Raw genomic sequence first — 115343 nt, 5'->3', positions numbered from 1 at the left:
AACCCGGGTTCGCCCACCGAGACCGACCACCGGATCACCGCCGTCGTCAACGTCGGCGACGACGTCTGGATGCACGGCCTGCGCATCTGCCCAGACCTCGACACCTGCATGTACACCCTCGGCGGAGGGGTCGACCCAGCTCGCGGCTGGGGCCATGCCGGCGAGACCTGGAATGCGAAAGAGGAACTCGCGGCCTACGGGGCCAAACCCGACTGGTTCGGCCTCGGCGATCGTGACATCGCCACGCACTTGATTCGCAGCCAGATGCTGCGCGCCGGGTACCCGCTGTCGGCCGTGACCGAGGCGCTTTGCAACCGCTGGGAGCCAGGCGTCGCACTGCTCCCGGTCAGTGACGACCGCTGCGAGACACACGTCGTCGTCACCGATCCCGAGGACCCCACCGGAGAGCAGCAACGTGCGATCCACTTCCAGGAGTGGTGGGTTCGCTACCGTGCGCAAGTCCCGACTCACAGCTTCGCGCATGTCGGCGCGGAACAGGCAAAACCGGCACCTGGGGTCCTCGAAGCGATCGAGTCCGCGGACATCGTCCTGCTCGCCCCGTCGAACCCTGTCGTCAGCATCGGCGCGATACTGGCCGTCCCAGGGATCCGCGGGGCGCTGCGCACCACCAAGGCCAAGATCGTGGGCCTGTCCCCCATCATCGGCGGAAAACCGTTGCGCGGCATGGCAGACGAGTGCCTCGAGGTGATCGGTGTCGAGACCTCCGCCGAGGCGATCGGCCGCCACTACGGTGCACGCTCGGACACCGGAATTCTGGACGGCTGGCTGATCCATTCCACCGACGAGGCCGACGTCCCCGGCGTCGAGGTCCGCAGCGTGCCACTGCTGATGACCGATCCCGAGACGACGACCGAGATGGTCCGTGCCGCCCTCGACGTCGCCGGAGTGAACCTGTGAACGACCGAAACCACAGCAGTGAACCTGTGAACGACCGAAACCACAGCAGTGAACCTGTGAACGCCCGAAACCACAGCAGTGAACCTGTGAACGACCGAAACCACAGCAGTGAACCTGTGAACGCCCGAAACCACAGCAGTGAACCTGTGAACGTTCACGACCATGGGGCCGGCCGGTCGATCGAGATCCTCCCCGTCACAGACCTTCCCGAATTCCGGCCAGGCCACGATCTGGCGGCGGCGATCGTCGAGGCGGCGCCGTGGCTCGAAGACGGCGACGTGCTCGTAGTCACGAGCAAGGTGTTCTCGAAAGTCGAGGGGCGGATCGTTGCCTCCCCCTCCGACCCCGAGGAGCGGGACGCCGCCCGGCGACGCCTCGTCGACCAGGAGGCCGTCCGTGTTGTTGCCCGCAAGGGACGCACACTGATCACCGAGAACAGGCTGGGCATCGTGCAAGCGGCATCGGGGATCGACGGATCGAACGTCGACGGCGCCGAGCTCGCACTGCTACCGGAGGATCCCGATGGCAGCGCCCGAAAGCTTCGCGACGACATCAAGTCTCGACTCGGCATCGACGTCGCGGTGGTGGTGACGGACACGATGGGGCGCGCGTGGCGGGTCGGCCAGATCGATGCGGCGATCGGTGCGGCGGGTGTCCCGGTCCTGCACGCGTACACGGGAACCGTCGACAGCCAGGGAAATGAATTGCTCGTGACCGAAGTCGCGGTGGCTGACGAGATTGCAGCCGCGGGCGATCTCGTCAAAGGCAAGCTCGGTGGCGTGCCGGTCGCGGTCGTACGCGGACTCGGACTCGACGACGACGGCTCTGCCGCTGAGAAGTTGATCCGCCGGGGACCCGAGGACCTGTTCTGGCTCGGTACCGCGGAGGCGTTCGAGCTGGGCCGTCGTGAGGCGCTGTTGCTGCGCCGCTCGGTCCGCGAGTTCTCGGACGAGCCTGTCGCCCCGGAGGCGCTGCGGGACTCGATCGCAGAGGCACTGACCGCTCCCGCCCCGCACCACACCCGCCCGGTGCGGTTCGTGTGGCTGCGCAGCGCCTCGGTCCGCAAGCGTCTGCTCGAGGCGATGCAGCAGCGCTGGCGCGAGGACCTCGCGGCCGACGGCCTGAGCGAGGACCGGATCGAGCGTCGAGTGTCGCGCGGCGACATCCTCTTCCGCGCCCCGGAGGTGGTGATCCCGTTCTGCGTGCCTGACGGCGCTCACGACTATCCGGACGAGCGACGAACGCGTGCCGAGGCGACGATGTTCACCGTTGCGGTCGGTGCGGCGGTGCAGGGCCTGCTGGTGTCGCTCGCGACCCGTGGCGTCGGCAGCTGCTGGATCGGGTCGACGATATTCGCGGCCGAGACCGTCCGGGCCGAACTCGGACTGCCGGCCGACTGGCAGCCCCTCGGCGCGGTCGCCGTCGGCCATCCCGTCGAGCCGCTGTCGCCCCGTCCCCCGGTGACGCCGGGCGACGCCCTGCTGGAGCTGTAGGTGACTGCGTAGATGTCGGCACGATCGCTGCATGCGTCCGCGCGTGAGGCCCTGGTGAACTGGTGCACCGATTCCGAGGACGCGGAGTCGTTGCGTCACACGATGCTCGCGTTCCTGGACTCCGCGCCGGACGGCTGCCTGCGCTCGCACTCTCCGGGGCACATCACGGCCTCGTCGCTCGTCCTCGACGAGGGCGGCTGTCACGTCCTGCTGACGCTGCACCCGCGCGTGGGACGCTGGATACAACTCGGTGGGCACTGCGAGGAAGGCGACGACACGGTCGTCGAGGCGGCCCTTCGAGAGGCGCGGGAGGAATCGGGCATCGAGGATCTGCGGATCGAGGCGGCGCTCTTGTCGGCGCACACACACCCGATCACGTGTTCGCTCGGCGTCCCGACCAGGCACCTGGACCTGCGGTTCCTGGTGACGGCGCCGGAGGGAGCACCGATCACCATCAGCGACGAGTCCCGAGACCTGCGCTGGTTCCCCGTCGACGATCTGCCCGATGGGGCGGAAGCGGACACGATCACCCACCTGGTCCGGTTGGCCGCGGCTCGCTGAGTGCGTCGGCCGGTTCGGCGGTGCGGGCGGTCAGACCAGCAGCTTCGCCGCGGTCGCAACCACGACCTCTTCGACGCTCACACCGGGTGTGGTCTCGACCAGGCTCAAGCCCTCGTCAGTGACGTCGAGGACCGCCATGTCGGTGATGATCCGCTGCACGCAAGCCTGACCGGTCACCGGAAGGGTGCATCGCTCGAGGATCTTGGGTTCGCCCCTCTTCGATACGTGTTCCATCATCACGATGACGCGCTTGGCGCCGTGGACGAGATCCATGGCGCCGCCCATGCCCTTGACCATCTGGCCGGGGATCATCCAGTTGGCGAGGTCACCCTGAGCACTGACCTGCATCGCGCCGAGCACCGCAAGGTCCACGTGGCCGCCACGGATCATCCCGAACGACTGCGCCGAGTCGAAGTATGATGCGCCGGGCAGAACAGTGATGGTCTCTTTGCCGGCGTTGATGAGTTCGGGGTCGAGTTCGTCCTCGGTAGGGTACGGGCCGACGCCGAGCACGCCGTTCTCCGAATGGAGTACGACCGTGACGTCCTCGGGGATGTGATTGGCCACGAGTGTGGGCATGCCGATGCCGAGGTTGACGTACTGACCGTAGGACAGTTCCTGCGCCACGCGGGCGGCGATCTGATCGCGAGTCAACTTGTGTGCCGTAACTCGAGTCATTCTCGTACCGTTCGCTTTTCGATTTCGACAGGGACTTTGCCTACATGCACCACGCGCTGTACATGAATGCCCGGGGTGTGGATCTGGTCCGGGTCCAGTTCCCCGGGCTCGACCAGGTGCTCGACCTGCGCGATGGTGATGCGCCCTGATGCGGCGGCGGGCGGGTTGAAGTTTCGGGCGCTGCGCCGGTATACGAGGTTGCCGTGGCGGTCGCCCTTCCAAGCGTGCACGAGCGCGAAGTCGGCGACGATGCCGCGCTCCATGACATATGTGGTGCCGTCGAACTCGCGGGTCTCCTTGGGCGGGCTCGCGATGGCGACGGCGCCGCTACCGTCGTAGCGACGCGGCAGGCCGCCCTCCGCAACCTGCGTGCCGACTCCGGCGGGGGTGAAGAAGGCCGGTATGCCGGCGCCGCCGGCCCGCATCCGCTCGGCGAGCGTGCCCTGGGGAGTCAACTCCACCTCGAGTTCACCTGCCAAGTACTGCCGCGCGAACTCCTTGTTGTCGCCGACGTACGAACTGATGGTGCGGCGGATGCGGCCCTTCTCGAGCAGCAAGCCGAGGCCGAAACCGTCGATGCCGCAGTTGTTGCTCACCGTCTCGAGGTCCGTTGCACCCTGGTCCAGAACTGCCTGGATGAGGATCCCCGGCACGCCGACCACTCCGAATCCACCGACTGCAATGGTCGCACCGTCCGGGATGTCGGCGACTGCCTCGTCAGCGGTGACCTTGACTTTGTCCAGCATGTTGCCAGCATACGACCATCGTGCGTAATGTGCACGTCCGTTCGTATCGCGCACCTGCTAGCCGCATTCGATTGATCACGAGCCCGGAACGCATTAGGTTGTTCGTATAGCGTTCTTCCGTCCATATTGCGAACACGGTTCATGCTGTGAACGTCCCGAGCCCGATCCGCCCAACTAGACCCCACAGGCCAGGCTGCATCAGGAGATCCCCCGTGACACACACCCGCGGTGACCTGTTCGACCCCGTGTTCGGCGCAGACGAACTCGCCGCAACACTGTCGGACAGCGCGTGGGTGAGCGCGCTGCTCTCGGTGGAGGCCGCGCTGACCCGCGCCGCCTCGACCGTCGGCCTGGTTTCTCCCGAGCACGCGATGGCGGTGACCGCAGTGACGTCACGCCTCGCCGAGCCCGGTGGAGTCGACATCGCTGACCTCGGCCGCCGCTCGTCCGCCGGAGGCAACCCCGTGATCCCCCTCGTCCGAACCCTGCGCTCCGAGTGCGCGTCCGAGGGCGTCCCGGCGGAAACCGTGCATGTCGGTGCGACCAGCCAGGACGTGATGGATACCGCCCTGATGCTTATGGCGCGCAGCGCCGGTCGCATCGTGATCGACGACCTCCGCGCCGCCGCCGACGCCGCCGCCGACCTCGCCCGCGACCATCGCGAGACTCCGATGATCGCGCGCACCCTCGGCCAGCAAGCGCTCCCGACGACCTTCGGCGCGTTGGCGGCGTCGTGGTTCACTGGACTCGACGCCGCCGCCGTGTCACTCGAGCGGACCGTGGCTGCGCTGCCGGTGCAGTTCGGCGGCGCCGCAGGCACTCTCGCAGCCGTGCACCCGCACGGGCTCGCCATTGCCGATGCGCTCGCCGACGAGCTGGGGCTCGCTCGACAGGTAGTCCCGTGGCATACCGTCCGTATCCCGACGGCGACACTGGCGGCCGCGCTGGGCGTCGCCGCCGGGGCGGTGTCGAAGCCTGCCACCGACATCACCCTGCTGGCCTCGACCGAGTTCGGCGAGGTCGCCGAGGACACACCAGGTGACTCGTCGGCGATGCCGCACAAGCAGAATCCCGTGGCGGCCATCACGGCGCGTGCCGCGGCGCGTCGAGTCCCCGGGCTGGTATCGACGGCCCTGTCCTCGATGGACCACGAGTCCGCCCGGGCAGCCGGCGCCTGGCACGCCGAATGGGAAACCGTCACCGAGTTACTTCTGCTCTCGGGCGGTGCGGCGCACCGCCTCTCGGAGAGCGTCGGCGGCCTGCAGGTCGATGCCGACGCGATGTCGCGCAACCTCGCTCTCACCGGCGGTCTGATCCTCGCCGAGAGGGTCACTGCCGCGCTGTCCGAGTACACCGAATCGGCGCGTGACATCGTCACCGCCGCAGCTGCTTCCAGCGTCCCACTGGATCAGGCACCCGCGATCACTCAGCACCTCCCGCCCAGCACCCTGCGCGACCTACTCGACCCCTCGCACTACCTCGGTCACGCGGTCGATCTCGTCGACCGTGCCCTCGCAGCACGGCCCACAGGAGGACACCGATGACAGTGAACCTGCACCACGAACAACGCGGCGACCCAGCCATGCCTCCCGTACTGCTGCTCGGTTCGCTGGGCTCGAACCTCCACATGTGGGATCCGCAGATCCATGCCCTCTCCGCACACGCCCACGTGATCGCGGTGGACCACCGCGGCCACGGCGGTTCTCCCGCCCCCGCAGGCCCGTACACGATGACCGACCTGAGCGGCGACGTACTCGCACTACTCGACCGGCTCGGCCTGCACTCCGTTCACGTCGTGGGGCTCTCGCTCGGCGGCGCGATCGGCCAATGGCTGGCCGCGCACCACCCGCAGCGCGTGCGGACTCTGACCTTGATATGCACGGCGGCGCAGTTCGCGCCACCCCAGAAGTGGATCGACCGCGCCGCCACGGTCCGTACGAATGGCATCGCGTCGATCGCCGAGTCGGTCGTCGAACACTGGTTCACCCCTGAGCTGGCGCAACGTGATCCGGACCTCATCGCGCGCCACCTCGAAATGGTCCGCGGCACACCCGACGAAGGCTACGCAGCATGCTGCGATGCACTGGCGGAGTGGGACGGTCGCGGCGACCTCGCCCGCATCGTCGCCCCCACGCTGGTAATCGCGGCGGAGCAGGACACCCGGACCCCACCGTCGGTGCACGAGGCGATCGCCGACGGCATCGCAGGTGCCGAGCTCCACGTCCTGTCCCCCGGAGCACACCTCGCCAACGTCGAGCAAGCCGGCGCCGTCACCCGCCTGATCGAGCGCCACATCGAGCGACGCGCGAGCGTCCCCCTCGATGCCGCCCGCCGCGCGGCCCACGATGTCGGCATGTCGGTTCGCCGGTCGGTACTCGGCGATGCGCACGTCGACCGTGCGATCGAATCGACGACGCCGTTCACCGAGCCCTTCCAGGACTTCATCACCCGCACCGCGTGGGGTGATGTCTGGGCCCGAGAAGGCCTGGACCACCACACCCGCCGATTGTTGACCCTCGCGATCCTCACTGCCGTCGGCAACGAGCACGAGCTCGACATGCACATCCGGGCTGCGCTGCGCGCCGGGGTGGATCCACAGATGCTCGTGGAAGTATTCCTGCACGCCGCGGTGTACGCGGGTGTGCCGAACAGCAACCGAGCATTCGCGCTCGGCAAGCAAGCGCTCGCCGACCTGGCGGACGCCACCGATGGGAGTAGCCGACAGTGACAAGTACCAGCCCGACCAGCATGAGCGCGACCAGCATGGGCACGACGAGTGCGAGCGGGACCGACACTCCCACGACCACGAGCGGAGGATCCACCGACTACGTACAGTCGCTCGCACGCGGACTGTCCGTCATCCGGGCGTTCGACGCCGAGAACCCTCGTCGCACGCTCAGCGACGTCGCCCGCGCGACCGATCTCACGCGTGCGACTGCCCGCCGGTTCCTGCTCACCCTCGTCGAACTCGGCTACGTCCGCACCGACGGCTCGACGTTCTGGCTGACCCCACGGGTGCTCGAACTCGGGTACAGCTACCTGTCGAGCCTGTCCCTGCCCGAGATCGCCCACCCGCACCTCGAGGCCCTCTCGGCACGGGTACACCAGTCGACGTCGGTGTCGGTCCTCGATGACGGCGACATCGTGTACGTCGCGCGTGTGCCAGTCAGTCGAATCATGACGGTGTCCATCACTATCGGAACCCGCTTCCCCGCTTTCGCGACGTCGATGGGCCGCGTCCTGCTGGCCGGGTTGAGTCCCGCCGACCTGGACACATACCTCCACCAAGTGGAACTGTCCCCGCTCACCGGGCACACGATTGCCACGCCCGCCGCGCTGCGCGCCGAACTCGACAAGGTCCGGGCCCAGGGTTTCTGCGTCGTCGACCAGGAACTCGAGGAGGGACTGCGCTCCCTCGCAGCGCCCATCAGGGACAAGTCAGGCGCGGTCGTCGCGGCCGTCAATATCTCGATGCAGGCGGCGCGGTACACCAGCGAGGCTGTGGACGAGACGTTGGTACCCGCTGTGGTCGCAACTGCGGCGGAGATCTCGGCAGACGTGGCCCGCACCCAGACGAAAGCGCTCCCGTAACAAGGAATAAAGACATGCCTGACGCAGTCATCTGCGAACCGCTCCGCACCCCCGTGGGCCGTTTCGGCGGCGTCTTCCGCGATATCCCGCCCGAGGACCTTGCCGCCACCGTCATCACCGAACTTGTCTCGCGCACAGGGATATCCGGGTCCGACGTCGACGACGTGATCCTCGGCCAGGCCTCCCCGAACGGCGAGGCTCCCGCCATCGGCCGAGTCGCGGCACTCAACGCTGGGCTGGGTGTGGACGTCCCGGGCCTGCAGGTCGACCGTCGCTGCGGATCGGGCCTGCAGGCGATCATTCAGGCGGTGATGACGGTCCAGTCCGGAGGCGGTGACCTCGTGATCGCCGGTGGCGTCGAGTCCATGAGCCAGGCCGAGTTCTACGCCACTGGGATGCGGTACGGCGTGCGTGGCGAATCGCTCGAGCTCAACGACCGGTTGGCCCGCGCCCGCGTCACTGCCGGTGGCCGCAACTACCCCGTCCCCGGAGGCATGATCGAGACCGCCGAGAACCTACGCGCGGATTTCTCCATCAGCCGTGAGGATCAGGACGCCCTCGCGGTCCAGTCCCACCAGCGCGCGGTCGCCGCACAGCGCAACGGGGTGTTCGCCGAGGAGATCGTTCCGGTGACCGTGCCACAGCGCAAGGGCGATCCGCTCGTCGTCGACACAGACGAGCATCCGCGCGCCGACACCAGCCTCGAGTCCCTCGCCAAGCTCCGTCCGATCAGAGGCAAGATCGACCCCGACGCGACGGTCACCGCCGGCAATGCCAGCGGCCAGAACGACGGCGCCGCCGCCGCGATCGTCACCACCCCGGAACGGGCCCAGATGCACGGCCTGCGCCCACTCGCCCGGCTAGCGAGCTGGGCGGTGGCCGGTGTCGCTCCGCGGACGATGGGCGTGGGGCCGGTGCCGTCGACCGAAAAGGCCCTCGGCCGAATCGGTCTCACGCTGGCCGGCATGGACGTGATTGAGCTAAACGAGGCATTCGCCGCGCAAGCCCTCGCGGTGACTCGCACGTGGGGCCTCGAACCCGACGACGGGCGCCTGAACCCGAACGGCTCGGGAATATCCCTCGGTCATCCCGTGGGCGCGACCGGCGCCCGCATCCTCACGACGTTGCTGCGCGAGCTCGACCGCCGAGGGGCTCGCTACGGCCTCGAAACGATGTGCATCGGCGGCGGCCAGGGGCTGGCCGCGGTGTTCGAGCGTGTCGCCTGACCCGGATCCGCTCGGTGCGTGCGAGGGTGTGAGCCCGGCGTGACCGCAATGCCCCAGCGTGATCGCAATGCGTCGGCGTCGGCCGGCTCAGTCCAGCGGAGTGCCCACGTAGTTCTCGGCGATCAGCGTGCGCCCCGCGACCGAGCGGGTGACCATGTCGAGCTCAGCGACCTGGCGCCGGTGGTCGAAGGCGGAAGCGTCGGGCAGACGGTGCAGCATCGACGACATCCACCACGAGAAGTGCTGGGTACGCCAGATCCGCGGTAGCACCGTCTCGGTGTACGCGTCGAGCCGACCACGGTCGCCGGTTTCGAAGAACTCCGCAATGCCGTTCGAGAGCGCGTAGACGTCGGCGACGGCCAAATTGAGGCCCTTCGCGCCGGTGGGCGGAACGGTATGCGCGGCGTCGCCGGCGAGAAAGAGGTTGCCGTGCTGCATCGGCTCGCACACGAAGCTGCGGAACTGCAGGATCGACTTCTCGAAGATCCTGCCGTCCTTGATCTGCGCTCCTTCACCGTCGACGCGAGCGTGCAGTTCGGACCAAATCCGGTCGTCGGACCAATTGTCGATCGAATCCTCCGGGTCGACCTGGAGGTACTGCCGCTGCACCTCCGGCGTACGAGTACTGATGAGCGCGAAGCCACGCGGGTGGTTCGCGTAGATCAGCTCCTCCGACGACGGTGGTGCTTCCGCGAGTATGCCCAACCATGCGAACGGGTACTGGCGGAAATAGTCCTGGCGAATCGTGGCCTCGGGGATCAGGTTGCGCGTCTCGGTCCGGGAACCGTCGCAGCCCGCGACCATCGCACACGCGAGTGCGTGCCGGTTGCCGTCCGCATCGGTGTAGGTGATGTACGGCTTGTCGGTCGCGTGATCGTGGACCTTGACCTCGGAGACGCCGAAGCGGATGTCACCGCCGTCCGAGAGCCGTTTTGCGATCAGGTCCACGAGGACCTCGTGCTGCGGGTAGACCGTGACGGCGCGACCGTCTGTGAGCTCGTCGAACGCGATGCGGTGTCCACGGCCTCCGAACCGCAGCTCGATGCCATGATGCTCGAGCCCCTCGGCTTTCACACGGTCACCGAGCCCGGTCTCGACCATCAGGTCGACCGTGTTCTGTTCGAGGACACCTGCGCGGATGGTGCCCTCCACCTCCGCCCGCGTGCGGGCCTCGAGGACAACGGATTCGATGCCCCGCAAGTGCAGCAGGTGGGACAGCATCAGTCCCGCGGGGCCGGCCCCGACGATGCCGACCCGGGTTCGCGAGTTGGTCCTTCGAGAGTTGGTCACAGGTAGCTCCTCGGTAGAACGTGATCTACAACACTGTCCCGCCCGGGTGCCGACTGCAGAACCGTCACTTTCACTCAGTGGAAGATTCCTCCGTTGTCAGGCCTCGCGAGATACCGCGCCCCGCGGCCCGCAGTGCCGGAATCAGCGGCGCGGGATCGACGTCGGCACCGACGACGACTGAGATCGCCGCGACCGCCTCGCCCGACGGACGCAGCACCGGGGCGGCGACAGCGAGGGTGCCCAGGTTGAGATGCTCGCGGCACACCACGAAACCGCGACGCCGTATCTCGTCCAATACCTGACGCAGTCGGTGTTCGGAGGTGATGGTGTTCGGGGTGAACCGTTCGAGGCCGGCCTCGAGGACCGCGTCGAGAAGTTCGCCACCACCGTGCGCGAGCAACACGAGACCGCCACTGGACGCGTGCAGTGGGAGCCGACCACCGGCCCGTCCGACCACGGTCACCGCGGCGCGGCCGGAGAGCCTTTCGATGTAGAGCGCCTCGAGTCCGTCCCGCACGATCAACTGCACGTTCTCGTGGGTCGCCTCGTAGAGGTCCTCCAGATAGGGCATGGCGATCTGCCGGAGCCCGTGTGCGCGCGGAGCGAGGGCGCCGAGCTCCCAGAGCCGGACTCCGATCTGGTACCGCCCATCGGCTGCGCGTTCGAGTGCCCCATTGGCCACCAACTGCGTGCACAACCGGTGGACCGTCGGCAGCGGGAGATCCGTGCGACGACTCAGCTCCGACTGTGTCATCCGGACGCGGGTGACGGAGAAGCACTCCAGCAACCGGAATACCCGGCCGAGCATGCTCCGGTCCGTTTCGTTCACGTCGGCCACTCCACGAGCGTCCCGTCGGACCGGTGTCCAGCCCGATAGCCATCCGGCGGACCGAACAGTCCGCGCCTCGGCATTCGCCTGTGACTCACCACAGCCTTGACATTCGTCTGTGACTCGCCACACAATAGCAAAGTTCTAGAATTGAACACTGGTTCGCATTACGAACGCACTCTCTCGGAGATCGAATGAGCACCACCGAACGCCCTGTGATGCGCCGAACTACATCGGCTCTCTGGGTGGCTCCCCTGTGTTGGGCTGCAATCCTCCTCGACGGTTTCGACTTGGTCGTGCTCGGGACGGTGATCCCCTCCATCCTGGACGGGAACTGGAACGTCGGCATCGGAACACTCACGACCATCACGACGCTCAGCCTCGTCGGCATGACGATCGGTGCGCTGACCATCGGAACGCTTACCGACATCATCGGCCGCCGCCGAGTGCTGATCTTCGCCGTCGCCGCGTTCTCATTCCTTACTTTGCTCTGCGCTCTGGCTCCCAACCCGTTCCTCTTCGGGCTCTTCCGCTTCCTGGCGGGCATCGGACTCGGTGGCGCCCTGCCCACCGCGCTGGCGATGGTCAACGAGTTCTCCAAGAAGCAGGGCGGAGGTTCCGCCTCAACGCTGCTGATGACCGGCTACCACGTCGGCGCCGTCGCGACCGCCGCACTGGCCCTCGTACTCATCGATCCGTTCGGGTGGCAGTCGATGTTCGTCGCCGGTGCACTTCCGGCCATCGTGCTCGTCCCCCTCATGATCCGTTACCTGCCGGAATCACCGGCGTACCTGCTCTCCCGGGGCCGTCACGCGGAGGCCGAGGCCATCGCCGGCGAGTGCGGCCTGACCCTCGAGACCCGGCCAGTCGCCACCGTCCCAGCACCATCGCAGCCGGCGCGCATGCTCTTCACTCCCAGGTTCCTGCGCAACAGCATCTCCATCTGGGTCACGTCGTTCATGGGTCTGCTGCTGGTCTACGGCCTCAACACCTGGCTGCCGACGATCATGCGCGAGGCCGGCTACGACCTGGGCGCAGCCCTGACCCTGCTACTCGTCCTCAACACCGGCGCCATCGTGGGACTGCTGATTGCCGGGGGTGTCGCGGACCGGATCGGGCCGCGGACCGCGTGCATCGCCTGGTTCGCCGGTGCGGCCCTTTTTCTCGCGCTGCTCAGCATCAAGGTGTCGTTCGGCATCTACGTCCTGGTGTTCCTCGCGGGTTGCTTCGTCTTCAGCGCCCAGGTGCTCGTGTACGCCTTCACCAGCGCCAGCCACCCAGCGAGCATCCGTGCCACCGCGTTGGGCTGGTCGGCCGGCATCGGCCGGATCGGTGCGATCTGCGGACCGCTGCTCGGCGGACTACTTCTCGACGCCGGCGTGGCCGTCCCGTGGGGGTTCTACGCATTCGCCCTGGTTGGGCTCATCGGCCTGGTTGCGATGTCGACCAGCCGTGCGGTCAAACAGCTTGACGGGTAGCTACCGGATGGGTGCGAGCGTGGGCCGCTTGGCCACGACGTCGTCGCCCGACGACGTGCCACGGATACGCCGTCCGATCCAGGGCAGGACGAACTCCTTGGTCCACAGCAGATCGGCGCGGAGCTGGGACGCCCGATCCGTCGGCAGGTCCGGACCGAGCGGATCCACCGCGATGTGGTGTTCGATGCCGAGTGTCTCGAGGACTCGGATGGCCATGTTCTGGTGGCCGACGGTGGACATGTGCAGGCGGTCCCAGTCCCACATCCGCAGGTCGCGGTATTCGTCGAAACGCCAGAAGTCGACGATCTTCGCGCCGTGCCGTTCGGCGACTTCCCGGACGAGTTCGTTGTAGATCGCTGCGCGGCCCCGCAGCTTGCCGAAGACCGCAGCCCACCCGGTGTCGTAGGCGGTCCACATCAGCACGGTCGCACCGGTGGCCGCCAATTTTCCGATGGCTTCGTCGTACCGCTCCACGAGCGCGTCGATGTCGATCGTGGGTCGCATGAAATCATTGCCGCCCGCATAGATCGTCACCAGATCCGGCTCCAGCGCGACCGCCGCGTCGACCTGCTCCTCGATGATCGGGACCATCAACCGACCGCGGATCGCGAGGTTGGCATAGCCGAAGTCGGCACTGCGCTGGGCGAGCTCCTCGGCGACTCGGTCCGCCCACCCGCGCAGCCCGTTGGGCCGGGTCGCGTCGGGGTCGCCGACACCCTCGGTGAACGAGTCACCGAGAGCGACGTATCTGTGGAAGACGGGTTCCTGCGGCATCATGCCCCCCAGTTTCTCATTAGCGACACTAAAGGAATCAGGTGCGGTCACACGTCGGTGCTGAACCGCACCCCGCCGTCGGGGATCGAGACGCCGGGCCACACGCGGGCACCGCTGATCAGCTCGCACCGCGCGCCGATGTCAGCGCCGTCACCGACCACCGCGTCCCGCACCAGCGCCCGCGGACCGATCCGGGAACCGAACCCGATGATCGACCGCTCGACCACCGCACCGGCCTCCACCTGCGCGCCGTCGAACAGCACGGCCCCGTCGAGTCGGGCACCGGCACCGACAACCGCGCCGCGACCGACGACCGTGCCGCCGATCAGCAGCGCTCCCGGCGCCACACCGGCACCCGGATGGACCAGAGACTCGCCGCGCGGGCCCTCCAACGCGGGCGACGGCGCAATGCCACGAACGAGGTCAGCCGAACCACGCACGAAGTCGTCGGGCGTACCCATGTCCCGCCAGTACGAGCTGTCGACGTGACCGAACACGCGCGCACCGTCTGCGAGCAACGCGGGGAAGACCTCGCGCTCGACCGAGACCGGACGATCCGAAGGGATCTTCTCGATGACCTCGCGGCGGAAGACGTAGCAACCTGCGTTGATCTGGTCGGTCGGCGGATCCTGAGTCTTCTCCAGGAATGCCGTCACGCGGCCGTCCTCGTCGGTGGGCACGCAACCGAAGGCCCGCGGATCGCCGACGCGAACGAGGTGCAGTGTGACGTCGGCGTTGTTCCGGTGGTGGGTGTCGAGCACCGTCGCGAGATCGGTGCCACCGAGGACATCCCCGTTGAAGACCATGATGTTGTCGGCCCGCAGGTTCGGAAGCACGTTGCGGATACCGCCGCCGGTGCCCATCGGTTCGACCTCGGTGACGTACTCGATCTCGAGGCCCATTCCGCTGCCGTCACCGAAGTACTCCTCGAAGACCTCGGCCTTGAACGAGGTACCGAGCACGACGTGGGTGATGCCGGCCTGCTTGATGCGCGCGAGCAGGTGCGTCAGGAACGGCACCCCCGCGGTCGGGAGCATCGGCTTGGGCGCGGACAGCGTGAGTGGACGCAGCCTGGTGCCCCGGCCACCCACCAGAACTACGGCGTCGGTCGCCGGTGCAGTTGTCATGCTTTCCCCTCAATCTCTATTTCCCGACGCTCGTCCACGCCGCGCCGCCGAACGGCTGCCGCGACCGCGAGCTTTGAACGCAGGGCTAGTCCCCCCCGCAACGCCCACCGTAGGGGCGCCTGCCACCACAGCGGGTGGCGGTCGGCCTGGAAACGGTAGGCGCTCTGATGATGGGCGGGCAGCATCAACTCGGGATGGCGGCCCGCGGCATGTCCCTTGGCGTGGGTCACCTCAGCAGACGGCACGAACACATTGAGCCAGCCCGCCTTCCCGAGACGGTCACCGAGGTCGACGTCCTCCATGTACATGAAGTAGCGCGAATCGAAGCCGTCGACCGAATCGAACGCAACCCGCCGCAGCAACAAGCACGAGCCCGACAGCCAACCCGCGGCACGCTCGCTGATCGCGTCGTTCTCCTGGCGGTACCGCAGGGTCCACGGGTTCGACGGCCACACCGAGCCTAGGACCGCGTGCCCGGCTCCGGAGACCAGGCCTGGCACCTGGCGTGCCGAGGGATACACACTGCCGTCCGGTTCGCGAACCATCGGTCCGAGAGCACCGGCTCGCGGCCACCGCTCCGCCGCGGCCAGCAGCTCGTCGATCGAGCCCGGCGACCAGCGGACGTCGGGGTTGACGACGATGACGAACTCGATGTCGGGATCGATCTCGGCGACGGCGCGGTTGATCGCCCCGCCGTATCCGATGTTGCCGCCGGTTCGCAGCAGCCGGACATGATCATGAGCTGCGGCGGCCGCCTCGGGCGCGCCATCGGTGGACCCGTTGTCGGCAAGGATGACCTGCGGATACTCGACGGTGGCGTCGGCCAGAGTGCTCAGGAAATGCTCCAGATGCTCGCCTGGCGAGTAGGTCACCGTCACCACGGCCAGCTTCGAACTCACGCGGGCCAGCCTAGCCCGAACGCCCGTACCGTTTTCACCCGAGCCGTGCCAGCGCGTCAGCCAGCGCTTCCCACCACGGACGCAGCGGGGTCAGTCCGGCCGCCTCCCAGGAGCGGGGAGAGAGCACCGAGTACGCAGGTCGTGGCGCCGGCTTGGCGAACTCGGCGCTCGAACACGGTTGAACGCGCTCAGGATCGGCACCGACTTCGGCGAACACTGCGCGGGCCAGGTCGAACCGTGTCGCGGAGCCGGCGTTGGTCGCATGAAGGGTGGTCACACCCCGGCCGCCGGTGCAGGCGAGCTCGAGCAGGCCGGCGGCCAGATCCACCGAGTAGGTGGGCGCGCCCATCTGATCGTCGACGACCCGGACCGTGTCGCGCTCGCGTTCCAGTCGCAGCATGGTCGCGACGAAGTCGGCTCCTGCGCCGCTAGACCCCCCAGCCGTGCCGGTGTACACCCAAGCCGTCCGGACGATCTGCGCACTGGGTAGCTCCGCGTGGACCGCTCGCTCCCCCGCCAACTTGGTTCGGCCGTAGACCGACCGAGGACCGGTCGGGTCATCGGCCTCGTAGGGCACGGCGGCGTCGCCTGCTCGGTCGCCGGCGAAAACGTAGTCAGTCGAGACCTGGATCAGGCCCGCGCCGGCACGCGAGCAGGCGGCTGCGAGGTTGCGCGCGCCTATTTCGTTGACGGCGCGAGCGGCCGCCTCGTCCGACTCCGCGCCGTCGACGGCCGTGTAAGCGGCACAGTTGATGACGACCGCATCGGGTTCCACCCACCGATCGACCGCATCGCGGTCGGTGATGTCGAGTTCGGCCGACCCGACGCCCGCAGCCTGCAGGCCTTTGTCCTCGGCGCACCGCAGCAGTTGGCTGCCTAGTTGGCCACGTGCACCCGTCACCAGAATTCTTCGCACAGCTACGAGTCTGGCACGCCGAGGATCGCCACCCCTCGTCCGAACGCGATCGCCAGTAACCTGGACGTCAGTCAACGTGAGAACCGACGTCAGTCAACGTGAGAACCGACCGCCATGGAGACACACACGTGCCACAGGAGTCGACCGCACGGAAGGTACCGCGGCCACGGGCCAGGGCCTCGCGTACTCAGATCGCTGTTGCGATCACCGCGGTACTCATCCTGGTGGTCACGGGAATCGCTTGGCGCGGTGTCGACTCACTGCGATCGAACCTCGCGACGATCGGTGGCCTCGGACTGGGTGGTGCCAGGGACGGCGCCGTCGACATCCTCCTCGTAGGCATAGACAGTCGGACGGACGCGCACGGAAACCCACTGAGCCCGTCGGAACTCGCCTCGCTCCACGCAGGCGACGAGATCGCCTCCAACACCGACACGATCATCCTCATCCGCGTACCCAACGACGGCAGCTCTGCGACCGCCATCTCCATCCCACGCGACGCGTACGTCGACGTCCCCGGTCTGGGCATGTCGAAAATCAACGCGGCCTACGGTGCAACAAGGGAGATCGAACGCCAGGAACTGATCGAGGAGGGCGAATCCGAGGCCGAGGCCGACAAGGAAGCCACGCAGGCCGGTCGTGAGGCTCTGATCAAGTCGGTGGCGAACTTGACCGGTATAACCGTCGACCACTACGTGGAGATCGGCCTGCTCGGGTTCGTGCTGCTCACCGACGCGGTCGGCGGCGTCGACGTGTGCCTCAACGCGCCCGTCTACGAGCCCCTCTCGGGTGCGAACTTCCCGGCCGGCGAGCAGACACTCAACGGCTCCGAGGCCCTCAGCTTCGTCCGCCAACGGCACGGACTGCCCCGCGGAGACCTCGATCGGATCGTCCGCCAACAGGTATTCATGGCTTCCCTCGTCCAGAAGGTGCTGAGCGCGAATACCCTCACCAACCCGGGAAGATTGAACGAACTCTCCAGCGCGGTGCAACGATCGGTAGTGCTCGATTCCGATTGGGACATAATCGATTTCATCACCCAGCTACAGGACCTCGCCGGCGGAAACGTGACGTTCGAGACCATCCCGGTGGTCGACATCAACGGTATGACCAACGCCGGCGAGTCCATAGTTCGAGTCGACCCCGAGGCCGTCCGCAAGTACGTCGCCGGGGTCGTGGGCGCAGAACCGAAAGAGTCCGAGACCGAGACGACCCCGACCACCATGCCCGACATCGACATGTCGTCTTTCACCGTCGACGTCGTCAACGACAGCAACGTCAGCGGCCTGGCCTCGAGCGTCGGACAGACTCTCGTGAGCGAAGGCTTCGATCTCGGAACCGTCGGCAACAACACCGGCAGGTCCGTAGCGCGCACCACGGTGTTCGCAAACAATGCCGACAGCGAGGCAGCCCAGGCCGTCTCAGTGACTCTCGGAGGGCTGCCGATCCATGCAGACCCGTCCCTCCGCTCGGGGGAAGTCCGCGTCGTCTTGACCGGGGACTACAGGTCGTACTCCGGGACCACCTCGACACCGAGCAACATCGCCAACCCGGGTACCTCGCCGACGCCGGTCGACCCGGGCCCCGCGATCACCGCCGGCGAGCCGGGACCACACTGTGTCAATTGAGCGCACCGCACTCGCGTCAATCGAGCGCACCGCACTCGCGTGAACTGAACGCACCGCACTCGCGCGAACTGAACGCACCGCTACTAGTCGAAAGAACGAATCCCGTGCCCAACCTGGCAAGCGCACTGCTCGACCCCATCCTCGCCGCCGACCCTGCCGGTCCCCGGATCACCTACTACGACGACGCCACCGGAGAGCGCATCGAACTGTCGGCGATCACCCTCGCCAACTGGGCGGCGAAGACCGCGAACTTCCTGTGCGACGAATTCGCGCTCATGCCCGGGGCACGGGTTTCGGTGCTGCTGCCCGCTCACTGGCAGACCGCCGCGGTCCTCCTCGGCGCGTGGTGGGCGGGGCTCGAGGTGACGCTGGACGCCGATCCCGATGCCGATGCCGCGCTCGCCACCGCAGATCGTCTCGACGACGTCGCCGACGTCCCCGAGGTCGCGATCCTCTCCCTCGACGCGTTCGGCCGGCCGGCCGCGGACCTGCCGGTCGGGGTCACCGACTACGCCACCGCTGTGCGCGTGCACGGCGACCAGTTCGACACCCCCGGATCCAGCTCCGCTGCACTCGACGGGCGCAGCGCCGACGAAGTCCTCTCCACGGCCCGCGCCGTTGCCGCCGAGCAGAATGTGTCCGGATCCGATCGGGTGCTCTCGACCCGCCAGTGGACCACCGCCGACGACGTCGTCGCCGACCTGGTCTCGGTACTCGCGGTGGGGGCCTCGCTGGTGCAGGTGTCCAACCCGGACGAGGCCGCGCTGGCTCGCCGCATCGATACCGAGAAGGTCACCGCTCAGCTCGACGTGTAGCCACCGTCCCCGAGGCCCGCGGCGATCTCGTAGCGGTTGCGGGCCTTGGGATTCCGCATCTCCTCCCACAAGTACAGCAGAGCGAAAACCGCCCCGTGACAACCCCATTGGTCGGCGTGGACGACCTCGTGCCGGAGCACGCGGCGGCAAGTGTTCGTGTTGGTGAGGTAGGCGCCTCCGAGGGTCATGCCGCCGCGGCTGAACCCGCCGCGCATCCCCGAGCACACGAAGATGCCGAACTCGTCGTCGAACTCGATCCGTGCCCGCCGCAGCCGCGCGTAACGCAACGCAACCACCGTGACCAGGCGGGAACTGCGGCTGCCGCGACTGGCCCGGGCCAGCATCGCCTGCCGCGCCCGAGCCTGCCGCGCATCCCTCACAACCTCACGCTAGCGCAGCCACCGGAGCCGTTCCGGCAGCGCGGCGCGCTGGTAGCAGAGCCGCAACCACCCCCGCGAATCCCCCGCCCAAAACAATGGCGGCGAGGGTGAGCCATGGCAGCGTGCCCAACTCGAGGCCCTCGAATCCGAACACCGAGGCCGATCCGGCGATGCCGAACGCGAGGCCGAGCACCACCCCCATTCCGGACGCCACGCCGGCGATCAGCAGCGCCTCCCAGAGCAGCAGCGACCGCAGGCCCGCTCGCGTGAGCCCCAGCGCACGCAACAGACCCGACTCCCTGCGCCGCTCGAGAACCGACAGCGCCATCGTGTTGCCGACCCCGATCAGTGCAATCACGACGGCCACCGACAGCAGTCCGGCCACGATCAGCAACAGTGTGTCGAGGACGGTGTCGAGTGTCGCTCGCATCACGAGGGACCCGCCGACGTCGCTGCCCGGTGCGAACTGTTCCGCGAGCGAAGCGATCTCGTCTTGTACGGCCAGGCGGTCGTCGTGAACTCCGTCCGCCAACCGGATCCACATCTGATCGACTGTGACCTGCGACGACAGCTTCGCCAACGTCTGTTTGTCCACGAGTGCCAACGTGCCGGACGCGGCGGCTCCGACGATGAGATCACCGCGGCCGGCGGAGCCTCCCAACATCACCGTGTCGCCGGGGACGAGACCGAATACTCGACGCTCGTCCGGGCCCAGCATCAGTTGCCCCGGGGCGGGCAGGTCGATGTCGGTGCGCGAGGTGGCCCGCAGGGCCCAGACGTCCACGCCGACGACCGGCATCATGCGCCCGTCGGCAAGGTTGAGATCGGCTGTCTCCAGCTGCGCGACGGCCGTTACGCCATCCAGATCCAGTACGGCGTGGGTGAGTTCGGTCGGCAGTCCCGCGGAGTCACGCGTCATGATGCTCACGTCCACGGGGAACTGGCCCTCCACCGCTCCCGGCGCGCTCGCTCTGGTGACCGCGATGCCGACGACAAGGGTGCTGGTGAGGGTGACGCCGATCAGCAGCGCCGTCGCTGTGGCGGCCGTACGCCGCGGGTTGCGGCCCGCGTTTCGCGCAGCGAGCAGCCCCACCGGGCCACCGAGCCGTCCGACCAGTGCGCCCGCGCCCGAGACCACAGCGGGCACTATTCGCTGGCTCAGCACCACGATCGCGACGAACGTGAGCAGGCCCCCGAGGCAGGCAGTCAACACCTGTCCGGTTGCAACGCTCACCGTGAGGACGCCCATGCCGGCCAGTAACGCGAGGGTTCCGCCGATCCGCCGGGTCCGAGACACCACGACCGCCTCGGGCACGGACTCGAGCGGCCGCAGCGCGGCAAGCGGCGACACTCGTGTCGCGGCGCGTCCCGGCGCCGAGGCGGCCACCATCGTCATCGCGACACCCACGACGAGTCCGACGACCACCGTCACCGGTGTCACGGACACCCCGTTCAGCGGGATCGGGACGTCGGCGGCGGACGCAATACGCTCCACCGCCCAGGCTGCCGCAACACCGAACCCGACTCCGAGCACCGACGCGACGGCACCAACACCGGCCGCCTCGACCCGGACACTGCCGCGAACCTGCGTCGCCGTCGCACCAACACAGCGCAGCAGCGCCAGATCCCGGGTGCGAGCGGCCAGCAACACCGCGAACGTGTTCGCGATCACGAGTCCCGCGACGACGACCGCGATCGCCCCGAAGGCCAGCAGCACGCTCGCCAGGAGATCCGAATCGCCGAGGTACTGCTGTGACACCAACTCCGCCTGTCGGACACCGGTTTCCACGGTGACGTCCGGCGGCAGGAACGACCGGATCCGCTGCGCCAACTGCTCCTGGGAGAGGCTACCGTCGCCGGCGGCACGGATCTCCCCGGACTCGGATCCGGCGGTCCACCGGTCGAGTTGCTCGGTCGACCCGAACACCGTCGTGCCGTTCATCCGTTGCACGGTGCCCGCGAGGTCGATCAGCCCGACGACCGTCCCGACCGAAGCCGTCGTCGTCTCGCCGGCGAACGGCGTGACCGTCAGCTGACTACCGAGGGGAATCCCTGAGTTTGCGCCCACGGCAACCTCGCCGAGGGCGTCCGGATACCGGCCGGCCGCCAGCTTCTGCCAGCGCAAGCCAGGATCCTGCGATAGCGAGACCGCCGAACCCCACGACGTTCCCTCACCGGGACGCGTGATCTTCGCGCCGGTCGAGACATCCTCGCTAGCCGCCCGCACCCCCGGTACCGCGGCGACCGCGGCCGCGTCGGCGTTCCCTGTGACGACAACGTCCGTCGTGGCGTACTGCCCGGCGAGCGAATCCGTCACTCCGGCCTTCAGGGTCGAGTTCAGTGTCAGCGTCGCCACGATGAAGCCGACAGCGATGACGACCGCGAGGACTGACGCTACGTAACGTCCCGCGTGCGCGCGCATCTGCGCCCAGGCCAGGCCGCGCATCAGCCAGCCCTGCTGAGGTCGTCGGCACCGAGTGACCGCATGGTCTCGATTACCGAATCGGTTGTCGGACGATCGATCTCACCTGCGATGGACCCGTCGGCGAGGAGCACGACGCGGTCGGCGTACGACGCCGCGACGGGGTCGTGCGTCACCATCACCACCGTCTGCCCGGTCTCACGCACACTCGAGCGCAGCAGGTCCAACACCTCGGCGCCGGTGCGGGAATCGAGGTTGCCGGTGGGTTCGTCCGCGAAGATCACGTCGGGCTGCGGCAGCAGCGCCCGCGCCACCGCGACCCGCTGCTGCTGTCCGCCGGACAGTTCGTGTGGACGGTGTCCGAGCCGGTTCGTCAGGCCGAGTCGGCGCACCACCTCGTCGCGCCACCCGCGCTCGGGCACCCGTCCGGCCAGGCGCATCGGCAGCAGCATGTTCTCCTCCGCGGATAACACCGGCAGGAGGTTGAACGCCTGGAACACGAATCCGATTCGCTCACGGCGAAGTTCGGTCAGCTCCCGGTCCCCCAGCGCGGTGATCTCCGTGCCGCCCACCTGCACCGAGCCCGACGTCGCGACATCGAGTCCGGCCAGGCAGTGCATGAGTGTCGACTTGCCCGACCCGGACGGCCCCATGATCGCCGTGAACAAGCCGGCCCCGAAGTCCACGTCCACTCCGCGGAGGGCATGGACTGCAGTTTCGCCGTGGCCGTAGGTCTTCGTCAGGCCTCGCGCCCGCACCTTGTCGTCACCATTTCTCATGCTGTCGACGTTATGGCTGGTCAGCGGCCTTCCACATCGGAGCGAGGGTCGATCTCCAAACGGCCGACAGTAATACTCCGGTAGGACGCGCCATCAGCCTCAGCGCCCATACCTTCGCTGTCATCCTTCACTACCGGCACAGAACTCCGCTGTTTACCCAAACGCGCGGGAATCCGCTCGCGCAGGTCAGGAATGGGCGCTCAGGCCGATCAGTCGGAGCCGAGGATATCCTCCGGCCGCACGAGGCCGACCTGGAAGGCGTACACGACTGCCTGCACACGGTCGCGCGACCCGGTCTTCGACAGCACCCGTCCCACATGGGTTTTGACCGTCGCCTCGGACACCACGAACTTCTGGGCGATCTCGGCGTTCGACAGTCCGTGCGCCATCGCCTCGAGGACCTCGACTTCGCGTGGCGTCAGGTCCGGGAGCGTCGGCCGCACCGTGCCCAGCATCGGGCCGACGTGCTGCAGGAGCTTGCGCGTGGACCTCGCCTCGATCACGGCATCGCCCCGGTAGACGGTGCGGATCGCGTCGAGCAGTTCCTCGGGCGGGACGTCCTTGAGGAGGAACCCGCTGGCGCCGGCGCTGATCGCTGACATGACGTACTCGTCGTTCTCGAACGTGGTGAGCACGACCACCTTCGGCGAGTCGTCGCGCGCACTGAGCCGGCGGGTGGCCTCGATCCCGTCCATGTTCGGCATCTGGACGTCCATCAGGACGACGTCGGCGGAAGTACGTGCCAGCTCCTCGATGCCGCAGGCGCCGTCCGAGGCCTCGAGCACGACCGAGAGGTCGGGTTGCGAATCGATCACCATGCGAAAACCCGCCCGCACGAGCTGTTGATCGTCGACGAGGGCCACGCGAATCATGCCGACCAGACTAGGGCGCGACGTACGGCAGCAGGCCACGCACCCGGTAGCCACCGCCCGCGAGCGGTCCGGCACTGAGCTTGCCCCCGTGCAGCTTGGCCCGCTCGGTCATGCCGATCACCCCCTGTCCGCCCGGCGATGCCTCGATCAACGCTGTCGAACTGCCGCGGCCATCGTCGGTGACGACAAGCTCGAGTTCACGCTCGCGCCAGTTCAGCTCGACACGCGCCTGTGCACGCGGCCCCGCGTGCTTGAGGACGTTGGTCAGCGATTCCTGCACGATGCGATACGCGGTCAGGCCCGCGCCGGGCGACAGCTCGCGCGGCTCCCCCGTGAGGTCGAGGTCGATATCGAGTCCGCTGTGCCGCAGTTCCACGATCAGGCCGGCGATGTCAGCAGCACCGGGTGTCACGGCGAACTCACGCGGGCGGTCCTCGCGCAGTACCGACAACAGCGCCCGCATGTCCGCGAGCGCCTGCCGCCCTGTCGACGAGATCGTCTCGAGCGCGGCGATCGCGGCCTGCGGATCCTGCACCGCGCCGTAGCGTCCGCCGTCGGCCTGTGCGATCACGACGGTGAGCGAGTGCGCGACGATGTCGTGCATCTCGCGCGCGATCCGGGTGCGTTCTCCCAGGGCGGCCAGCTCGGCTTCCTGTGCACGCTCGAGCTCGAGCAGCCGCGCCCGCTCGGCCAGACCCTCGAGTTCCTGGATACGCACCCGCCGCAGATCACCGAACGCCCACACCGCGAGGACGAACACGATGGCGAACGCGGACAGGACCGCGACGCCCTGCCACCCGATGCCGGCGAACGCGAAGTACCTGATCCCGGCCGCGGTAGCACCGACGATGGAAATGGCCAGGGCCGTATAGCTGCTCCACCGAGGAGCGTAGGCCGCGAACCCGTAGAGCGCGATCGGCACCGCGATCGCGCTCGGCATCAGCGTGTCGACGACCAGCAGGTGCACGACCGCGAACCCTGCGACCATGAAGCCGGACACCACCGTCCTTGACCGCCGCCACGCGAGTGGCACCGTCATTCCCAGCGAGATCACCGCCGCCGCGGCACCGCCCCCGGCAGCCCCGGCCAGGCAGATCAGTGACAGCAGCGCCGCCTCGACCCGGTCGATCCCGACCGCGTGGGCGGCGCTCCAGCGATACCAGCGCTCACTGAGCGGGAATCGGGCCATGCATCAGCCTCGGCTTCGATCCCTGACCGCTCAGCCGAGCAGCTTGCGGCGCAGCGCCTCGTCCTTCTCGAGAACCATTTGCTCGAGGCCTGCCTGGAAGTCGGCCATTCGCTGCAGTAGGGCCGGATCTGACGCGCCGAGGATGCGCGCGGCCAGCAGCCCCGCGTTGCGGGCGCCGCCGATCGATACCGTAGCGACGGGGACCCCGGCGGGCATCTGCACGATCGACAGCAGCGAGTCCATGCCGTCGAGGTACTGGAGCGGCACCGGCACGCCGATCACCGGAAGCGGGGTTGCCGACGCGACCATGCCGGGCAGGTGTGCGGCGCCCCCGGCGCCCGCGATGATGACCTTGATGCCGCGCCCCGCCGCGTCGCGGGCGTAGTCGAGCATTCGCTGTGGGGTGCGGTGTGCCGACACGACACCCACCTCGAACCGGATGCCGAACTCGGCGAGCGCCTCGGCTGCGGCCTCCATCGTCGGCCAGTCCGAGTCGCTGCCCATGATCAGCCCGACGAGGGGCCCGTTCGATTCAGTCACTTCGTGCTACTCCCCTTGTGTTCCATCCAAGACGTGTCATTCCCGCCCAGCGTCATCCCCGCCAGTGCTCATTCCCGCCCAGCGTCATCCCGCCCGTGTGCATCCCACCCGTCGGTCCACTCGGCATACGACAGCCAGTACGCCGCCCGCTCCGCGCGCTCGCGCACCTCAGCAACGTACGCCGGATCGTCCGGTGAACCCTCGGCACCGCCAACCACATTGACGTGACCAATCTTGCGGTCCTTGCGCTCGCCCTTGCCGTAGAGGTGCACCTTGACGTCGGGCATGCGCGCGAACAGGTGGTGCAGTCGCTCGTCCATGCTCATGGTCGGCGGCTCGGGTGCGCCGAGGACGTTCGCCATCACAGTGACCGGTGCGGTAGGTGAGGTGTCACCGAGCGGGTAGTCCAGAACGGCTCGCAGATGCTGCTCGAACTGCGACGTCCGCGCGCCGTCCTGTGTCCAGTGACCGGAGTTGTGCGGACGCATTGCCAGTTCGTTGACGACCAGCGCGCCGTCCGTGGTCTCGAACAGCTCGACGGCCATCGCACCCACGACGCCCAACTCGGACGCCACCCGCAACGCCAATCGCTCGCCCTCCGTCGCGAGGTCGGCCGACAGCTGCGGTGCCGGCGCGACTACGACCGCGCACTGCCCATTTCGCTGAACCGTCTCGACGACCGGCCAGGACGCGCCCTGCCCGAACGGCGACCGCGCGACCATCGCCGAGAGCTCCCGGTTGAAATCGACTGCCTGCTCGACCATCAGCGTGACGCCCCGGTCGAGTTGCTCTGCAACGATCGCCTCGGCCTCGTCGGAGTCGTCGGTGATCCAGACACCGCGACCGTCATAGCCGCCGCGTACGGCCTTGAGGACGACGGGCCAGCCGTGCTCGGCACCGAACCGAATGACATCCTCGGCCCACGTGACCTCCGCGAAGGCCGGGACCGGGACACCCATCTCGCTGAGTTTGCGCCGCATCGCCAGTTTGTCCTGCGCGTACACGAGAGCCTGCGGCGGGGGTTGAACGTTGACACCCTCGGCCACGAGCGCATCGAGGTGCTCGGTGGGGACGTGTTCGTGATCGAACGTCAGCGCAACCGATCCGACTGCGGCCTTGCGCAGCGCCGCGAGGTCGGTGTGACTGCCGAGCACGACGTCCGGGCTGACCTGCGCGGCGGGCTCATCGATGCCTCCCGCGAGCACCCGCAGGGTCTGTCCCAACTCGATCGCGGCCTGGTGCGTCATACGGGCGAGCTGACCGCCACCGATCATCGTCACCACCGGCATCCCGCTCGGGAGATCTCGCTGCGGGGTGGGGCGAGCTTCGGATTCAGATTTGCCGGTCACGACTCACCATGGTGTCACGTTCGTCCGTCGGTGCTCCTGTCGAGGTCGTCCAGCATCGCGACCTGTGAAGAACCTGATAGAACGCCGTCTGCTGCATCGATGAGATTACGTATTCGTACAATACTTCGTTGTGTCTTTCGTCGATGCGGCGATCAGCCGAGTTCCGCAGCCCTTCCGGACCATCGTCGTTCGCCACCGCGAGTTCATCAAGTTCGCGATCGTCGGCGGCACGACCATGGTCGTCGACCTCGCGATCTTCTACACCCTGAGCCTGTCGATCCTCGAGCAGAAGCCTGTCGTCGCCAAGGTCTTTGCAGGCGTCATCGCGACGATCCTGAGCTACATCCTCAATCGCGAGTGGTCGTTCAAGCACCGTGGTGGCCGCGAACGGCATCACGAGGCACTGCTGTTCTTCACGATCAGTGGCGTCGGTGTCATCATCGCGGCGGCACCGCTGTGGATCGCGAACAACATCTTCGACATCCGTACTTCCCTGAGCTTCACGGCCCTCTTGGTCGTGGACTTCGTCCTCAACTACATCATCGGCAATCTGCTGCAGATGACCTTCCGATTCTGGGCCTTCCGCAGGTGGGTCTTCCCGGAGGAATCCACCGAACACGAGGCTTTCGATCAGCCCGAACCGGCGAGTTTGGCGGGAGACGATCCCGGCCGCGTATGACTCCCGGCCCTGTACGACTCCCGGCCGTGTATGACTCCCGGCCTTGTATGACACAGTCGGTGCCGACTAGCCCGGTGTCCGACCAGCCCATGTTCGACTGGAGCAGCGTCCAACCAGCGCAGGTCGGCCTAGCGCGGTTCGTGGATACCGGCCACCCGCGTCGGGGCTTCGTCCCGGACTGGCGAAAGGAACACCGCGAACAGGGCGGGTCGTCTGCGCTGGAGTTCGAGACGCCCGCCGTCGGCCTCCACCAATGCTCGCGCGAGCGCCAGCCCGACCCCCGTCGATCCGGCCCCGGAGAATCCTCGATCGAAGATGTGGGGCGCCAGCTCGTCGCTCACTCCCTCGCCCTCGTCGGATACCTCCACGCATACGCGGGAATCGAGCGAATCCTTCGGCGACCCTCGTCCCACCGGACCGGAAGCGAGCCGAACTGAGACCGTGCAGGTGCCGGAGCCGTGCTGCAGGGAGTTGTCGATCAGCACCGACACCGCCTCGCGCAGCCGTGAGCCGGTCGCTGACGAAGTCAACCGTGGCTCGCCCCGCAGTCGCAGTACCCGACCGGAATCCTTGAACGGACCCTGCCAGTCCTCCACGACGCTCGCGAGTTCCTTCACCACCGAGACCTGCTCGTGGCTGGCGGCATCGTCATCACGGGACGATCGCACGAGATCGTCCACGGCGACCGTGAGCCGATCGACCTGCGCCATCGCTTCCTCTGCCTCGTGCACCACGGAGGGATCCGGGTGGCCGGACAGTTCGTCCAGCCGCAGGTGCACCGCTGTCAGTCGGCTCCGCAGCTGGTGCGAGACATCGCCGACGAGTGCATGCTCACGTTGCAAACGCCCCGATATCTCGACGGTCGCAGAATCCAGCACGTCGGACACGCGATCGAGTTCCGGGATGCCGTGCCTGCGGGGGTCCGGACGGAAATCCCCCTCGGCGAGCCGAGCCGCGCGCTCCGCCACGTCCCTGAGGGGATCGGCCAGGCGTTTGGCGGTCAACACCGCGACGCTTGCGCCGGCACCCATCGAAGCGAGGACCAGCAGGGTCACCGCGCCCACCGCCTGACGCTGCAGCGTGCGCATACGGTCAGACGGCACCTCGAGTCGCAGCGACCCGGACGTACCCATCGACAGCGACTCGACGAGCGGCGAGGGCACCGATTCCGCCCCGATGTCCATCCGTGCAGCCCCGTCCTCGGGCGTTGGATAGACCACGACGAGCTTGCCGCCCTCCGGTACGGCGAGACGCAGGGAGGTCGTGTCCAGTTCGCCCTGGACGACACCGGCACTGCCCTGCTGCATGATGATCTCCACAGCCATCCGGTCCAGCCGGTTCTGGAGGTCGCTGCGGGTGAAGTCGTCCACCCACAGCCACGCGGTGGAGATCAGCGGGACACCGAGCAGCAGACCCGTGAAGATGACGACCGCGAGGATCGACTGCAGGATTCTGCGACGCACGGTGCGGAGGACCTAGTCGGTGTTGATCCGGAACCCGACCCCGCGCACGGTCGCTATGCGCCGATCCGCACCCGCCCCCTCGTCACCGATCTTGCGGCGCAGCCAGGACATGTGCATGTCGAGCGTTTTCGAACCACGCAGTTCCACATCGCCCCACACCTCACGCAGGATGGTGTCGCGCGAGACGACTTGACCGGCGTGCTCGAGCAGCACCCGCAGCAACTCGTACTCCTTGTTGGCGAGTGCGATCTCGGACCCGTTGACCAGGACGCGACGCGCGGCAGGCTCGAGGCGGATCCCGGCGACCTCGACGACGACGTCCTCACCGCCGCCGCTTCGACGCAGCAGTGCTCGGACCCGCGCCATCAGTTCGGCGAGCCGGAACGGCTTGCCGACATAGTCGTCGGCGCCCGCGTCCAGGCCGACGACGAAATCGACCTCGTCGGTTCGCGCAGTCAGCATCAGTACGGCCAGGTCCAGGCTGTGTGCACGCAACTGGCGGCACACTTCGAGCCCGTCCATCCCCGGAAGACCGAGGTCGAGGATCAGCAGCTCGAACTCACCGGTGAGCGCACGCTCAAGCGCGGCCGGCCCGGTCTGTTCGGTCGTGACGGTGTAGCCCTCGCGGCCGAGCGCACGCGACAGCGGCGCAGCGATGGCTTCGTCATCTTCGGCAAGCAATACGGCGGTCACGACGACAGCCTACGATTACGCGGGCCGATGCGGTCCTATAACCAGCCTTTCCGATAATTTCGACTTTCGTCGCGTGCCTCGCCCAGACCACTGCCCTGGTAGCGTTCGCGCGGAATGTTCGCGGAATCGAACACCTGGTGGTAGAGCAGCGAGTGGACCTTCTGGACCTCGGGAATGTCGTTGAACTCGAGCGGGTCATCGGAAGACGCGACGATCACGAGCGTGCCGGTGCGCAGCATCCTGTCGACGAGCCCGTGTCGAAACTGAACGTTGCTGATCCGGTTCATGGGGATGTCTATACCGGTGTGCGTCATCACCCCGTGTCGGATCATCACTCGCCGGTCGGTGACAATGAAGTGCGTCGACTTCCACCTCAGTACCGGGACCAGGACCTTCCACGCCACGACCGCCAGCCACAACGCTCCGACCAGGATCGACACGATCGTCACGGTGCCGCCGGTCAGCTGCGACTGGGCAAGTCCCACAGCGAATCCAGCGATTGCGGTCGCCAGGATGAAGGTCACCGACGGGACGACGAGCCTCTTCCAGTGCGGATGGCGGTGGAGCACCAGTCCCTCGTCCGCCGCCAACGCGTCCTGCGGGTATCTCATGTGAAGAGTGTGGCAGTGATCCCGCGGGTGGCGGGCCCCAGCTCAGCTCGATCGGCGCGCCAGGAAGGCAGAGGCGACGACGATGAGGCCGTACAGGATCATCCACACTCCGACGACGATCACGAACACGCCGAGTGAGAGTTCAGGCTGCAGCAGCACGATCGCACCCGCGACGACGCTGATGATTCCGAGGACGATGCTCACGGCCCGGTTGCCGGGAACCTCCGTGGCGCCGGCGACGAGGTCGAGCACGCCACGGAACACCCACCACGCACCGATCACGAGTGCGATGACCACGAGCGTCTGCAGCGGACTGCGGAGGACGAGGAACCCGAGCAGCACCGCGAGCGCGCCCGATAATCCAGTCAGCGTGCGTGCCGCCGTCGGGGCGTTGACCTCGGCGAAGGAGCGCACGATCTGGATGATCCCGAACGCGAACACCTGGATCGCGATGAGCACGGCAACGACGACGAGCGTGGCGCTCGGCCACACCAATATCGCGATTCCGAGACCGAGGGTGAGAAGACCGAAAACGACGGTCAGCGCCGTCAACATGCGATCAGCGGTCTCTTGGTCCGGAGATTCACCGGCCACCCACGCTTCGCCGGAACCCGCGGACATTCCCTGCTGTGCGTTCATCTCTACCCCCTGCCGCTGCCAAACCCCTCACGAAAATTGCTGTGTGATTCAGCGTCGAACCGAAATTCAGCCGAACTGAAATCCAGCCTCCACCTGTGATTCAGCGTCCACCTGCGATTCAGCGTCCACCTGCGATTCAGCGTCCAACTCTGATTCAGACCAACTCTGATTCAGACCAACTCTGATTCAGCGTCGAACTGTGATTCAGCGTCAAAGTATCAGCACGACACACTCTGCGAGGGATTGTCCGGCGATTGCGCGCACATCCGGCTCCGGGGTGCGGACAAAGCCCTCAATTTTCACCCTTCCGGCGGGTGATTTCACCCTTCGGGGATGAGGTTTCACGAACCGAGACATTGCAGACTGCACCTGATGAAGTGGCTTCTCCACCGGTGAGCGATCGAAAGGGGAACTGCGATGACGACCAACACACCGACGACCCACGGTTCGGGCGGCGGGGGTTCCGGACAAGGGTTCGCGGCAGGTGCGTCACTCGCTGCTGCGGTCATCCTCGTCACGGTAGGAATCCTGCAGATCCTCCAGGGCATCTCGGCACTGATCAAGGACGACGTGTTCGTCGTCGGTCCGGACTACATCTACCAGTTCGACCTCACCGCGTGGGGCTGGATCCACCTGATCATCGGCGCCGTCGTCGTCCTCGTCGGTCTGGCGCTCATGACCGGCGCGATGTGGGCGCGAGTGGCGGCAATCGCCATCGCGGCGCTGTCGATCATCGCGAACTTCCTGTGGATCCCTTGGTATCCGCTGTGGTCGATCCTCATCATCGCGCTCGACGTCGTGGTGATCTGGGCGGTCGCCACCTGGAAACCCCAGACTGCGTGAGGTTCACGCCACGCGCAGCGTGAATTTCAGACCGCGCGCAGATGGGTGACGTCGCCGGCCGATACCGCGACCGGCGACTCACCCTTGGGCTTGATCACCACTCGTCCCTGTCGGTCCACATCGGTCGCGATCCCAACGAGCTCCCGGTTTCCCGGGAGCTCGGCGCGTACCAGGCGGCCGAGCGTGCCGCACCGCTCACGGTATGCCGCCGCGAGTTCGTCCACCTTCCAGTCGGCGGACTGCCATTCGCGCCACCGCTCGGCGAGCGCTCGCAGCATCGCGCGCACCAGGACGGTGCGGTCGGTGACGTCGGCATTCTCGAGCACCAGAGACGTCGCGGTGGGCACCGGAAGCTCGTCCCGCGTCAGGCTCACGTTCAGTCCGATGCCGACGACGACCGTCGGGACCGGCTCCGTCGACGCCACCTCGGTGAGGATTCCCGCGACCTTCCGGTCCTCGATCAGAACGTCGTTGGGCCATTTGAGTTCCGCCTCGACGCCGGCCACGTCGCACAGAGCATCGACCACTGCGATGCCCGACAGCAGCGGCAGCCAACCGATGTCGGACAGGTCGACCCCGGGCATGTCGAGCACAGCCGACATGGTCACCAACGCCCGCGGCGCGCTCACCCAGGTGCGCGCATGCCGACCCCGGCCGCCCGACTGGTATTCGGCGATCAGAACGCTGCGCGCATAGTCCGGGCCCTGCGGCCGGGCGAGCAGGTCGGCGTTGGTGGAGCCAGTCTCGGTCACCACGTCCAGGCACGACCAGAACGCCTTCGGGTCACCGCCGGGGCGACGAACGAGTGCGCGTCGAAGCGCACTCACATCGAGCGGTGGGCGGTTCAGATCGGTCCACATTCCAACCAGCCTAGGATGCGATTGGAAAGTGACTCGCGAGTAGCTTAGGTTGAATAATTCAACGCAACCCGACCTCACTCGACGCGAAGCCGACAGACCTGGCTAAGCTCACTTGTCATGACCAGTGTGCAGGAGCCAGCCGCGGCGGAGGCGGCGAATACCCCGGATATTCACACAACGGCGGGAAAGCTCGCTGACCTGCGGAACCGCCAGGCGCAGGCAGTGCAGCCGATGGGCGAGGCCGCCGTCGAGAAGGTCCACGCCAAGGGCAAGATGACTGCCCGAGAGCGCATCTACGCGCTACTGGACGAGGGCTCCTTCGTGGAGGTCGACGCTCTTGCCAAGCACCGCAGTTCGAACTTCGGCCTCGCCGACAACCGGCCCCTCGGTGACGGCGTCGTCACGGGCTACGGCACCATCGACGGCCGCGACGTCTGCGTGTTCAGCCAAGACGCCACCGTTTTCGGCGGCAGTCTCGGCGAGATCTACGGCGAGAAGATCGTCAAGGTCATGGATCTGGCCCTCAAGACAGGCCGGCCACTGATCGGCATCAACGAGGGTGCCGGCGCCCGAATCCAGGAAGGCGTCGTCTCGCTCGGCCTGTACGGCGAGATCTTCCACCGCAACGTCCAGGCCTCGGGTGTCATCCCGCAGATCTCCCTTGTCATGGGCCCGGCGGCGGGCGGTCACGTCTACTCACCCGCCCTCACCGACTTCATCGTCATGGTCGACGAGGCCAGCCAGATGTTCGTCACCGGCCCCGACGTCATCAAGACCGTTACCGGCGAGGACGTCACCATGGAGGATCTCGGTGGCGCCCGTACCCACATGACCAAGTCCGGTGTCGCGCATTACGTCGCCTCCGACGAGCAGGACGCCCTCGACTACGTCAAGGACCTGCTGTCGTACTTGCCGAGCAACAACCAGGCCGCGGCCCCACGCATGCTGCCGTCCGATCCGATCGACGGCTCGATCGAGGACTCTCTCACCGACGAGGACCGCGAACTCGACACGCTGATCCCGGATTCGGCGAACCAGCCGTACGACATGCACGAGGTCATCCGCCGCATCCTGGACGACGACGAGTTCCTGGAGGTTCAGGCCGGGCGTGCCGGCAACGTCGTCGTCGGCTTCGGTCGTGTCGACGGCCGCAGCGTCGGCATCGTCGCCAACCAGCCCACGCAGTTCGCCGGTTGCCTCGACATCGATGCTTCGGAGAAGGCCGCACGTTTCGTCCGTACCTGCGACGCGTTCAACGTCCCGATCATCACGCTGGTCGACGTCCCGGGCTTCCTGCCTGGCACCGACCAGGAGTACAACGGCATCATCCGTCGCGGCGCAAAGCTGCTGTACGCGTACGGTGAGGCCACGGTTGGAAAGATCACCGTCATCACCCGCAAGGCATACGGCGGCGCGTACGACGTCATGGGCTCCAAGCACATGGGTGCGGACGTCAATCTGGCGTGGCCGACCGCCCAGATCGCGGTCATGGGTGCGTCCGGCGCCGTCGGATTCGTCTACCGCAAACAGCTGCTCGAGGCCGCCCAGAACGGTGAGGACGTCGATGCACTGCGTCTCAAGCTGCAGCAGGAGTACGAGGACACACTGGTCAACCCGTACATTGCGGCCGAGCGCGGCTACATCGACGCTGTGATTCCTCCGTCGCACACCCGCGGACAGATCGTCTCGGCTCTCCGTCTACTCGAGCGCAAGATGGTTTCACTTCCGCCCAAGAAGCATGGGAACATCCCCCTATGACCGCCACAACCCGGGAAGACTTGCTGACCGACGCGGACCTGCTGACGCCGTCGGTCGACGCCGCGGCACTCGAGGGTGCCGAACTGGAGGAGGCGATCGCCGGTCTGGAGTCGCAGGAGGCCGATGAGGTGGCCGATCCCAAGGCACCGCTGGTCACGATCGTCAGGGGTAACCCGTCGGATGAGGAGATCGGCGCGCTCGTCGCGGTCTTCACAGCCGTGGCGGCGGCCTCGAGCGACGAGGTGACCGACCCACGCCCGCCCGAGACATGGGGCGCACCGACCCGCATGCACCGCGTGCAGGGGGCGTTCTCGCCGCACTCGTTCGGCAGCACGGCCGCGCCGCGCCCGTCCTGATCGAACGGTTCGCACGGTGCTGATTGCGTGGTTCCCACAGTGTTGATTGCGTGGTTCCCACAGTGTTGATTGCGTGGTTCCCACGGTGTTGATTGCGTGGTTCCCACGGTGGTGACCCGACTGGTTCTCGCCTCGGCGTCCCCGGCACGCTTGGCGGTGCTGCGGGGCGCCGGGGTCGAACCCACCGTCCGTGTCTCAGGCGTCGACGAGGACGCGGTCATCGACCAGCTGGGCGCCTCCACGGCCCCCGAGGTGGTCGTCACCGCCCTCGCCGAGGCCAAGGCCCGTGACGTGGCTTCCTCGCTCACCGCCGAGGGATGGACCGACGCCGTCGTGATCGGCTGCGACTCGATGCTGCTGATCGACGGCGAACTGCAGGGCAAGCCGCACACCGTCGACGTCGCGCGCCGCCGCTGGCAGTCCATGGCCGGCCGCAGCGCCACCCTGCTCACCGGACACAGCGTGCTGCGGGTCGAGGGCGGCACGGTAGTCGCAGAGGTGTCGGACCACAGTGGCACGGTCGTCCACTTCGGCACCCCGTCCGCCGAGGACCTCGAGGCGTACCTCGCGTCGGGCGAACCGCTGAAGGTGGCCGGGGCCTTCACCCTCGACAGCCTCGGCGGCTGGTTCGTCGAACGACTGGAGGGGGACCCGTCCAGCGTCATCGGCATCGGGCTACCGCTCGTCCGGCGCCTGCTCGGCGACGTCGGAGTCTCGGTAGCGGCGTTGTGGGCCGCTAACGCGCTCGTCCGCTAGGTCGCCGGTCTCCAGCTCCGCGTCAGCGCGCCCGCCATAGCGATCGCTTTCGCCTTCGCCCGTTCAGCGTCGGGTCCGGCGAATTCGGCGTCGACCGCCTCGCACCACAGATGCAGCCACCGCGCGAGTTTCTCGCCCGCGAGCCCGTGTTGCCGATTCAGCGCCTCGTGGACCATCGCGAATTCGCCTCGGTAGCGCGTGGTGCGGAACAGGATCTGCTCCCAGAAGTCGCCCACGACGGGGAGGTGGCCGTCCAACCCGATCGTCGCGAGGGTCTCGAATGCCGCCGCCAGGACCGGATCGACGAGAGCCCGCTCGTAGAACGCTCGCACCAACCTGTCGATGTCGGCGCGGTCGGCTATATCGCGGCGGTCGTCGGTGGGGCGTGTCACGATCCACGACGGTACTGACTACCCACCGGTAGCCGGGGGTGATCTCGACCGCTCCCACTGGTGGGGGACCACATAGAATCGACAGTGGACAACCCTCCACCCACATCTGCCCCAGGAGCCCACCCGTGTCCGTCGCACCCGACCCCAATCCCGCGTTCGCTGCGTACGCCCATCCAGAGCGACTCGTCTCGACCGAGTGGCTGTCCGCCAACCTGGGCGCCCCCGGTGTGAAGGTGGTGGAGTCGGACGAAGACGTGCTGCTCTACGACATCGGGCACATTCCCGGCGCCTTGAAGATCGATTGGCACCTCGACCTCAACGACCCGGTCACCCGGGACTACATCGACGGGGAGGCGTTCGCGGACCTGATGGGTCGCAAGGGCATCGAGCGCTCGGACACCGTCGTGATCTACGGCGACAAGAGCAATTGGTGGGCCGCGTACGCGCTGTGGGTCTTCACACTGTTCGGACACGAGGACGTCCGACTGCTCGACGGCGGCCGAGATGCGTGGTTGGCGGAGAGTCGCGACACCAACCTCGACGTCCCCGCTCCCGCACCCACCCATTACCCGGTGGTGGAGCGCAACGACAGCCAGATTCGAGCGTTCCGGCACGAGGTCCTCGCACACCTAGGTAACGGCCCGCTGGTGGACGTGCGCTCCCCACAGGAGTACACCGGCGAACGCACCCACATGCCGGACTACCCGGAGGAGGGCGCGCTGCGGGGCGGCCATATCCCGACCGCGGTGTCGATCCCGTGGGCGCGCGCCGCGGCACCGGACGGACGGTTCCGCAGCCGTCCGGAACTCGAGCAGATCTACGCGGACTTCTCGCACGACGACGACGTGGTCGCGTACTGCCGGATCGGTGAGCGGTCGAGCCACACCTGGTTCGTCCTGACCCACCTGCTGGGGTACCCGAGCGTTCGTAACTACGACGGCTCATGGACCGAGTGGGGCAATGTCGTGCGAGTGCCGATCGTGAAGGGCGATGAACCGGGTGAGGCGCCGGGCGCCGCACCGGGTTCGGCCCGGGAGGTCGCCTCATGAGCCTGCCCGAAAGCCTCGCAGAGATCGTCGACGACTTCGCAGCCGTGGACGGCCAGAACAAGCTGCAACTACTGCTCGAGTTCAGCCGGGAACTGGCTCCCCTGCCGCCCGAACTCCAGCAGGACGCGATGGAGCCGGTCCCCGAGTGCCAGTCGCCGCTGTTCCTGTTCGTCGACAGCAACGACCGGAACAGGGTCCAACTGCACTTCAGCGCGCCCGCCGAGGCCCCGACGACGCGCGGTTTCGCATCGATCCTCCACCAGGGACTCGATGGACACAGTGCTGCAACGATTCTCGCGGTTCCCGACGACTTCTATTCCGAGCTCGGTCTGGCCGACGCGGTCAGCCCGTTGCGGTTGCGCGGCATGAGCGCCATGCTCGCGCGCATCAAGCGGCACCTCCGCGGCTGAGCGTGCGGATGACTACAGCGCTACTGGTCAGTAGGGTTGCGGCGACGAACTGAGCCCTTAATGTGTAAGCGCTATCCGGTTACATCGTTAACCGGATTGGTGCATAGACTCCGATGAGATGCCAACAAACACCTGTCGGTGACACCAGCAAACCGCGGGACCTACCATGCGAAACACAGGAGGCTCAGTGCCCACTCAAGCCAGCGCGCAAATCACGAAGGTGCTCGTCGCCAACCGCGGCGAGATCGCTGTGCGGGTGATCCGGGCCGCAAAGGACGCCGGGTACGGCAGCGTCGCCGTCTACGCCGAACCGGACGCGGACGCACAGTTCGTGAAACTCGCTGACGAGGCGTTCGCCCTGGGCGGCCAAACCTCCGCCGAGTCCTACCTGGTGTTCGACAAGATCCTCGACGCCGCAGCGAAGTCCGGCGCCGACGCTATTCACCCCGGCTACGGCTTCCTTTCCGAGAACGCCGACTTCGCGCAGGCAGTACTCGACGCGGGTCTGATCTGGATCGGCCCTTCGCCGCAGTCCATCCGCGACCTCGGTGACAAGGTCACCGCCCGCCATATCGCCGAGCGCGCCAACGCACCGATGGCGGCCGGCACCAAGGACCCCGTCAAGAACGCCGACGAGGTCGTCGAGTTCGCCAAGCAGTACGGCGTCCCGGTCGCGATCAAGGCCGCCTTCGGTGGCGGTGGACGCGGCATGAAGGTCGCACACACCATCGAAGAGATCCCCGAACTGTTCGACTCGGCCACCCGCGAAGCGACCGCCGCATTCGGCCGCGGCGAGTGCTTCGTCGAGCAGTACCTCGACAAGGCTCGCCACGTCGAGGCCCAGGTGATCGCCGACACGCACGGCAACGTCGTCGTCGCAGGTACCCGTGACTGCTCGCTGCAGCGCCGCTTCCAGAAGCTTGTCGAGGAGGCCCCAGCACCGTTCTTGACCGACGACCAGCGTCGCCGCATCCACGAGTCCGCGAAGGCCATTTGCAGGGAGTCCGGCTACTACGGCGCAGGCACGGTCGAGTATCTGGTCCAGGGCGACACCGTCTCGTTCCTCGAGGTCAACACCCGCCTGCAGGTCGAGCACCCGGTCACCGAGGAGACCGCCGGCATCGACCTGGTCCGTCAGCAGTTCCGCATCGCCAATGGCGAGAAGCTCGAGATCACCGAGGATCCGACCCCTCGCGGTCACGCGTTCGAGTTCCGCATCAACGGTGAGGACGCCGGCCGCGGCTTCCTGCCCGCTCCCGGCCCGATCACCGTCTACAAGGAGCCCACGGGACCGGGCGTGCGCGTCGACTCCGGGGTCGTCGCGGGCGATGTCATCGGCGGCCAGTTCGACTCGATGCTCGCCAAGCTGATCGTCACCGGCGAGACCCGTGAGCAGGCGCTGCAGCGTGCCCGCCGTGCGCTCGCCGAGTACGAGGTCGAAGGCCTCGCCACCGTCATCCCGTTCCACCGCCACATCGTCGAGAACGACGCGTTCATCGGCAGTGTCGACGAGAACGGGGTCGAGAAGTTCGACGTCTACACCAAGTGGATCGAAACCGAGTGGGACAACCCGATCGAGCCGTACAAGGTAGCCGGCGCGGTCGCGGACGACGAGGAGCACCTCCCCCGCCAGGCGGTCGTCGTCGAGGTCGGTGGCCGTCGCGTCGAGGTGTCGCTGCCCGGATCGTTCTCGATCGGTACTTCGGGCGGCGCGAGCGGGGCAATTCGCAAGAAGCCGAAGGCGCGCAAGCGCGGCGGTGCCGGCGCCGGTGCCGCGTCCGGTGATGCCGTGACCGCTCCCATGCAGGGCACCGTGGTCAAGGTCGCCGTCGAGGAGGGCCAGGAGGTCGCCGAGGGTGATCTGATCGTCGTCCTCGAAGCCATGAAGATGGAAAACCCGGTCACCGCGCACAAGTCCGGTGTCGTCACGGGCCTGAAGGTCGAGCCCGGCGCCGCCATCACGCAGGGCACGGTCCTGGCCGAACTCAAGTAGCGCCCCACCTGTTCCAGCGCTGTGCGCGCCCCACGGATCCCGGATTCGGGGGCGCGCACAGCACTCTGGGCGGGTGGTGCTCCCAGGATTCTCAGCAGTCTTAGTAGTCTTTGGACATGGCCGACGTTCCCGACATCCGTATCGGCACCGCAGAACGCGAAGAGGCGCTCGAGGCGCTGACTCAGCACTTCGGCGACGGTCGCCTCACGGTCGCCGAGTTCGACGAGCGCAGTGGGCATATTGCCGCAGCCGCGACGCGCGGCCAACTCGACAAGGTATTCACCGACCTGCCTGCGCTCAGTTCGGCCGCGGAGTCAGAACCGGCCACAGGGACGAGCACCCCCTCCGAAACCGTCAACGGCCGGTCTTGGCGCAACACCGTCATGGCGGTGCTCCCCTTCGTGGCGCTCGCGCTCTTCTTCCTGGTGCCGATCGACCACAGTTGGTTGTTCTTCCTCCTCATCCCCGCGACGGCGGCAGTCCTGTTCGGCGGCAAGGGACGCAGCGGTAAAGGACACAGCGGCCGCTGATGGAACCGATCGAGATAAATGCCGGATCCTGGTACCTGCGTGCCCTCCGGGCCGACGAGCGTGTCGACGACCGGCCGGCGCTGCGCGAAGGTGGTATCGAGGACACCGACTACGTCGCCGAGCGCTCCCGACAATGGGCCGGTGACGAGCACTATTCGTGGGCCGTGTGTGAGCCGACGACGGGCGAGCTGCTCGCCGAGGTCGGCCTGACCCCGAACGGCTCCGAGTGTGTCGTGGACGGCTGGGCTCGTCCCGGCCACGACGATGCGCTCGCCGCTGCCCTCGAGGCGGCGCAACGGTTCGCCGCTGGAGCCCTGGGGCTCGCCCTCGCCGAGCGTTGAGGGCGGTCGCTGTGTCCGACAGGCTCGACGCGCGGTTCGTGCCGCTCGCGATCACAACGGTCATCGTTCTCGTGATGCTGTTCTCCCCCGGGTCCCACGGTCCCGAGCGGGCCGGAGAACAGCGACAAGCTCACCCACGCCCTGATGTTCGCAGCCCTGGCAGTGACGTCGCGTTACGCCCGCATCGGTGTCGTTTGGACCGCCGGGTGGCTGCTGGCGTTCGCCGCCGTGTCCGAGGTGCTGCAGGGCGCACTTCCGATCCAGCGCAGCGGCTCGGTGTGGGACGCGGCCGCCGACACGGTCGGCATCGCGATCGGGCTGGTGCTGGCACGGGTGCTTGCCCGTCCGATGCGCATCTCGGTGTGAGTACCAGCCGCCGGCGGCAGCGTCGGGTTCGAAGTCAGCCCTCGAGCAGGTGGGTCCGGATCGACTCCCGTCCCGCGGCGTCGATACCGAGACCGTCGGCGAAGTAGCCCTCGATCGACCCGAAGTTCTCCCGCATGTGATCCAGCGCAGCCTTCAGGTAGTCCAGTCGAACCCCGACCACCTGCTTCAACAGTTCCGGATCTCCGCCGGCATCGGCGAACCTGTCGAACACCGACTCGAACGCCGGCAGCAGTTGGGTGTTGGTGAGCAGGTAGTCGTGGAAGACGTCGTCCTCGTCGACACCCAACAGCAGCAAAAGCGACGCCGCGGCCCACCCGGTGCGGTCCTTGCCGGTCGTGCAGTGCACGAGGGCCGGCAGGTTCGCCCGCTCCGCGAGATCGGTGAACAGGGTGCGGTACGACACCACCGCGCTGGGCAGGGTCACGAAGTCGCGATAGCTGCCGAGGAAGTAGTCGAGGGCGCGGTTGTCGCCGAGCATCGACTGGGCGATCGACGGATCCGAAAGGACCGCCTGCATCTGCGCCGGCACCGACCGATAGGCCTTGTCGGCGAGAACGTCCAAAGCCACCTCACGAACCGACTCCGGCAACTTGTCCGGCGCGGCCTCGCGCTCGGATTCCGTGCGCAGGTCGAAGACCGTCGCGAGGCCGAGATCCGCAATTCGCGGCGCGTCGTCGACGCTGATCTTGCTGAGGTGCGTCGAGCGGTAGAAGCGACCAAACCGGACGGTGGCCCCGTCGCGGGTACGGTACCCGCCGATGTCGCGCAGGTTGGGGACGGACTGGATCGGGATGCTCGCACCCTTCGTGGACGTCATGCGCCCAAACTAGACGAGCCCCTTGGACCTCAGCTCATGACCCTGGGAGGTCCTGCATCGACCGGTCTCGAGGTCCCACTGCCAGCCGTGCAGGTTGCACGTGAGATTGGAGCCGTCGACGACGCCGAACTTCGTCAGGTCTGCCTTCAGGTGCGGACAGCGTCGCTGGATCTCATAGCCGCCCACCTCGATCGACGCGATATCGTCGTGAGCCTCGGCGAACCACCCGTCGGCGTATGCGATGCGCTCATCGGTGAGGCACTTGAAGAACGTGTAGAGGAATTCGTTGTAGCCCCCGACGCGCCACGCCTCGAAACGGGTGGACAGGAAAATCGTGTTGACCCAGTCCGGCTCGTCGTCGCGCAGGACTGTACGCACCAGCTCAGGTGCGATACGGAAGCCGTATCGGTATTTACCCTCGCCCGCCTCCGGCTCGCGAACGATGCGGTTCGGAAAATCGAGTACGACGGTCTCGTCGCCCATCACCAGGCCGACCGGGTAGCCGATGCCGTCGCAGATCAGGTCGGACTGCGCCATGATCGGCTCGAACTTCGCCCTGAGCGGGCCGAGCAGCGGTTCCCCCTCAGCGGGAGCCCACCTGGCCTTCTCAGCCTCGATGACCGGCGCCATCCGCTGCGCCATGGCCTCGATGTAGGCGGCCTTGTCGGTGAAGATCTGTTCGATCTCGGCATCCGGAACGGGGTGCGTGAGCGTGGCCTTCTCGCCGCGGACGTCGACGGTCGAGCCCGGGATCATCAACAGGCCTCCATCGTTGCCGTGGATGCGCATCTGCTCGAGGAACACGATCTGGTCCGGGAAGATGTTGCCGTTGTCGTCGCTGGCCCTCGGGGCGACGTCGTTGAGGTCGCGCAGCGCGGGGTCGAGAAACACCGGCGGGCCGGCGGACGGCACGACCCAGGTGGCACCGACGTGGTCGATATAGCTGCGACAGCGGTCCATGCCGCGCTGACGCTTCTGCTTCCCGAAGTTGCGCTTGGTGCCGGCCGGGATGTCGTAGACCATCGGGTACCAGATGGCGCCCGAGTACTGCAGCAGGTGGATGTCGACCTTGCCGAAGGCCTCGAGCATCGGGTCCATCTCGACGGGGCGGGCGTCGTTCATGTCGAAGCACACCGTCTCACCGTCGGAGACGACCAGCCCGGAGTCGCCGATCGGGCCGTCGGCCGGGGCCCGGAGCGCGATGATCATGATGTCCAGGTCACCCTTGGGTCCACAGACGGTGTGTTTGACTGAGTTCTGGGTCGCGAAGAACTTGGTGAAACCGAGCGCCCGGAGTTCACGCTCGAGGTCCGGCACCGGGTAGTCGGGCAGCAGGACAGTCGCGTCCTTGTTGACGTGGTTGGTGAGCGTCCCCGGATCGAAGTGGTCCTTGTGCAGGTGTGAGACGTACAGGTAGTCGACATTGCCGAGTGTGTCCCAGTCGAGTCCGGTGTTGTCGGGAAACGGGAACCACGACGCGAAGTACGCAGGGTTCACCCATGGGTCGCAGAGAACAGACCCCGCTTCGGTCTGGATGTGGAATCCGGCGTGTCCGACACTGGTGATCCGCACTCGTTTCCTCCTCGTTAGACCTCGTTGATCGTAACGAGATCTGAGGAACACCTTGGGTCACACCACTTCTGCGCGTCGCATCACCCGGTACTCGGGCCGACGGACTCTACGGTGTCGTCCGGACGAGCACCCGGTCGATCGCGTCGACGGCCGCGTCGAGTTCCGCGATGGTCACCGTGAGCGGTGGCCGGAATCGGATCCCGCGCTCACCGGTCGCGAGGAACAGCACGTGCTCGCGCTCCCGCAACTCGATCAGAACCCGGTCCCGGAACTCGGGGGTCGGGAGGGTGATTGCGCACATCAGCCCCCGTCCGCGGGGTTCGGTGACGGCATCGTGGGTAGCGGCAAGGTTTGCGAGTCGGCCGAGAAGATGGGCCCCGCAGAGCCGCGCGCGGTCGATCAACCGGTCCTCGTCGATGACCTCGAGGATGCGCCGCGCCCGCACCATGTCGGTGAGGTTGCCGCCCCACGTGGAGTTGATGCGCGAGCTGACTTCGAAGACGTTGTCGTGGATCTCGTCGACGCGGCCGCCGGCCATGATTCCGCACACTTGTGTCTTCTTGCCGAACGAGACGACATCCGGTGTGACGCCGAGCTGCTGGTACGCCCACGCGGTGCCGGTCAGGCCGCAACCAGTCTGGACCTCGTCGAATATGAACAGCGCGTCGTTCTCGACGCACAGTGCGTGCATACGACGAAAGAACTCCGGCCGGAAGTGGTGATCTCCCCCCTCGCCCTGGATGGGCTCGGCGAGGAAACACGCGATGTCGTGCGGATGCTCGGCGAACGCGCGCCGCGCCTGTTCGAGTGCAAGGTCCTCGGCGGCGGCGACGTCCCGGCCGTCGGCGAGATAGGGCGCGTCGATCCGCGGCCAGTCGAACTTGGGGAAGCGCGCGATCTTGGCGGGGTCGGTGTTGGTGAGCGACAGCGTGTACCCGCTGCGGCCGTGGAACGCTTCGGTCAGGTGCAGCACGCGGGTGCCGAGCGCCGGGTCTCGCCCCGCCGCCTCGTTGCGCCGGCTCTTCCAGTCGAACGCGACCTTGAGCGCGTTCTCCACGGCGAGGGTGCCGCCGTCGACGAAGAACAGGTGCGGCAGCGCAGGGTCCCCGAGAACGCGGGCGAAGGTGTCGACGAACCGCGCCATCGGCACGGTGTAGACGTCCGAGTTGCTGGGTTTGTTGATCGCAGCCGTCGCGAGTTCGTCCCGGAACTGGGCGTCGTCGGCGAGCGCCGGATGGTTCATGCCGAGTGCCGACGAGGCGAAGAAACCGAACATGTCGAGGTAGACGGTGCCGTCGCGCAGATCGACGACGTGCGTGCCCAAAGAGGTCTCGAGGTCGAGGACCAGGTCGAATCCGTCCGCGAGCATGTGCGCTCGCAGAATGTCGTGAACTCGCCCGGCCGGAAGGTCGGAGTCACCGGCCGTCGGGCGGACCGCGGTGCTCATATGGCAAGGCTACGTCAGCGTTCCCGCCCACGTCCGGGCATCGAGGCTCGTAGGATCAAGGGGCAATGGCCGAAATCCACGAGCTGAGGTCGAGATTCGCTGCGGCGCTGTCTCGCATGTACGGCCGCGAAGTGCCGGCCTACACGACCCTCGTGGACGTGACCGAACAGGTGAACGCGGACTACTTGAAGGCGAATCCAGACTCGGCGGAACGTTTCGGCAGCATCTCGCGGGTGACGGCCGAGCGTCACGGTGCGATCCGGGTGGGCACGCCCGCCGAAATGCACGACGTCGCGGTCCTGTTCGCCGGTTTCGGTATGTACCCGGTGGGCTTCTACGACCTGCGCGAAGCAACACCCCCCGTACCGGTGGTCTCGACCGCGTTTCGCCCGATCGATCCGGACGAACTGGCCCGCAACCCTTTCCGCGTGTTCACCTCGATGCTGACCACAGGCGATCGTCGCTTCTTCGAGCCCGACCTGCAACAGCGCCTCGAGTCGTTCCTGACGCGGCGGAGGCTGTTCCCGGACGTGCTGCTCTCCCTCGCCCGCCGGGCCGCGGACGACGGCGGACTGGACGAGCAGCAGGCCCAGCGGTTCGTCCAGCTCGCGACGTCGGTGTTCGAACTGTCGGGTGAGCCGGTGGACCGGTCCTGGTATCGCGAACTCGAGCAGGTCTCGGCCGTCGCCGCCGACATCGGCGGGGTGTCGAGCACACACGTCAATCACCTGACGCCACGGGTGCTCGACATCGACGAGCTGTACGCGCGCATGTCGGCGCGCGGGATCACGATGATCGACCGGATCCAGGGCCCGCCGCGATGGTCGGGTCCGGCGGTGCTGCTGCGGCAGACATCGTTTCGTGCACTGGCCGAGGCGCGCAGTTTCGTCGAGTCGGACGGCTCGATCAGCGACGGCGAGTTGCGGGTGCGGTTCGGCGAGGTCGAGGCCCGCGGGATCGCGCTCACCCCGTCCGGCCGCGCCCTGTACGACGAACTGATGGAGGCGGATCCGTCGAACTCGAAAGGGCTGTGGGAGAAAAGTTTCCCGACGTCCGAGGACGAGCTCGAAAAGCGTGGCATGGCCTACTTCACCTACCACGACGGCGTACGTGAGCCGATCGTCTACGAGGACTTCTTACCCAAGTCCGCGGCCGGGATCTTTCGATCGAACCTGGACGCCGGCGGTACCGGTACATCCGATGCGGGAGACGCGGCAGACTCGGGCGGCGAAGCGGGAACAACGTACGACATTCGCGCCCTCGCGGACGCGATCGACCGCGAGGTGCACGACCCCTACGAGCTGTACCGGCGGCAACAAGAGCAATCAGGAGCTAACCCGTCATGACACTTCCCGGTACCGGCACCTTGGCAGGTCGCGCGATCGCGGCTCTCGGCCGTTGTGGTGCAACACTTCCCACGATCGCCGGCGACGCCGGCCCCGCCCCACTGACGGCACGTACCCCGATCGACGGCTCCGTACTAGCGTTCCTGCACCCCAGCACGTCGGCGGACGTCGAGGCGGCCGTTACCGGCGCGCACGACGCCTTCCTGGCGTGGCGAACGGTGCCCGCACCCAAACGTGGATCGGTGGTACGCCGACTCGGGGAGCTGCTCTGCGAGCACAAGTCCGACCTGGCTGACCTGGTCACCCTCGAGGCGGGCAAGATCCGCTCCGAGGCGCTCGGCGAGGTGCAGGAGATGATCGACATCTGCGAGTTCGCCACCGGTCTGTCCCGGCAGCTCTACGGCCGCACGATGGGGTCCGAGCGACCCGGGCACCGCCTTTCGGAGACGTGGCATCCACTCGGGGTGGTGGCGGTGATCACCGCGTTCAACTTCCCGGTGGCGGTGTGGTCGTGGAACACCGCGCTCGCGCTGGTGTGCGGGGACCCCGTGGTGTGGAAGCCGTCAGAGACGACCCCGCTCACGGCGATGGCGTGCGACACGTTGCTACGTCGGGCAACAACCGAGACCGCAGCCCCCGACGGGCTACACCACGTGCTACTCGGGACCGCTGTTATCGGCGAACAACTCGTCGATGACCCCCGGGTCGCCCTCGTCAGCGCCACCGGGTCGGTCCGGATGGGTCGTGCTGTGGCACCGCGGGTCGCTGCGCGATTCGGCCGCTGTCTACTGGAACTGGGTGGCAATAACGCCGCCGTCGTGACGGCTTCGGCCGACTTGGATCTGGCGGTGCGCGGCATCGTGTTCGCGGCTGCCGGTACCGCAGGGCAACGATGCACCACGCTGCGCCGACTGATCGTCCACCGCTCGATCGTCGACGACGTCACCGATCGGATCGCAGGGGCATACCGGCAGCTGACGGTCGGCAACCCGTTCGACGACGGCGTCCTGGTGGGCCCGTTGATCTCCGGGGCGGCATACCACGCGATGCACGCCGCTCTGGACACCGCGCGCGCCGATGGCGGGGTGGTGGTGACCGGTGGTGAACGGGTCGGCTCCGGCGAGTCGTTCTACGTGACGCCGGCTGTGGTCCGGATGCCCGAGCAGACCGCAATCGTGCGGGCCGAGACATTCGCGCCGATTCTGTACGTGCTCGCATACGACACATTCGACGAGGCGATCGCGCTGCACAACGGTGTCCCGCAAGGATTGTCGTCGGCGATCTTCACCACCGACCATCGTGAGGCCGAAGGGTTCTTGGCCGCAGACGGCTCGGACTGCGGCATCGCGAACGTCAACATCGGCACCTCCGGCGCCGAGATCGGTGGCGCCTTCGGCGGCGAGAAGGAGACCGGGGGTGGGCGCGAATCCGGTTCGGACGCATGGAAATCGTACATGCGCCGCGCCACCAACACGGTCAACTACTCCGGTGAGCTCCCCCTGGCACAGGGTGTGGAGTTCGGGCCGCGATCACCCGATGACTTTGCGTAGGTTGACGCTGCGCAGGTTGGCGCTGCGCAGGCAGCCAAACGTTCGGCCGGGCTCGCCCCTCCCCGACTCGGAGGCGAGCGTCCGAACGGATCAATTCAGAGTGGCGATGTAGTCGAAGAGAGCTGGCTGAAACGCCGGGTTGGCGGTGCTGATGCCGTTGAACGCGCCGATGGCCCCACCGATCAGCGCACCCGGAATGCAGCCGACGAACAGGAACAGTACGCATCCGACGACCGCACCAACTCCGGCACCGATCTGCGCACCCATGGAACCGCCGTTGAACCAGCCCTGTTCCATCTGCTCGATCACGTTGCTGTAGGCATCCTGCTGGGCGTCCACGTTCTGCAGCGCCGCAACCGTCTGCGCCGGGATCGCCGGCGTGAGGGTGAGCCTGTTGCCGTCGATCGAGGGCACGAGCGGAACGGTGGTTCCGGCCACCTGATAGGTCAGCGGGATCACGCCCGCCGTGGACCCTGCCGGGTCGACGACGTCGACGACGTTCCCGGCGACACGGAATGTTCCTGCATCCAGGACGGTTTCGAGTGACGTTCCGTTCGGACCGATCTGACTCTGGTAGCCGATAGGGACGGGCGTCGGCGGTGCGCCGGGCTCCGCGTATGCGGTTCCGCTGGCCACCCCTAGCGCCGCGATCGCCAACACTGATACGGCCGCAGTCTTGTGGAGTTTCATCGGGGAGCTCCCCTCCTTGCCGGAAGACGGCCCCGAGCTGGTCAAAGACCGTCCGGAACATCGACTAGACTAATGAAGAGGAGGCCGGTCTGTATGGGCTAACTGAGTTTCGATACCGAATCTCGAGCGATTCGATAGCGCAGACCGGCACCGTGATCGACAGCGTTCGGTGATGTCCGATTCGACCGCATTTCCTTACTGCCCCAATCCATTCCGCATCAGTGTGGCTGAGCAACCGTCTCGGGTGGAATCGCAGCCCGATTTCCGACGCACCAACGATCGCGGACGAACTGGCCGAACGGACAGGGACCCCCGTCGTCGCACCGCCGGTGAGGGCCTGCAATCCTGGACCCGTGATCCGACAGATGCTCACTTCCGCCGCACTCAACCCGCTCCCCTCACCGCGCGCGCTGGCGGCGCGCGTGCTGCCCGGTACCGGCAGGTCCATCGCGGATCAACGCGTGCTGATCACGGGCGGTTCCTCCGGTGTGGGCGAAGCGGCGGCACGGCGGCTTGCCGAGCTCGGGGCAGAGGTGATCCTCGTGGCCCGCGGTGCTGAGGGCCTCGAATCCGTGCGCGACGACATCCGTGCGGCCGACGGCCGTGCCCACGCCTTCCCGGCCAATCTGACGGACCCCGACGACGTCGACCGGCTCGTTGCGCAAGTCCTTGCCGATATCGGCCCGATCGACGTTCTCGTCAACAATGCGGGCCGCTCGATCCGGCGCACCGTGGAGGACTCACTCGACCGCTTCCACGATTTCGAGCGCACGATGGCGATCAACTACTTCGGGGCGACCCGGCTAACCCTGGCCCTGTTGCCGTCGATGCTCGAGCGCGGCGACGGGCATATCGTCAACGTCGCCACCTGGGGGGTGCCATCCGGGGTGATGCCCAAGTTCGCGGCGTACCACGCGTCGAAGGCCGCCGTCGAAGCGTTCGGGCGCAGCCTCGGAGCCGAGGTCGCGGATCGGGGAATCGCCGTGAGCACTCTGCATTTCCCATTGGTGCGGACGCCGATGATCGCGCCGACCGCTGACTACGACACGATGCCGACGCTGCGACCCGAGGAAGCAGCCGAATGGTTCGTGACCGCCATCCGTACCCGTCCTGTTGAGCTGATGCCCACCTACGCCGAGGCATTGCGGGTAATCGGATTCTTCTCGCCGGGGCTGGCGAACGCGCTCGTGCTGCGGGGGCGCATATAGCGGGCACGCGTCGTCAGGATTTCAACGCGCTCGAGACTTTCGCGCTTCAAGACCGGTTGGTTTTCGATCGGTAGGCGCCAGCGACGCCAAGTTTGTCAGTACTGACGGGCAAGATGGACCACATGGACGGCGTCCTCGACCGCTTCTCGGCCCCTGCCCGGGAGTGGTTCGACGGCGCCTTCGACGCGCCCACGGCCGCTCAGCTGGGGGCGTGGGATTCGATCGCGACCGGCTCGCACACCCTTGTCGTAGCACCGACCGGCTCGGGTAAGACGCTGTCGGCGTTCCTGTGGGCGCTCGACCGACTGGCTACTGACACCGCCACCCGAGACGAGCGCACCACCCGCGTCCTCTACATCTCTCCTCTCAAGGCGCTCGGTGTGGACGTCGAGCGCAACCTGCGGGCACCGCTGGTCGGCATCACCCAGACCGCGAAACGGCTAGGGTTCGACACGCCGGAAATCCGGGTCGGTGTCCGCTCCGGCGACACCCCCGCCGGCGAACGCCGCAAACTGATCAAGACGCCGCCCGACATCCTCATCACGACCCCCGAGTCGCTGTTCCTGATGCTGACGTCGTCGGCGCGGGAATCCTTGGCCGGCGTGGAGACGGTCATCGTCGACGAGGTCCACGCCGTCGCCGGCACCAAGCGCGGCGCCCACCTCGCACTCTCCCTCGAACGCCTCGACATGCTGCTGGCGAAGCCTGTGCAGCGGATCGGCCTCTCCGCGACCGTGCGCCCACACGAGGAGGTGGGTCGCTTCCTCGCCGGCGCCGCGCCGATCCGCATCGTGGCACCGCCCGCCGCAAAGACGTTCGATCTCACCGTCCGGGTTCCGGTCGAGGACATGACCGAACTCGGTCTCGCCGAACCGGATCCGGACTCGGTCTCCCCCACCCCGCAGGCCGGATCGATCTGGCCACACGTCGAGGAGCAGATTGTCGATCTGATCCTCGAACACCGCTCGTCGATCGTGTTCGCGAACTCGCGACGTCTCGCCGAGAAGCTGACGGCCAGGCTCAACGAGATCTACGCCGAACGCAATGGAAGCGCCGTCGAGCGGAAGGGCGGGCCGCCGGCACAGATCGGCGCACCGACCGAGGTCAACTACGGCGCCGATCCGTTGCTCGCCCGGGCGCACCACGGGTCGGTGAGCAAGGACCAACGCGCCCTGATCGAGGACGACCTCAAATCGGGTCGCCTGCGCTGCGTCGTCGCTACCAGCAGTCTCGAACTCGGAATCGACATGGGCGCAGTCGATCTCGTCGTCCAGGTGGAGGCGCCACCCTCGGTCGCGAGCGGCCTGCAGCGCGTGGGTAGGGCCGGACACCAGGTGGGAGAGATTTCCCGGGGCGTGCTGTTCCCCAAGCATCGCACCGACCTGATCCACTGCGCGGTCACCGTCGAACGCATGACAGCGGGACAGATCGAGGCCCTCGAGATCCCCGCCAATCCGCTCGACATCCTCGCCCAGCAGACCGTCGCCGCGACCTCGCTCGAACCGCTCGATGTCGAGCGGTGGTTCGACGCGGTCCGGCGAAGCGGGTCCTTCGCGACGCTCCCCCGATCGGCGTACGAGTCGACCCTCGATCTGCTCGCGGGCCGGTACCCGTCCGACGAGTTCGCCGAACTACGTCCCCGCCTTGTGTGGGACCGCGACGGGGGCACCCTCACAGGCCGACCCGGCTCGCAGCGCCTCGCGGTCACCTCGGGCGGCGCCATTCCGGACCGGGGACTGTTCGCCGTCTACATGGTGGGTGAGCGTCAGTCTCGCGTCGGCGAACTCGACGAGGAGATGGTCTACGAGTCCCGCGTCGGCGACGTGTTCGCGCTCGGCGCCACCAGCTGGCGGATCGAGGAGATCACCTACGACCGGGTCCTCGTCAGTCCCGCGTACGGGCTGCCCGGGCGGCTACCGTTCTGGCACGGCGACGGTCTGGGCCGCCCTGCCGAACTCGGTGAGGCGCTCGGCGGGTTCCTGCGGGAGCTGTCGTCCAGCGCGCCCGACGCGGTCACGGCGCGCTTCGCCGCGGCCGGTCTCGATGCCAACGCCACCACCAACCTCTCCGCCCTCGTCGCAGACCAGCAGCAGGCCACCGGGCGCGTTCCCACCGACCGAACGCTGGTGGTCGAGCGGTTCCGCGACGAACTCGGCGACTGGCGACTGGTGCTGCACTCGCCGTACGGACTGCGCGTCCACGCGCCGTGGGCGCTCGCGGTCGGCGCGCGGCTACGGGAGCGTTTCGGGGTCGACGCCGCCCCCACCGCCTCCGACGACGGCATCATCGTCCGCCTGCCCGACACCGAAGACACCCCACCCGGGGCGGAGCTGTTCGCGTTCGATCGGGACGAGATCGAGGACCTCGTCACCGACGAGGTGGGCGGCTCGGCGTTGTTCGCGTCCCGGTTCCGTGAATGTGCGGCGCGCGCGCTGCTGTTGCCGCGCCGCACCCCGGGCAAGCGGGCGCCGCTGTGGCAGCAGCGGCAACGATCGGCACAGCTGCTCGATGTCGCCCGCAAGTTCCCGACGTTCCCGATCCTGCTCGAGACCGTGCGCGAATGCCTCCAGGACGTGTATGACCTGCCGGCACTGCGCGACCTCTTCGGCCGCCTCGCCCGCCGGCAGATCCGGATCGTCGAGGTCGAGACCGCGACACCGTCGCCGTTCGCCAACGCGCTGCTGTTCGACTACGTCGGCGCGTTCATGTACGAGGGCGACAGTCCGCTCGCCGAGCGCCGGGCGGCGGCCCTGTCGCTCGACTCCACGCTGCTGGCCGAACTACTCGGCCGAGTCGAGTTGCGGGAACTGCTCGACGCCGACGTCATCACGCGGACCGAGGAGGAACTGCAACGCCTCGTTCCGGAGCGCCACGCCCGTGACATCGAGGGGATGGCGGACCTCCTGCGCCTGCTCGGTCCGCTCACCACCGAGGAGGCGGCCGCCCGTGCGACCGGCGACCCACAGCCGTGGCTCACCGATCTCGTCGACCAGCGCCGTGCACTCCAGGTGTCGTTCGCGGGCCGGCAGTGGTGGACGGCGATCGAGGACGCGGCACGCCTGCGGGACGGTCTCGGTGTGCCGTTGCCCATCGGCACACCCGCCGCGTTCATCGAACCGGTCGACGACCCGCTCGGCGATCTGTTGAGCCGCTACGCCCGCACTCACGGGCCGTTCACGCTCGCCGAAGCGGCCGAACGGTTCGGCATCGGTGCCGCCGTCGCGCGCGATGTCCTCACCCGACTCGCGGCCGAGAAGCGGGTCGTCGAGGGCGAGTTCCGGCCCGGCGCCTCCGGCAGCGAATGGTGCGACGTCGAGGTACTACGCCGACTACGGCGACGCTCGCTCGCCGCCGCGCGTGAGGACGTCGAACCGGTCAGCACTGCGACTCTCGGACGCTTCCTCCCGAGTTGGCAGCACGTCGGCGGTTCGCTGCGCGGGCTGGACGGTGTCGTGTCCGTCGTGGAACAGCTTGCGGGCGTCCCGGTTCCGTCCTCGGCGCTGGAATCGCTGATCCTCGGCTCCCGGGTGCGCGACTACACTCCCGCGATGCTCGACGAACTCACCTCCACGGGCGAGGTGCTGTGGGCGGGTGCAGGACAGATCTCCGGTAAGGACGGGTGGATCAGCCTGCACCTGGCCGAGTCGGCGCCGCTGACGCTCGCGCCGGCAGCCGACATCGACCTCACCGAGTTGCACCGGGCCGTCCTCGACGCACTGTCCGGGGGCGGTGCGTACTTCTTCCGGCAACTGTCGGACGCGTTGGGTGCAACGGGCATGGCGGCGTCCAGCGGCGTGGACGACGCGTCGCTCACCGCCGCCCTCTGGGATCTGGTGTGGGCCGGTCGCATCGGCAACGACACCCTCGCCCCGCTGCGGGCACTGCTGTCGGACACCTCACGCGCCACTCCCAGCCACCGCACCCCTCGCCGCGCCCCCCGCGCGCACGCATACCGGCGCTTCAGCCGTCCGACCCTCCCGACCCGCTCCGGTCCGCCCACCGTGGGCGGACGCTGGTCGCTGCTCCCCGAGCCCGAGCCGGACCCGACGCTGCGCGCCCACTCGACCGCGGATCTGCTCCTCGAACGCTACGGTGTCGTCACCCGCGGCTCGGTGGTCAGCGAGAACGTCCCCGGCGGATTCGCCCTGATGTACAAGGTATTCAGCGGCTTCGAGGACGGCGGACGTTGTCGCAGAGGCCACTTCGTCGACACCCTCGGTGGGGCACAGTTCTCCACACCCGACGTGGTCGACCGCCTCCGCACATATGGCGACTCGATCGAGGGTCGCCACCCGGCGGCGCCCGCAGTCACCCTCGCGGCCTGCGATCCTGCCAACCCGTACGGCGCCGCTCTGCCGTGGCCCCCGTCAGTAGCCGGTGGCAGTGGGGTGGCTAGAGGCGACGGCAGCGCTGCCACCAGACACCGTCCCGGCCGCAAGGCGGGCGGCCTGGTGGTACTCGTCGACGGGGAACTAGTGCTGTTCGTCGAACGCGGTGGACGCACCGTCCTGACGTTCACCGACGACGTCGGCGCTCTGCGCACCGCCACGGAATCGCTCGCCGCCACCGTCAAACACGGCGGCATCGACAAGGTCGTGGTGGAGAAGGTCGACGGCCTGACCATCCACGGCAACGACTTCGGCGAACTCCTCGCGGAGGCCGGATTCTCAGCCACCCCACGCGGCTACCGACTGCGAGCGTGAACAGTGCCGGAAGGGGACACCGTCTGGCGGGTCGCGCACAACCTCGGCGCGGCTCTGACCGGAAACGTGCTCACCGAGTGCGACATCCGGGTGCCGCGCTTCGCGACCGTCGATCTGTCGGGCCAACGGGTCGACGAGGTGCTCGCCCGCGGCAAGCACCTGCTGATCCGCGTCGGCGACCATACGGTCCACACCCACCTGAAGATGGACGGCGTCTGGCGGGTGTACCCGCGTGGCGCTCGGTGGAGGCGCCCGGCGCACCAAGTGCGGATCGTCCTCGGCACGCAGGAGACCGTCGCGGTGGGATTTCTGCTCGGAATCACCGAGGTCCTCGCGCGCAGCGACGAGGACGACGTCGTCGGGCACCTCGGCCCGGATCTGCTCGGCCCGGATTGGGACGCTTCCGCCGCCGCGGCGAATCTCGCTGCGGCCGGCGACCGTCCGATCGGTGAGGCCCTGCTCGACCAACGCATCATGGCCGGTATCGGGAACGCGTACCGCAACGAGATCTGCTTCCTTCGTGGCATTGATCCGCGCACACCCACCGATCGGGTGCCGAACCTGCCCGCGGTCGTGGACCTGGCGTATCGGCTGCTGCAGGCCAACCGCCGTCGCGCAACTCGCATCACCACCGGGGATCGGCGGCCCGGCCGGCGTGAGTGGGTGTACGGCCGCGGCGGCGAGCCCTGCCTGCGCTGCGGGACGACGATCGTCGCAACCGACCTGGGTGAGCGATCTGGGACGCAGCGCGCTGTGTTCTACTGCCCGACCTGTCAGCCGCCGGCCTGACCGAACCACCGGGGGCCAGCCCGTCCCCCCTCGGACCTGACACGAATGGCGAAGGATCTGGTGCATACCCTGAAAGACGGGTTGAAACGGGAAACCAACTACTGCCACCGCAATCGGATGGGAAACGCTGAGCAGGTCTTCCTCGCTGAACTTGCTGCGGCAAATACGGTCATCGTGCCCGATCATCGCTATGTGCGATGCGGCCAATGCGACACGAGGATCGCAGTCTTGACCACAACGTGTTACTAGGTGCGTGGCTTTGATGCATCGAACGTTAGCCAGTGTTCGGGTTGCAATCGAAGGCGAATCGGTCCGGAGCGTACGAAGTACTCTTTTTGAGCGGCGTAGTAGGCATCACCGCCCTCGGTACCCAGATAACGATGGGCCAGTCTAAGGGTATCCGCCAGAATACTGTCTGGGTCGTCGCTTTCAATGGTGAACGGACCTTCCATGCTGACATACCTATAGGGTGGTATTTCGCATTGCACGCAAAAACCAATACGTTTGGCTCTACTTAGGAGCCGTCCTTTACGAGTATTCTCCCCTGCGGTTAGCCAGAGATCACGACCGGGATTGTAGTAATACCAGATAGGGACCGAGAGAGGACCTCGGTTATCTTCGTTTATCGACAGGACGCCAATACGGACATCGGTCAAGAAGGCTTCACGTTCTTCACGTGTCATACTTGTCATGATTAGTGAATCTCCTCAGTTTCGGCAGGAATTCCAGGACAGCGCATCGGTCTTTGATGGCGCTCACCACACCCCCGTTCCCCTGACTATAGGTCGGCGTGGCCGAGCCAGTGCACTACTACGTGTTCACGCGATCGGCGCGACATCAGGCGCTGGCTGCCGCCGGCCTGGGCCCGCGCTCGCGGCGGCGCAGCCGCTCGTCGCCGGGGAGGATTCCGCTTGCACCACAGATGCTTTGCTCGCACAGCAAATGCAGTTTGGGGCCATGGCTGCCGCGCCGAGGACTGGGATGTCGGCGTGTCATCCCGAAGCTTGTCGATTGACGTTGGGGCACGGCTTGGGTACTGTACCGTCCAGACGGTCAGTCACTGTACCGTCCAGACGGTCCGTTTAATGTCCGCGATTCTCCAGAGGGAAAAAGGCATCTCTGGGATGCTATCGGAAAACTGCGCTGTGGAGGTCATGAGTAGCAACGCCGGAATTGTGATGGCGAAATTGCCGCTGAAACTCTATTGGAGAAAGCATGAAAATTTTGCATATGTTGTTCCATCCGCACATGGAGACGTCCTCCGTCAACAGAGTATGGAACGAGATGATCTCTCAGAGTGACCAAGTTGAGACTTCCAAGGATATGTATGCTCTATACCCGAGCCTGAACATCGATGTCGAGAGAGAGCAACAGGACCTAGTGGAGCATGACAGGATCTTGTTGCAGTTTCCCTTTTATTGGTACGCAGGGCCTCCATTGTTAAAGAAATGGATCGACGAGGTATTGCTATATGGTTTTGCCTATGGCAGCAAAGGTACTCATCTCCGCGGAAAACAGATGTTAGTAATTACCTCAGTAGGGGGCAGTGAAGAGGATTACCATCCCGGTGGTGCGCAAGAGCTGACGGTAGATGAATATTTGCAGCCGCTTAGAAAAACAGCCCACTTATGCAATATGGACTTCCTGCGACCATTACGGATGTATGACGCTGCTAAAGTGGACAAGCAGGTGATCCGCGCTCATGGCGAACAGTTTATCAGCAAGCTGCGGGAAGAAGTCGCTGTTCGTAAACAAATACGCTCGGGTGACGATATCGTTGTTAATTGAACTAGCGTAACTTCTAGGTCGCCGAGAACAGGCCCGATCACTCGCTCCTTGGGTTAGGGGCTCTTCCAGAACGAGAGTGCATCGATCTGTTCGGTAAGGTTGCCGCAGTGCAGCAGTGTGCGCAGTCGGTAGTGGGTCAGGTTCCTGACTCCGAGGGCATTGCGGCGCACCGCTTCGAGTCGGCCGTTGATGCCCTCGGTGGGGCCGTTGGAGGCGTGGTGGTCGAAGTAGGCAGTACGTTGGCGCGGCGAGGCCACAGTGCGCGGCCGAGGTGACCCAGTTCTTCCGGGCCGCGGGCACGCCGCTGCGTAGTGTCTTGACGATATCGGTCATCATGGCTTGGCGCGGCGGCGGTCGGGCTGGGCATAGGCAGCGATGAGACGTTGGGTAAGAGTTCCAACCGAGTTCGATGGCGAGGTGGTTCTCGTCGGCGAAAATGGCTTCCAGTCAATCCTTTTGGTGGCTACGCAGCAGCGGGGAGCGGGCATGTAGGGCGCGGCGCCGACCGTAGATTGGCTCGCCCGTGCGTCCCAGGTGAGCTGTTGGATGCGCCGCTCCGGTTGGTGGCCCTCTCGGTCTAGATCCGATTTCTGGTCGGAGCGCGAGGCCCAATAGTTGGGTACCGCGATTCCCGCTGGCCAGCGCGGGGCTGCGGGAAGACCGTCCAATACCGCAAAGGGGTCGGCCCCACCTCAATGAGAGGTGGGGCCGACCCCTTTGTCGCCGGACGCGCTCACGTGGCGCTACTTCGGTGACTGGCGCGGCATGCTCCAGGGATTGTGGGCGGGATCCATGCAGAACATGCATCCCGGGCTGGGTGCCGGCGTCGAACAGCACTCCCGATTCTTCGAGGAGAGATGGGAGCGCCTGCTGCGATCCCTGTACCCGATCGGCGGTGTCGTCTTCGACGGCAACCGGGCCCAGCAGACGGCCCAGGAGGTCCGCGACTACCACCGCAACATCAAAGGCATCGATGCGAAGGGGCGCCGCTACCACGCTCTCGATCCGGACACCTTCTACTGGGCACATGCGACGTTCTTCGTGGGCACGATCCTCACCGCCGACAACTTCATGGGCGGCATCACCGAGGAGCAGAAGCGTCAACTGTTCGCCGAACACATCCAGTGGTATCGCTGTACGGAATGAGCATGCGCCCGGTGCCGCAGACATGGGAGGATTTCCGGCAGTACTGGGATCACATGTGCCGCAACGTCCTCGAAGACAACAAGGCCACTCGCGACGTACTCGATCTGTCCGGCGTCGACCGGCCCCCGTTCCTGACGTGGCTACCCGGACCCGCCTGGCGCGTCATCCGGATCCCGGTGTCGAAGGGATTGGTGTGGTTGACGGTCGGCCTCTACGACCAAGCTGTACGGGACCTGCTGGGCTATCGCCGGACTCCGGTCGACGCCTGGCTGCACCGGAGAGTGGGGCAGGCCGTGAACGCGGCTTTCTTCCTGATCCCGGCGCGCCGGCGCAAACATCCCCGTGCCCGTGCCGGTTTGGACAGGGTAAGCGGCCGCGCATCAGCCGAGGCACCGCTGGTGCACACGCCGAACCGCAACCTGCCACCGTTGCAGCACCGCGACGATCCAAGCCACTACTCGCCGCCGGCGTACTGACCGTGCGACGCTCAGTCGCATGGATCCGGATCGTCGCTCGTTACTGAACCGGCCTCTGCTGAGCCGGTCGGTTCCCCTCGACAGGGACAACGCCGCGAGCCGGATCAGCGCCTACGTGTACGGCAACATCCTGATCCTCGCGGCGCTCATCGCAGAGTCTGCCACCCATAGCGACACCCGCATCATCGCCGTGGTCGCCGGGACTGCGGTCTCGACCTTCGTCGCACACGCTTTCGCGGAAGGGGTGGGCAAGTCTGTCCGCACCGGACGTCAGTTGACGACCGTCGAACGACTGGCAGAGTTGCGCGACTCCGTGCCTGTCCTCAGTTCCGCGATCGTCCCGATCGTGGTGCTGGCAACCGCTGCGGTCTTCGGGTGGCTCGAGCCGTCCGCCGCTCAGCTCATCGCCGAGGTCGCGATCCTGGTCCGGATCGCGTCGATGGTCTTCGTGATCGCTCGACTGCGCGGAGAACGGCCCTCGGGCTACACACTGATCGGCGCGGCGGTCCTTGCGATCGCCGCGACGGCTATCGTCGTCCTAAAGGTCGTACTGACCCACTAGGGACCGCTCCCGGCACTGGCTCGAGGATCTCGGCCCGCGCCTCGGGCGCGGCGGCCCGCAAGGCGTCGGCGGACGCGTCGTCGGGCTGGGCCTGTGACATGATCTCGGCCTCGACGCGGGCCCGGTAGTTGTCGACCTCGCCGGCGATCTCGGCCTCGCCCCAGCCCAGCACCCGAGCCATCAGACGTGCCACCTGCTCGGCGCAGTCGACGCCGCGGTGCGAGTACTCGATCGAGATGCGGGTACGCCTCGCGAGCATGTCCTCGAGATGCAGCGCCCCCTCCGCCGCGGCCGCGTACACCGCCTCGACCTGAAGATAGGCAGGCGCCTCGGTGATCGGCTGGAGCAGTTCCGGTGACCCGTCGGCGAGATCGAGGACCTCGTCGATCAGCGACCCGTAGCGATCCAGCAGGTGCTTGATCCGGTAGGGGTGCAGCCCATGCAACGCCCCCAAGTGCACGGTCTGGTTGACCAGTGCGAAGTACCCGTCGGCACCGGCCAACGGGACCTTCTCGGTGATCGACGGCGCCACGCGCGCGGGGATGTCCTCGGCGGCGAGATCGACGGCGTCTCGGCCCATCACCCGGTAGGTGGTGTACTTGCCGCCGGCGATCGCGACCAGGCCGGGGGCTACCCGGGCGACCGCATGCTCGCGCGAGAGCTTGGACGTTTCGTCGCTCTCCCCCGCCAGCAGCGGTCGCAGTCCGGCGTAGACGCCGTCGATGTCTTCGTACGTGAGAGGAGTGACGAGCACTGTGTTCACGCGGCCCAGGATGTAGTCGATATCGGCCCTCGTCGCCGCTGGATGGGCCAGGTCGAGGTTCCAGTCGGTGTCGGTAGTGCCGATGATCCAGTGATTGCCCCACGGGATGACGAACAGGACGGACGTCTCGGTGCGCAGAATGATCGCGGAGTCGCTCACGATGCGATCTCGCGGAACAACGACGTGAACACCCTTGGACGCCCGTACCCGGAACCGGCCGCGCTGCTTGGACAACGCCTGGATCTCGTCGGTCCACACGCCCGTCGCATTGATCACGACGTGGCCCTTGACCTCCGTCGTCGCCCCGGTCTCCGAATCGCGCACCTGTACGCCCGAAACCCGGTCGGCCTCCCGCAGGAAACCCACCACCTGCGTCGAGGTCCGCACCACCGCCCCGTAGTGAGCAGCGGTGCGCGCGACCGTCATAGTGTGACGAGCGTCGTCGACGACGGTGTCGAAGAAGCGGATTCCACCGATGAGCGCGTTCCGCTTGAGCCCGGGCGCCATGCGCAACGCCCCTGCACGCGTCAGATGTTTCTGCGGTGGAACGGACTTCGCACCACCCATCCGGTCGTACAGCAGGAAGCCGGCTGCCATGTACGGGCGCTCCCACACCCTGTGAGTCAGCGGGAAGAGGAAACTCAGCGGTTTGACCAGGTGGGGCGCGAGGGTCGACATCGACAACTCGCGCTCGCGCAGCGCCTCCGCCACCAGACCGAACTCGAGTTGCTCGAGGTAGCGCAGGCCGCCGTGAAACATCTTCGAGGACCGTGACGACGTGCCCGACGCGAAATCGCGCGCCTCGACGAGTGCGACCTTCAATCCACGGGTCGCGGCATCGAGTGCGGCACCCGCCCCGACGACACCGCCACCGACTACCACCACGTCGAACTGCTCGGTCCCCAACTGCTCCCAGGCCCGCTCCCGCTGTTCGGGGCCAAGGAACTGCACACCAGGCTGCTTGTCCAACTCGGTCTCCCGTGGTTGTCTGCGGATCTGCTCTCAGGCTAGTAGCTTCGGGGCCAGACCGCGCGAGAGACGAGGATCACCGTGACCCAGTACATCGCCTCCATCGACCAGGGAACGACTTCGACCCGATGCATGATCTTCGACCACGGTGGTCGGGTCGTCGGTGCGGCCCAGAAGGAACACGAACAGATCTTCCCGAAACCGGGCTGGGTGGAACACGATCCCGAAGAGCTGTGGAGCAACACCCGGGAGATGATCGCGGCGGTGCTCGCCGAAACAGGTCTCACGGCCGAGGACATCGCGGCGGCCGGCATCACCAACCAGCGTGAGACGACCGTTGTGTGGGACCGAAAAACCGGCAAACCCGTCTACAACGCGATCGTCTGGCAAGACACCCGCACCGACCGACTGTGCACCGAACTCGGCGGTGAACAGGGCAGCGGGCGGTTCCGTGAGGCGACCGGCCTGCCGCTGTCGACGTATTTCTCCGGCCCCAAGGCTCGCTGGATCCTCGACAACGTCGACGGCGCCCGGGAGCGCGCGGAGGCCGGCGAACTGTGCTTCGGAACGATCGACTCGTGGATCCTGTGGAACCTCACCGGCGGTCTTCACCTCACCGACGTCACCAACGCGTCCCGGACCCTGTTGATGAACATCGAGACCCTCGACTGGGATCACGAGATCTGCGGGGCGATGGGCATTCCGACATCGATGCTGCCGGAGATCCGCAGTTCGTCCGAGATCTACGGTGACCTCGCCGTGTCCGGAATCTCGCCGAGCATCCCCGTCGCAGGCATTCTCGGTGACCAGCAAGCAGCTACGTTCGGCCAGGCGTGCCTGTCCGAGGGCGAGGCCAAGAACACCTACGGAACAGGCAATTTCCTGCTGCTCAACACGGGAACGACACCGGTCCGCAGCGAGAACGGCCTGCTCACCACTGTCTGTTACAAGCTCGGAGACAACCCCGCCGTGTATGCGCTGGAGGGATCGGTCGCGGTTACCGGCGCCCTGGTCCAGTGGCTACGCGACAACCTGGGAATCATCCAGTCCGCCAAGGATATCGAGCCGCTCGCGAAGACGGTGGACGACAACGGCGGCGCATACATCGTGCCGGCCTTCTCGGGACTGTTCGCACCACGTTGGCGCCCCGACGCCCGCGGCGTCATCGCCGGGCTGACCCGATTCGTCAACAAGGGGCACCTCGCGCGGGCGGCCCTCGAGGCCACCGCGTACCAGACCCGCGAGGTCATCGAGGCGATGCGGGCCGATTCCGGCGTCGAGCTGAGCTCGCTGAAGGTCGACGGCGGCATGGTTGTCAACGAGACCCTCATGCAGTTCCAGTCCGACATCCTCGATGTCCCGGTGACGCGCCCAGTCGTGAACGAGACCACCGCCCTCGGGGCCGCCTATGCGGCCGGTCTGGCGGTCGGATTCTGGAAGAGCGAGGACGATATCCGCAGGAACTGGGCCGAGGACAAGACCTGGCAGCCCCGGATGGACGAACCGGAGCGTGAACGCCTCTACGCCGGGTGGAACCGCGCCGTAGAGCGCACGTACGGCTGGACCGACGAGCACGAAGACCCTTCGGCCTAGTCTCATCCCGAGCAGTCTCACTCCAAGCGGTCTCGCCCCAAGCAGTCTGGCCGCGTATTCGGGTGTGCCGCCGGCGGGAAGGTCAGCCCAGGCCGCAGATCAGTTCGCCGCAGATCAGTTCGCCGCAGATCAGTTCAAGGACCACCCTCGTGTCTGGCCGAGGCTGTCCCATTCCCGCTGCCAGCACCGTAGCCGGTACCTGTTCGCCATCGAGTGGACTGCGAGCAGCACAAGCACGCATCCTGCCGAACCGAAGGCCCAGAACATGAGCGCGGCACCCACCGCGCCGAAGGCGTTCTCCGCGCCGGTGCTCGGAGGTTCCGTGTAGTTGCCTTCGGGGTCGATCCAAATGTCCACGGTTCGGCCCACCTGGATCTCGCCGTCGACGTCGATCAAGCCCGTGCGTGGTGTCCCGTCCACCGACCACTGCGCACGAGCGCGGTCGTACATGCCTGTCCCGCGAGTTTGGGGCGACGGGGCGTCGCCGAGTAGGACGGCGGGAACCTGCTGGTTCGTCTGTCTGACCTGTCGTGCGGCGTCGGAGAGACCGGTATAGGTGCTCGTGCCCACCGCCCCGGCGAGGGGTATCAGCATCGCGAGCACCAGGGTGACGAAGAGTATCGAGAGGGATTCGAGGCGATCGCTGCGACGCATCAGGCGATTGCCGCTCCATGGCGCTAGGCGCCACAGGCGCGCCACCGAAATGTTCATATCGGTCATCGCCATCTCCCGAAACCGGTCGATGACACCAGTGTCGATGCGGCCCGGAGGGGAGGCATAGGGCCATAAGTCGATAACTCGAACCGGTCCCGCCCGTCGCTCAGTGACCGGTTGCGGACCAGGGAGTCCGTAGATGGGCGTCATACGCTCGGCGTAGCCGATCGACCCCCTCGACCAGCGCCGCACTGTCGTAGGTCGCGAAGCACAACCTCGCCGCGTGCGGGTGTCCCTTCGCGACGCCGAACGCGCCGCCCGGCACGAACGCGACGTCGTGCTCGATCGCCCTTTCGAGAAGTCGGGTGGTGTCGCAACCGTCGGTGAACTCGATCCAGCAGAACATGCCACCGAAGACCTCGGTGTGCGAAAGTCGTTCCCCGAAAGCCGATTCGAGCGCGCGGATCAGCGCACCGGACCGCGCCGCGTAGGCGCCGCGCACGGTGGCCAGATGCGTGTCGAGCCACGCACCGTCGTCGAGCAATTCCGTCGCGATCCTCTGCGTCAGCGACGACCCACACAAATCGGTGCCCTGCTTGATGAGTTCGACCGCCTCACACACGCGGCGATCGCCGTGCAGCCAGCCGACCCTCAGCGCGGGCGCGAGGGTCTTGGACCCGCTCGACAGCCGCAGCACCCGGTCCGAGTGGGCGGCGACGGGTGCGGGTGCCGGCGCATCGAACCACAACTCGCCATAGGGATCGTCTTCGATGATCCAGAACCCGTACCGGTCCGCGAGCGACGCCAGGTGTTCCCGGCGCTGCGCGGACAGCACAACGCCGCGCGGGTTGTGGAAGTTGCTGACCGTGTGGACGACTTTGGGCCGCAATCCTTCTGTCAATGCCTCTTCGAGGACAGCAGTGTCCATGCCATCGGCGTCGAGAGCGACGGGCACCAGTGCGGCCTGCGCGGCCCCGAAGGCCTGCAACGCCCCGGTATACCCCGGTTCCTCGACGACGACGGTGTCTCCAGGGTCGAGCAGCACCTGTGCGAGCAGGCTCAGCGCCTGCTGCGATCCGTGCGTGATGACCACCTCGGACGAATCGAGACGGCGTCCCACCGCGTCGCTCTCGCGAGAGGCGACGGTTTCCCTCAGCGGCGCCCACCCCGACGTCTCGCCGTACTGGACCGAACGCGGGTCGCCGAGCGCTCGCTGCGCGGCCCGCGCGATGCGTTCACGCGGCACGAGTTCCACCGCAGGGAGCCCACCCGCGAGGCTGATGACCTCCGGCCGAGCGGTGAACGTGAGCAGATCGCGGATGGCGGAACTGCGCAATCCGGCCATCCGCGACGACAGCCGCAGGGAAGGATCGAGTGACGGCGAATCGACCGACATGGCGACTCCGAAGTACGAGGTACTGCCGTCGCACACGGCGGCGACAGATGAAGACGGGGGCACCCAAGTCGTCCCGGATCCACGGGGCGGCGAGCGCGAAGATGAGGCCGATGGTCTCGACCTATCCGATCATCCCACAGTCAATTCACTATGTGAACGACGATTCTCATATTCTGGACAGAGTCGAAGCCGGAGCTAACCCAGGTCGTCGTGCCGCATGAGTTGGCGCGACGCCTCGGTGATCGACCCGGTCAGCGACGGGTACACCGAGAAGGTCTGCGCTAGGTCACCCACGGTGAGGTTGTTCTGGACCGCGATCGCGATCGGGAGGATCAACTCGGATGCGTTCACCGCGACCACGACACCGCCGATGACCACACCGGTGGCGGGGCGGCAGAAGATCTTCACGAAGCCGCGGCGCAGACCCGACATCTTGGCTCGCGGGTTCGTGTTGAGCGGCAGCATGACCGTGCGGGCGGCCACCTCGCCGTTGTCGATCGCGGCCTGACTCACGCCGACGTTGGCGATCTCCGGGCGCGTGAACACCGCCGACGCGACCGTCTTGAGCTTGATCGGGCTCACGCCCTCGCCGAGCGCGTGGTACATCGCGATACGGCCTTGCATCGCGGCCACCGAGGCCAGCGGCAGCAGGCCGGTGCAGTCGCCGGCGGCGTAGATGCCGGACACGGAGGTGCGGGAGACGCGGTCGACGCGCATGTAGCCGCCCCCGTCGAGCTCGATGCCGACCTTTTCGAGGCCCAGACCACTCGTGTTCGGGGTGGACCCGACCGCCATGAGCGCGTGACTGCCGTGCACGGTGCGGCCGTCCGTGAGCTTGACGACGATGCCCCCGTCGTCGGTGCGCTCGACAGCGTCGGCGCGCGCATGCTTGACCAGCGTGACGCCGCGCTCGGCGAGCACGTCCTCGAGGACCAGTGCCGCGTCCGCGTCCTCGTGCGGCATGACACGGTCACGGCTGGACACCAACGTGACCTTGACACCCATCTCGGTGTAGGCCGACACGAACTCGGCGCCCGTGACACCCGAACCCACGACTACCAGGTGGGTGGGCAACTCCTCCAGGTCGTAGAGGTGTTGCCATGTCAGGATGCGCTCGCCGTCCGGCACGGCACCGGGGAGCACGCGCGGGCTGCCACCAGTCGCGATGAGGACGACGTCGGCTTCGAGAGTCTTCTCCTCACCGGTGGTGAGGGTTGCCCGCACCAGGTGGGCGGCCATCCCGATCTGCGGGTCGATCAGCTCGGCCCTACCGGACAGCAGTTGCACGCCGACGCTCTGGAGGCGAGCGCGGATGTCGGAGGACTGAGCCTGTGCGAGGTTCTTGACGCGTGAGTTGATCTTCGGAAGCGAGATGGAGACGTTGGACGGGTCGACGGAGATGCCCAGGTCGGTGGCCCGGCGCATGTCGGTGCGGATTCCGGTGGACGCGATGAAGGTCTTCGAGGGCACGCAGTCGAACAACACACACGCACCGCCGATGCCGTCGGAGTCGATCAGTGACACGTTGGCCCCGTGCTGGGCAGCCACCAGGGCCGCTTCGTATCCGGCTGGTCCGCCACCGATGATCACGATCCGGGTCATTCGTCCTCCAAGCTCGCGGCGCCTACCGGGATCTCCGGTGGGCCCGCGGACAACGCTATTCCAGTGACCGGGAACACGCAGGCGAGGGCCCCTCGAGACTGCCTTCGCCACGGCGAACCTGTACGGCCGAACTTGCACGATCGTGCGCGGACGGCTCTTCCACTACCCGTGGGTGCTGCACACAGATTAGGCTTGCCGCCGTGCCGATCTATGCCGCGTACGGGTCCAACATGCACCCGGAACAGATGCTCGAACGCTGCCCACACTCCCCCACGGCGGGCACGGGTTGGCTTCACGGCTGGCGGCTCACGTTCAGCGGTGACGACATCGGTTGGGAGGGTGCGCTCGCCACCGTCGTCGAGGATCCGGACGATCCGGATGCCAAGGTGTTCGTGGTGCTGTACGACGTCCCGGACGAGGACGAGAGCCGACTGGACCGATGGGAGGGGTCCGAACTGGGCCTACACCGCAAGATCCGGCTCCGCATCGACACCGCCGATGGCCCCGTGCTGGCCTGGCTGTACGTGCTCGATGCGTACGAGGGTGGCCTGCCCTCGGCGCGCTACCTCGGTGTCATCGCCGACGCCGCCGAGACCGCCGGAGCCCCCGCCGACTACGTCCGCAGCCTTCGCACCCGCAACAGTCGCAACGTGGGCCCCGGCACGGCCTAGCCGTAGTCCCCCGGCTGCGTTTCACGACTGCAGCGTTTCGGGACTACAGCCTTTCAGGACTGCAGCACCAGGTTCGTCAGAACCCGCACTCCAGTCGCAAGAGCTCGCTCGTCGATGTCGAACGTCGGCTGGTGGATGTCGAGTTGCGGGCCGCGCCCCGACCACACACCCAAGCGAGCCATGGCGCCCGGCGCTTCCTCGAGATACCACGAGAAGTCCTCGCCGCCGCCCGACTGAGGGGTGTCCGCGAGCGCGTCGGGGCCGATCGCTCGCACGGCGTCCTCGAGAATTCGCGCCGACACCTCGTCGTTGACGACTGGAGGCACACCCCGCCGGTAGTTGAGTTCGTACCGCACCCCGGTCGGCGCGAGCAGCCCGTGCACGATCTCGCGGACCGTCGGTTCGAGCAGGGCCCACGTGTCATGGTCACCGGTGCGGACGGTGCCGGTGAGGATGCCGCTGCGCGGGATCGCGTTGGGGGCCTGCCCCGCGCTCACCGCACCCCACACCATCACGGTTGCGCTGCGTGGGTCTATCCGGCGGCTGAGCATCCCGGGCAGACCCGTGATCACGGTGCCGATCGCGTACACCAGGTCCGTCGTCAGATGTGGCCGCGACGTGTGCCCACCCGGTGAGTCGAGCACGAGTTCGACGGTGTCCGCGGCGGACGTGATCGCCCCGACCCGGACCCCGACCCGTCCCGCCTCCAGGCGCGGATCGCAGTGCAGCGCGAAGATCCGCGACACACCCTGCATGCCGCCTGCGGCGACGACGTCGAGCGCGCCACCGGGCATCACTTCCTCGGCCGGCTGGAAGATGAACCTCACGCCGATCGGCAACTGTGGCAACGAATTCAGCGCAAGGGCGGTTCCGAGCAGGATCGCGGTGTGCGCATCGTGGCCACACGCGTGATCGACCCCCGGCACCGTGGACGCGTACGCCACACCGGTGGCTTCTTGCAACGGCAACGCATCGAGATCGGCACGCAGAGCGATCCGCATCCCGCCCGGCCCGATGTCGCAGACGACGCCGGTCCCACCAGGCAGCAACAGTGGCGACATTCCCGCCGCCGACAATTGACTCGCGACGAACGAGGTGGTCCCGAACTCGTGCCGGGCCAGTTCCGGGTTCATGTGGAAGTGTCTGCGCCACCGGGACAGATCCATCGCGTGCTCGGCGAGCCACTTCTCGACGCCCTCATTCATCGACCTGCCCTCGTTCACCGACGTTCCACCCCCTCGAGCAACCGCGCGCGCTGATCGGGATCGAGTACGGCACGGATGACGGTGCGCGCCAGAGCCATCGCACCGTCGAGGAGGGCCCGGTCTGCCGACTCCGTGACCGCGGCCGCAGCGAACTCCGGTTGATGGATCACCGACCCGCCGGAGTCGAGTCCGACCACCGGGTGGATGCCGGGGATCACCTGGGTCACGTTGCCCATGTCCGTGCTGCCCAGCGGGCGAGACGCCTCGACATCCGCGGGCACCGGGGTGCGACCGAGGTCGGTTATCTCCTCGCGAAAGACGTCGACGAGCCAGGGGTCGGGCCGCAGCTCCGCGTACGCCGGCGACACCGTGCGCACCTCGTGCGTGCACCCGGTCGCGAGCGCGCCGGCCGCGAAACACGCATCAGCTCGAGTCAGGAGTTCGTCGAGCGACTCAGCGGTGTGCGCGCGCAGGTAGTACAGCATCTCGGCGCGTGCCGGGATGATGTTGGGCGCCGTGCCGCCGGCACTGACGATGCCGTGCAACTGCTGGCCGGGGGCGAGGTGCTGACGCAGCAGGCCGAGGCCGACCTGAGCGACCGTGGCCGCGTCCGCGGCGTTTCGTCCGAATTCCGGTGCCGCCGAGGCGTGTGCTTCCCGCCCTGTGAAAGTGATCGCGATGTCGGCGAGCGCGAGCGATGTCGCGGCGACGATGTCGAACGGGCCGGGGTGCACCATCAACGCGGCGGCGACGTCGTCGAAGACACCGCGCTCGAGCATGAGCACCTTGCCCCCACCGGACTCCTCGGCCGGAGTGCCGATGACGCGCACGGTGATCCCCAGCGATTCCGCCATTGGGGCCAACGCGAGCCCGGCGCCGACTGCCGACGCCGCGATGATGTTGTGACCACATGCATGCCCGATCTCGGGCAGCGCGTCGTATTCGGCGAGAAGGGCCACTACCAACTCACCGTCGCCGAACCGCGCGTCGAACGCCGTCGGCAGATCCGCGATCTGCGTCCGGACGTCGAAGCCCTGGCCGCGCAGGAACTCGACCAGCTTGGCGGCGCTCCGGTGCTCCTCGAAGGCCAACTCCGGTTCGGAGTGGATCGAGTGCGACAGCGCGATGAGATCGGAGCGCGCAGCCAGCACGGCATCCGACACCGAAGCCGGCGACGAAGCCGACGGGGTTCCTGATCTCACAGCCCCCAGTCTCTCACTCTTGGGGACCGGACCCGGGTCACCCCAACTTGAACTTGAAGTTGCTCTCGTCGGTCTTGATACCGAGCGCGTCGACGGCGTCGCGGTGGATGCCCTGCTTGATCCCGGCCAGGTTCTCGCCGTGGGTCGAAACCAGCGCGGATGCCCGGGCAACCGCGGCGTCGAGCACGAGATCGCCTTCGACGGTGTCGTCGACGATACCGGCGGCGACGGCGTCGGTGCCGTTGTAACGACGACCGGTGGTCATCGCCTCGACCGCCGTCTGCCGTGTCAGTCGGGAGGTGAGCAGCGTGGTCAGGCCCACCGTGAACGGCATGTTCAGGTTGACCTCGGGCAGGCAGTAGTAGCCCCGGTCGCTGCGCATGACGCGGAAGTCGTGGGAGGTGGCCAGCAGCGCGCCGGCGCCGAACGCGTGGCCCTGCACCGCCGCGACCGTCGCCATCGGGAACGTCAAGAAGCGGGAGAGGACCGTCTGGACCCGGTCCAGGTAGGCGGGCAACTTCTCGAGATTGCCGGCGATCCATTCGACGTCGAGGCCGTTGGAGTAGAACTTGCCGGTCGCTGTCGTGACCAGAGCCGCGGGCCCCTCGTGTGCCTCGACCTCGTCCAACAGGGCATGCGTGGCCTCGACCCAGTCCGGGTGGAACCGGTTCTCGTTGTCCGTCTCTCCCTCGTTGCCGAGGTACAGAACGAAGACGTCGCCTTGGCGATTCAAATATGGCATGGGCCGGAGGTTACTCACGAGTAACATAAGGTGTCAAGCATGCCGATCGATGCTGTCCCACTACTGTTTCCGTCCATGGGCACCCTCGAGCAGCAAGCCGCCGACGTCCTCGCGGACCGCACCGGAATCGCAAGACACAGCGCGGCTGTCGTCCTCGGATCGGGCTGGCAGGCCGCCGCCGACGTACTGGGAGCACCGGCCGTGAGCGTGCCGATGGCCGACCTGCCAGGGTTCGCCACCCCGTCGGCGGTCGGTCACGCCGGGACAGCGCTGTCGGTGCGGATCGGCGACAGCCCGGTGCTCGTCCTACTCGGGCGTGCGCACGCCTACGAGGGCCACGACCTCGGCCGGGTGGTGCACCCGATACGAACCGCGATCGCGGCCGGCGCGGAGACGGTGGTCCTCACCAATGCCGCGGGCGGCATTCGCGCCGACATGAGCGTCGGCCAGCCGGTCCTCATCAGCGACCACCTGAACTTGACGGCACGGTCCCCCCTGGTCGGAGCTCACTTCGTCGACCTGGTCGATGCCTACAGCCCCCGGTTGCGGGCAATCGCGCGCGAGATCGACCCGTCGCTCGCAGAGGGTGTGTACGCGGGACTGCCCGGCCCGCACTACGAGACTCCAGCCGAGATCCGCATGCTCCGCACCCTCGGCGCCGACCTGGTCGGACTGTCGACGGTGCACGAGACCATCGCGGCCCGGGCGCTCGGGGCCGAGGTCCTCGGCATCTCACTCGTGTCGAACCTCGCGGCCGGGACGACCGGAGAGCCCCTCGACCATGCGGAGGTCCTCGCGGCCGGACAGGCGTCCGCGGCGCGCGTGGGCGCACTGCTGCGCGACCTGCTCGCCCGGCTGTGAACCCCCCGCCGCCCCGCCCGCCCCTCCGCTTCGGCACCGCCGGCCTGCGCGGCCCGGTCGGCGACGGCCCCGGCTGCATGAACGTCGGCGTGGTCGAGCGCACCACCGCCGGGCTGGCCCGATGGCTGCACGACAACCACCTCGGCGGGATAGTGGTCGTCGGCCGCGACGCTCGTCACGGCTCGGAGGAGTTCGCCCGCGCCGCCGCCGAGGTGCTCGCGGCCGACGGCTTCGACGTCGTCCTGCTGCCGCGGCCCCTGCCGACCCCCCTCGTCGCGTTCGCGGTGCGCCGACTCAGTGCGGTCGCCGGCGTGCAGATCACCGCGTCGCACAACCCTCCCGCCGACAACGGCTACAAGGTGTACGTGCACGGCGGCGCACCCCTCGCCGCACCGGCGGACCGTGAGATCGAGGACGCGATCGCACGCGTCGAGCGGATTCGGCGCGTGCCAGTAGCGGCGGCCGACGACACGATGGAGACGGCGTACCTCGACCGCGTCGCGACGCTGCCGCTCGGCGACCGTCGCGACGTCCGCATCGCGCTAACCGCCATGCACGGCGTCGGCGGTGACGTGGCGGTGGCGGCGCTGCGTACGGCAGGGTTCACCGACATTCACACCGTTGCAACGCAATTCGCACCCGACCCGGACTTCCCGACGGTCGCGTTCCCGAACCCCGAGGAGCCCGGGGCGACCGATGAGTTGCTGCTGCTCGCGGCCTCCGTCGACGCCGACGTCGCGATCGCCCTCGACCCCGACGCCGACCGCTGCGCCGTCGGTGTGCCCGGACCGACCGGTTGGCGGATGCTCAGCGGCGACGAGACCGGCGCACTGCTCGGCGACCGCATCCTCACCCACGCGCCCCCGCATGCGCTGGTCGCGACGACGATCGTGTCGTCGACCCTGCTGGGAAAGATCGCCGACGCCCGCGGCTTCGACTCGGCCCGCACCCTGACCGGATTCAAATGGCTGGTGCGGGCCGGTGCCGGACTGGTCTACGCGTACGAGGAGGCGATCGGGCACTGCGTGGACCCCGACGTGGTGCGCGACAAGGACGGTATCTCTGCCGCGGTGCTGGTCGCCGATCTCGCAGCCGATCTTGCCGGCAGCGGTCGGACGCTGCTCGACGCGCTCGACGACCTCGCCATCGAGTTCGGGGTGCATACGACAGGCCAGGTGTCACGTCGGGCGGGGCACCTCGACGAGATCCGCCGCACCATGGAGCAACTGCGCACGGACCCACCGACGGAGATCGCAGGGATCGAGGTAGCGGCCATAGATCTAGCGACGGTGCGCGGCCCACTCCGGACGGACGCGGTGACGTTCGCCGGCCCGAACCTGCACGTGACGGTTCGGCCGTCGGGCACCGAACCGAAGCTCAAGTGCTACTTCGAGGTGGTCGAACCGGTCTCCGGCCGCGACGGGCTCGCCGCGGCGCGCTCTGCCGCCCGAGATCGCGCGGACCTGGTGCGGCGGTACCTTCAGGCCTTCTAGCGAGGGCCGAACTGGCGGTCACCGGCGTCGCCGAGACCGGGCACGATGAAGGCGTTCTCGTTGAGACCCTCGTCGACGGTCGCGGTGATCAGGCGCACCGGATGGCCCGATCGCTCGAGAGCGGAGACTCCCTCGGGGGATGCAACGACGCACACGGCCGTGATGTCGGTGGCGTCCCGGGCGACGAGCAGGTCGATCGTGTGGACCATCGAACCGCCGGTCGCGAGCATCGGATCGAGTACATACACCGGCGTTGCGGAAAGGTCTGCAGGTAGCGACTCCATGTACGGCACCGGCTGGTGAGTGTGCTCGTCACGGGCCATCCCGACGAACCCGACCTGTGACTGCGGGATCAATGCACTGGCCGGTTCGACCATGCCCAGACCTGCCCGCAACACGGGAACCAGCAGCGGCGGCTGTGCCAGGCGGGCGCCCTTCGTGACGGCGACGGGTGTGGTGATGTCGAACTCCTCGATCTGGGCGTCGCGGGCGGCCTCGTAGATCAGCATCTCGGTGAGCCGCCGCAGCGCCGATCGGAACGTGGCGTTGTCGCTGCGCTCGTCGCGCATCTTCGTCAGAAGCGCCGCCGCCAGAGGATGATCGACCACTCGCGTTTCCATGGCTCCACAGAATAGTGTCGGCGAGCGCGCACACCCGGACGGCCCACAACCGAATGGAACCGCACCCAATCCCGGCGCGTCCAATTCATCGACGAACAAGAATCCATGGGGGACGCGATGAGCGAGTTCTCAGCGGCGGCGGCCGGGATCGCCGCATTCGGGGGCACCGCGACCGAGCTGGCCGCACGGGCGGAAGCGGCCGCTGCAGCTGTAGCCGCGAAGCCGGACGCACTCGGCCAGGTGTTCGGACTGATCGGCGGCGACTTGCTCGCCGCTTTCACCGGTGCGCGCAGCGCCCACGCGGCACGGCTCGAGCGGCTTGCCTCCGCCTGGGCGTCGATGAGTGCCGCCGCCATCACGACCGCCGCGGGTTACGAAGCGACCGATGCGGGCACCGCGTCCACGCTCAACTCGACTTCGGCGGCCTTGTGATCGGCCTGCTCGCCCGCCCGGTCGTCGATCTGCTCGGCGCCTTCGGCACCGGCACCCCGCCCACCGAATCCCCCGTCGAGGCAATCCGGGAAGCGTCCGATGCCATCGATGCCGTGCACGCACGTGGCCGCACAGCAATCAGCGACATCGGCGGCGTGTGGAGCGGCACCGCAGCCGACGCCGCGATCGACAGGGCGCAGGCCACGCAAGCCGCATCGGTGCAGCTGTCCGACCGGGGCCGAGAGATCGCAGGGGTCACCGAGACCGCATCACACGCGGTTCGCGCCGGAGCTGCCGAGCTGAGGGCGATCCTGGATTCCTTCCTGTCGATGGCGTCGTCTGCGCTGCCGCTGGTCGCCACCCCGACCGGGCAGACCGTGTTGATTACAGTGGCGATCGACCATCTGGGGCGGGCCCTGGGCGTCGTCGAACGGGTGCGCGGGGAGCTGGCCGTGCTCACCGCGAGGATGATCGAGTTGACCGGGGCGGATCCGGTGCCGGCCGAGGCTCGCACGGTCGACGGGGTGAGCGCCGGCAGCATCGAGATCCTGCTTCCCGACGGCAGCACGGTCATCGCACCCAATCCGGCGGCAGCCGACGCCGTCCGCAACGCGCTGACGCAGCAGGGTGTCGCCTACGAGTGGGGCGGCACCACTGCAGGGCGGGGCCTGGACTGCAGCGGACTGACGCAGTGGGCATACGGTGAGGCTGGAGTGGACCTGCCCCGACTCGCGCAACAGCAGTCCGTCGGCATGCCCGTCGGAGAAGAAGGGTTGATGCCGGGTGACCTCGCGGTGTGGGATGGTCACGTCGCGATGATCATCGGCAACGGCCAGATGATCGAGGCCGGAGACCCCATCGGTATCAGCCCCATCCGAACCACCAACAGCAGCATGGGTTTCCACGGTTTCTATCGACCAACAGAACGCACCTACTGATGCTGAGGAACGGTGGTAGCCGGTGAGTATGGGGCTTCGCCGCTGAACCGTCCGGGCAGCTCTGTGGGAGTGGGTCCGACTTGACGTCACGCCGGCACCGCCCCGATCGGCCCTCGGCGGTGGGAAGTGGCTGAACGGCGACGGCCCCGCCTATTGGGCGGGGCCGTCCGTGTCCGTTAGCTACACGAATCCAAACTGCTCGTGTGTCACGGAGTCACGACTTAGTTGGCGTTCATGCTGCTGCCGAAGATGCCATCGAGGCTACCCAGGGCGTCATCGGCGCTGCCCAGGGTGTTGTCGGCGCTGCCCAGGGAGTCGTCGATGCTGCCGTTCAGGGTGTCCATGCTCGCTGTATCGATGGAACCAATGATGTCCAAGCTGGCGAGGAACATCTCGAACGAACTCGGCGTGCCTTCACCGTGTGCGTCTGCGCTGGCCGGCGCCGCGAAGACTGCGGCGATGAGAGGTGCGGCGAGCATTGCTGCTGCTGCTGTGCGAACTGTCTTCTTCATCGATCCTCTTTCATTCGACTCACCGCACACGAACGCGTGCGGGCATCACAACACCTGGCGGCATCGGTCACTGGTTGACGGAATCCCCCAACAGGCATTGCTGGCCCCCCTAAGCCAGAAGAGAGTTAATCACAGTTCTGCATTCGGAAGGGTGAAACCGCACCGACTGATTCATCGGAGGCGATCGACCTGTGCGGCACTGTGTCTCCGAAACACGTTGTTGTGCTGGAGGAATGCAGATAATTGTGACGCTCATCACCATTGATCAACGGGCGTGTGAACGGACGGCTTCTATCGACCAACTGGACGCACTGACTGATGCTCAGGAACGAAAAGCATTGCACCGGAGACCTTCCGAATGATCATGGAATCGCGCGTACGGACGCTCTGGCAGAGATGGCGAGCACGGGTAGGAGTGCAACCCCTCGAAGCCGAGAATGTAGGAGACCTCGGAGCATGAGGACTGTTCGAGATCGCTGTGGACCACCCATCCTGACCGATGGAACCGAACACCCACGACGCGCGTCAAACCTGGTAATGCCAAGCGATCGAGACGAGCCGCACCTCGCAGATTTTGTGTTCTGGGAATTGCAGTAACACCGGGGCTGGAGGCGACACCGGGACTGGAGGCGACACCCCGACTGAGACCCTGGGCCGACCCGGGCAACCGTCCTCTCGAGGGCGGCGAGGAGGTCGCCGACGAGTGAGCGTCGGGACCGACATCCTCGGGCACTCCGGTGCCCTACCTTCTGACAGAGACTCCGACACAAGGGCTATTTTCTGCGGTTCCAGGGTTTCTGCCGCACCACGAAGTACTAGGAGCAATATGACGATCGAACCGTCCCCGCCGCCCGCCACTGTGGCGTCGGCCGCCAACCGCGCCCGCACCGTTACGGTGCGCGCCACAGAGACCGGTCTGCCGATGGAGATCCACATCGACTCAGGCGAGCTGCGTTATGGCGGCGAACGACTGGCACAGGAGATCCTCGGCCTGTGCCGGGAGGCCGGCCGGGAGGCGGGAGCCCGACAGCGCGACGAACTGGCACGCCAAGGCATGCCCCGCGACGTGCTGGATCAGCTGGGGCTCCCGACCCGTGATGAGATCGCAGCGGAGCAGGCCGCGGCCGACACGCTGGAGGCACCGACGAGCTGGATGCGCCGGGTATGAGCGGCAGCGAGATGGATGCGCTCGTAGAACGTGCAACGGCAGCCTTGAACCTGCTCGACGACGCTCTGACATCACTCGACACGATCCGGGCCGAGGCGGTGAGCGAGGACGGCCGGGTACGGGTTGAGGTCGACGGCAACGCCAGGCCGACCGGGATATGGCTGAGCGATTCCCTCCACGACCTCGATGCCCGCAGCCTGGCACAGTCGATCACTGACACCGCGCACCGGGCAGCGGCGACCGCGGCCGCGGAGCGAGCCCGGATCACGGGCACGTTGTTCGATACGTACGGCAAAGGTTGACCGGTGTCCGGCTATGTCTTTGAGCTCGACGTGGCTAGGCTTCCGGCCATGGCTGGAGACATCGTTCCGATCGAACTCGGTCTGACCAAAGGCGACCTGGTCACCTTGTGGGCCCCTCGCTGGCGCGAGGGCGACGACGAGTGGCAGGCCTTCCTAGGCCACGAAGAAGACCTCTACGCGTTCGAATCGGTTGCCGCGCTCGCCGCGTTCATCCGCACGAACGACGAGAACGACCTTGTCGATCATCCGGCCTGGCCCGTGGTCTCCAAGCTCGCCGCTCCGGAACTCGAGCCGGAGGAGAACTTCACGTTCGATCTGATCGGGGTCCCCGAACTCGCTGCCGGCGATCCCGAGGCCCTCCCCATTGCCGAACTCGAGAGCACACTCGCGACGGTGCGCACCATCGGGGAGGTCTGCGACCTCGAGCCGGTGATCAAGTTCTTCGAGAACCATCCGGAGATCGGCTACCTGCGCGGCGGCGTCGGCCAGTTCGAGGGCCGCGACGGCGAGGCACTGTGGGACCGCATCGGCATCGCCGTCGCCGAGGACTGGGACGCGGTCATCGACGCGATCGATTCGATCGTCACCACACCGGACGTCGACGCGGATGCGCTCTCCGTCGCCGACGCCGAGATCCTCACGGCCGAAGAGAACATCGTCGACGCCGACGACGAGGCCGAGGCCGAGGCCGAGGATGAGTACGAGACCGATGAGGAGCAGGAGGAGGAAGAGGAAGAAGTAGAGACCTTCTGGTCCAGCGTTGGGATCGACCCGATCAAGATCATCACATCCGAGACCACGTACTTCTCGCTGCGCTGCTACCTCGGCGAGGACGAGCACCCCGTCTTCCTCGGCCGTGGCGGAAAAATCTCGGTCTTCAACTCCGAGCGCGCACTCGCCCGCTACCTGGCCGACAACCACGAGCACGACCTGGCGCGGGTGACCACCTACCTGCAGGTGCAGAACGCGGCCGTGGACGGCACACTCGAGATCGAGGTCACCGACGCGAACGTCTACGTGCTGCCGGGACTGGCCGACGACCTCGCCGAGGGCCCCGATGCCGTCGACGCCGACCAGTTGGAGTTGGCCGTCGAATTGTTCACCGATGCAGCGGACTTCGCGAAGGACGACGCCACCGACGCCGCCCTGGCGTCGTCGACGCCGCTGGGCTGGTACGTCTCCTACCTCCTCGATCCCACACCCGGTCGTATGACCCCCAGTCCACCCTTCCAGGCCGAAGCGGACGCATGGAGGACGCTCGAGCAGGAGTTCGAGGCCCGCCTGCGTCCCGAATAGTCCGCCGCCGCCAATAGTCCGCGCCTCGCTCAGCCCTGCCGTCCGGGCTGTTCGAGGGAACCACGCGTGGCCCCGATGCGTCTGATTCGATGAGCTGGTCGTTGCGGAATTGAGGAGAAGCGTGGGGTTCATGGGACGGTGGGGCGGCGCGATCGTCGCCGCGGTCAGTGTGTTGGCGCTGGTCGGCTGCGGGTCGGCGACTGTCGAGGGGCAAGCCGGGACGACGGAGGCCGGGGAGCCGGTGTTCGATCCCTGCAGCATCCCCGACGACGTGCTGCACACGATCGGCGTCGATCCGGCGTCGGAGCGTCGCGATGTCATGGGCGTCAAACAGCCCGGCTGGAGCGTGTGCGGCTGGAACGATCGCGATGTCTCCTTCTTCGTCACGATCTTCGCCACCGGGATGTCGCTCGACACGATCCGCACGAACGAACGGTTCATCGACGTCACCCCGGTCGACCTCGCCGGTCGCGAGGCGTTCACAGTTCGCGAGACGTCCGATACCCGCAACGAACACTGCGACGTCCTGCTCAGCGTTGGCCCGGACACCCTGATGCTGCAGACGAGTCTCGCCAAGGGCCTACCACCGTCGCAGAGCCCCTGTCCGCAGGCGATCGAGAACGCGAAGCTTCTCGAACCGTCCCTGCCCCGCTGACGAAGAGACCCGATCATGTGGATAAATCCCTCGTGGAAAGAACTCGGCGAACTGGTGGGTGCAGGTGAGCTCTACCTGGAGCCAGGCATCGCCGAGAAGTGCGCCGCCCGCTGCGCGCAGCTGCGACGCGAGCTCGTAATCCTGCAAGACGACGCCAAAAGACTCGCCAGAATCGACGGCCTCGGCCACCTGCCCTCCGGGATCGCCCTTGCCCGCAAATTCGAGCAGAAGGCGTCGGGTGGCGAGTACGCGCTCGATCAGGCGCTCGGCGACCACATCGCCGTCGTCGAGCAGATGCAGTCGGTGTTCGAGAAGATCGCAGCAAGGTTCGGCGCCACCGAGGAGGCGAACGCGCGGACGCTCGGCGCGATCGATCCTGACCGCTGACCGTGCAACCTACTCTTCGAAGACGGGCGCGGACTGGAGCCCGACAGACGGCTCGAGTTCAGCCGATCAGTACGGCGAAGCCGGGCTTGATGATGTCGTCGATCACCGCCAGACGCTGGTCGAATGGGATGAAGGCCGACTTCATCGCGTTGATGGTGAAGCGCTCTAGGTCGCTCCATCCGTAACCGAAGGTGTTGACCAGAACCAGCATCTCGCGACTCATGGACGTGTCGCTCATCAGGCGGTTGTCGGTATTGACGGTGACCCGGAACCGCATGCGGGCCAGCAGGTCGAAGGGGTGTTCGTCGAGGCTTGCAACCGCCCCGGTCTGCACGTTGGAACTCGGGCACATTTCGAGAGGGATCCGCTTGTCCCGTACGTAATTCGCGAGTAACCCCATCGTGACGTGTCCGTCCGACCCGACTGCGATGTCGTCGGTGATGCGAACTCCGTGCCCCAGTCGATCCGCGCCGCAGAACGCGATGGCTTCGTGGATCGACGGCAGTCCGAACGCCTCGCCCGCATGGATCGTGAAGTGCGCATTGCAGTTCCGCATGTACTCGAACGCGTCGAGGTGCCGACTCGGCGGGTAACCCGCCTCGGCTCCCGCGATGTCGAACCCGACCACGCCGCGATAGCGGAATCGGACGGCGAGTTCGGCAATCTCCCGGGACCTCGCCGCGTGCCGCATAGCGGTGAGCAGACAGCCGACGCGGATCTCGCGCCCCGCCGCGCGGGCCGAGGCCTCCCCTTCGCGGAATCCCGCGAGGACGTTGTCGACCACCTCGTCGAGGCTGAGCCCTCCCTCGAGGTGCTGCTCGGGGGCGAAGCGGACCTCGGCATACACGACGCCGTCGTGGGCGAGATCCTCCGCGCACTCGCGGGCCACGCGGCGCAGACCCTCCGGGGTCTGCATCACCGCGACGGTGTGCGCGAACGTCTCGAGATACCGCTCGAGCGACCCGCTGTCGGCTGACTCCCGGAACCACCGGGCCAGTTCATCGGGGGCTTCGACCGGCAGCCCGGTGTACCCGCACGCGGCGGCCAGTTCCGCGACGGTAGCCGGGCGCAGGCCTCCGTCAAGGTGGTCGTGGAGCAGAACCTTGGGTGCCCGGCGTATGTACTCGAGGTCCAACGGCGCTGTCATGGGTTGACGTTAGCCTGACCGGTCCTCGATCCGCTCGATGACGAGGGGGGTGGTTCTCGTCGGTGCGTCGGCCTGGATGGTCCAGGCGTCGGTGAGCGCATGTTTCGCGGCGGCGAAACGCTCGGGCGTGTCGGTGTGGAGGGTGACGAGCGGCGTGCCGACCGACACCCTGTCACCAGGCTTGGCGTGTAACTCGACCCCGGCTCCAGCCTGGACCGACTCCCCCGGACGGGCTCGTCCTGCACCTAGCTGCCACGCGGCGAGCCCGATGGCCATCGCATCCAGTTCGCACACCACGCCGTCCGACTCCGAGAGCAGGACCTCGGTGTGCTGGGCCTGAGGAAGTGGGGCGTCCGGGTCGCCGCCTTGGGCGACGATCATGGCCCGCCACCGGTCCATGGCGGAGCCGTCGCGTAGCTTCTCCGCGGGATCGACGTGCTCGATCCCGACTGACAACAACATTTCCCGCGCTAGAGCCAACGTGAGCTCCACGACGTCGGACGGGCCGCCGCCCGCCAGGACCTCGAGCGACTCCCGTACCTCGAGTGCATTACCCGCGGTGTATCCGAGCGGCGCATCCATCGCGGTCAGCAGGGCCACGGTGCGTACCCCCTCGTCCGCGCCGAGGCCGACCATCGTCTGCGCCAGTTCACGCGCATCGTCGAGCTTTTTCATGAACGCACCCGAGCCGACCTTGACGTCGAGGACCAGTGCTCCTGTTCCCTCGGCGATCTTCTTGCTCATGATCGAACTGGCGATGAGCGGAATCGACTCGACGGTGCCGGTGACGTCTCGCAGCGCATACAGACGCCTGTCAGCGGGCGCCAAGTCGGTGCCGGCTGCGCACACCACGGCACCGACCGCCGGGTCGGACAGGATCTCTGCGACCTCCGCCGCGTCGAGGTCGGCGCGCCACCCGCGGATCGCCTCCAACTTGTCCAGCGTCCCGCCCGTGTGCCCGAGACCCCGACCCGACAATTGTGGAACCGCAGCCCCGCACGCGGCGACCAGCGGGGCCAGTGGCAGCGTGATCTTGTCTCCGACTCCACCGGTGGAGTGCTTGTCCACCGTTGGGCGCGACAGGCGTGAGAAGTCGAGCCGCCGCCCGGACGCGACCATCGCCGCCGTCCAGCACGCGATTTCCCGTCGCGTCATACCGCGGAAGTAGATCGCCATGGCCAGCGCCGACATCTGCTCGTCCGCGACCACACCGTGCGTGAACGACTCGATCACCCAGTCGATCTGTGCGTCCGTTAGTTCCCGGCCGTCGCGCTTGGCCGAAATGATCGATACCGCGTCATGCATGACCGTTGTCCTCGTTCTCGCCGATGAGACCCTCTCGCTCGGTAGGCCCGAAGGCGTCGGGCAAAAGGTCCCCGAGTAGCCGAACACCGGATCGGGTGTCGACCATGAGTTCGACTCCCCCGTGTTCGAGTAGGACTTGTCGGCAGCGCCCACACGGCATCAAAATTGCGCCACTCGCATCACAGCAGCTGACCGCCATCAACCGGCCGCCACCACGAGAAATCAAGTTACCGACGAGTACACACTCGGCGCACAGACTCAGTCCGTATGAGACATTTTCCACATTGCATCCCGTTACGAGATGACCTTCTATGTCGAGCGCGGCCGCCCCCACTGGGTACCTGGAATAGGGTGCGTAAGCCCGACTCATGGCCCGATGAGCATTGTCGCGCAACAGCTTCCAGTCGACCAGGGTCATAATTCCTCATCCAACCACGGCCATTGGATTGCCGCAGGAGGTCCGTGGAGAACACATTGGCAATGTGGGAAGGCAAACCTAACAACTACTTTCGATCTGGTACGAACCGCGGAGCGAATTAGTTCCCGGATTCTGTTGGGTTTAGAGTTCACAGGAGTCGATTTAGGTTCTCGTCGAGCCCAAGCCCCGGTAAATCCGAAGAGCTGTGCAGGCTCGACGCGCCCACAAAGACGTTGGAGGCACAGCACTCGATGAGCAGCACGGCTGAAGCCGCTCCAGTAACGGAGCGCACCCGGTCGCTTTACCGCGGCGATCCCGGCATGTGGTCCTGGGTTCTACACCGGATCACCGGCGTCGCGACCTTCTTCTTCCTCTTCGTCCACGTCCTGGACACCGCACTTGTACGCGTCAACCCGGACACCTACGACCGGGTCATCGAGACCTACAAGAACCCGATCGTCGGACTCATGGAGATCGCGCTTGTGGCCATGGTGCTGTACCACGCACTCAACGGCCTGCGCGTGATGGCGATCGACTTCTGGTCGAAGGGCCCGAAGTACCAGCGCGTGATGCTCTGGGCCGTCCTTGCGATCTGGTTCGTGGTCATGATCCCGGGCGCCGGTCGCATCTTCTACAACATGTTTGCGGGGCACTGACATGACGACAGAAGCGAAGACTCTCGGCAAGGCGTTCGACCGCCCGGCCAGCTTGGACAACCCCCGTTCGCCGCGCCAGCCGGCCAAGAACAACTTCGAGCTCTACGCGTGGCTCTTCATGCGGCTGTCCGGCCTGGCGCTCATCGTCCTGGTCCTGGGCCACTTGTTTATCATGCTGATGATCGACGAGGGCGTTCAGCGGATCAACTTCGCGTTCGTCGCGGGCCGCTGGTCCAGCCCCTTCTGGCAGTTCTGGGACCTCACGATGCTCTGGCTCGCCCAGCTGCACGGCGGCAACGGCCTGCGCACTGTCATCGCGGACTACTCGCGTAAGGACTCCACCCGGTTCTGGCTCAACACGATCCTGGTCGTGTCGATGATCCTGATCATGGGCCTGGGCACCTACGTCATCTTCACCTTCGACCCCAACATCTCGGCGAGCTAGGGGAGCAGAAACTTCATGCAGGAACATCGTTATGACGTCGTCATTGTCGGCGCCGGTGGCGCCGGCATGCGCGCGGCCATCGAGGCCGGACCCCGCGTTCGCACCGCCGTCCTGACCAAGCTGTACCCCACTCGCAGCCACACCGGTGCCGCCCAGGGCGGAATGTGCGCCGCCCTCGCCAACGTCGAGGAGGACAACTGGGAGTGGCACACCTTCGACACAGTCAAGGGCGGCGACTACCTCGCCGACCAGGACGCCGTCGAGGTCATGGCCAAGGAGGCCATCGACGCGGTTCTGGACCTCGAGAAGATGGGGCTTCCGTTCAACCGCACGCCCGAGGGCAAGATCGACCAGCGCCGTTTCGGCGGCCACACCCGCGATCACGGCAAGGCCCCGGTTCGCCGCGCCTGCTACGCCGCCGACCGCACCGGCCACATGATCCTGCAGACGCTCTACCAGAACTGCGTCAAGCACGATGTCGAGTTCTTCAACGAGTTCTACGCGCTCGACGTCGCGATGACCGAGACCCCGGAGGGCCCGGTCGCCACGGGTGTCATCGCCTATGAACTCGCGACCGGCGAGATCCACGTCTTCCACGCGAAGTCAATCGTCTTCGCGACCGGTGGCTCTGGCCGCATGTACAAGACCACGTCGAATGCGCACACCCTCACCGGTGACGGCATGGGTGTCGTCTTCCGCAAGGGCCTGCCGCTCGAGGACATGGAGTTCCATCAGTTCCATCCGACGGGATTGGCCGGACTGGGCATCCTGATCTCCGAGGCCGTCCGTGGTGAGGGCGGCATCCTCCGCAACGCCGACGGTGAGCGCTTCATGGAGCGCTACGCCCCCACCATCAAGGACCTGGCCCCGCGTGACATCGTCGCTCGCTCGATGGTGCTCGAGGTGCTCGAGGGCCGCGGCGCCGGTCCGAACAAGGACTACGTCTACATCGACGTCACACACCTCGGCGAGGACGTGCTCGAGGAGAAGCTCCCCGACATCACCGAGTTTGCCCGCACCTATCTCGGCGTCGACCCGGTCACCGAACTCGTGCCGGTCTACCCGACCTGCCATTACGTGATGGGCGGCATTCCCACCAAGATCAACGGCGAGGTGCTCCGCAACAACGAGGACCACGTCCCCGGCCTGTACGCGGCCGGCGAGTGTGCGTGTGTCTCGGTGCACGGCGCCAACCGGCTGGGCACCAATTCGCTGCTCGACATCAACGTCTTCGGCCGCCGCGCCGGCATCGCCGCCGCCGAGCACGCGATGAACTCCGACTTCGTGCCGCTTCCGGAGAACCCGGCCAAGATGGTCGAGGACTGGCTCTCGGAAATCGTGTCCGAGAAGGGCCACGAGCGCGTCGCGGACATCCGCACGGAGCTGCAGCAGTCGATGGACAACAACGCGTCGGTGTTCCGTACCGAGCAGACCCTGACGAAGGCGCTCGACGACATCCACGCCCTCAAGGAGCGCTACAGCCAGATCACGGTCCAGGACAAGGGCAAGCGCTACAACAGCGACCTGCTCGAGGCCGTCGAGCTGGGCTTCCTGCTCGAGATGGCCGAAGTCACGGTCGTCGGCGCGCTCAACCGGAAGGAGTCGCGCGGCGGTCACGCCCGCGAGGACTACCCGGACCGAAACGACGCCGAGTACATGCAGCACACGATGGCGTACAAGGAGGGATCGGAACTACTCGCGCCGATCCGTCTGGACTACAAGCCGGTGGTCCAGACCCGTTACGAGCCGATGGAGCGTAAGTACTGATGTCCGCACCTGCCGTAATGGACCAGGACGCACCCGCGCTGCCGCCCGTTCCCGAGGGCGCCGTCATGGTCACCCTCAAGATCGCCCGGTTCAATCCGGAGGACGGCGAGGGACAGCGCTGGGAGAGCTTCCAGGTCCCCACCCTGCCGACCGACCGTCTGCTGAACCTGCTGCTGTACGTGAAGGGCTACCTGGACGGCACGCTGACGTTCCGCCGCTCCTGCGCCCACGGCGTGTGCGGTTCGGACGCGATGCGCATCAACGGCGTCAACCGTCTGGCGTGCAAGGTTCTCATGCGCGACATGCTGCCCAAGGACGGCAAGCCGATCACCATCACCGTCGAGCCCATCAAGGGTCTGCCGGTCGAGAAGGATCTGGTGGTCGACATGGAGCCCTTCTTCGACGCGTTCCGCGCCGTGAAGCCGTTCCTCATCACGTCGGGTAACGAACCGACCCGTGAACGCATCCAGTCGCAGGCTGACCGTGCCCGGTTCGACGACACCACCAAGTGCATCCTGTGCGCATGCTGCACCACGTCGTGCCCGGTGTATTGGAGCGACGGCAGCTACTTCGGACCGGCCGCGATCGTGAATGCGCACCGCTTCATCTTCGACAGCCGTGACGAGGGCGCGGCCGAGCGTCTCGACATCCTCAACGACAAGGACGGCGTGTGGCGCTGCCGCACGACCTTCAACTGCACCGACGCGTGCCCCCGCGGCATCCAGGTGACGAAGGCGATCCAGGAAGTCAAGCGCGCCCTGTTGTTCGCCCGCTAGTGATGCATTCCTGAGGGGTACAACACCCCGTCTTGCGCACCTGCGCTGCTCCCGCCGGTCGGGAGCAGCGCAGGTGCGCATAGTGCGCTTCAGCGGGTGGTCCCCCGAGCACAGCCCCGCAGACCCATGACGAGTGGCGAGACGTAGAGCATCACACCGGTCCCGACTGTATTGGGAGAACATGAAGTTCAATCTCGGCGTCACCGCCGTACTGGGAGTCTGGTGCGCTGTGATGGTCGGTCAGATGGTGGCGGACGCATCCAATCAGGGACCCAGGGTCTTACTGCTGCTGTGCATTCCGGTCGCGGCGGCGGTCACGGTTTGGCGTGCGCTGAAACTGAGTCAGGAACCAGCTGTTTTCCTGACCGTCACCTATCTCTCGTTCGGCGCGGTTGCGACGATCGCACTCGCTCTCGCAGGCGACTACATGCGGGCCGGAGCCAGCGTGGTCGGGTCGCCGATCTTCGCGGTCTTCCTTGTCGGAGATCCGCGAACACGCAAGTGGATCAATCAGAAGGCTCAGTGGTTCGATCAGAAGGCCCAGTGGATCACTCAGAAGGATCAGTGGATCACTCAGAAGGATCAGTACCCCGGGAAGAACAAGCGGGACGGCGCCAGCGCGCCACCACAACACCCCGGAACTCCTCCCATACGCTGAACTGTCGTGATGGCTGCACTCCCGAATTCCGCGCGGCGAATCCTCCTGACCGCCACGGCCTCCGCACTCGCTCTCGGCGTCGGGGCCGCTCTCCCGCTCCCCGTAGCGGCACAGCCCCCCACGAACACCGATGAGTGCCCCTACCGCGAGTCTCCACCGCCGGCGATAGACCTCTCCGAGGTGCCGAAGCCGGGGCAGGCGGCTCCGATGCCGCTTCCGGTTCCGGACTCTCCGGTGGGCGGCGGGGAACTCGGAAACTGCGGGATAGTCACCGCTCCCGGAACGCCGCCGTTGCCGGCCGACATTTCCGCCACCGCCTGGATCCTGTGCGATCTCGACACCGGGCAGGTACTCGCCGCCAAGGATCCACACGGTCGCTACCGGCCCGCCAGCACGATCAAGGTTCTGCTGTCACTCGTCGCTTTCGACGAACTCGATCTGGACAAGACCTATGTCGCGGACGCGGCGGACGCCGCTATGGAGGGCAGTTCCGTCGGTCTCGGCGCGGGCGGGGCGTACTCCAATCTCCAGCTGATGCAGGGCCTACTGATGCGTTCGGGCAACGACGCCGCGCACGCTCTCGCAGCACAGCTCGGCGGCGATGAAGTGGCAGTCGCGAAGATGAACGCCAAGGCCAGGTACCTGGGCGCGCTGGACACCCGGGCGGCGTCGGTCTCCGGTCTCGACGGCCCGGGGATGTCGACGTCGCCGTACGACCTCGCGCTCATCTTCCGCGCTGCCATGCAGAACCCGATCTTCGCGCGGTCGATCGCGACGGACACGGTGTTGTTCCCCGGCAACCCCGCCGATCCGGCGCAGCCCGGCGATCAGCCCGTCGAGCCGTATCCGATCTACAACGACAACCCGCTGCTCGCGAACTACCCGGGAGCCCTCGGCGGCAAGACCGGGTACACCGACGACGCCCGACACACCTTCGTCGGCGGGGCCGAGCGGGACGGACGGCGGCTCGCAGTGGTGATCCTCGAGGCGGACCTCGCTCCGATCCGTCCGTGGGAGCAGGCCGCGCGACTGCTCGACTACGGTTTCGGCCTGGACCGTACGGTGTCCGTGGGCACTCTGGTGCCCCCCGCGACCGAGTCCGATGAGCGCGTGATCGAGGTCATCGAACCGGCTACTCATGGTCCGGGCGGCATGGACTTGGCGTCGGGCTCGGACTTGCCGAACCAAGACGTAGCCCTACGCTTCGCGATCGGTCTCGTGGGATTCGGAGTACTCGTCGGCCTGTTCGGCTGGGCCCGGATACTCAGGCGTCGCCGTCGGTGATCACCGCGCCGGTGGCGCCAATAGTCACCGCGCCGGTGGCGCCGATAGTCACCGCGCCGACGGCGCCACTGGTCACTGCGCCCGACGGCGCCACTGGTCACTGCGCCCGACGGCGCCACAAGCCGGCCAGCCCGATCGCCGCAAGCGCACCCGCGCCGGTGAGGATCACCGCTTCCTTCACCGACACCCCTTCGCGAACCTGCACCCGCGGCTGTATGACGGCCGAGTCGGGCGGCGGCACGAACGCCTGCTCGACGTTCTCACGCGCGGTCGCCGCCCACGCGGTCGCGAACAGAACCAGTCTCGCGGCCAGGTTGCTGAACACGAGCAGACCGATGATCGGCCCGAATGCCACGCCGGCGGGTCCTTGGCTGACTGCGTTCAGGTAGATGGCACCCACCTGGCGAAAGAGTTCGAACACGATCGCAGCGGCGAACGCGGCCCGCATTGCGCTGCGCAGCGTCACCGGTTCACGTGGCAGCCGGGCGATCACCCAGGTCAACAGGCCCCACGTCGCGAGCAGAGCGACCACCACTGAGGTGATCCGCAGCAGAACTCCGCCGGCGAGGGCGTTCTCGACCCCGAGCCATTCCACGACGCGCTGGGCGACCGGGCCGTTGCTCAGCGCCGACAACCCGAACGTCACGATCAACGCCAGACCCAGACCCACCAGCTTGACGAAGTCCCGGAGCTTCGTGACGACGAGGCCATGCTCCTTTCGTGTGTGTTCCCACATCGCGGTCAGAGCGTCGCGCAGGTTGGCCATCCAAGCGAGCCCCGCGTACGTGGCGCCGAGGAAACCCACGACCCCGACGCCGGCGCGGGAGGAGATCGCGGAATCGATCAGGTCGTTGACGGTGTCGCCGAGGCCACCCGGCATGCTGGTGCTGACCTGGTCTTGGATCTCGGTGAGCACCTCGGGCCGACCCGCGAGCACGAAACCCACAACGGCGAACGCCACCATCAGGATCGGGACGATCGCGAGAATCGTGAAGAAGGTGATCCCGGCGGCGTAGTGGTTGCCCTGCTGCTGCTGGTAGCGCCTACCCGCCCGGACGAGGTGATCCACCCACGGCCGCGCCGCTCGCTGTCTGTCGAGGAAGCTCGGTGCGGCACCGGCCATGCGCTAATCACCCCCTGCTGGTCAGGAAACCCACCTTCTCATAGACCTGGCCGAGTGTCCGGCCGGCGACCTCACGGGCCCGATCCGAGCCGGCCGCGAGTATGCGGTCCAGTTCGGCGCGGTCGGAGAGGTAGCCGTCGACCTTCGCCCGCAGCGGGGTGACGAACTCGGCCAGCACCTCCGCGGTGTCCGTCTTCAGGTCGCCGTATCCGCGGCCCTCGTAGCCCGCGACGAGTTCGTCGACGCTCTTGCCGGACAGCGCCGACTGAATCGTGAGCAGATTACTGACGCCGGGCTTGTTCTCGGGGTCGAACCGGATCTCACGCTCGTTGTCGGTGACAGCGGACTTGATCTTCTTGGCCGAGACCTTCGGATCGTCGAGCAGGTTGATCAGGCCGGCCGGGGTGGGACCGGACTTGCTCATCTTCGACGTCGGGTCCTGCAGGTCGTAGATCTTGGCGGTGCCCTTGATGATCTGCGCCTCGGGGACCACGAAGGTCCTGCCGAAGCGGGAGTTGAACCGGGCCGCGAGATCACGCGCGAGTTCGAGGTGCTGGCGCTGGTCCTCGCCCACCGGCACGCGCTGCGGGCGGTAGAGCAGGATGTCGGCCGCCATGAGGACCGGGTAGGTGAACAGCCCGACGCTGGCATGCTCGCTGCCCTGCCGCGTCGCCTTGTCCTTGAACTGGGTCATGCGGCCGGCCTCACCGAACCCGGTGATGCAGTTCAGCACCCACGCCAACTCGGCGTGCTCGGGCACCTGGCTCTGGACGAACAGCGTCGATCGCTCCGGGTCGATGCCGAGAGCCAGCAGCTGCGCGACGGCCCGCAGGGTGCGCTGCCGCAGCTGCTTGGGCTCCTGCGGCACGGTGATCGCGTGCAGGTCAGGGATGAAGTAGAAGGCGTCGAACTCGTCCTGCAGAGGCACCCACTGCTGCAGCGCACCCAGGAAATTGCCGAGGTGGAAGGAGTCCGCGGTGGGCTGAATACCCGAGAGGACTCGGGGCTTCGCCGTCGGCGCGGGGGTGGGGTTCTGTGCAGTGCTCGACATAATCCTCGATACTTTCACGCGTCGGACTCGGCGATGCGCGGCAGGTCCGCCGTTCGTTCCAGGCTCCCCTACCCGGGTGGGGCCATCAGCGGAACTGCACGGTGACGGGCGCGTGGTCCGACCAGCGTTCGGCGTACGTCGCGGCCCGCTCCACCTGTGCATCCTTCGCCCGACCCGCCAGCCCGGGCGTGGCGAGGTGGTAGTCGATGCGCCAACCGGCGTCGGTGTCGAACGCCTTCCCTCGATACGACCACCACGAGTAGGGCCCGGCGACGTCGGGATGCAGCTTGCGCACCACGTCGACCCACGTGCCGTCCGAGAGCAGCGAGTCGACCCAGGCCCGCTCGGCGGGCAAGAATCCGGACTTCTTGAGGTTGCCCTTCCAGTTCTTGATGTCCCGTTCGGTGTGCGCGATGTTCCAGTCGCCGCAGACGAGAACGTCACGCCCGGCAGCGTCCGCCGCTTCGGCACTGCGCGCCAGGTGCGTGGCGAACGAGGCCATGAACCGTTCCTTCTGCTCCTGTTTCGGGGTCTCGGCCTCTCCGGTCGGGAGGTACAGGCTGCCCACGGTCACCGCGGCGAAGTCGGCTTCGATGTAGCGGCCGGCGTCGGCGAACTCGTCGTCACCGAACCCGATCCGCACGGCATCGGCGGGCAGTCGCGACAGCACGGCCACCCCGTTGCGGCCCTTCGCCGACGGCTCCGCCGAGGCAACGTGCCAGCCGGCGTCGAGGGCGGCGGCGAGGGTGTCCCGAAGCTGCACATCGGTCGCGCGCGTCTCCTGCAGGCACACGATGTCCGCCTGCGAACCCGTGAGCCACTCGAGCAGACCCTTGCGGGCCGCCGCGCGGACACCGTTGACATTGACCGTGGTGATGATGTGGGGCACAACCAGAACCGTACCGACCGCGGCGCCGCCTCGCGCCGACGGTCAGCGCCGTGCCGTCACCGCGGCTGCCATCACCGAAATGGTGAGCACCACCAGCCCAAGAACCGCCAACCCGGCACCGACGAGCGCCGGGGCCGTGTACCCGAAACCGGCCGCGATGACGACGCCACCGATCCACGCCCCGAACCCGTTCGCGACGTTGAACGCGGAATGGTTGAGCGCAGCCGCGAGGGTCTGCGCATCGGCGGCAACGTCCATCAAGCGGGTCTGCAAGCCCGGCACGAGGGCCGCCCCGGATGCCGCGACGAGGAACAGCACCGCGACGGCCGTGTACGGGTTGTGTGCGGCGACAGCGAACATCGTCAGGAACGCCGCAACCGCGCCCAGCACCGCGAACAGACCGGGCGTGGGTACGCGATCTGCGACAACGCCGCCTAGGAAAACACCGACGACCATGCCGACCCCATAGACCAAGAGCGCCAGCGGGATCAGTGACATCGGCATCCCGGCGACGTCGGTCAAAGTCGAGACCACATAGGTGTAGACCGCGAACATGCCGGCGAAGCCCACCATGGCGATTGCGAGGGTCAGCCACACCTGCCCACGCCGCAGTGCCCCGAGTTCGGTCCGCGGGTCCGTCGTGGACATGGTGTGCAGCGGCGGAACCCACGCGGCGATCGCCACGACGGTGAGTACGCCGACCACCGCAACCAGGGCGAACGCGGAGCGCCAGCCCAGGTCCTGTCCGATCCACGTGGCGACCGGCACCCCGGCGACGTTGGCGACCGAGAGTCCCGAAATCACGATCGACACGGCCTTGGCCCGCTTCCCAGGCTCGGCCAGATGTGCCGCTACGAGCGATGCGACACCGAAGTACGCGCCGTGCGGCAGGCCTGCGACGAACCGCGCGACCATCAGTCCCCCGTAGTTCGGTGCCACGATCGCCGCTGCGTTGCCCACTGTGAAGGCGACCATGAGAGCGACGAGCAGCGCCCTGCGGGGAATCCGAGCCGTGAGCGCCGCAATGAGCGGTGCGCCCACTACGACACCCATCGCGTACGCGGTGACGATGCGTCCCGCCGCGGGCTCGGAGACCCCTAGCCCACCGGCGATCTGGGGAAGCAAGCCCATCGCCACGAACTCGGTGGTGCCGATGCCGAAGCCGCCCATCGCGAGCGCGAACATCGCCAGACGCCGTCCGGAAGGCGTCAGGCGCGTAGTCGGAGGAGGCCCTGTGCGGGCCGGGATCGTCAAGAAGGGAGGCCTTCCGCAGTTACACGCAGCCGTCATCGACGGGACGACGCGGGAACCACGGTATCTCGCAAAAGAAAACGGGACGTTCCCGCGAAGGGAACGTCCCGCATCGTTGCGTGGGGCAGGGTTACGCGCGCGCCTTCTGGAGGTTCTCGTCCAACGTGGCGAGGAACTCCTCGGTGGTCTGCCAACCCTGATCGGGACCGATCAGCAGAGCGAGATCCTTGGTCATCTGACCGTTCTCGACGGTCCGGATGACGACGTCCTCGAGTTGGTTCGCGAACTCGATCAGCTCAGGCGTGTTGTCGAGCTTGCCGCGATGCTCGAGACCGCGGGTCCACGCGAAGATCGACGCGATCGGGTTCGTCGAGGTGGGCTTGCCCTGCTGGTGCTGACGGTAGTGACGGGTGACGGTGCCGTGCGCGGCCTCGGCCTCGACGGTCTTTCCGTCCGGCGTCATCAGGACCGAGGTCATCAGACCCAGCGAGCCGTAGCCCTGCGCGACGGTGTCGGACTGGACGTCTCCGTCGTAGTTCTTGCACGCCCAGACGTACCCGCCCTCCCACTTGAGGGACGACGCAACCATGTCGTCGATGAGGCGGTGCTCGTAGGTCAGTCCGGCAGCGTCGAACTCGGCCTTGAACTCCTCGTCGAAGATACGCTGGAACTCGTCCTTGAACATGCCGTCGTAGGCCTTGAGGATCGTGTTCTTGGTCGACAGGTAGACCGGGTAGTTGCGCTGCAGGCCGTACGCGAACGACGCGCGCGCGAAGTCCTGGATGGACTTCCGGTAGTTGTACATGCCCAAGACGACGCCACCGTCCTCGGGAATGCGGCACACCTCGTGCTCGATCGGCTCGGAGCCGTCCTCGGGGGTGAAGGTGATGGTGATGGTGCCGGCTCCCGGGACCTTGAAGTCGGTTGCACGGTACTGGTCACCGAACGCGTGACGTCCGACGATCACCGGCTTGGTCCAGCCGGGGACCAGGCGGGGGACGTTGGAGATCAGGATTGGGGCGCGGAAGATGGTGCCACCCAGGATGTTGCGGATGGTGCCGTTCGGGGAACGCCACATCTTCTTGAGCCCGAACTCCTCGACGCGGGCCTCGTCCGGGGTGATGGTCGCGCACTTGACGCCGACGCCGTGCTTCTTGATCGCGTTAGCCGCGTCGATGGTGACCTGGTCGTCGGTGGCATCGCGATGCTCGATGCCCAGGTCGTAGTACTCCAGATCGACATCCAGGTACGGATGGATCAACTTGTCTTTGATGAACTGCCAGATGATGCGGGTCATCTCGTCGCCGTCGAGTTCGACGACCTTGCCTTCGACCTTGATCTTGGACATGGGGGCTTCGCGTCCTCCTAGGAGTTTCCCTTGGTTCCGTTCCCTGGGTACTGGGGGTGCGCGGACCACTTTGTGAGTAAGCCCGCCAACGGTTCAATTATCAAACGTATACGGTCCGAATCTCCCACGTCAGGGCCGACCGAAACAAGACGAGCGTACTGCTATTACGCCGCCACGCAACCTTCGCCCGTGCCAAGAACCACTACTTCCCGGTAACCTTGGTTGGTACGCGGGTCCGACGGGTTACGCCCACATCGAATCCACGTAGAAATGGCCACCCCAGCTTCCCATTACCCGGCCGTTTCGCTAAGATCACAGAGAGGTCAAGAGCGCCAGCGCCAAGCCCCGGCTCGCTGGCCGGCAACCCTCCAACCGCGGTGGGGTGCCCCGGGTGATGACCAGGTTTCCCGACGAAAGTCGAGGAACAAGCGCGGGTCCGCTGGGACGGACCCACTGACCGGGCCATGCCCCAACGGAGGTTCAGCATGTGCTGCTCTCACCATTAGCCGGTCCCCGGCGCGCACGACTCTGCGCCAGCTCATACGCCGACCATCATCTCCCGAACCTGGAGTAGACGACTTATGACTGAAATCACGGATCCATCGGCTAACTGGAGTTTCGATACCAAGCAGGTACACGCAGGTCAGCTCCCCGATGGAACCACGAACGCGCGCGCGCTGCCGATCTACCAGACCACGTCGTACACGTTCGACAGCACTGATCACGCCGCCGCGCTATTCGGTCTCGCCGAGCCCGGCAACATTTACACCCGAATCATGAATCCGACGCAGGACGCCGTCGAGCAGCGGATCGCCGCGCTCGAGGGTGGCGTCGCCGCACTGCTGCTCGCCTCCGGCCAGGCCGCCGAGACGTTCGCCATACTCAACCTCGCGGAGGCCGGTGACCACATCGTGTCGAGCCCCCGCCTGTACGGCGGCACGTACAACCTGTTCCACTACTCGCTGCCCAAGCTGGGCATCGAGGTCTCGTTCGTCGAGGATCCCGACGACATCGAGCAGTGGCGCGCCGCGATCCGCCCGAACACCAAGGCGTTCTACGGCGAGTCGATCTCCAACCCACACAACGACGTCCTCGACATCCCGGGCATTGCGCAGGTCGCGCACGAGAACGGCATCCCGTTGATCGTCGACAACACCGTCGCGACGCCCTACCTGATCCGCCCGCTCGAGCACGGCGCCGACATCGTCGTGCATTCGGCCACCAAGTACCTCGGCGGCCACGGCACCGCGGTCGCCGGTGTGATCGTCGACGGTGGCACGTTCGACTGGACGCAGGGCCGGCACACCAATTTCACGACGGCGGACCCCAGCTACCACGGTGTCGTCTACTCCGACTTGGGCGCTCCGGCATTTGCGCTCAAGGCGCGCGTTCAACTGCTGCGCGATCTCGGCTCCGCTGTCTCCCCGTTCAACGCGTTCCTCATCTCGCAGGGCATCGAGACCCTGAGCCTGCGCATGGAGCGCCACGTGAAGAACGCGAAGGCCGTCGCCGAGTACCTCGAGGCCCGAAATGACGTGATCTCGGTGTCGTACGCCGGACTGGAGTCCTCGCCGTGGCACGAGCGCGCGAAGACGCTGGCACCTCGTGGCGCCGGCGCGATCGTCGCGTTCGAGATCGCGGGCGGAGTCGACGCCGGCAAGAGGTTCGTCAACGCGCTCACGCTGCACAGCCACGTTGCCAACATCGGTGACGTGCGCTCGCTGGTGATTCACCCCGCGTCGACGACGCACTCGCAGCTCACACCCGAGGAGCAACTCGCATCCGGTGTCACGCCGGGTCTGGTGCGCCTCGCCGTCGGCATCGAGGGCATCGACGACATCTTGGGCGACCTGGAAGCCGGGTTCACGGCAGCGGCGGTGACATCTTGACGATCAGCTCCATCACCAACGCCCCGCCGGCCGGATTTCCCTCGGCGGACGGGCAGCTGGGCTTCGTCCACATCGGCTCGATCAAGCTCGAGAGCGGTGTGGAACTACCCGACGTGACCCTCGCCCTCCAGCGTTGGGGTGAGCTCTCCCCCGCCCGGGACAACGTGGTCCTCATCGAACACGCCCTCACCGGGGATTCGCACGTCGTCGGCTCCGCCGACGACGAGCACCCCTCCCCCGGTTGGTGGAACGGCATGATCGGACCCGGTGCACCGATCGACACCAACGAATGGTGCGTCGTCGCCACGAATGTGCTCGGCGGCTGCCGGGGTACGACCGGTCCTGGATCACTCGCCGCAGACGGGGCCTTCTGGGGCTCTCGGTTCCCCGAGATCTCCATCCGCGACCAAGTGACCGCCGAGGTCGCACTCGCGGACGTACTGGGCATCGAGAGCTTCGCCGCTGTGGTCGGCGGGTCGATGGGCGGAATGCGGGCACTGGAGTGGATCGTCGGGCATCCGCACCGCGTCGACGCTGCGCTCGTCCTAGCAGTCAGCGCTCGGGCCACGGCTGACCAGATCGGCACCCAGACCGCGCAGATCGAGATCATCAAGAACGATCCGGACTGGCAAGACGGCGACTACCACGGCACGGGGCGCCGCCCCACCACCGGGCTGGGACTCGCCCGGCGGATCGCGCACATGTCCTACCGCTCGGAAAGCGAACTGGACTCGCGTTTCGCCAACGACAACCAGACTGGCGAGAACCCCTGGGCCGGTGGACGCTACGCCGTTCAGAGCTATCTCGAATACCAGGCCGACAAGCTTGTCTCCCGATTCGACGCGGGCACCTACGTGCTGCTGACGGAATCCCTCAACCGGCATGATGTGGGACGAGGCCGCGGCGGTGTCGCGGCCGCTCTCGGCTCGACCGAAGTCCCGGTGATCGTCGGCGGCGTCGACTCGGACCGCCTGTACCCGCTGAGGCTGCTGCAGGAACTTGCGGACGGACTGGCTGGCTGCGATGGGCTGCGCGTCGTCGAGTCGAAGGATGGCCACGACGGGTTCCTCACCGAGTCCGACGCCGTGGCCGAACTGTTGAAAGAGACGGCGGAGCTGGCACGCGAGGCGCGTCGGAACCGAGTGTCCCGCGGCTGAGACCCTCGCGACCCGTCGGTCACATCAGTCGGTGCCGAGCGGGTCGATCGATGCCGCCAGCGCCATGATCGCCGCGCCTACTGCGGTCATGGCGACGACATCGAACCCCTTGTCGCGCACCGCGAGCAATCCCACCCGCTCCGGTGACAACACCGCCCGCAGAAACGCCGCGAGAAGCATGGCTCCACCGAGGACGAAGGCGCCACGCCGCCACCGGTCGGCGAGCACCAGCGCGAATGCGGCCGCCACCACGAGGAGGACGGCCAGCATCGGCAGGTTTCGGCGCGCGAACTGCATCACGGGTTGGGTCATTGGCTGTCCTAGCTCTGGTTGCCGTCCAAGCCGGCTAGCTGCTCGGCCCGCTCGACCACGTTGGTGAGCAGGAACGCCCGGGTCAACGGTCCGACGCCACCGGGGTTCGGCGAGATGAATCCGGCGACCTCACGAACGTCGTCTGCGACGTCACCCGCGAGTCCGTCCTCGGTGCGGCTGACGCCCACGTCGAGGACCGCGGCCCCGGGCTTGACCATGTCGGCCTTGATCAGTCCGGGCACACCGGCCGCGGCGACGACGATGTCGGCCTGCCGCACCTGCGCGGCGAGATCACGGGTTCCGGTGTGACACAGCGTGACCGTGGCGTTCTCGGTGCGGCGGGTCAGCAGTAGGCCGATCGGGCGACCGACGGTGACTCCTCGTCCGACGACAGCAACGTGTGCGCCGGCGATCGGGACGTCGTAGCGGCGCAACAGGTGGACGATGCCGCGCGGGGTGCACGGCAGCGGCGCCTCCTTGCCGAGGACGAGGCGGCCCAGATTCACTGGGTGCAGGCCATCGGCGTCCTTACCGGGGTCGATGCGCTCGAGCGCGGCGTTCTCGTCGAGGTGCCGCGGCAGCGGGAGCTGGACGATGTAGCCGGTGCATTCGGGGTTGGAGTTCAGCTCGTCGATCGTGGCCTCGAGTTCGGCCTGCGTGATGTCAGCCGGCAGATCCCGGCGGATCGAGGTGATTCCGACCTTGGCGCAGTCGTTGTGCTTGCCACGTACGTACGCCGCGGATCCAGGATCGTCGCCGACGAGAATGGTGCCCAGACCGGGTGTGATGCCCTTCCCCTTCAAGGCCGACACCCGGGCCTCGAGGTCCTTGAAAATCTCGTCGCGGGTTGCCTTGCCATCGAGAATCGTCGCAGTCACGGCGACCATTGTTCCAGGCAATGGTCGCCTCGTGACACCGGCTCCGGATCCACGGTCCACGCGTCGTACCGACGATCGTCCAATCTGGCGGGTCCAACCTGGCCGCCGTCCGACGCCGCCACGATCGCGTGCTACCGCCCGCTGAGCGTCACAGCTGGTTCGACGACGAGTCCGCGCGCGGTCGCGTACGCCACCGCCTGAGTTTGTTCGACATGAGCGCCGTCGAGGCTGGCGGCCTTCCAGAGCCCAGGATCGACGTGCGCGCCGCGCAGGTCGGCCCCGTCGAGCCGCAGACCCTCGACGCGTGCACCGAACAGGTCTACGGACCGTAGGTTCGCGCCGCGCATGTCGGCCTGCACGAGGTTGGCGTCCCGGAGCCGTGAATCGATGAAGTCGACGCCCCGCAGGTCGGCACCAACCATCGACACCAGGGTGAGGTCGGCCTCGTCGATCAGCATCGGCCGGAACTGGCAGTCGACGAAGACCGATCCGAGCAGACTTGTCCCCCGGAAGCGGCTGTGCCCCAAAGATGTCCGAGTGAACATGCAGGAACGGAAGGCGCTCGAGAAGTGGTGCGAATCGACGAGGTCGGCGCCCGTGAAATCGCACCCGCTGAACACCGTGAACTCGGTGCGCAATCCGTGCAGGTCGGCGTCCCGGAACGAGCACTCGGTGTAGTGCTGTCGGCTCCAGGTCTGTCGAGGAAGGCCCGCGTCGGAGAAGTCCTCTCCGACGATCTCCAACAGTTCTCCCGCCATGCTTCCCATCCTGCCCTCGAACACCGGCAATTTCGACCGGATGTAGGTCCGACGGTGCGGCGCCTAAATACTTAAGTGATTACTTGACTGTCACCGGTACCTGTGCCTAGAGTTGTCGCGTGCCCGATGACCGCGTGCCCGATGACATCGATGCAGTCTTCAAAGCGCTGGCGAATCCCGCCCGGCGCGACGTCATCACGCGTCTGGCCTACGGGCCTGCAACCACATCGGCGCTCGCGGGACCGCTCGAGATGTCCTTGGCCGCGGTGGTTCAACACTTGCAGCACCTCGAATCGGCCGATCTGGTCGTATCACGCAAGGTCGGAAGGGTCAGGGTGCACGAACTACTCCAAGACGGACTTGCACGCCTCGAGCGGTGGTCGGCAAGCAGGCGGAATCGCTATGAGGCACGTTTGGACCGGCTCGACGAGGTGGTCGCTGTCCTGACAGCCGCCGACTCGACAGATCAGACCAACCAGAAGGGACCCCGATGAGCACTCCCACTCTGAGCCACAGCACAGTGGAGGTCGCACGCAGTTATCCGGTGTCGCCCGACAAGATTTTCGCGGCCTACGCAGACGTTGAGCGTCGTGCTTCCTGGACGGCACCCGAGGGGCACGAAGTCGTGTACACAAGCACCTCGTTCGAAGTGGACGGGGTGGATGACTTCCGATGCGGGCCCGTCGGTCAGGCAGAACTCACCGGGCGAGTCCGCTACCTCGATATCAAGGAGGGTGTTCGTTTGGTTTACAGCGAGACGATATCGCTGGACGCGGAACCACTTGCGATCTCGTTGGTGACCTGGAGCCTCGATCCGAACGACGACGGGACCGAAGTCACCGTGGTCTCGCAGATCTGCTCGTTCGTGGGTGACGACATGATCGCCGGCACCCGCGAAGGACACTCGATGGCCCTCGACAAACTCGCCACCGCACTCTGATCTTGTTTCTCGAATATCGTTTCTCGTCTCGAAATCGTTGGGCGTCAGGGTCCCGCCGCCGTCGATTGACTCCGGTGCAGCACGGGGATCAGGTCAATGGGTTCACCGGCCCGAGCCGCTGCCGCGCTTGCCACTTGGTCGATGATGGGTAGCTGCAGCGCCCGCAGCACCGCACGCCGTGCCAACAGCCATCGCTGTGATCCGGGTACGAAGAAGCCGCCCGACCAGCGGCCCTGCCGCTGAGTTCGTTCGACCACTGGCCGCCACAGCTTCTCGTAGCCGGACAGCGCCTGTTCGATCGATGCCGTGCGCGACAATCGATCGGCCAGCACGTAGGCGCCACCCATGGCCATCGACGCGCCCTGGCCGGCGAGCACCGACACCGCGAAGCAGGCGTCGCCCACGAGCACGACCCGGCCTTTGCACCAGTTCGGCATCAAGACTTGTGCAACCTGGTCGTAGTAGATCTCCGACGGAGATGGAAGCTTGCTCAGTATCTGGGGCACCAGCCAGCCCATTCCGCTGTAGGTTTCGCGAAGCGCCGCACGGGGATCGTCGGGCACGGTGGGATCCGGGCTGCGGTGAATGGCGAAGACGGCAACACGCTTGTCGCGTAACGCGTACAGGCCCAGCAACCGGTCCACGGTGTCGGTCATCCAGAAGCGGCCGGCGAGTGCTTCATTGAGCTCGTCGTCCGGAAAGGTAAAGGCCGCTGTGTGAAAACCCAAGTAGCGCAGGTATTCAGACTCATCCCCGAAGGTCAGCCGCCGCACAGTCGAGTGCAGTCCGTCGGCACCGACGAGAAGGTCGACATCGAGCTCCGAACTGTCGTCCAGGATGACCCGAACCGAACCGCCCCGGTCCTCGACCGCGACCGGGCCGACGCCGAATCGCAGTTCCACCGAGGGCGGCAACGATTCGCGCAGTACACGCTCGAGGTCGGGCCGCATCACATCGAGCCGCGGGCCCGGAGCCAACAGAGCCATTGGGAGGCTCGCCCGGCGGTGACCACCCTCATCGACCATGGTGGCTTCCTCGAGGTAGTACGCCACTTCCCGAACGGCTGGTAGCAGGCCCATCGCCTCGGCAGTGTCGTAGCCAGGCCCCAAGAAATCGATCATGTAACCCTGCGTCCGTGGCCCCGGCGCGCGCTCCAACAGCACCACTTCGACGCCGAGCACCGAAAGCCGGTGCGCCAGGGTCAGTCCCGCGAGGCCGGCTCCGCAGACAAGTGCCTTCATCTACTTCGCCTCCTTCCACTGAGCCTTCCTGCCCATGACGTGGGTCGCAAGGCTCTGACAGGCCTTTGGTCTGTTCCCGGCGTTTCGCGCTGCCTGCCGAGACCACGGCCGTTCTCCAGCGGAGCCGCCATGCCCGGTTTGTTACAGTTCGTTGTGTTCAAGGTGATGTTCCACCAGCCTCGCATCCCACCCAACACCGGGAACGCGATCCGTTTGGTCGCGGGCACCGGGTGCGAACTGCACCTCGTCGGGCCGCTCGGGTTCGACCTGTCCGAACCGAAACTCCGCCGTGCAGGACTCGACTACCACGACCTGGCATCGGTGACGGTCCACGAGGACCTCGACGCGGCGTGGGCGGCGCTGCAGCCGGACCGGGTATTCGCGTTCACGGCGCACGGCTCGACGCCGTACGCCGAAATCGCCTACCGGCCAGGGGACGTGCTGCTGTTCGGGCCCGAACCTACGGGGTTGACGCAACAGGTGCTCACCGATCCGCACGTCACTGCGCAGGTGCGGATCCCGATGGTCCCGGGACGGCGGTCACTGAACCTGTCGAACGCGGCCGCGGTCGTCACCTACGAAGCGTGGCGACAGCACGGGTTCGCCGGGGGCGTCTAGCCCGAAGCACGGGCGGTGTCGTCTAGCCCGCACCGCGGGCGATGTCGTCTAGCCCGCACCGCGGGCGATGTCGAGGAAGTCGCGGGCCGCGCCCCGCAGCCCCCGGGACTCGTCCCATACCGCGAGCAGCCGACGCGGCATGCACAGCCCCTCGACCTCGACGGATGCGAGCCGACCGTCGTTCAGATCGGCCTCTACCGCGAGTGATGAGACGACCGCGGGTGCATTGCCTGCGACGACGGCCGCCTTCACCGCCGTGCACGACCCCAGTTCGAGAATCGGTTCGACGCAGCCGGGCACCGCGTGTTCGAGTGTGATGCGGGTGCCCGATCCGGGTTCACGTTGGATCAGCGGAGTCTCGGCGAGTTCGGTCACCGCGATCGGCGCCCGCTGGATCCACTTGTGGCCGGGCGGCACGATCACGACCAGTTCGTCCCGCGCGACCTCGACCGAGCGCAGCCCGTTCGGCACGACGGGGCCTTCGACGAACCCGAGATCGGCGTCACCCGCCCGCACCTGGGCGGCGACCTCGGTGGAGTTCGACAGCCGTACCGATGTCACGACATTGGGGCACTTACGTCGCATCGTGACGGTCCACCCGGGAACCAGGTACTCGGCGATGGTCATGCTGGCGGCGACGGTGAGGTTGGCGTCCAGTTCACCACGCACCGCCGCGACGCCCGAGGCCAGTTCCTCGGCGCTGTCGAGGATCGCCGAGGCCCATTCGAGGATCAGCGCCCCCTCGGCGGTGGGCTGGACACCGCCGGCACCGCGGTCGAACACCCGGATCCCAAGTTGACGCTCGGCGGAGCGCACACGCGCGCTGACCGCCTGCTGACTCAATCCGTGTTCACGTCCGGCCGCGCCCATACTTCCGAGCCGACCCACCGCGATCAGCACTTCCAGCGCGGCGAGTTCCGGCACACGGTTCGAAAGCGGCATACCACAAGGCTAGACCCACAAACCGAATTTGTACCCTATCCACCCCGAGGCATCTACCGCAGCTCGCGATGGAACACAAGAGTCGTATTCATGCCTACTGCTTCACGTTTGGCTCACCTGACCCCCAATTGGTTCGCCGTGGTGATGGGTACCGGCATCGTCGCCGTCGCCACGGCGTCGCTGCCGATGGACCTGCCCGGCCGACGTGGAATGGCGCTGACGTTCTGGATCCTTTCCGCAGTGCTGCTGGCGGTGCTCGCGACCGCCTTCGCCCTCCACTGGGTCCGGCACACCGACCACGCCCGCGGGTACGCACGCAGCGCCGCGATGTTCCCGTTCTACGGGGCTGTGCCGATGGCGGCTCTCACCGTCGGGGCCGGCACGGCTGCGGTGGGGTCGACCCTGATCGCCAGTGGTGTCGCCTTCACGATTGCGGGGGCACTCTGGACGGCCGGCACTGTCGGGGGCCTGCTGACGTGCGCGGCGATGGCGATGAGGCTGCGGGCGAGTGACGATCGCGGAAACCCCACCCCGGCCTGGCTGATGCCGGTGGTGCCGCCGATGGTCTCGGCGGCGACCGGCGCCGCGCTGGTGAACCACCTGCCGGAAGGATGGCCACGCGCCGCGATGCTCGCCGGCTGCTACGCGCTGTTCACACTCGCGCTGGTCTTTGCCCTGGTCATCGCAGCCATGGTTGGCCGCCGGATCAACGAGCGCGGACTGCCGCCGCTGCAAGCCCTGCCGACCATGTGGATCCCCGTCGGCGTCGTCGGCCAATCGGTCGCGGCCTCGAATCTGCTCGGTACCGCCGCGGGACACACAGTCGGCGACCGCGGCGCGCACGCGCTGCACGCCTTCGGCCTCGGCTACGGCTTGGTGATGGGGACCATCATGATCGTTATGCTCTCCGCGCTCGGCGTCGTGACGGTGCGCGCGTTCCGTCAGGGGCTCACCTTCACGATGAGTTGGTGGAGCTTCACGTTCCCCGTCGGCGCGTGCGCGGTCGGGATGGCAGCATTCGGTACCGCGGGCGACCTAGAGCTCGCGCGTCTGCTGTCGGCCGGGCTGCTGTGCGCCCTCGTCGTCGCCTGGTGTGTGGTGGCCGTGCACACCGCCCACCGGGTTCGGATCCGGGCGCTACCGGCTCCGGTGTGATCCGGATCGGCCGATCGCGATCAGGCCAGGGCGGCGATGGCGGCCTCGAGACGGGTCGTCGCCTCGGCGGCGACGGCGTCGAGCTCGGGCTCCTTGGTCACCTCGACCATGATCGCCGGGTTCATGGCCTCGACGACGACGTCCTCACCGTCGTCGCGGACGACGACGTTGCACGGCAGCAGCAGACCGATCTGCCGGTTCACACCGACCGCCCGATGCGCGAGCTGGGGGTTACAGGCACCGAGGATGACGTAGCGCTCCATGTCGGCGCCGATCTTCTCCTTCAACGTCGCCTGCATGTCGATCTCGGTGAGGACACCGAAACCCTGCTCCTGCAGCGCGGCGCGTGTCTTGGCGACGGCGTCGTCGAACGCAGTGTTCAGGCGGGTTGAGATTCCCAGGTCCATCATTGACTCCTTACGGTCGTTCCTTGGGCTCCAGTTGTTGGTTGTGCCGGTCTTTCGTTGGGCTCCGGCGCTCAGGCAAGCGCCAGGAACAGCTTCTCCAGTTCCTCCTCGCTCAGCGGCTCCGATGCCTTGCCGTCCCCGGCGAGGCACTCACGCAGTCCCGTCGCGACGATCTTGAATCCGGCCCGATCGAGGGCGCGAGAGACCGCCGCCAACTGCGTGACGACGTCCTTGCAATCGCGGCCGTTCTCGATCATCGAGATCACTCCGGCCAGCTGTCCCTGCGCGCGGCGCAGGCGGTTGAGCACCTGCGTGATGCTCTCTTCGTCCCCGGTCATGTGCTACCTCCTCTTTTGATCCCGAGATTACCCTCAGGGGTATCCGCCCAGGGGGCTGTGACCGAGGTCCTACGGTCACAGCCCCCTCGGATCAGCCGTGCGCGAAACTGATTTTCGGCAGTGCCCTACGCAGCCAGTTCGGCGACCACCAGGCCGCGTCCCCGGTCAACCGCAGCAGTGCGGGGAGCAGCACCAGGCGGATGAGCACGGCGTCGAGCAGAACCGCGATGCCGAGCAGGATGCCCATCTCCTTCGGCGGTAGCGGTTCGGCCAGCGCGAAGCTGAAGAACACACCCACCATGACGGCAGCGGCCGCGAAGATGACCCGCCCGGAATGCGCCATGCCGGCGATCTTGGCGTTGCGCGCGTTACCGGTCGTCTCGTAGTGCTCCTTGACGGTCGAGAGCAAGAACACCGTGTAATCCATCGCGATCGCGAAGATCATCGCGAAGAAGAACACCGGACCCCAACCGTCCAGGAATCCCTGTGGGGTGAAGCCGAGCAGCTCGGACAGGTGCCCGTCCTGGAAGATCAGCTTGGCCGCACCGAACGCGGCGGCAGTCGAGAGCAGGCTCACGACGGTGCCGATCAGGGAGACCAGCGGCGCCTGAAGCGCCACGAGGAGCAGTAGGAAGCCCAGCACCAGGATCACGCCGATGACCAGCGGCAAGTAGTCGTTCAGCGTCTGTTGCAGGTCCAGGTTCTCCGCGGGCGCGCCACCGACGAGTGCACTGTCGGGCAGTTCGGCCCGCAGGGTGCCGAGAGTGTCACCGAGCGCCGGATCCGACGGGTCGACGGTCGGAATCGCCTGCATCATAACGAGGTTCGAGTCGTCCATGGCCGGCATCGCGGGCGTCACCGCGGCCACGCCGTCGACCGTCGCGGCGGTATCGGCGACGGCCTGCGCATCGGAGACCGGAACCACGATCTGCAGCGCACCCGGCGCACCGACGCCCATCTGCTCCTGCACCAGTTCGTAGCCCTGGCGCACGGCGGCGTCCTCGGGAACGACCTGGATCGACGGCATCGCGACCTTGAGCCCCGTGACCGGGATCGCCATGGCGATGAGTATCCCGACCGCTGCGAGCGCAAACGGCCACGGGTGCCGGTCGAGAAGCTTGCCCCACTTGGTGAACAGCGGCGAACCGCCGACCTGGTTCTGCTGCTTCTTGGCGTACGGCAGCGAGCCGGCGTTGACCTTTCGGCCCAGCTTGCCGAGCACCGCGGGCAGCAGGGTCAGCGTCGCGCCGAGCACGAACACGACCGCGAGCATGATGCCGACCGCCATCGTCCGGACCGCGGGTGCCGGCACCAGCAGCACGGCCGACAGGCTCACCAGCACCGTCAGACCGGACAGCAGCACGGCCTTGCCGGCGGTGTCCATGGTCTCGGCGACCGCCAGTCGCGCGTTCGCGTTCCCGTGAAGTGCGTCCCGGAAGCGGACGACGAGGAACAGGGCGTAGTCGATGCCGAGAGCGAGGGCGAACATCATCGCAAAGTTCATCGCCCACACCGAGATCGGCGTGATCTCGTTGAGCAGCACCAGGCCACCGGCGGACGCCACCAGCCCGGCGAGGGTCAGCAGCAGCGGGAGCCCCGCTGCGACGAGCGAGCCGAACGCGAGCAACATGATGGCGAGCGTGACCGGCCACGACATCATCTCCGCCTTGATCATCGCGTCGTGGTTGGCGTGGTTGAAGTCGCTCCACAGCGCCGACGCACCGGTCGGGTAGACCTCGATGCCGTCGCCGGACAGCGCCTCGAGGTCACCGCCGAGATCGTCGACCGCACGCACCATGTCGTCGGTGTTCGCGTTGGCCCCCGCAACGAGGATGCCGGTGCGCCCGTCCGGGCTGACTGTCATCCCGGGCTGCGGCGGGATCACCTCGTCGATACGCGCATCGGCGCTCAGGATCGCGGTCGCCTCGCCGAGCACCTGCTGGACGGCCGGGTCGTCGAGCGGCTTGGTGTCGGAGTGGACGACGACTTGGATGGCCGACGACGCGTTGCCGCCGAAGTGCTGCTGTGCGAGTTCGCGCACCTGGACCGACTCGGAGCCGTTGGCCTGCCAGCCGGCGCCGGCGAGCGAGCCGAACACCGATGGCGCGGCGGCGCCGAGGGCGACGACGAGCACGAGCCACGCGGTGATCACCCAGCGGAAGTTGTCGGCCATCGTCGCACCGAGCCGGGCCAGCGGCCCGCCGACCGACTCGGTGGATGGCAGCGATTTCTCTTGCTGCTGTCCGGTGATGGTCATAGAGTTACCTTTCCGTCCAATCGAAAATACGGGTGGGGGTATATAGGGGCCCGAAAGAGAACCCGGCCGAGAACCGCTCGGTTTCAACCGGGTTCAGGTGGTATCAGCTACGCGCCACGACAATCGGCGCGTTCGCACGCCGTCCGGCGTCCCACGTCTGGTAGCCGCCGTCGAGGTTCGCCGCGGGCCGACCCAGCTGTTCGAGCAGGCACACCGCGGCGTGGGCGCGCTGACCCACCTGGCAGAGCACGATCAGATCCCCGACCGGCAGTTCGCCGACGCGTTCCCTGAGCTCGTCGAGCGGAACGTTGACGGCCCCGGGAATGGGGCCGTCCGCGAACTCGTCGGCGGTGCGAACGTCGACGAGCAAAGCACCGTCGGCAAGCAGGGCGTCGAGTTCGTGCCACTGGACCGCACGGATGGAATCGGTGCGCAGGTTGTCGGCGATGTAGCCGAGCATGTTCACCGGGTCCTTGGCCGAACCGAACTGCGGCGCGTACGCCAGTTCGAGGTCGGCCAGTTCGGACGCGGTGACTCCGCCGGCCATCGCCGTCGCGATGACGTCGATCCGCTTGTCGACCCCTTCGCCGCCGACGGCCTGGGCGCCGAGGATGCCGTCCGTCTCGGGATCGACCAGCAGCTTGATCGACATCTGCTGCGCGCCAGGGTAGTACCCGGCGTGCGAGTGGGGGTGGGTGTGGATGGCCCGGTAGGGACGGTCCGCCGCGCGCAGCCGCTTCTCGTTCCAGCCGGCCGCCGCGGCGATCAGCCCGAAGACACCGACCACCGCGGTGCCCGACGACGCCTTCGCCCGCGCCGGCCGGCCCGCGATGACGTCGGCCACCAGACGCCCCTGCCGGTTCGCGGGGTTGGCGAGCGGGATCAGCGCGGCGTTGCCGCCGACGACGTCGCGCTTCTCGACCGCGTCACCGACCGCGAAGATGTGCGGAACCGAGGTGCGCATCTGATCGTCGACCGCGATACCGCCGCGCTCGCCGGACACCAGCCCGGCCATCTCGGCGAGCGCCGTCTCGGGCCGCACGCCGATCGCCATGACGACGACGTCCGCCGGAACCGTACGCCCGCCGTCCAGCTCCGCCGTGGTTTCGTCGATGCGGGCCAGCTCGGTGCCGAGTTCGAGGCGTACCCCGTTCTCGCGCAGCCGGTCCGCGACGGGGACCGCCATCTCGGGGTCGAGTGGGGCGAGCACCTGATCGGCGAGTTCGACGACGGTGACGTCGAGTTCGCGGCGCCGCAGGTTCTCGGCCAGTTCGATGCCGATGAACCCGGCACCGACGACTACGGCGCTGCGAGCCGACGCCATCTCCGCGACCAGGCGGTCGACGTCCTCGACGTCGCGCAGGGTCAGGGCGCGGTCCGCCCCGGGCAGGGGCGGCACGACGGGGCTCGCGCCGGTGCTGAGGATCAGCTCGTCGTAGCTCTCGACGTAGGGGTCGCCCGTCTCGAGGTCCTCGACCGTGACGGTGCGCGCGCCGGGATCGATCGCCACGACCTGACTGCGCACGCGGACGTCCAGCCGGAAGCGGGCTCCGAGACTCTCCGGGGTCTGCAGCAGCAGCTCGTCCCGGTCCTCGATGACCCCGCCGGCGTAGTACGGCAGACCGCAGTTCGCGAACGATACGTGTGCGCCACGCTCGAACACGATGATCTCCGCCAACTCGTCCAGACGGCGCAGACGGGTGGCGGCGGACATTCCACCGGCGACACCTCCGACGATGACAACCTTCACGAGCTACCTCCTCGACGTTTCGCACAACCATACCCCAGGGGGTATCTGGAGGATGTGAGACTGCTCTCAGCGGAAGTCTCGCGACCTGCTCGACATCCGCAGGTCCATGAGTTGGAGATGGTCCGCGACAACCGTCACGGCGCCCTCCGCATTCTGCACCCGCCCGCGCACCAGCAGCGCCGGAGCGCCGGTCGCGAGCTTGCGGTACCTCGCCCACAGCCCGACCGAACACACGACGTTGACCATTCCGGTCTCGTCCTCGAGGTTGATGAAGGTCACCCCGGAGGCGGTCGCCGGCCGCTGCCGGTGCGTGACCGCGCCCCCGACCAGCACCCGGTCCCCGTCCGGCACGTCCAACAGCCGCGACGCCGGGAGCACTCCCAGCGCGTCGAGTTGCGGACGCAGGAACTCCGTGGGGTAGCTGTCCGGCGAGATTCCGGTGGCCCACACGTCGGCGGCGGCGAGTTCGAGAGCGCTCATGCCGGGCAGGGTGGGCGCGTGGGTCGACGCACCCGTCCCCGGCAGCCGGTCCGGACGTTCCCCCGCCGCCGCGCCGGCCGCCCACAACCCCTCACGCCGGGAGAGCCCGAAGCACCCGAGCGCACCGGCCATCGCGAGGGACTCGACCTGTGCGGCGCTCAGCTCGACCCGCCCGGTCAGATCCAGGATCGACGTGAATGGCCCGTCCTGCTCCCGGGCCGCGGCGATGCGTTCGGCGAGCGAGGTACCGATGCCGCGCACCTCCCCGAGCCCCAGCCGCACCTCGGTGCCGTGTTCCTCGAGCGTCGCGTCCGCGAGGCTCGCGTTCACGTCCGCGCCGCGCACCCGCACCCCGTGCCGGCGGGCGTCGGCGACGAGCGACTGCGGCGAGTAGAAACCCATCGGCTGCGCCCGCAGCAGTCCGGCACAGAAGGCCGCGGGGTGGTGCAGCTTGAACCACGCCGAGTAGAAGACCAGCGACGCGAAGGACTGCGAATGACTCTCGGGGAAGCCGAAGTTGGCGAAGGCGTACAGCTTCTCGTAGATCCGGTCGGCGACCTCACCGGTGATGCCGTGCAACTCTCGCATGCCGTCGTAGAGGCGCCCGCGCAGCCGTTCCATCTTCTCGGGCGACCGCTTGGAGCCCATTGCACGCCGCAACTGATCGGCCTCGGCAGCGGTGAACCCGGCCGCGTCGACGGCCATCTGCATGAGCTGTTCCTGGAACAACGGCACCCCCAGCGTGCGCTTCAACGCCTTCTCGAGACACGGATGGTCGTAGGTGACGGGTTCGCGGCCGGCCCGGCGCCGGATGTAGGGGTGCACCGAGCCGCCCTGGATCGGGCCGGGCCGGATCAGAGCGACCTCCACCACCAGGTCGTAGAAGTTCCGGGGCTTCAGGCGCGGCAGCGTCGCCATCTGAGCCCGCGACTCCACCTGGAACACACCCACCGAGTCGGCCCGCTGCAGCATCTCGTAGACCGCCTGCTCGGACAGGTCCAGTTGCGCCAGGTTCACCTCGACGCCCATGTGCTCGGCGACCAGGTCGATCATGTAGTGCAGGGCCGAGAGCATGCCGAGACCCAGCAGATCGAACTTCACCAATCCCACTGCGGCACAGTCATCCTTGTCCCACTGCAGGACGCTGCGATTCTCCATGCGTGCCCACTCGACCGGGCACACGTCGGCGATGGGGCGGTCGCAGATCACCATGCCACCGGAGTGGATGCCCAGATGCCGTGGGAAGCCCTCGATCTGGGCGGCCAGCTCCAGGACGGCCGGGGGAATGTCCGTCCCCGTCTCGCCGCCGACGCCCGTCCAGCGACTGACCTGTTTGCTCCACGCGTCCTGCTGCCCCTGCGAGAACCCGAGCGCCCGCGCCATGTCCCGCACCGACGACTTGCCGCGGTAGGTGATGACGTTGGCAACCTGAGCGGCGTACTCCCGGCCGTACTTGGTGTAGACGTGCTGGATGGCCTCCTCACGGCGGTCGGACTCGATGTCGACGTCGATGTCGGGCGGGCCGTCTCTCTCGGGTGAGAGGAACCGCTCGAACAGCAGCTCGTTGCGCACGGGGTCGACGTTGGTGATGCCGATCGCGTAGCAGACCGCCGAGTTGGCGGCCGATCCCCTTCCCTGGCAGAGGATGTCGTTGTCCTTGCAGAACGAGACGATGTCGTGGACGACGAGGAAGTAGCCGGGGAAGTCCAGGCGTTCGATGATCCCGAGTTCGTGCTCGATCTGCTCGTACGCGGCCGGGCTCTCGGGCGGCGGACCGTAGCGCCGTCGCGCCCCCTGCATGGTCAACTCGCGGAGCCAACTCGCCTCGGTGTGGCCGGGTGGGACGTCGAACGGCGGCAGTTTCGGCGCGATGAGACGCAGGTCGAATGCGCACTCGAGCCCCAACTCGGCCGCCCCCGCGACGGCCTCCGGATAGCGGGCGAACAGCCGCGCCATCTCGGCCCCGGACCGCAGGTGCGCGCCTCCGGTGGGCGCGAGCCAGCCCGCGGTCTCGTCGAGGCTCTGTCGGGCCCGCACCGCGGCCATCGCCATTGCGAGCCGTCGACGCGACGGACCGGCGAAGTGTGCAGCTGTGGAGGCGATGACGGAAAGGCCCTGTCTCACCGCGAGTTCCGCGAGCAGCGCATTGACCTCATCGTCCGCGGGCAGCCCGCGGTGGGTGAGTTCGACGGTCACCCGGTCCGCACCGAACCGGTCGACGAGATCGCGCAGCGCCGCCTCGGCGGCGTCGAGTCCGCCCGCGGCGAGCGCGCTGCCCACATGCCCCTTGCGGCAACCGGTGAGCACCTGCCAGTGCCCGCCGGCCGCCTCGGTGAGCGCGTCGTAGTCGTAGCGGGGCTTGCCCTTCTCCCCGCCCGCGAGGTGTGCGGCCGCGATCTGCCGGGACAGCCGCCGGTACCCCTCTTGTCCGCGGGCCAGCACCAGCAGGTGCGTGCCGTCGGGGTCGGGGGCGCCGGTGCGCGGCGCGGCATCGAGCGACAACTCGGCCCCGAACACCGTCCGCATGCCGAGTTCCTTGGCAGCCTCGGCGAACCGGACCACGCCGTACATCCCGTCATGGTCGGTGAGGGCAATCGCGTCCAGGCCGAGCCGCACCGCCTCCTCCACCAACTCTTCGGGCGGGCTGGCGCCATCGAGGAAGCTGAAGGCGGAGTGGGTGTGCAGTTCCGCGTACGGGACGGTGGCACCAGCCGGCCGTGACACACCATCGGCCAGGTAGGCGCCCCGCTTGCGGGACCAGGCCGGGCTGTCGCCACCGTCGCCCGGGAACTGCCCCTCCCGTCGATCCGGGCGCCCGGACAGCACCCGCTCCATCTCCGACCACGTCGGCGGACCGTTGCCCCAGCCCATCTGCCCCACCCCGTCCAGCTCTCGCGGCCTGCTTACCTGGGAAGATGCGGAGGGGAAGGCACATCATTCGAACTTGTGTTCGATTATGCCATATGGTGGGTCTCGAGCGGGCCTGGACGGCGAGAAGAGCTGGAAGCGCTGGTTCGCATCGTTACCAGACAGTGGCAATACGGCCATCGAGATCGTGTCCGGCCCCTCTAGCAATGCAACTTACTTTCCAGTAAGTTCCGGAGGTATGGCCACTTACATCGTCACGGGCGGCACGGGATTCCTGGGCAGGCACACGATCGAGCGATTGCTCGACCGCGACCCGTCGGCGCAGGTCCACGTGTTGGTGCGGCCGGACTCGCTCTCGAAGTTCGAGCGCATGGCGGACCACTGGACGGGCGGCGACCGGGTACACGCCCTCGTCGGCGATCTCACCGAACCGGACCTGGGGCTGGAGGCCGACCCACCGGCCGCGGACCACGTCGTGCACCTCGGCGCGATCTACGATCTGACCGCCGGCGAGGAGCAGGCGAGAACGAACATCGACGGGACCCGGGCGGTGATCGATCTCGCGTCCCGACTCGGCGCAACCCTGCACCACGTCTCGTCGATCGCGGTGGCGGGCGATCACCACGGTCGCTTCACCGAGGACGACTTCGACCTGGGGCAGCACTTCCCGACGCCGTACCACCGCACCAAGTTCGAGGCCGAGCGTCTGGTTCGCAAGTCGGACGTGCCGTGGCGGATCTACCGCCCTTCGACGGTGGTCGGCAGTTCGGTCACCGGCGAGATGGACAAGGTCGACGGCCCCTACCTGTTCTTCCCTCTGCTCGCCGCGCTGGCGAAACTGCCGGCTGCGCTGCCGGTCGCCGTCCCGAAGCTCGGCTACACCAACATCGTTCCGGTGGACTTCGTCGCGGACGCGATGGTGGAACTGATGCTGCGTCCCGACCTCGACGCGCAGACCTTCCACCTCGTCTCCCCCGAGCCACAGCCGGTCCGTCAGATCTTTGCTGCACTCGCGAAGGCCGCGCACGCGCCGACCCCGATCGCCGACCTGCCGGCGGCCACTGCCCGCCCCCTGCTGAGCCCTCCGGCACCGGCCCGGAGAATCCGCGACACGGTCCTGCGCCGGATGGGCATCCCACCGGTGATCCTCGACCACCTCACCGTGCCGTCCCGATTCACAGTCGACCGGACTCGCGAGGCGTTGCAGGACAGTGGAATATCGGTGCCACCGTTCCCGTCGTACGCATCGAAGCTGTGGACGTACTGGTACGAGCATCTGGACCCGGACCGTGCCCGCCGTGACGATCCGGCCGGCCCGCTCGTCAACCGGCACGTGATCATCACCGGGGCCTCGTCCGGTATCGGTCGTTCGGCCGCGATCATGGCGGCTGAAAAAGGCGCCACGGTGCTGCTACTCGCGCGCCGCGGCGACGAGCTCGAGGCCGTCGTGTCCCAGATTCGCGAAAGCGGCGGATCCGCGTTCGCCTACCAGTGCGACATCACCGACACCGAGGCCGTCGACCACACCATCAAATCCATTCTGGCCGAACACGGTCACGTGGATATGCTCGTCAACAACGCGGGCCGGTCCATTCGACGCGGCCTGTACCGGTCGACCGACCGCCTACACGACTTCGAACGAACGATGGCGGTCAACTACTTCGGCGCGGTCCGCCTGGTATTGGCGCTGCTGCCGCACATGCGTGAGCGCCGCTTCGGCCACATCGTCAATATCAGCACCGCCGGTGTCCAGGCGCGTACGCCGCGCTTCGCCGGATACATCGCGAGCAAGTCGGCCCTCGACGGCTTCGCGGACGTCGCCGCCGCCGAGACCCTCTCCGACGGGATCACCTTCACGACCATCCACATGCCGCTCGTGCGCACCCCGATGATCGCACCGACCGGCCACTACAACACCGGTCCCGCTGCCAGCCCCGAGAAGGCGGCCGCGATGGTGATCCGCGCGTTGATCGAGAAGCCGAAGCGAATCGACGCCCCGATCGGAACGTTTTTCGAGTTCGGCGGGATCTTCATGCCGCGGATGAAAGACCGCATGTTCTCCGCCTTCTATCACGCGTTCCCCGATTCACCCGCGGCGCGCGGGGAAGGTAGCGCAGCCAAGCCGGAACCCGCTCCCGAGACACCATCGGTCACGCCGCGGCCGACCGGCCCGGCCGAGTCCGCGGCCCGGATCGTCCGCCGTCTCGGTCGACTGATTCCGGGCACGCACTGGTGACCCGACTGCGTTGATCAACTGACGACGTTCGATCACGAACTCCCTGTAGGGATTCCGGCAGGAAGTTCGTGCATGTCCACCGCCACCACCGGGCGTACCGGCTTGGCGTCGGCGCCGCAACTGGTGGGCCTGGCTTCGAGCTCGCGCTGCTGCACGATGACCCGCCAGCGGCGGCCGTCGCGATGCGTCACGACCGGATCGGGACCCCGATCGTCGACCGAGAGGTCGTCCACACCGGCACGCACGCTATGCCGCACGAATACCTCAGCGGCCTGTCCGCGCGGGGCCCAGTAGCTGCGACCACGCAGGCCCGACAGATACACCTCGCCAGCCGTGGCCGCCCGCACCGCCAGCTCACTCTCGGCCGGGGCGAGCCGGCCGTACGTCACGCCGCTCGGCAGCAGGATCATCGACGGTGCGAACCGGTGGCCGCCGGTGTGCGAGCACTCCCACACGGCGTCGCCGAACTCCGCAGCCAACTCGGCCGCGACCGGACGTCCGAGCACCGCACAGCACCGGTCGCGTTTACCGTGAGCACACACCAGCACGACCGGTTCGACCACCGGTTCCCCGAGACCGGGGGCGGGGCCGGCGACCCGAGACAGGTCGATGTCCAGTAGTTCCGAGATCTCCCCGATCACGAGCCGCTCGCACCACGAGTGGCGGGGGTCCGAGTTCGCCAGCAGTACCGTCCGCCCGTCACGCGTCTGTTCGTCCCGCCCGGGGCGGCGGATGAACATGATGCGGACAGCCGCCGCGTCGGCCCGCCTGGACAGTTCGGCGGCCAACTCCGCACCGAGCGCCGTCCCGTCGAGCACGTCGCGGCCCCACGCACCCGGGTACTCGATGCACACCCACCCGGTGACATGCACCGCAGTCCCGGGGAGGGGTTCGTCCGCGGACAACACGGAACACGCGACGGGGCCACCCGGGGGAACCGATTCGCTCACCGAACGCCTCCCGGGAAACCGCCAGCCAAAACCGTGGTGAGAGAAGAACCCACCAGCCACTGGATCTTGTTTGGAATCGCCTCACCGAGCGCGTCGCAGTCCTCGATCAGCACCTGCGCAGTCTACGGACCGCCCCGTCCTATCGAGTCAAGTGATCACGAGCTGGGTGCCCCTCGCGTAGCAACCCGAGTGCGTATCCCGGTCCTGGACGGCCGAATGACGGCGTCGCAGGTGACGGCGTCGGCTGCATCACCCGCGAATCAGCTCCCGGCCAAGCTCTCCAACAAGCTGCCCAACGAACCGGTTCCCGGATCCGTCTGGGCTGTGACGTCGACAGTGATCTCGAGGACCGCGTCGTCACCGATCCCGTTGGATGCGGTCACAGTGAACTCGTACGTCCCGGCGACCGTCGGGCTACCGGAGAGAACCCCCTGCTCGCTCAATGTGAGCCCCTCGGGCAAATCCCCAGCGGTCACCGCCACCGCCGGTGCCGGGGTACCGGTCACCTCGAAAAGGTGCTCGTACACCTCGCCGACGACACCGGCAGCCGGTGCACCGGTGATGGAGGCTGGTATACCGACCTCGATCACCGACACCGTGTTCTCGAACCAGTTGGTGACGTAGGCGTGGGTGCCGTTCGGGGTGATCGCCACTCCGGACGGTCGGTCGCCGACCGCGATTGTGGTGGCGACCGTGTTGGTGGAGGTATCGATCACCGACACCGATTCGTCGTCAAAGTTGGTGATATAGGCGAGGGCTCCGTCCGGAGTGATCGCGACCGAAGTCGGTCGGCCGCCCACAGGGAAGGTGGTGGCGACCGTGTTGGTGGAGGTATCGATCACCGACACCGAGTCATCGCCCTGGTGGGTGACGTAGGCGAGGGCACCGTCCGGGGTGATCGCCACCCCGACCGGTTGGTCACCTACCGGGACGGCGGTGACGACCGTGTTGGTAGCGATGTCGATCACCGACACCGAGTCGCCAACCATGTTGGCTACGTAGGCGAAGGCCCCGTCAGGGGTGATCGCCAGCTCGAACGGCACCTGACCGACCGGGACGGTGGTGGCGACCGTGTTGGTGGCGGTGTCGATCACCAATACTTCGTCGTCCGACGAGTTAGTGACGTAGGCGAGGGCACCGTTAGGGGTGATCGCCACAGCGGGAGGTGAGCCGCCGACCGGGACGTCGGCGATGACCTTGTTGGTGGAGGTATCGATCACCGACACCGAGTCGCGGATCATGTTGGTGTAGTACACGTGCGCACCGTCCGGGGTGATCGCCACCCCATTCGGTGAGTCGCCCCATGAGATGGTGTCGATGACGGTGTTGGTGGCAGTAGCGATCACCGACACAGAGTCACTGTGCTGTTGGGTGACGTAGGCGTGGGCACCGTCCGGAGTGATCGCAATCTCGGACGGTCCCTCCGGGACTGGGATTGTGTCGGTGACGACATCGGCGGCCGCCGACCCGACAGCAGTAGTGAGGATTGTGGCTGCGGCGAGAACGGTGCCACCGAAGGCCGCCGACAACCGCGACAGTCTCACTCGTGAGGGTGACGGACCAATGATGGTGATCATGGTGATGTGCCCTTCCGGTATCCCGCACCCCCCGAGGGGCGGAGTGGCCGCGGAAGGCGGCCACTCCGACAAAACATACATACCGGTCGCTCACCGCGGAGTTCGTTCCGTCGAGCGAAGCAAAGTTAGCCCGGGCCGACAGAGGCATCTGCGTCTTCGGCACCCTCGCTCCGACCGGCCGAGCAACCACGCCGAAGCCATGTCCCGCGGATCAGCTCCCGACCAAGCTGCCCAACGAACCGGCTCCCGGATCGGTCTCGGCCGTGACGCCGATGGCCGCCTCGAGGACCGCATCGTCACCAACCCCGTTCGATGCGGTCACCGTGAACTCGAACGTCCCAGCGGCCGTCGGAGTACCGGACAACACACCCTGCTCACTCAACGCCAGCCCCTCGGGCAAATCACCAGCGGTCACCACCACCGTCGGTGCCGGAGTTCCGGACACCGTGAACGTGTGCTCATAGGGCTGGCCGACCACCCCACCGGCCGGAGCACCGGAGATCTCCGGAGCCTGCCCGATCTCTAGAGCGGCCTCGAGGACCGCATCGTCACCAACCCCGTTCGATGCGGTCACCGTGAACTCGAACGTCCCAGCGGCCGTCGGAGTACCGGACAACACACCCTGCTCACTCAACGCCAGCCCCTCGGGCAAATCAC

108 protein-coding genes, 2 pseudogenes and 1 riboswitch (1 of these 111 running past the window's edge) are annotated in these 115343 nt (G+C 67.0%); of the genes and pseudogenes, 53 read left to right on the top strand and 57 right to left on the bottom strand.

The genetic code is table 11. The features are described 5' to 3' along the window. The 3 genes from cofD to EF834_RS05760 all read left to right on the top strand — a co-directional run. Positions 1–918, top strand: partial view of a 2-phospho-L-lactate transferase gene (gene cofD, locus EF834_RS05770; protein WP_127946274.1) — the 3' portion only. Its footprint begins 99 nt before the window's first position; the window shows 918 of its 1017 coding nt (coding positions 100–1017); its start codon lies off the left edge, out of view; its stop codon occupies positions 916–918. Between the two features lie 146 nt (positions 919–1064). Continuing rightward, a complete protein-coding gene (locus tag EF834_RS05765) occupies positions 1065–2411 on the top strand; it encodes a coenzyme F420-0:L-glutamate ligase (protein WP_235871015.1) in 1347 nt (448 codons plus the stop codon). 12 nt (positions 2412–2423) lie between these two features. After that, positions 2424–2972 carry an NUDIX hydrolase gene (locus EF834_RS05760; protein ID WP_127946272.1) on the top strand — a complete coding sequence of 183 codons (549 nt, stop codon included), beginning with the start codon at positions 2424–2426 and terminating at the stop codon, positions 2970–2972. A 30-nt stretch (positions 2973–3002) separates the two neighbouring features. On the opposite strand, the gene EF834_RS05755 is transcribed toward EF834_RS05760, so the two are convergent. Beyond that, complete coding sequence (locus tag EF834_RS05755) at positions 3003–3650, bottom strand: CoA transferase subunit B (RefSeq protein WP_127946271.1); 648 nt, start codon at positions 3648–3650, stop codon at positions 3003–3005. Continuing rightward, a complete protein-coding gene (locus EF834_RS05750; RefSeq protein ID WP_206615185.1) occupies positions 3647–4396 on the bottom strand; it encodes a CoA transferase subunit A in 750 nt (249 codons plus the stop codon). The genes EF834_RS05755 and EF834_RS05750 overlap by 4 nt, the downstream gene beginning before the upstream one ends. Positions 4397–4608: 212 nt before the next feature. On the opposite strand from EF834_RS05750, the gene pcaB reads away from it, so the two are divergent. From pcaB to EF834_RS05730, 4 genes are read left to right on the top strand one after another with little or no spacing between them, the layout of a single operon-like run. Then, complete coding sequence (gene pcaB, locus EF834_RS05745) at positions 4609–5940, top strand: 3-carboxy-cis,cis-muconate cycloisomerase (protein WP_127946270.1); 1332 nt, start codon at positions 4609–4611, stop codon at positions 5938–5940. Beyond that, on the top strand, positions 5937–7124 hold the full coding sequence (pcaDC, locus tag EF834_RS05740; RefSeq protein WP_127946269.1) for a bifunctional 3-oxoadipate enol-lactonase/4-carboxymuconolactone decarboxylase PcaDC: 1188 nt from the start codon (positions 5937–5939) through the stop codon (positions 7122–7124). Before pcaB ends, pcaDC begins: the two co-directional genes overlap by 4 nt. 35 nt (positions 7125–7159) lie before the next feature. Beyond that, the gene (locus tag EF834_RS05735; protein ID WP_127946701.1) at positions 7160–7987 is read left to right on the top strand and encodes an IclR family transcriptional regulator; all 828 of its coding nucleotides are present in this window, start codon (positions 7160–7162) and stop codon (positions 7985–7987) included. 14 nt (positions 7988–8001) lie between these two features. Next, positions 8002–9213, top strand: a complete 1212-nt coding sequence (locus EF834_RS05730) for an acetyl-CoA C-acetyltransferase (RefSeq protein ID WP_127946268.1) — start codon at positions 8002–8004, stop codon at positions 9211–9213. A gap of 87 nt (positions 9214–9300) precedes the next feature. Here EF834_RS05730 and EF834_RS05725 read toward each other — a convergent pair whose 3' ends face one another. Beyond that, positions 9301–10503 (bottom strand): 4-hydroxybenzoate 3-monooxygenase, encoded by a 1203-nt coding sequence (locus EF834_RS05725; protein WP_268960932.1) that lies wholly within the window; start codon positions 10501–10503, stop codon positions 9301–9303. Between the two features lie 70 nt (positions 10504–10573). After that, positions 10574–11332, bottom strand: coding sequence for an IclR family transcriptional regulator (locus EF834_RS05720; RefSeq protein WP_127946267.1), 759 nt, complete (start codon positions 11330–11332; stop codon positions 10574–10576). 194 nt (positions 11333–11526) lie between these two features. Here EF834_RS05720 and EF834_RS05715 point away from each other — a divergent pair, with 194 nt between their 5' ends. Beyond that, positions 11527–12810 (top strand): MFS transporter, encoded by a 1284-nt coding sequence (locus tag EF834_RS05715; RefSeq protein WP_127946266.1) that lies wholly within the window; start codon positions 11527–11529, stop codon positions 12808–12810. On the opposite strand, the gene EF834_RS05710 is transcribed toward EF834_RS05715, so the two are convergent. From EF834_RS05710 to rfbD, 4 genes are read right to left on the bottom strand one after another with little or no spacing between them, the layout of a single operon-like run. Then, on the bottom strand, positions 12811–13587 hold the full coding sequence (locus tag EF834_RS05710; protein WP_127946265.1) for an SGNH/GDSL hydrolase family protein: 777 nt from the start codon (positions 13585–13587) through the stop codon (positions 12811–12813). Between the two features lie 44 nt (positions 13588–13631). Further along, positions 13632–14711: a mannose-1-phosphate guanylyltransferase gene (gene manB / locus EF834_RS05705; RefSeq protein WP_127946264.1), complete on the bottom strand. Its 1080-nt coding sequence runs from the start codon at positions 14709–14711 to the stop codon at positions 13632–13634. Further along, entirely contained in the window at positions 14708–15610 is a 903-nt protein-coding gene (locus tag EF834_RS05700) for a glycosyltransferase family 2 protein (protein ID WP_127946263.1), read from the bottom strand. Before EF834_RS05700 ends, manB begins: the two co-directional genes overlap by 4 nt. Before the next feature lie 34 nt (positions 15611–15644). Beyond that, positions 15645–16526 carry a dTDP-4-dehydrorhamnose reductase gene (gene rfbD, locus EF834_RS05695; protein WP_127946262.1) on the bottom strand — a complete coding sequence of 294 codons (882 nt, stop codon included), beginning with the start codon at positions 16524–16526 and terminating at the stop codon, positions 15645–15647. Positions 16527–16654: 128 nt separating this feature from the next. On the opposite strand from rfbD, the gene EF834_RS05690 reads away from it, so the two are divergent. Further along, complete coding sequence (locus tag EF834_RS05690; RefSeq protein ID WP_235871014.1) at positions 16655–18154, top strand: LCP family protein; 1500 nt, start codon at positions 16655–16657, stop codon at positions 18152–18154. A gap of 104 nt (positions 18155–18258) precedes the next feature. Further along, positions 18259–18969 carry a TIGR03089 family protein gene (locus EF834_RS05685; protein ID WP_127946261.1) on the top strand — a complete coding sequence of 237 codons (711 nt, stop codon included), beginning with the start codon at positions 18259–18261 and terminating at the stop codon, positions 18967–18969. Here EF834_RS05685 and EF834_RS05680 read toward each other — a convergent pair. The 7 genes from EF834_RS05680 to EF834_RS05650 all read right to left on the bottom strand — a co-directional run bounded on the left by EF834_RS05680 (position 18954) and on the right by EF834_RS05650 (position 26500). Then, a complete protein-coding gene (locus EF834_RS05680) occupies positions 18954–19313 on the bottom strand; it encodes a hypothetical protein (RefSeq protein ID WP_127946698.1) in 360 nt (119 codons plus the stop codon). The genes EF834_RS05685 and EF834_RS05680 overlap by 16 nt on opposite strands. A 40-nt stretch (positions 19314–19353) precedes the next feature. Continuing rightward, complete coding sequence (locus tag EF834_RS05675; protein WP_127946260.1) at positions 19354–21795, bottom strand: FtsX-like permease family protein; 2442 nt, start codon at positions 21793–21795, stop codon at positions 19354–19356. Then, positions 21795–22550 (bottom strand): ABC transporter ATP-binding protein, encoded by a 756-nt coding sequence (locus EF834_RS05670; RefSeq protein ID WP_127946259.1) that lies wholly within the window; start codon positions 22548–22550, stop codon positions 21795–21797. Before EF834_RS05670 ends, EF834_RS05675 begins: the two co-directional genes overlap by 1 nt. A gap of 209 nt (positions 22551–22759) precedes the next feature. After that, entirely contained in the window at positions 22760–23422 is a 663-nt protein-coding gene (locus EF834_RS05665) for a response regulator (protein ID WP_127946258.1), read from the bottom strand. A gap of 10 nt (positions 23423–23432) precedes the next feature. Continuing rightward, a complete protein-coding gene (locus EF834_RS05660; RefSeq protein ID WP_127946257.1) occupies positions 23433–24611 on the bottom strand; it encodes a sensor histidine kinase in 1179 nt (392 codons plus the stop codon). Between the two features lie 30 nt (positions 24612–24641). Continuing rightward, entirely contained in the window at positions 24642–25115 is a 474-nt protein-coding gene (purE, locus tag EF834_RS05655; RefSeq protein ID WP_127946697.1) for a 5-(carboxyamino)imidazole ribonucleotide mutase, read from the bottom strand. Between the two features lie 104 nt (positions 25116–25219). After that, a complete protein-coding gene (locus EF834_RS05650) occupies positions 25220–26500 on the bottom strand; it encodes a 5-(carboxyamino)imidazole ribonucleotide synthase (protein ID WP_127946256.1) in 1281 nt (426 codons plus the stop codon). 130 nt (positions 26501–26630) lie between these two features. Here EF834_RS05650 and EF834_RS05645 point away from each other — a divergent pair, with 130 nt between their 5' ends. Next, complete coding sequence (locus EF834_RS05645) at positions 26631–27179, top strand: GtrA family protein (protein ID WP_127946255.1); 549 nt, start codon at positions 26631–26633, stop codon at positions 27177–27179. A gap of 128 nt (positions 27180–27307) precedes the next feature. Here the strand turns inward: EF834_RS05645 and EF834_RS05640 are convergent, their stop codons facing one another. From EF834_RS05640 to EF834_RS05625, 4 genes are read right to left on the bottom strand one after another with little or no spacing between them, the layout of a single operon-like run. After that, complete coding sequence (locus EF834_RS05640) at positions 27308–28642, bottom strand: sensor histidine kinase (protein ID WP_127946254.1); 1335 nt, start codon at positions 28640–28642, stop codon at positions 27308–27310. A gap of 12 nt (positions 28643–28654) precedes the next feature. Continuing rightward, positions 28655–29335: a response regulator transcription factor gene (locus EF834_RS05635; protein ID WP_127946253.1), complete on the bottom strand. Its 681-nt coding sequence runs from the start codon at positions 29333–29335 to the stop codon at positions 28655–28657. A 35-nt stretch (positions 29336–29370) separates the two neighbouring features. Beyond that, positions 29371–29946 (bottom strand): PH domain-containing protein, encoded by a 576-nt coding sequence (locus EF834_RS05630; protein WP_127946252.1) that lies wholly within the window; start codon positions 29944–29946, stop codon positions 29371–29373. Positions 29947–29988: 42 nt separating this feature from the next. Beyond that, complete coding sequence (locus tag EF834_RS05625; protein ID WP_127946696.1) at positions 29989–30567, bottom strand: HdeD family acid-resistance protein; 579 nt, start codon at positions 30565–30567, stop codon at positions 29989–29991. Between the two features lie 435 nt (positions 30568–31002). Between EF834_RS05625 and EF834_RS05620 the strand changes: the two genes are divergently transcribed. Beyond that, positions 31003–31428, top strand: coding sequence for a DUF7144 family membrane protein (locus tag EF834_RS05620; protein ID WP_127946251.1), 426 nt, complete (start codon positions 31003–31005; stop codon positions 31426–31428). A 26-nt stretch (positions 31429–31454) separates the two neighbouring features. Here EF834_RS05620 and EF834_RS05615 read toward each other — a convergent pair whose 3' ends face one another. Next, positions 31455–32288, bottom strand: coding sequence for a biotin--[acetyl-CoA-carboxylase] ligase (locus EF834_RS05615; protein ID WP_127946250.1), 834 nt, complete (start codon positions 32286–32288; stop codon positions 31455–31457). Between the two features lie 117 nt (positions 32289–32405). On the opposite strand from EF834_RS05615, the gene EF834_RS05610 reads away from it, so the two are divergent. The 3 genes from EF834_RS05610 to EF834_RS05600 all read left to right on the top strand — a co-directional run bounded on the left by EF834_RS05610 (position 32406) and on the right by EF834_RS05600 (position 35158). Beyond that, positions 32406–34046 (top strand): acyl-CoA carboxylase subunit beta, encoded by a 1641-nt coding sequence (locus tag EF834_RS05610; RefSeq protein WP_127946249.1) that lies wholly within the window; start codon positions 32406–32408, stop codon positions 34044–34046. Continuing rightward, entirely contained in the window at positions 34043–34402 is a 360-nt protein-coding gene (locus tag EF834_RS05605) for an acyl-CoA carboxylase subunit epsilon (RefSeq protein WP_127946248.1), read from the top strand. Before EF834_RS05610 ends, EF834_RS05605 begins: the two co-directional genes overlap by 4 nt. A 111-nt stretch (positions 34403–34513) precedes the next feature. Beyond that, a complete protein-coding gene (locus tag EF834_RS05600) occupies positions 34514–35158 on the top strand; it encodes a Maf family protein (protein WP_127946695.1) in 645 nt (214 codons plus the stop codon). Here EF834_RS05600 and EF834_RS05595 read toward each other — a convergent pair. Next, a complete protein-coding gene (locus EF834_RS05595; RefSeq protein WP_127946247.1) occupies positions 35155–35550 on the bottom strand; it encodes a group III truncated hemoglobin in 396 nt (131 codons plus the stop codon). The two genes, EF834_RS05600 and EF834_RS05595, sit on opposite strands and share 4 nt — an antisense overlap. 125 nt (positions 35551–35675) lie before the next feature. Here EF834_RS05595 and EF834_RS05590 point away from each other — a divergent pair, with 125 nt between their 5' ends. The 6 genes and pseudogenes from EF834_RS05590 (at position 35676) to EF834_RS05565 (ending at position 40239) form a co-directional block, all read left to right on the top strand. Next, positions 35676–36599: a sulfurtransferase gene (locus EF834_RS05590; protein WP_127946246.1), complete on the top strand. Its 924-nt coding sequence runs from the start codon at positions 35676–35678 to the stop codon at positions 36597–36599. Beyond that, entirely contained in the window at positions 36596–37009 is a 414-nt protein-coding gene (locus tag EF834_RS05585) for a SufE family protein (RefSeq protein ID WP_127946245.1), read from the top strand. Before EF834_RS05590 ends, EF834_RS05585 begins: the two co-directional genes overlap by 4 nt. A gap of 187 nt (positions 37010–37196) precedes the next feature. Then, positions 37197–39002: an acetyl/propionyl/methylcrotonyl-CoA carboxylase subunit alpha gene (locus EF834_RS05580; protein ID WP_127946244.1), complete on the top strand. Its 1806-nt coding sequence runs from the start codon at positions 37197–37199 to the stop codon at positions 39000–39002. A 116-nt stretch (positions 39003–39118) separates the two neighbouring features. After that, a complete protein-coding gene (locus tag EF834_RS05575) occupies positions 39119–39532 on the top strand; it encodes a DUF1707 SHOCT-like domain-containing protein (RefSeq protein ID WP_127946243.1) in 414 nt (137 codons plus the stop codon). Next, positions 39532–39873 (top strand): hypothetical protein, encoded by a 342-nt coding sequence (locus tag EF834_RS05570; RefSeq protein ID WP_127946242.1) that lies wholly within the window; start codon positions 39532–39534, stop codon positions 39871–39873. Before EF834_RS05575 ends, EF834_RS05570 begins: the two co-directional genes overlap by 1 nt. Before the next feature lie 74 nt (positions 39874–39947). After that, a pseudogene (locus tag EF834_RS05565) lies at positions 39948–40239 on the top strand (VanZ family protein). A gap of 34 nt (positions 40240–40273) precedes the next feature. Here EF834_RS05565 and EF834_RS05560 read toward each other — a convergent pair. From EF834_RS05560 to lat, 3 genes are all read right to left on the bottom strand, one after another. Then, positions 40274–41077 carry a tyrosine-protein phosphatase gene (locus EF834_RS05560; protein ID WP_127946241.1) on the bottom strand — a complete coding sequence of 268 codons (804 nt, stop codon included), beginning with the start codon at positions 41075–41077 and terminating at the stop codon, positions 40274–40276. Between the two features lie 9 nt (positions 41078–41086). Further along, the gene (locus EF834_RS05555) at positions 41087–42649 is read right to left on the bottom strand and encodes an MBL fold metallo-hydrolase (protein ID WP_127946240.1); all 1563 of its coding nucleotides are present in this window, start codon (positions 42647–42649) and stop codon (positions 41087–41089) included. Positions 42650–42755: 106 nt separating this feature from the next. After that, a complete protein-coding gene (gene lat, locus EF834_RS05550) occupies positions 42756–44096 on the bottom strand; it encodes an L-lysine 6-transaminase (protein ID WP_127946239.1) in 1341 nt (446 codons plus the stop codon). Positions 44097–44161: 65 nt separating this feature from the next. On the opposite strand from lat, the gene hglS reads away from it, so the two are divergent. After that, positions 44162–45442, top strand: coding sequence for a 2-oxoadipate dioxygenase/decarboxylase (hglS, locus tag EF834_RS05545; protein WP_127946238.1), 1281 nt, complete (start codon positions 44162–44164; stop codon positions 45440–45442). Next, the gene (gene amaB, locus EF834_RS05540) at positions 45439–46992 is read left to right on the top strand and encodes an L-piperidine-6-carboxylate dehydrogenase (RefSeq protein WP_127946237.1); all 1554 of its coding nucleotides are present in this window, start codon (positions 45439–45441) and stop codon (positions 46990–46992) included. Before hglS ends, amaB begins: the two co-directional genes overlap by 4 nt. Positions 46993–47082: 90 nt before the next feature. On the opposite strand, the gene EF834_RS05535 is transcribed toward amaB, so the two are convergent. After that, the gene (locus EF834_RS05535) at positions 47083–47682 is read right to left on the bottom strand and encodes a DUF456 domain-containing protein (RefSeq protein WP_127946236.1); all 600 of its coding nucleotides are present in this window, start codon (positions 47680–47682) and stop codon (positions 47083–47085) included. Between the two features lie 353 nt (positions 47683–48035). On the opposite strand from EF834_RS05535, the gene EF834_RS05530 reads away from it, so the two are divergent. The 3 genes from EF834_RS05530 (at position 48036) to EF834_RS05520 (ending at position 54382) form a co-directional block, all read left to right on the top strand. Next, positions 48036–48890 carry an SDR family oxidoreductase gene (locus EF834_RS05530; RefSeq protein WP_127946235.1) on the top strand — a complete coding sequence of 285 codons (855 nt, stop codon included), beginning with the start codon at positions 48036–48038 and terminating at the stop codon, positions 48888–48890. A 122-nt stretch (positions 48891–49012) separates the two neighbouring features. Continuing rightward, on the top strand, positions 49013–53593 hold the full coding sequence (locus tag EF834_RS05525; RefSeq protein ID WP_127946234.1) for an ATP-dependent helicase: 4581 nt from the start codon (positions 49013–49015) through the stop codon (positions 53591–53593). Positions 53594–53596: 3 nt separating this feature from the next. Then, positions 53597–54382: a DNA-formamidopyrimidine glycosylase family protein gene (locus tag EF834_RS05520; RefSeq protein WP_127946233.1), complete on the top strand. Its 786-nt coding sequence runs from the start codon at positions 53597–53599 to the stop codon at positions 54380–54382. A gap of 245 nt (positions 54383–54627) precedes the next feature. Here the strand turns inward: EF834_RS05520 and EF834_RS05515 are convergent, their stop codons facing one another. Further along, positions 54628–55074 (bottom strand): pyridoxamine 5'-phosphate oxidase family protein, encoded by a 447-nt coding sequence (locus tag EF834_RS05515; RefSeq protein WP_127946232.1) that lies wholly within the window; start codon positions 55072–55074, stop codon positions 54628–54630. Between the two features lie 523 nt (positions 55075–55597). Between EF834_RS05515 and EF834_RS05510 the strand changes: the two genes are divergently transcribed. Then, the gene (locus EF834_RS05510) at positions 55598–56170 is read left to right on the top strand and encodes an NAD(P)H-dependent oxidoreductase (RefSeq protein WP_127946231.1); all 573 of its coding nucleotides are present in this window, start codon (positions 55598–55600) and stop codon (positions 56168–56170) included. A gap of 53 nt (positions 56171–56223) precedes the next feature. Here EF834_RS05510 and EF834_RS05505 read toward each other — a convergent pair whose 3' ends face one another. Next, the gene (locus EF834_RS05505) at positions 56224–56427 is read right to left on the bottom strand and encodes a transposase (RefSeq protein WP_164874077.1); all 204 of its coding nucleotides are present in this window, start codon (positions 56425–56427) and stop codon (positions 56224–56226) included. Between the two features lie 508 nt (positions 56428–56935). On the opposite strand from EF834_RS05505, the pseudogene EF834_RS05500 reads away from it, so the two are divergent. Beyond that, positions 56936–57792 (top strand): annotated as a pseudogene (locus tag EF834_RS05500) (oxygenase MpaB family protein). Between the two features lie 19 nt (positions 57793–57811). Further along, a complete protein-coding gene (locus EF834_RS05495) occupies positions 57812–58354 on the top strand; it encodes a hypothetical protein (protein ID WP_127946229.1) in 543 nt (180 codons plus the stop codon). On the opposite strand, the gene EF834_RS05490 is transcribed toward EF834_RS05495, so the two are convergent. Further along, complete coding sequence (locus tag EF834_RS05490) at positions 58320–60086, bottom strand: glycerol-3-phosphate dehydrogenase/oxidase (RefSeq protein WP_127946228.1); 1767 nt, start codon at positions 60084–60086, stop codon at positions 58320–58322. The genes EF834_RS05495 and EF834_RS05490 overlap by 35 nt on opposite strands. A gap of 81 nt (positions 60087–60167) precedes the next feature. Between EF834_RS05490 and glpK the strand changes: the two genes are divergently transcribed. Further along, positions 60168–61679 carry a glycerol kinase GlpK gene (gene glpK / locus EF834_RS05485; RefSeq protein ID WP_127946227.1) on the top strand — a complete coding sequence of 504 codons (1512 nt, stop codon included), beginning with the start codon at positions 60168–60170 and terminating at the stop codon, positions 61677–61679. Positions 61680–61808: 129 nt separating this feature from the next. Here glpK and EF834_RS05480 read toward each other — a convergent pair whose 3' ends face one another. From EF834_RS05480 to EF834_RS05470, 3 genes are all read right to left on the bottom strand, one after another. After that, positions 61809–62399, bottom strand: coding sequence for an Rv1733c family protein (locus EF834_RS05480; RefSeq protein ID WP_127946226.1), 591 nt, complete (start codon positions 62397–62399; stop codon positions 61809–61811). Between the two features lie 100 nt (positions 62400–62499). After that, a complete protein-coding gene (locus EF834_RS05475) occupies positions 62500–63729 on the bottom strand; it encodes an aminotransferase-like domain-containing protein (protein ID WP_127946225.1) in 1230 nt (409 codons plus the stop codon). Positions 63730–63924: 195 nt separating this feature from the next. After that, on the bottom strand, positions 63925–65331 hold the full coding sequence (locus EF834_RS05470; RefSeq protein WP_127946224.1) for an NAD(P)H-quinone dehydrogenase: 1407 nt from the start codon (positions 65329–65331) through the stop codon (positions 63925–63927). 200 nt (positions 65332–65531) lie between these two features. Between EF834_RS05470 and EF834_RS05465 the strand changes: the two genes are divergently transcribed. Continuing rightward, on the top strand, positions 65532–66002 hold the full coding sequence (locus EF834_RS05465; RefSeq protein WP_127946223.1) for a gamma-glutamylcyclotransferase: 471 nt from the start codon (positions 65532–65534) through the stop codon (positions 66000–66002). Positions 66003–66055: 53 nt separating this feature from the next. Here EF834_RS05465 and EF834_RS05460 read toward each other — a convergent pair whose 3' ends face one another. The 3 genes from EF834_RS05460 to EF834_RS05450 form a co-directional block, all read right to left on the bottom strand. Further along, entirely contained in the window at positions 66056–67207 is a 1152-nt protein-coding gene (locus EF834_RS05460; protein WP_127946694.1) for a M20 family metallopeptidase, read from the bottom strand. Positions 67208–67221: 14 nt separating this feature from the next. Continuing rightward, positions 67222–68358: a M20 family metallopeptidase gene (locus EF834_RS05455; protein ID WP_408014480.1), complete on the bottom strand. Its 1137-nt coding sequence runs from the start codon at positions 68356–68358 to the stop codon at positions 67222–67224. A gap of 88 nt (positions 68359–68446) precedes the next feature. Beyond that, entirely contained in the window at positions 68447–69151 is a 705-nt protein-coding gene (locus EF834_RS05450; RefSeq protein WP_127946222.1) for an enoyl-CoA hydratase-related protein, read from the bottom strand. A gap of 75 nt (positions 69152–69226) precedes the next feature. Between EF834_RS05450 and EF834_RS05445 the strand changes: the two genes are divergently transcribed. Both EF834_RS05445 and EF834_RS05440 read left to right on the top strand, forming a co-directional pair. Next, entirely contained in the window at positions 69227–70012 is a 786-nt protein-coding gene (locus tag EF834_RS05445) for a purine-nucleoside phosphorylase (protein WP_206615210.1), read from the top strand. Then, positions 70009–71505, top strand: a complete 1497-nt coding sequence (locus EF834_RS05440; RefSeq protein ID WP_268960926.1) for a phospho-sugar mutase — start codon at positions 70009–70011, stop codon at positions 71503–71505. Before EF834_RS05445 ends, EF834_RS05440 begins: the two co-directional genes overlap by 4 nt. Here the strand turns inward: EF834_RS05440 and upp are convergent. Continuing rightward, positions 71502–72125, bottom strand: a complete 624-nt coding sequence (upp, locus tag EF834_RS05435) for a uracil phosphoribosyltransferase (protein ID WP_127946220.1) — start codon at positions 72123–72125, stop codon at positions 71502–71504. The two genes, EF834_RS05440 and upp, sit on opposite strands and share 4 nt — an antisense overlap. A gap of 117 nt (positions 72126–72242) precedes the next feature. On the opposite strand from upp, the gene EF834_RS05430 reads away from it, so the two are divergent. Together EF834_RS05430 and EF834_RS05425 are read left to right on the top strand one after the other, a co-directional pair. Further along, a complete protein-coding gene (locus EF834_RS05430) occupies positions 72243–72557 on the top strand; it encodes a type VII secretion target (RefSeq protein WP_127946219.1) in 315 nt (104 codons plus the stop codon). Next, a complete protein-coding gene (locus tag EF834_RS05425; RefSeq protein WP_127946218.1) occupies positions 72554–73495 on the top strand; it encodes a bifunctional WXG100 family type VII secretion target/C40 family peptidase in 942 nt (313 codons plus the stop codon). The genes EF834_RS05430 and EF834_RS05425 overlap by 4 nt, the downstream gene beginning before the upstream one ends. 221 nt (positions 73496–73716) lie before the next feature. Here the strand turns inward: EF834_RS05425 and EF834_RS05420 are convergent, their stop codons facing one another. After that, a complete protein-coding gene (locus EF834_RS05420; protein WP_127946217.1) occupies positions 73717–74007 on the bottom strand; it encodes a hypothetical protein in 291 nt (96 codons plus the stop codon). An 826-nt stretch (positions 74008–74833) separates the two neighbouring features. Between EF834_RS05420 and EF834_RS05415 the strand changes: the two genes are divergently transcribed. The 5 genes from EF834_RS05415 (at position 74834) to EF834_RS05395 (ending at position 77815) form a co-directional block, all read left to right on the top strand. Then, positions 74834–75175 (top strand): hypothetical protein, encoded by a 342-nt coding sequence (locus EF834_RS05415; protein WP_127946216.1) that lies wholly within the window; start codon positions 74834–74836, stop codon positions 75173–75175. Then, positions 75172–75477: a YbaB/EbfC family nucleoid-associated protein gene (locus tag EF834_RS05410; protein ID WP_127946215.1), complete on the top strand. Its 306-nt coding sequence runs from the start codon at positions 75172–75174 to the stop codon at positions 75475–75477. Before EF834_RS05415 ends, EF834_RS05410 begins: the two co-directional genes overlap by 4 nt. Before the next feature lie 48 nt (positions 75478–75525). After that, a complete protein-coding gene (locus EF834_RS05405; protein ID WP_127946214.1) occupies positions 75526–76773 on the top strand; it encodes a primosomal protein in 1248 nt (415 codons plus the stop codon). A 130-nt stretch (positions 76774–76903) separates the two neighbouring features. Next, a complete protein-coding gene (locus EF834_RS05400; RefSeq protein ID WP_127946692.1) occupies positions 76904–77428 on the top strand; it encodes a DUF3558 domain-containing protein in 525 nt (174 codons plus the stop codon). 15 nt (positions 77429–77443) lie between these two features. Then, positions 77444–77815 (top strand): hypothetical protein, encoded by a 372-nt coding sequence (locus tag EF834_RS05395; RefSeq protein WP_127946213.1) that lies wholly within the window; start codon positions 77444–77446, stop codon positions 77813–77815. A 58-nt stretch (positions 77816–77873) separates the two neighbouring features. Here the strand turns inward: EF834_RS05395 and EF834_RS05390 are convergent, their stop codons facing one another. Genes EF834_RS05390 through EF834_RS05380 form a run of 3 tightly spaced genes read right to left on the bottom strand, consistent with a single transcriptional unit; the run spans position 77874 to position 80685 of the window. Then, entirely contained in the window at positions 77874–78962 is a 1089-nt protein-coding gene (locus EF834_RS05390) for an adenosine deaminase (RefSeq protein ID WP_127946212.1), read from the bottom strand. Positions 78963–78971: 9 nt separating this feature from the next. Then, positions 78972–80267: a thymidine phosphorylase gene (locus EF834_RS05385; RefSeq protein ID WP_127946211.1), complete on the bottom strand. Its 1296-nt coding sequence runs from the start codon at positions 80265–80267 to the stop codon at positions 78972–78974. Continuing rightward, on the bottom strand, positions 80260–80685 hold the full coding sequence (locus tag EF834_RS05380; RefSeq protein ID WP_127946210.1) for a cytidine deaminase: 426 nt from the start codon (positions 80683–80685) through the stop codon (positions 80260–80262). The genes EF834_RS05385 and EF834_RS05380 overlap by 8 nt, the downstream gene beginning before the upstream one ends. Before the next feature lie 251 nt (positions 80686–80936). Between EF834_RS05380 and sdhC the strand changes: the two genes are divergently transcribed. The 6 genes from sdhC (at position 80937) to EF834_RS05350 (ending at position 86271) form a co-directional block, all read left to right on the top strand. Beyond that, complete coding sequence (gene sdhC / locus EF834_RS05375; protein ID WP_127946209.1) at positions 80937–81341, top strand: succinate dehydrogenase, cytochrome b556 subunit; 405 nt, start codon at positions 80937–80939, stop codon at positions 81339–81341. A 1-nt stretch (position 81342) separates the two neighbouring features. Continuing rightward, positions 81343–81786, top strand: a complete 444-nt coding sequence (locus EF834_RS05370) for a succinate dehydrogenase hydrophobic membrane anchor subunit (protein ID WP_127946208.1) — start codon at positions 81343–81345, stop codon at positions 81784–81786. Positions 81787–81801: 15 nt separating this feature from the next. Continuing rightward, positions 81802–83553, top strand: coding sequence for a succinate dehydrogenase flavoprotein subunit (gene sdhA / locus EF834_RS05365; protein WP_127946207.1), 1752 nt, complete (start codon positions 81802–81804; stop codon positions 83551–83553). Beyond that, positions 83553–84329, top strand: coding sequence for a succinate dehydrogenase iron-sulfur subunit (locus EF834_RS05360; protein WP_127946206.1), 777 nt, complete (start codon positions 83553–83555; stop codon positions 84327–84329). The genes sdhA and EF834_RS05360 overlap by 1 nt, the downstream gene beginning before the upstream one ends. 181 nt (positions 84330–84510) lie before the next feature. After that, complete coding sequence (locus EF834_RS05355; RefSeq protein WP_127946205.1) at positions 84511–84987, top strand: hypothetical protein; 477 nt, start codon at positions 84511–84513, stop codon at positions 84985–84987. A 9-nt stretch (positions 84988–84996) separates the two neighbouring features. Further along, positions 84997–86271, top strand: coding sequence for a D-alanyl-D-alanine carboxypeptidase family protein (locus EF834_RS05350; RefSeq protein ID WP_127946204.1), 1275 nt, complete (start codon positions 84997–84999; stop codon positions 86269–86271). Between the two features lie 97 nt (positions 86272–86368). Here the strand turns inward: EF834_RS05350 and yhjD are convergent, their stop codons facing one another. The 5 genes from yhjD to EF834_RS05325 all read right to left on the bottom strand — a co-directional run bounded on the left by yhjD (position 86369) and on the right by EF834_RS05325 (position 91933). Next, complete coding sequence (gene yhjD / locus EF834_RS05345; RefSeq protein WP_127946203.1) at positions 86369–87394, bottom strand: inner membrane protein YhjD; 1026 nt, start codon at positions 87392–87394, stop codon at positions 86369–86371. A 7-nt stretch (positions 87395–87401) separates the two neighbouring features. Next, positions 87402–88445, bottom strand: coding sequence for a tryptophan--tRNA ligase (gene trpS, locus EF834_RS05340; protein ID WP_127946202.1), 1044 nt, complete (start codon positions 88443–88445; stop codon positions 87402–87404). Positions 88446–88530: 85 nt separating this feature from the next. Continuing rightward, a complete protein-coding gene (locus EF834_RS05335; protein ID WP_127946201.1) occupies positions 88531–89334 on the bottom strand; it encodes an exodeoxyribonuclease III in 804 nt (267 codons plus the stop codon). Between the two features lie 42 nt (positions 89335–89376). Continuing rightward, on the bottom strand, positions 89377–90519 hold the full coding sequence (locus EF834_RS05330; RefSeq protein ID WP_127946200.1) for an MFS transporter: 1143 nt from the start codon (positions 90517–90519) through the stop codon (positions 89377–89379). Positions 90520–90715: 196 nt separating this feature from the next. Beyond that, entirely contained in the window at positions 90716–91933 is a 1218-nt protein-coding gene (locus tag EF834_RS05325; RefSeq protein WP_127946199.1) for an NADP-dependent isocitrate dehydrogenase, read from the bottom strand. A 321-nt stretch (positions 91934–92254) separates the two neighbouring features. Further along, positions 92255–92370: riboswitch (SAM riboswitch) on the top strand. Positions 92371–92514: 144 nt separating this feature from the next. On the opposite strand from EF834_RS05325, the gene EF834_RS05320 reads away from it, so the two are divergent. After that, positions 92515–93822, top strand: coding sequence for a bifunctional o-acetylhomoserine/o-acetylserine sulfhydrylase (locus EF834_RS05320; RefSeq protein ID WP_127946198.1), 1308 nt, complete (start codon positions 92515–92517; stop codon positions 93820–93822). After that, positions 93819–94979: a homoserine O-acetyltransferase MetX gene (gene metX / locus EF834_RS05315; protein ID WP_164874076.1), complete on the top strand. Its 1161-nt coding sequence runs from the start codon at positions 93819–93821 to the stop codon at positions 94977–94979. The genes EF834_RS05320 and metX overlap by 4 nt, the downstream gene beginning before the upstream one ends. 24 nt (positions 94980–95003) lie before the next feature. Here the strand turns inward: metX and EF834_RS05310 are convergent, their stop codons facing one another. The 3 genes from EF834_RS05310 to EF834_RS05300 form a co-directional block, all read right to left on the bottom strand. Then, the gene (locus EF834_RS05310; protein WP_127946197.1) at positions 95004–95291 is read right to left on the bottom strand and encodes a DUF3017 domain-containing protein; all 288 of its coding nucleotides are present in this window, start codon (positions 95289–95291) and stop codon (positions 95004–95006) included. Between the two features lie 8 nt (positions 95292–95299). After that, on the bottom strand, positions 95300–96169 hold the full coding sequence (locus EF834_RS05305) for a bifunctional methylenetetrahydrofolate dehydrogenase/methenyltetrahydrofolate cyclohydrolase (protein ID WP_206615183.1): 870 nt from the start codon (positions 96167–96169) through the stop codon (positions 95300–95302). A 131-nt stretch (positions 96170–96300) separates the two neighbouring features. After that, entirely contained in the window at positions 96301–96936 is a 636-nt protein-coding gene (locus EF834_RS05300; protein ID WP_127946195.1) for a pentapeptide repeat-containing protein, read from the bottom strand. A 110-nt stretch (positions 96937–97046) separates the two neighbouring features. Between EF834_RS05300 and EF834_RS05295 the strand changes: the two genes are divergently transcribed. Together EF834_RS05295 and EF834_RS05290 are read left to right on the top strand one after the other, a co-directional pair. After that, entirely contained in the window at positions 97047–97421 is a 375-nt protein-coding gene (locus tag EF834_RS05295; RefSeq protein ID WP_235871012.1) for an ArsR/SmtB family transcription factor, read from the top strand. After that, entirely contained in the window at positions 97418–97867 is a 450-nt protein-coding gene (locus EF834_RS05290) for an SRPBCC domain-containing protein (RefSeq protein ID WP_127946194.1), read from the top strand. Before EF834_RS05295 ends, EF834_RS05290 begins: the two co-directional genes overlap by 4 nt. A 44-nt stretch (positions 97868–97911) precedes the next feature. On the opposite strand, the gene EF834_RS05285 is transcribed toward EF834_RS05290, so the two are convergent. After that, the gene (locus EF834_RS05285; RefSeq protein ID WP_127946193.1) at positions 97912–99108 is read right to left on the bottom strand and encodes an FAD-dependent monooxygenase; all 1197 of its coding nucleotides are present in this window, start codon (positions 99106–99108) and stop codon (positions 97912–97914) included. Positions 99109–99261: 153 nt separating this feature from the next. Between EF834_RS05285 and EF834_RS05280 the strand changes: the two genes are divergently transcribed. Next, the gene (locus EF834_RS05280) at positions 99262–99726 is read left to right on the top strand and encodes a tRNA (cytidine(34)-2'-O)-methyltransferase (RefSeq protein WP_127946689.1); all 465 of its coding nucleotides are present in this window, start codon (positions 99262–99264) and stop codon (positions 99724–99726) included. 48 nt (positions 99727–99774) lie between these two features. Here EF834_RS05280 and EF834_RS05275 read toward each other — a convergent pair whose 3' ends face one another. Further along, entirely contained in the window at positions 99775–100668 is an 894-nt protein-coding gene (locus EF834_RS05275; RefSeq protein WP_127946192.1) for a LysR family transcriptional regulator, read from the bottom strand. Positions 100669–100758: 90 nt separating this feature from the next. Here EF834_RS05275 and EF834_RS05270 point away from each other — a divergent pair, with 90 nt between their 5' ends. Next, the gene (locus EF834_RS05270; RefSeq protein WP_127946191.1) at positions 100759–101823 is read left to right on the top strand and encodes a TDT family transporter; all 1065 of its coding nucleotides are present in this window, start codon (positions 100759–100761) and stop codon (positions 101821–101823) included. A 20-nt stretch (positions 101824–101843) separates the two neighbouring features. Here EF834_RS05270 and EF834_RS05265 read toward each other — a convergent pair whose 3' ends face one another. The 5 genes from EF834_RS05265 to EF834_RS05245 form a co-directional block, all read right to left on the bottom strand. Next, positions 101844–102230, bottom strand: coding sequence for a DUF302 domain-containing protein (locus EF834_RS05265; RefSeq protein ID WP_206615182.1), 387 nt, complete (start codon positions 102228–102230; stop codon positions 101844–101846). 71 nt (positions 102231–102301) lie between these two features. Further along, positions 102302–102568 (bottom strand): metal-sensitive transcriptional regulator, encoded by a 267-nt coding sequence (locus EF834_RS05260; RefSeq protein ID WP_127946189.1) that lies wholly within the window; start codon positions 102566–102568, stop codon positions 102302–102304. Positions 102569–102659: 91 nt separating this feature from the next. Next, entirely contained in the window at positions 102660–104825 is a 2166-nt protein-coding gene (locus tag EF834_RS05255; protein WP_127946188.1) for an MMPL family transporter, read from the bottom strand. A 103-nt stretch (positions 104826–104928) separates the two neighbouring features. Further along, positions 104929–106575, bottom strand: coding sequence for an FAD-dependent oxidoreductase (locus EF834_RS05250; protein WP_127946187.1), 1647 nt, complete (start codon positions 106573–106575; stop codon positions 104929–104931). Positions 106576–106641: 66 nt separating this feature from the next. Next, on the bottom strand, positions 106642–109926 hold the full coding sequence (locus EF834_RS05245) for an error-prone DNA polymerase (protein ID WP_127946688.1): 3285 nt from the start codon (positions 109924–109926) through the stop codon (positions 106642–106644). Between the two features lie 235 nt (positions 109927–110161). Here EF834_RS05245 and EF834_RS05240 point away from each other — a divergent pair, with 235 nt between their 5' ends. After that, positions 110162–112159, top strand: coding sequence for an SDR family oxidoreductase (locus tag EF834_RS05240; RefSeq protein WP_127946186.1), 1998 nt, complete (start codon positions 110162–110164; stop codon positions 112157–112159). A gap of 32 nt (positions 112160–112191) precedes the next feature. Here the strand turns inward: EF834_RS05240 and EF834_RS05235 are convergent, their stop codons facing one another. From EF834_RS05235 to EF834_RS18165, 3 genes are all read right to left on the bottom strand, one after another. Continuing rightward, positions 112192–113109, bottom strand: coding sequence for a sucrase ferredoxin (locus EF834_RS05235; protein ID WP_235871011.1), 918 nt, complete (start codon positions 113107–113109; stop codon positions 112192–112194). Between the two features lie 260 nt (positions 113110–113369). Further along, positions 113370–114686: a beta-propeller fold lactonase family protein gene (locus EF834_RS05230; RefSeq protein ID WP_164874075.1), complete on the bottom strand. Its 1317-nt coding sequence runs from the start codon at positions 114684–114686 to the stop codon at positions 113370–113372. A 211-nt stretch (positions 114687–114897) separates the two neighbouring features. After that, a partial coding sequence (locus EF834_RS18165) for a putative Ig domain-containing protein (protein ID WP_164874074.1) occupies positions 114898–115343 on the bottom strand: 446 nt, incomplete at its 5' end.

This window comes from Rhodococcus spongiicola, from assembly GCF_004011835.1.
GTDB lineage: Bacteria > Actinomycetota > Actinomycetes > Mycobacteriales > Mycobacteriaceae > Prescottella > Prescottella spongiicola.
The sequence above is the reverse complement of the archived record's forward strand: the minus strand, read 5'-3'. Positions and strand labels throughout refer to the sequence as shown.

Bases quoted from the DNA above. Each gene is read 5' to 3' on its own strand.
- EF834_RS05760 (WP_127946272.1), top strand. From the start codon at position 2,424: ATGTCGGCACGATCGCTGCATGCGTCCGCGCGTGAGGCCCTGGTGAAC.
- EF834_RS05755 (WP_127946271.1), bottom strand. From the start codon at position 3,650: ATGACTCGAGTTACGGCACACAAGTTGACTCGCGATCAGATCGCCGCC.
- EF834_RS05750 (WP_206615185.1), bottom strand. From the start codon at position 4,396: ATGCTGGACAAAGTCAAGGTCACCGCTGACGAGGCAGTCGCCGACATC.
- pcaDC (WP_127946269.1), top strand. From the start codon at position 5,937: ATGACAGTGAACCTGCACCACGAACAACGCGGCGACCCAGCCATGCCT.
- EF834_RS05735 (WP_127946701.1), top strand. From the start codon at position 7,160: ATGGGCACGACGAGTGCGAGCGGGACCGACACTCCCACGACCACGAGC.
- EF834_RS05730 (WP_127946268.1), top strand. From the start codon at position 8,002: ATGCCTGACGCAGTCATCTGCGAACCGCTCCGCACCCCCGTGGGCCGT.
- EF834_RS05715 (WP_127946266.1), top strand. From the start codon at position 11,527: ATGAGCACCACCGAACGCCCTGTGATGCGCCGAACTACATCGGCTCTC.
- EF834_RS05710 (WP_127946265.1), bottom strand. From the start codon at position 13,587: ATGATGCCGCAGGAACCCGTCTTCCACAGATACGTCGCTCTCGGTGAC.
- manB (WP_127946264.1), bottom strand. From the start codon at position 14,711: ATGACAACTGCACCGGCGACCGACGCCGTAGTTCTGGTGGGTGGCCGG.
- EF834_RS05680 (WP_127946698.1), bottom strand. From the start codon at position 19,313: ATGCTGGCCCGGGCCAGTCGCGGCAGCCGCAGTTCCCGCCTGGTCACG.
- EF834_RS05675 (WP_127946260.1), bottom strand. From the start codon at position 21,795: ATGCGCGGCCTGGCCTGGGCGCAGATGCGCGCGCACGCGGGACGTTAC.
- EF834_RS05670 (WP_127946259.1), bottom strand. From the start codon at position 22,550: ATGAGAAATGGTGACGACAAGGTGCGGGCGCGAGGCCTGACGAAGACC.
- EF834_RS05665 (WP_127946258.1), bottom strand. From the start codon at position 23,422: ATGATTCGCGTGGCCCTCGTCGACGATCAACAGCTCGTGCGGGCGGGT.
- EF834_RS05660 (WP_127946257.1), bottom strand. From the start codon at position 24,611: ATGGCCCGATTCCCGCTCAGTGAGCGCTGGTATCGCTGGAGCGCCGCC.
- purE (WP_127946697.1), bottom strand. From the start codon at position 25,115: ATGGGCAGCGACTCGGACTGGCCGACGATGGAGGCCGCAGCCGAGGCG.
- EF834_RS05630 (WP_127946252.1), bottom strand. From the start codon at position 29,946: ATGAGATACCCGCAGGACGCGTTGGCGGCGGACGAGGGACTGGTGCTC.
- EF834_RS05625 (WP_127946696.1), bottom strand. From the start codon at position 30,567: ATGTCCGCGGGTTCCGGCGAAGCGTGGGTGGCCGGTGAATCTCCGGAC.
- EF834_RS05620 (WP_127946251.1), top strand. From the start codon at position 31,003: ATGACGACCAACACACCGACGACCCACGGTTCGGGCGGCGGGGGTTCC.
- EF834_RS05615 (WP_127946250.1), bottom strand. From the start codon at position 32,288: ATGTGGACCGATCTGAACCGCCCACCGCTCGATGTGAGTGCGCTTCGA.
- EF834_RS05610 (WP_127946249.1), top strand. From the start codon at position 32,406: ATGACCAGTGTGCAGGAGCCAGCCGCGGCGGAGGCGGCGAATACCCCG.
- EF834_RS05605 (WP_127946248.1), top strand. From the start codon at position 34,043: ATGACCGCCACAACCCGGGAAGACTTGCTGACCGACGCGGACCTGCTG.
- EF834_RS05585 (WP_127946245.1), top strand. From the start codon at position 36,596: ATGAGCCTGCCCGAAAGCCTCGCAGAGATCGTCGACGACTTCGCAGCC.
- EF834_RS05575 (WP_127946243.1), top strand. From the start codon at position 39,119: ATGGCCGACGTTCCCGACATCCGTATCGGCACCGCAGAACGCGAAGAG.
- EF834_RS05570 (WP_127946242.1), top strand. From the start codon at position 39,532: ATGGAACCGATCGAGATAAATGCCGGATCCTGGTACCTGCGTGCCCTC.
- EF834_RS05560 (WP_127946241.1), bottom strand. From the start codon at position 41,077: ATGACGTCCACGAAGGGTGCGAGCATCCCGATCCAGTCCGTCCCCAAC.
- lat (WP_127946239.1), bottom strand. From the start codon at position 44,096: ATGAGCACCGCGGTCCGCCCGACGGCCGGTGACTCCGACCTTCCGGCC.
- hglS (WP_127946238.1), top strand. From the start codon at position 44,162: ATGGCCGAAATCCACGAGCTGAGGTCGAGATTCGCTGCGGCGCTGTCT.
- amaB (WP_127946237.1), top strand. From the start codon at position 45,439: ATGACACTTCCCGGTACCGGCACCTTGGCAGGTCGCGCGATCGCGGCT.
- EF834_RS05535 (WP_127946236.1), bottom strand. From the start codon at position 47,682: ATGAAACTCCACAAGACTGCGGCCGTATCAGTGTTGGCGATCGCGGCG.
- EF834_RS05525 (WP_127946234.1), top strand. From the start codon at position 49,013: ATGGACGGCGTCCTCGACCGCTTCTCGGCCCCTGCCCGGGAGTGGTTC.
- EF834_RS05515 (WP_127946232.1), bottom strand. From the start codon at position 55,074: ATGACAAGTATGACACGTGAAGAACGTGAAGCCTTCTTGACCGATGTC.
- EF834_RS05510 (WP_127946231.1), top strand. From the start codon at position 55,598: ATGAAAATTTTGCATATGTTGTTCCATCCGCACATGGAGACGTCCTCC.
- EF834_RS05495 (WP_127946229.1), top strand. From the start codon at position 57,812: ATGGATCCGGATCGTCGCTCGTTACTGAACCGGCCTCTGCTGAGCCGG.
- EF834_RS05480 (WP_127946226.1), bottom strand. From the start codon at position 62,399: ATGACCGATATGAACATTTCGGTGGCGCGCCTGTGGCGCCTAGCGCCA.
- EF834_RS05475 (WP_127946225.1), bottom strand. From the start codon at position 63,729: ATGTCGGTCGATTCGCCGTCACTCGATCCTTCCCTGCGGCTGTCGTCG.
- EF834_RS05470 (WP_127946224.1), bottom strand. From the start codon at position 65,331: ATGACCCGGATCGTGATCATCGGTGGCGGACCAGCCGGATACGAAGCG.
- EF834_RS05460 (WP_127946694.1), bottom strand. From the start codon at position 67,207: ATGAATGAGGGCGTCGAGAAGTGGCTCGCCGAGCACGCGATGGATCTG.
- EF834_RS05450 (WP_127946222.1), bottom strand. From the start codon at position 69,151: ATGCCATATTTGAATCGCCAAGGCGACGTCTTCGTTCTGTACCTCGGC.
- EF834_RS05445 (WP_206615210.1), top strand. From the start codon at position 69,227: ATGGGCACCCTCGAGCAGCAAGCCGCCGACGTCCTCGCGGACCGCACC.
- upp (WP_127946220.1), bottom strand. From the start codon at position 72,125: ATGGAAACGCGAGTGGTCGATCATCCTCTGGCGGCGGCGCTTCTGACG.
- EF834_RS05430 (WP_127946219.1), top strand. From the start codon at position 72,243: ATGAGCGAGTTCTCAGCGGCGGCGGCCGGGATCGCCGCATTCGGGGGC.
- EF834_RS05420 (WP_127946217.1), bottom strand. From the start codon at position 74,007: ATGAAGAAGACAGTTCGCACAGCAGCAGCAGCAATGCTCGCCGCACCT.
- EF834_RS05415 (WP_127946216.1), top strand. From the start codon at position 74,834: ATGACGATCGAACCGTCCCCGCCGCCCGCCACTGTGGCGTCGGCCGCC.
- EF834_RS05410 (WP_127946215.1), top strand. From the start codon at position 75,172: ATGAGCGGCAGCGAGATGGATGCGCTCGTAGAACGTGCAACGGCAGCC.
- EF834_RS05405 (WP_127946214.1), top strand. From the start codon at position 75,526: ATGGCTGGAGACATCGTTCCGATCGAACTCGGTCTGACCAAAGGCGAC.
- EF834_RS05400 (WP_127946692.1), top strand. From the start codon at position 76,904: ATGGGACGGTGGGGCGGCGCGATCGTCGCCGCGGTCAGTGTGTTGGCG.
- EF834_RS05395 (WP_127946213.1), top strand. From the start codon at position 77,444: ATGTGGATAAATCCCTCGTGGAAAGAACTCGGCGAACTGGTGGGTGCA.
- EF834_RS05390 (WP_127946212.1), bottom strand. From the start codon at position 78,962: ATGACAGCGCCGTTGGACCTCGAGTACATACGCCGGGCACCCAAGGTT.
- EF834_RS05385 (WP_127946211.1), bottom strand. From the start codon at position 80,267: ATGCATGACGCGGTATCGATCATTTCGGCCAAGCGCGACGGCCGGGAA.
- EF834_RS05380 (WP_127946210.1), bottom strand. From the start codon at position 80,685: ATGACCCTGGTCGACTGGAAGCTGTTGCGCGACAATGCTCATCGGGCC.
- sdhC (WP_127946209.1), top strand. From the start codon at position 80,937: ATGAGCAGCACGGCTGAAGCCGCTCCAGTAACGGAGCGCACCCGGTCG.
- EF834_RS05370 (WP_127946208.1), top strand. From the start codon at position 81,343: ATGACGACAGAAGCGAAGACTCTCGGCAAGGCGTTCGACCGCCCGGCC.
- sdhA (WP_127946207.1), top strand. From the start codon at position 81,802: ATGCAGGAACATCGTTATGACGTCGTCATTGTCGGCGCCGGTGGCGCC.
- EF834_RS05360 (WP_127946206.1), top strand. From the start codon at position 83,553: ATGTCCGCACCTGCCGTAATGGACCAGGACGCACCCGCGCTGCCGCCC.
- EF834_RS05355 (WP_127946205.1), top strand. From the start codon at position 84,511: ATGAAGTTCAATCTCGGCGTCACCGCCGTACTGGGAGTCTGGTGCGCT.
- EF834_RS05350 (WP_127946204.1), top strand. From the start codon at position 84,997: ATGGCTGCACTCCCGAATTCCGCGCGGCGAATCCTCCTGACCGCCACG.
- yhjD (WP_127946203.1), bottom strand. From the start codon at position 87,394: ATGGCCGGTGCCGCACCGAGCTTCCTCGACAGACAGCGAGCGGCGCGG.
- trpS (WP_127946202.1), bottom strand. From the start codon at position 88,445: ATGTCGAGCACTGCACAGAACCCCACCCCCGCGCCGACGGCGAAGCCC.
- EF834_RS05330 (WP_127946200.1), bottom strand. From the start codon at position 90,519: ATGTTCGCGCTCGCGATGGGCGGCTTCGGCATCGGCACCACCGAGTTC.
- EF834_RS05325 (WP_127946199.1), bottom strand. From the start codon at position 91,933: ATGTCCAAGATCAAGGTCGAAGGCAAGGTCGTCGAACTCGACGGCGAC.
- EF834_RS05320 (WP_127946198.1), top strand. From the start codon at position 92,515: ATGACTGAAATCACGGATCCATCGGCTAACTGGAGTTTCGATACCAAG.
- EF834_RS05310 (WP_127946197.1), bottom strand. From the start codon at position 95,291: ATGACCCAACCCGTGATGCAGTTCGCGCGCCGAAACCTGCCGATGCTG.
- EF834_RS05300 (WP_127946195.1), bottom strand. From the start codon at position 96,936: ATGGGAAGCATGGCGGGAGAACTGTTGGAGATCGTCGGAGAGGACTTC.
- EF834_RS05290 (WP_127946194.1), top strand. From the start codon at position 97,418: ATGAGCACTCCCACTCTGAGCCACAGCACAGTGGAGGTCGCACGCAGT.
- EF834_RS05285 (WP_127946193.1), bottom strand. From the start codon at position 99,108: ATGAAGGCACTTGTCTGCGGAGCCGGCCTCGCGGGACTGACCCTGGCG.
- EF834_RS05275 (WP_127946192.1), bottom strand. From the start codon at position 100,668: ATGCCGCTTTCGAACCGTGTGCCGGAACTCGCCGCGCTGGAAGTGCTG.
- EF834_RS05270 (WP_127946191.1), top strand. From the start codon at position 100,759: ATGCCTACTGCTTCACGTTTGGCTCACCTGACCCCCAATTGGTTCGCC.
- EF834_RS05265 (WP_206615182.1), bottom strand. From the start codon at position 102,230: ATGGACCTGGGAATCTCAACCCGCCTGAACACTGCGTTCGACGACGCC.
- EF834_RS05260 (WP_127946189.1), bottom strand. From the start codon at position 102,568: ATGACCGGGGACGAAGAGAGCATCACGCAGGTGCTCAACCGCCTGCGC.
- EF834_RS05255 (WP_127946188.1), bottom strand. From the start codon at position 104,825: ATGACCATCACCGGACAGCAGCAAGAGAAATCGCTGCCATCCACCGAG.
- EF834_RS05245 (WP_127946688.1), bottom strand. From the start codon at position 109,926: ATGGGCTGGGGCAACGGTCCGCCGACGTGGTCGGAGATGGAGCGGGTG.
- EF834_RS05240 (WP_127946186.1), top strand. From the start codon at position 110,162: ATGGCCACTTACATCGTCACGGGCGGCACGGGATTCCTGGGCAGGCAC.
- EF834_RS05230 (WP_164874075.1), bottom strand. From the start codon at position 114,686: ATGATCACCATCATTGGTCCGTCACCCTCACGAGTGAGACTGTCGCGG.